Source organism: Paenibacillus sp. DMB20 (genome assembly GCF_000987955.1).
Taxonomy (GTDB): Bacteria; Bacillota; Bacilli; order Paenibacillales; family Paenibacillaceae; genus Paenibacillus_AQ.
In genome coordinates this window covers 173,015-288,357 of sequence record NZ_LAZU01000021.1, presented here as the reverse complement: position 1 = coordinate 288,357, position 115,343 = coordinate 173,015, and the positions used below count along the sequence as shown (strand labels likewise).

General features: G+C 52.5%; 88 protein-coding genes and 15 pseudogenes (2 of these 103 running past the window's edge). 23 read left to right on the top strand and 80 right to left on the bottom strand.

Annotated elements, in window-relative coordinates; all coding sequences use genetic code 11:
- On the top strand, positions 1–165 hold the 3' portion of the coding sequence (locus XI25_RS08610; RefSeq protein ID WP_046678200.1) for a hypothetical protein. Its footprint begins 24 nt before the window's first position; only the last 165 of its 189 coding nucleotides appear in the window; the start codon falls outside the window, past its left edge; the stop codon is at positions 163–165.
- A gap of 278 nt (positions 166–443) precedes the next feature.
- Here the strand turns inward: XI25_RS08610 and XI25_RS08605 are convergent, their stop codons facing one another.
- The 4 genes from XI25_RS08605 to XI25_RS08590 form a co-directional block, all read right to left on the bottom strand.
- Positions 444–1,493 carry a LacI family DNA-binding transcriptional regulator gene (locus XI25_RS08605; protein WP_046678199.1) on the bottom strand — a complete coding sequence of 350 codons (1,050 nt, stop codon included), beginning with the start codon at positions 1,491–1,493 and terminating at the stop codon, positions 444–446.
- A 230-nt stretch (positions 1,494–1,723) separates the two neighbouring features.
- Positions 1,724–2,356: a TVP38/TMEM64 family protein gene (locus tag XI25_RS08600; RefSeq protein WP_046678198.1), complete on the bottom strand. Its 633-nt coding sequence runs from the start codon at positions 2,354–2,356 to the stop codon at positions 1,724–1,726.
- Between the two features lie 228 nt (positions 2,357–2,584).
- Positions 2,585–3,436 carry a hypothetical protein gene (locus XI25_RS08595; RefSeq protein WP_235439793.1) on the bottom strand — a complete coding sequence of 284 codons (852 nt, stop codon included), beginning with the start codon at positions 3,434–3,436 and terminating at the stop codon, positions 2,585–2,587.
- Positions 3,437–3,696: 260 nt separating this feature from the next.
- Positions 3,697–7,392, bottom strand: coding sequence for a family 10 glycosylhydrolase (locus XI25_RS08590; protein ID WP_046678197.1), 3,696 nt, complete (start codon positions 7,390–7,392; stop codon positions 3,697–3,699).
- A gap of 420 nt (positions 7,393–7,812) precedes the next feature.
- On the opposite strand from XI25_RS08590, the pseudogene XI25_RS08585 reads away from it, so the two are divergent.
- Positions 7,813–8,366, top strand: a pseudogene (locus XI25_RS08585) (chromate transporter).
- A complete protein-coding gene (locus XI25_RS08580) occupies positions 8,363–8,905 on the top strand; it encodes a chromate transporter (RefSeq protein ID WP_046678196.1) in 543 nt (180 codons plus the stop codon). Before XI25_RS08585 ends, XI25_RS08580 begins: the two are co-directional and overlap by 4 nt.
- Positions 8,906–9,006: 101 nt before the next feature.
- Here XI25_RS08580 and XI25_RS31230 read toward each other — a convergent pair whose 3' ends face one another.
- The 20 genes and pseudogenes from XI25_RS31230 to XI25_RS08495 all read right to left on the bottom strand — a co-directional run bounded on the left by XI25_RS31230 (position 9,007) and on the right by XI25_RS08495 (position 31,163).
- Positions 9,007–9,897 carry an outer membrane protein assembly factor BamB family protein gene (locus XI25_RS31230; protein ID WP_052759527.1) on the bottom strand — a complete coding sequence of 297 codons (891 nt, stop codon included), beginning with the start codon at positions 9,895–9,897 and terminating at the stop codon, positions 9,007–9,009.
- Positions 9,825–10,766 carry a PQQ-binding-like beta-propeller repeat protein gene (locus XI25_RS31225; RefSeq protein ID WP_052759526.1) on the bottom strand — a complete coding sequence of 314 codons (942 nt, stop codon included), beginning with the start codon at positions 10,764–10,766 and terminating at the stop codon, positions 9,825–9,827. Before XI25_RS31225 ends, XI25_RS31230 begins: the two co-directional genes overlap by 73 nt.
- Positions 10,738–11,271, bottom strand: a complete 534-nt coding sequence (locus XI25_RS31220; RefSeq protein ID WP_152669099.1) for a hypothetical protein — start codon at positions 11,269–11,271, stop codon at positions 10,738–10,740. Before XI25_RS31220 ends, XI25_RS31225 begins: the two co-directional genes overlap by 29 nt.
- 316 nt (positions 11,272–11,587) lie before the next feature.
- The gene (locus tag XI25_RS08570; RefSeq protein WP_046678418.1) at positions 11,588–12,766 is read right to left on the bottom strand and encodes a sensor histidine kinase; all 1,179 of its coding nucleotides are present in this window, start codon (positions 12,764–12,766) and stop codon (positions 11,588–11,590) included.
- A gap of 63 nt (positions 12,767–12,829) precedes the next feature.
- The gene (locus XI25_RS08565; protein WP_046678195.1) at positions 12,830–13,522 is read right to left on the bottom strand and encodes a response regulator transcription factor; all 693 of its coding nucleotides are present in this window, start codon (positions 13,520–13,522) and stop codon (positions 12,830–12,832) included.
- Between the two features lie 292 nt (positions 13,523–13,814).
- Positions 13,815–15,293 carry a copper amine oxidase N-terminal domain-containing protein gene (locus tag XI25_RS08560; protein WP_235439765.1) on the bottom strand — a complete coding sequence of 493 codons (1,479 nt, stop codon included), beginning with the start codon at positions 15,291–15,293 and terminating at the stop codon, positions 13,815–13,817.
- The gene (locus tag XI25_RS34425) at positions 15,293–15,736 is read right to left on the bottom strand and encodes a hypothetical protein (RefSeq protein ID WP_235439764.1); all 444 of its coding nucleotides are present in this window, start codon (positions 15,734–15,736) and stop codon (positions 15,293–15,295) included. The genes XI25_RS08560 and XI25_RS34425 overlap by 1 nt, the downstream gene beginning before the upstream one ends.
- A 252-nt stretch (positions 15,737–15,988) precedes the next feature.
- Positions 15,989–16,477, bottom strand: a complete 489-nt coding sequence (locus tag XI25_RS08555) for a cation:proton antiporter regulatory subunit (RefSeq protein WP_046678194.1) — start codon at positions 16,475–16,477, stop codon at positions 15,989–15,991.
- A 275-nt stretch (positions 16,478–16,752) separates the two neighbouring features.
- Positions 16,753–18,029, bottom strand: a pseudogene (locus tag XI25_RS08550) (cation:proton antiporter).
- Positions 18,030–18,256: 227 nt separating this feature from the next.
- Positions 18,257–18,856: a response regulator transcription factor gene (locus tag XI25_RS08545; protein WP_046678193.1), complete on the bottom strand. Its 600-nt coding sequence runs from the start codon at positions 18,854–18,856 to the stop codon at positions 18,257–18,259.
- A complete protein-coding gene (locus XI25_RS08540) occupies positions 18,853–19,989 on the bottom strand; it encodes a sensor histidine kinase (RefSeq protein ID WP_046678192.1) in 1,137 nt (378 codons plus the stop codon). Before XI25_RS08540 ends, XI25_RS08545 begins: the two co-directional genes overlap by 4 nt.
- Positions 19,990–20,053: 64 nt before the next feature.
- The gene (locus XI25_RS08535; RefSeq protein WP_046678191.1) at positions 20,054–21,064 is read right to left on the bottom strand and encodes a fatty acid desaturase; all 1,011 of its coding nucleotides are present in this window, start codon (positions 21,062–21,064) and stop codon (positions 20,054–20,056) included.
- A gap of 353 nt (positions 21,065–21,417) precedes the next feature.
- Entirely contained in the window at positions 21,418–22,419 is a 1,002-nt protein-coding gene (locus XI25_RS08530; protein ID WP_046678417.1) for a Gfo/Idh/MocA family protein, read from the bottom strand.
- A gap of 49 nt (positions 22,420–22,468) precedes the next feature.
- Positions 22,469–22,924 carry an acyl-CoA thioesterase gene (locus XI25_RS08525; protein ID WP_046678190.1) on the bottom strand — a complete coding sequence of 152 codons (456 nt, stop codon included), beginning with the start codon at positions 22,922–22,924 and terminating at the stop codon, positions 22,469–22,471.
- 202 nt (positions 22,925–23,126) lie between these two features.
- Entirely contained in the window at positions 23,127–24,119 is a 993-nt protein-coding gene (locus XI25_RS08520; RefSeq protein ID WP_046678189.1) for an ABC transporter permease, read from the bottom strand.
- Positions 24,116–25,607: pseudogene (locus XI25_RS08515) on the bottom strand (sugar ABC transporter ATP-binding protein). The gene XI25_RS08520 and the pseudogene XI25_RS08515 overlap by 4 nt, the downstream one beginning before the upstream one ends.
- A gap of 246 nt (positions 25,608–25,853) precedes the next feature.
- A pseudogene (locus tag XI25_RS08510) lies at positions 25,854–26,977 on the bottom strand (sugar ABC transporter substrate-binding protein).
- A 195-nt stretch (positions 26,978–27,172) separates the two neighbouring features.
- The gene (locus XI25_RS08505) at positions 27,173–28,276 is read right to left on the bottom strand and encodes a hypothetical protein (RefSeq protein ID WP_046678188.1); all 1,104 of its coding nucleotides are present in this window, start codon (positions 28,274–28,276) and stop codon (positions 27,173–27,175) included.
- Between the two features lie 207 nt (positions 28,277–28,483).
- Positions 28,484–29,116, bottom strand: a complete 633-nt coding sequence (locus tag XI25_RS08500) for an SGNH/GDSL hydrolase family protein (protein WP_046678187.1) — start codon at positions 29,114–29,116, stop codon at positions 28,484–28,486.
- A 295-nt stretch (positions 29,117–29,411) separates the two neighbouring features.
- Positions 29,412–31,163 (bottom strand): ABC transporter ATP-binding protein, encoded by a 1,752-nt coding sequence (locus XI25_RS08495; protein ID WP_046678186.1) that lies wholly within the window; start codon positions 31,161–31,163, stop codon positions 29,412–29,414.
- A 132-nt stretch (positions 31,164–31,295) separates the two neighbouring features.
- Between XI25_RS08495 and XI25_RS08490 the strand changes: the two are divergent.
- The 4 genes and pseudogenes from XI25_RS08490 to XI25_RS08475 all read left to right on the top strand — a co-directional run bounded on the left by XI25_RS08490 (position 31,296) and on the right by XI25_RS08475 (position 36,843).
- Positions 31,296–32,739, top strand: a pseudogene (locus XI25_RS08490) (ABC transporter permease).
- Positions 32,740–32,793: 54 nt separating this feature from the next.
- Positions 32,794–34,302, top strand: coding sequence for an ABC transporter permease (locus XI25_RS08485; RefSeq protein ID WP_046678185.1), 1,509 nt, complete (start codon positions 32,794–32,796; stop codon positions 34,300–34,302).
- Between the two features lie 120 nt (positions 34,303–34,422).
- On the top strand, positions 34,423–36,186 hold the full coding sequence (locus XI25_RS08480) for an ABC transporter substrate-binding protein (protein WP_235439763.1): 1,764 nt from the start codon (positions 34,423–34,425) through the stop codon (positions 36,184–36,186).
- 162 nt (positions 36,187–36,348) lie between these two features.
- Entirely contained in the window at positions 36,349–36,843 is a 495-nt protein-coding gene (locus XI25_RS08475; RefSeq protein ID WP_235439762.1) for an NAD(P)H-binding protein, read from the top strand.
- 214 nt (positions 36,844–37,057) lie between these two features.
- On the opposite strand, the gene XI25_RS08470 is transcribed toward XI25_RS08475, so the two are convergent.
- From XI25_RS08470 to XI25_RS08450, 7 genes are all read right to left on the bottom strand, one after another.
- Positions 37,058–37,498: an OsmC family protein gene (locus XI25_RS08470; RefSeq protein WP_046678183.1), complete on the bottom strand. Its 441-nt coding sequence runs from the start codon at positions 37,496–37,498 to the stop codon at positions 37,058–37,060.
- 241 nt (positions 37,499–37,739) lie between these two features.
- Entirely contained in the window at positions 37,740–38,048 is a 309-nt protein-coding gene (locus XI25_RS34420; protein ID WP_235439761.1) for an amidohydrolase family protein, read from the bottom strand.
- Positions 38,027–38,236: a hypothetical protein gene (locus XI25_RS34415; protein ID WP_235439760.1), complete on the bottom strand. Its 210-nt coding sequence runs from the start codon at positions 38,234–38,236 to the stop codon at positions 38,027–38,029. The genes XI25_RS34420 and XI25_RS34415 overlap by 22 nt, the downstream gene beginning before the upstream one ends.
- Positions 38,236–38,904 carry an amidohydrolase family protein gene (locus tag XI25_RS34410; RefSeq protein ID WP_235439759.1) on the bottom strand — a complete coding sequence of 223 codons (669 nt, stop codon included), beginning with the start codon at positions 38,902–38,904 and terminating at the stop codon, positions 38,236–38,238. The genes XI25_RS34415 and XI25_RS34410 overlap by 1 nt, the downstream gene beginning before the upstream one ends.
- Entirely contained in the window at positions 38,897–39,676 is a 780-nt protein-coding gene (locus XI25_RS08460) for a glucosamine-6-phosphate deaminase (RefSeq protein ID WP_046678182.1), read from the bottom strand. The genes XI25_RS34410 and XI25_RS08460 overlap by 8 nt, the downstream gene beginning before the upstream one ends.
- Position 39,677: 1 nt before the next feature.
- On the bottom strand, positions 39,678–40,970 hold the full coding sequence (locus XI25_RS08455) for an AGE family epimerase/isomerase (RefSeq protein WP_046678181.1): 1,293 nt from the start codon (positions 40,968–40,970) through the stop codon (positions 39,678–39,680).
- Positions 40,971–41,011: 41 nt separating this feature from the next.
- Positions 41,012–42,535, bottom strand: coding sequence for a sodium:solute symporter family protein (locus XI25_RS08450; protein ID WP_235439758.1), 1,524 nt, complete (start codon positions 42,533–42,535; stop codon positions 41,012–41,014).
- A 417-nt stretch (positions 42,536–42,952) separates the two neighbouring features.
- Here XI25_RS08450 and XI25_RS35730 point away from each other — a divergent pair, with 417 nt between their 5' ends.
- Both XI25_RS35730 and XI25_RS35725 read left to right on the top strand, forming a co-directional pair.
- On the top strand, positions 42,953–43,609 hold the full coding sequence (locus XI25_RS35730; protein ID WP_052759524.1) for an ROK family transcriptional regulator: 657 nt from the start codon (positions 42,953–42,955) through the stop codon (positions 43,607–43,609).
- 44 nt (positions 43,610–43,653) lie between these two features.
- Complete coding sequence (locus XI25_RS35725) at positions 43,654–44,085, top strand: ROK family protein (protein WP_052759523.1); 432 nt, start codon at positions 43,654–43,656, stop codon at positions 44,083–44,085.
- A 110-nt stretch (positions 44,086–44,195) separates the two neighbouring features.
- Here XI25_RS35725 and XI25_RS34400 read toward each other — a convergent pair whose 3' ends face one another.
- Positions 44,196–44,354, bottom strand: a complete 159-nt coding sequence (locus XI25_RS34400; protein ID WP_235439757.1) for a hypothetical protein — start codon at positions 44,352–44,354, stop codon at positions 44,196–44,198.
- A 70-nt stretch (positions 44,355–44,424) separates the two neighbouring features.
- Entirely contained in the window at positions 44,425–45,120 is a 696-nt protein-coding gene (locus XI25_RS08440) for a hypothetical protein (RefSeq protein ID WP_235439756.1), read from the bottom strand.
- Positions 45,121–45,438: 318 nt separating this feature from the next.
- Here XI25_RS08440 and XI25_RS08435 point away from each other — a divergent pair, with 318 nt between their 5' ends.
- The gene (locus XI25_RS08435) at positions 45,439–45,768 is read left to right on the top strand and encodes an ArsR/SmtB family transcription factor (protein ID WP_046678180.1); all 330 of its coding nucleotides are present in this window, start codon (positions 45,439–45,441) and stop codon (positions 45,766–45,768) included.
- A gap of 349 nt (positions 45,769–46,117) precedes the next feature.
- Positions 46,118–47,899 (top strand): SulP family inorganic anion transporter, encoded by a 1,782-nt coding sequence (locus tag XI25_RS08430; protein ID WP_046678179.1) that lies wholly within the window; start codon positions 46,118–46,120, stop codon positions 47,897–47,899.
- Positions 47,900–48,084: 185 nt separating this feature from the next.
- Here XI25_RS08430 and XI25_RS36160 read toward each other — a convergent pair whose 3' ends face one another.
- Together XI25_RS36160 and XI25_RS36795 are read right to left on the bottom strand one after the other, a co-directional pair.
- Positions 48,085–48,177, bottom strand: coding sequence for a DinB family protein (locus XI25_RS36160; RefSeq protein WP_327204754.1), 93 nt, complete (start codon positions 48,175–48,177; stop codon positions 48,085–48,087).
- A 118-nt stretch (positions 48,178–48,295) separates the two neighbouring features.
- Positions 48,296–48,451 (bottom strand): annotated as a pseudogene (locus tag XI25_RS36795) (DinB family protein); the annotation flags it as partial.
- Between the two features lie 278 nt (positions 48,452–48,729).
- Here XI25_RS36795 and XI25_RS08420 point away from each other — a divergent pair.
- Positions 48,730–49,678, top strand: a pseudogene (locus XI25_RS08420) (helix-turn-helix transcriptional regulator).
- Positions 49,679–49,859: 181 nt separating this feature from the next.
- Here the strand turns inward: XI25_RS08420 and XI25_RS08415 are convergent.
- Positions 49,860–50,762 (bottom strand): putative RNA methyltransferase, encoded by a 903-nt coding sequence (locus XI25_RS08415; RefSeq protein ID WP_046678177.1) that lies wholly within the window; start codon positions 50,760–50,762, stop codon positions 49,860–49,862.
- A gap of 374 nt (positions 50,763–51,136) precedes the next feature.
- Here XI25_RS08415 and XI25_RS08410 point away from each other — a divergent pair, with 374 nt between their 5' ends.
- Both XI25_RS08410 and XI25_RS08405 read left to right on the top strand, forming a co-directional pair.
- Positions 51,137–52,189 carry an S-layer homology domain-containing protein gene (locus XI25_RS08410; protein WP_046678176.1) on the top strand — a complete coding sequence of 351 codons (1,053 nt, stop codon included), beginning with the start codon at positions 51,137–51,139 and terminating at the stop codon, positions 52,187–52,189.
- A 201-nt stretch (positions 52,190–52,390) separates the two neighbouring features.
- On the top strand, positions 52,391–53,554 hold the full coding sequence (locus XI25_RS08405; protein ID WP_046678175.1) for a winged helix DNA-binding domain-containing protein: 1,164 nt from the start codon (positions 52,391–52,393) through the stop codon (positions 53,552–53,554).
- Between the two features lie 10 nt (positions 53,555–53,564).
- Here XI25_RS08405 and XI25_RS08400 read toward each other — a convergent pair whose 3' ends face one another.
- The 11 genes and pseudogenes from XI25_RS08400 to XI25_RS08360 all read right to left on the bottom strand — a co-directional run bounded on the left by XI25_RS08400 (position 53,565) and on the right by XI25_RS08360 (position 67,500).
- Positions 53,565–54,482 carry an alpha/beta hydrolase gene (locus XI25_RS08400; protein ID WP_046678174.1) on the bottom strand — a complete coding sequence of 306 codons (918 nt, stop codon included), beginning with the start codon at positions 54,480–54,482 and terminating at the stop codon, positions 53,565–53,567.
- Between the two features lie 484 nt (positions 54,483–54,966).
- Positions 54,967–56,205 (bottom strand): MFS transporter, encoded by a 1,239-nt coding sequence (locus tag XI25_RS08395; protein WP_046678173.1) that lies wholly within the window; start codon positions 56,203–56,205, stop codon positions 54,967–54,969.
- A gap of 50 nt (positions 56,206–56,255) precedes the next feature.
- Positions 56,256–59,357: a glycoside hydrolase family 2 TIM barrel-domain containing protein gene (locus XI25_RS08390; protein WP_046678172.1), complete on the bottom strand. Its 3,102-nt coding sequence runs from the start codon at positions 59,355–59,357 to the stop codon at positions 56,256–56,258.
- Positions 59,358–59,390: 33 nt separating this feature from the next.
- Positions 59,391–60,203 carry a carbohydrate ABC transporter permease gene (locus tag XI25_RS08385; protein WP_046678171.1) on the bottom strand — a complete coding sequence of 271 codons (813 nt, stop codon included), beginning with the start codon at positions 60,201–60,203 and terminating at the stop codon, positions 59,391–59,393.
- Positions 60,200–61,206 (bottom strand): annotated as a pseudogene (locus XI25_RS08380) (carbohydrate ABC transporter permease). The gene XI25_RS08385 and the pseudogene XI25_RS08380 overlap by 4 nt, the downstream one beginning before the upstream one ends.
- 33 nt (positions 61,207–61,239) lie before the next feature.
- The gene (locus tag XI25_RS08375; protein WP_046678170.1) at positions 61,240–62,517 is read right to left on the bottom strand and encodes an ABC transporter substrate-binding protein; all 1,278 of its coding nucleotides are present in this window, start codon (positions 62,515–62,517) and stop codon (positions 61,240–61,242) included.
- 133 nt (positions 62,518–62,650) lie between these two features.
- Positions 62,651–63,688 carry a response regulator transcription factor gene (locus XI25_RS08370; RefSeq protein ID WP_235439754.1) on the bottom strand — a complete coding sequence of 346 codons (1,038 nt, stop codon included), beginning with the start codon at positions 63,686–63,688 and terminating at the stop codon, positions 62,651–62,653.
- Between the two features lie 131 nt (positions 63,689–63,819).
- Entirely contained in the window at positions 63,820–64,137 is a 318-nt protein-coding gene (locus tag XI25_RS34395; RefSeq protein ID WP_235439753.1) for a sensor histidine kinase, read from the bottom strand.
- A gap of 117 nt (positions 64,138–64,254) precedes the next feature.
- On the bottom strand, positions 64,255–64,407 hold the full coding sequence (locus tag XI25_RS34390) for a sensor histidine kinase (protein WP_235439752.1): 153 nt from the start codon (positions 64,405–64,407) through the stop codon (positions 64,255–64,257).
- A gap of 46 nt (positions 64,408–64,453) precedes the next feature.
- Complete coding sequence (locus XI25_RS34385) at positions 64,454–65,554, bottom strand: cache domain-containing sensor histidine kinase (protein ID WP_235439751.1); 1,101 nt, start codon at positions 65,552–65,554, stop codon at positions 64,454–64,456.
- Positions 65,555–65,751: 197 nt separating this feature from the next.
- Positions 65,752–67,500: an amylo-alpha-1,6-glucosidase gene (locus tag XI25_RS08360; RefSeq protein ID WP_046678169.1), complete on the bottom strand. Its 1,749-nt coding sequence runs from the start codon at positions 67,498–67,500 to the stop codon at positions 65,752–65,754.
- Positions 67,501–67,745: 245 nt separating this feature from the next.
- Between XI25_RS08360 and XI25_RS08355 the strand changes: the two genes are divergently transcribed.
- On the top strand, positions 67,746–68,372 hold the full coding sequence (locus XI25_RS08355) for a DUF3298 and DUF4163 domain-containing protein (protein WP_046678168.1): 627 nt from the start codon (positions 67,746–67,748) through the stop codon (positions 68,370–68,372).
- Positions 68,373–68,816: 444 nt separating this feature from the next.
- On the opposite strand, the gene htpG is transcribed toward XI25_RS08355, so the two are convergent.
- The 11 genes and pseudogenes from htpG to XI25_RS35720 all read right to left on the bottom strand — a co-directional run.
- Complete coding sequence (htpG, locus tag XI25_RS08350; protein ID WP_046678167.1) at positions 68,817–70,697, bottom strand: molecular chaperone HtpG; 1,881 nt, start codon at positions 70,695–70,697, stop codon at positions 68,817–68,819.
- Positions 70,698–71,182: 485 nt separating this feature from the next.
- Positions 71,183–72,142, bottom strand: coding sequence for an SDR family NAD(P)-dependent oxidoreductase (locus XI25_RS08345; RefSeq protein WP_046678166.1), 960 nt, complete (start codon positions 72,140–72,142; stop codon positions 71,183–71,185).
- A 61-nt stretch (positions 72,143–72,203) separates the two neighbouring features.
- The gene (locus XI25_RS08340) at positions 72,204–72,722 is read right to left on the bottom strand and encodes a TetR/AcrR family transcriptional regulator (RefSeq protein ID WP_046678165.1); all 519 of its coding nucleotides are present in this window, start codon (positions 72,720–72,722) and stop codon (positions 72,204–72,206) included.
- Between the two features lie 440 nt (positions 72,723–73,162).
- Positions 73,163–73,888, bottom strand: a complete 726-nt coding sequence (locus XI25_RS08335; protein WP_046678164.1) for a nucleoside phosphorylase — start codon at positions 73,886–73,888, stop codon at positions 73,163–73,165.
- 1 nt (position 73,889) lies between these two features.
- Positions 73,890–74,564, bottom strand: coding sequence for a sulfite oxidase-like oxidoreductase (locus XI25_RS08330; RefSeq protein ID WP_046678163.1), 675 nt, complete (start codon positions 74,562–74,564; stop codon positions 73,890–73,892).
- 95 nt (positions 74,565–74,659) lie between these two features.
- Positions 74,660–75,583 (bottom strand): ABC transporter permease, encoded by a 924-nt coding sequence (locus XI25_RS08325; RefSeq protein ID WP_046678162.1) that lies wholly within the window; start codon positions 75,581–75,583, stop codon positions 74,660–74,662.
- Positions 75,567–76,634 carry an ABC transporter permease gene (locus XI25_RS08320; RefSeq protein ID WP_046678161.1) on the bottom strand — a complete coding sequence of 356 codons (1,068 nt, stop codon included), beginning with the start codon at positions 76,632–76,634 and terminating at the stop codon, positions 75,567–75,569. The genes XI25_RS08325 and XI25_RS08320 overlap by 17 nt, the downstream gene beginning before the upstream one ends.
- On the bottom strand, positions 76,631–78,127 hold the full coding sequence (locus tag XI25_RS08315; protein ID WP_046678160.1) for an ABC transporter ATP-binding protein: 1,497 nt from the start codon (positions 78,125–78,127) through the stop codon (positions 76,631–76,633). Before XI25_RS08315 ends, XI25_RS08320 begins: the two co-directional genes overlap by 4 nt.
- Before the next feature lie 108 nt (positions 78,128–78,235).
- Positions 78,236–79,244: pseudogene (locus XI25_RS08310) on the bottom strand (BMP family protein).
- 355 nt (positions 79,245–79,599) lie between these two features.
- Positions 79,600–80,694: an MATE family efflux transporter gene (locus XI25_RS08305; protein WP_268794480.1), complete on the bottom strand. Its 1,095-nt coding sequence runs from the start codon at positions 80,692–80,694 to the stop codon at positions 79,600–79,602.
- Positions 80,695–80,771: 77 nt separating this feature from the next.
- A pseudogene (locus XI25_RS35720) lies at positions 80,772–80,843 on the bottom strand (hypothetical protein); the annotation flags it as partial.
- A 272-nt stretch (positions 80,844–81,115) separates the two neighbouring features.
- On the opposite strand from XI25_RS35720, the pseudogene XI25_RS08300 reads away from it, so the two are divergent.
- A pseudogene (locus tag XI25_RS08300) lies at positions 81,116–81,929 on the top strand (YheC/YheD family protein).
- A 74-nt stretch (positions 81,930–82,003) separates the two neighbouring features.
- On the opposite strand, the gene XI25_RS33675 reads toward XI25_RS08300, so the two are convergent.
- From XI25_RS33675 to XI25_RS08290, 4 genes are all read right to left on the bottom strand, one after another.
- Positions 82,004–83,023 carry a hypothetical protein gene (locus XI25_RS33675; protein ID WP_052759522.1) on the bottom strand — a complete coding sequence of 340 codons (1,020 nt, stop codon included), beginning with the start codon at positions 83,021–83,023 and terminating at the stop codon, positions 82,004–82,006.
- Positions 82,959–84,305 carry a hypothetical protein gene (locus XI25_RS33670; protein ID WP_200901402.1) on the bottom strand — a complete coding sequence of 449 codons (1,347 nt, stop codon included), beginning with the start codon at positions 84,303–84,305 and terminating at the stop codon, positions 82,959–82,961. Before XI25_RS33670 ends, XI25_RS33675 begins: the two co-directional genes overlap by 65 nt.
- Before the next feature lie 35 nt (positions 84,306–84,340).
- A complete protein-coding gene (locus XI25_RS32015; RefSeq protein ID WP_442950367.1) occupies positions 84,341–84,517 on the bottom strand; it encodes a twin-arginine translocase TatA/TatE family subunit in 177 nt (58 codons plus the stop codon).
- Between the two features lie 280 nt (positions 84,518–84,797).
- Entirely contained in the window at positions 84,798–86,183 is a 1,386-nt protein-coding gene (locus tag XI25_RS08290) for an extracellular solute-binding protein (RefSeq protein WP_046678159.1), read from the bottom strand.
- Positions 86,184–86,412: 229 nt separating this feature from the next.
- Here XI25_RS08290 and XI25_RS31195 point away from each other — a divergent pair, with 229 nt between their 5' ends.
- The gene (locus tag XI25_RS31195) at positions 86,413–86,973 is read left to right on the top strand and encodes a discoidin domain-containing protein (RefSeq protein WP_052759520.1); all 561 of its coding nucleotides are present in this window, start codon (positions 86,413–86,415) and stop codon (positions 86,971–86,973) included.
- Positions 86,966–89,035, top strand: a complete 2,070-nt coding sequence (locus XI25_RS31190; protein ID WP_152669096.1) for a DUF4855 domain-containing protein — start codon at positions 86,966–86,968, stop codon at positions 89,033–89,035. The genes XI25_RS31195 and XI25_RS31190 overlap by 8 nt, the downstream gene beginning before the upstream one ends.
- 102 nt (positions 89,036–89,137) lie before the next feature.
- On the opposite strand, the pseudogene XI25_RS08275 reads toward XI25_RS31190, so the two are convergent.
- The 4 genes and pseudogenes from XI25_RS08275 to XI25_RS08260 all read right to left on the bottom strand — a co-directional run bounded on the left by XI25_RS08275 (position 89,138) and on the right by XI25_RS08260 (position 91,421).
- Positions 89,138–90,078: pseudogene (locus XI25_RS08275) on the bottom strand (aldo/keto reductase family protein).
- 198 nt (positions 90,079–90,276) lie between these two features.
- The gene (locus tag XI25_RS08270) at positions 90,277–90,561 is read right to left on the bottom strand and encodes a hypothetical protein (RefSeq protein WP_046678158.1); all 285 of its coding nucleotides are present in this window, start codon (positions 90,559–90,561) and stop codon (positions 90,277–90,279) included.
- Positions 90,562–90,612: 51 nt separating this feature from the next.
- A complete protein-coding gene (locus tag XI25_RS08265) occupies positions 90,613–90,798 on the bottom strand; it encodes a DUF3934 family protein (protein ID WP_046678157.1) in 186 nt (61 codons plus the stop codon).
- 197 nt (positions 90,799–90,995) lie between these two features.
- Complete coding sequence (locus XI25_RS08260; RefSeq protein WP_046678414.1) at positions 90,996–91,421, bottom strand: HEAT repeat domain-containing protein; 426 nt, start codon at positions 91,419–91,421, stop codon at positions 90,996–90,998.
- A gap of 276 nt (positions 91,422–91,697) precedes the next feature.
- Between XI25_RS08260 and XI25_RS08255 the strand changes: the two genes are divergently transcribed.
- Positions 91,698–92,180, top strand: coding sequence for a MarR family transcriptional regulator (locus tag XI25_RS08255; RefSeq protein ID WP_046678156.1), 483 nt, complete (start codon positions 91,698–91,700; stop codon positions 92,178–92,180).
- A gap of 54 nt (positions 92,181–92,234) precedes the next feature.
- Positions 92,235–93,408 (top strand): annotated as a pseudogene (locus XI25_RS08250) (MFS transporter).
- A 289-nt stretch (positions 93,409–93,697) separates the two neighbouring features.
- On the opposite strand, the gene XI25_RS08245 reads toward XI25_RS08250, so the two are convergent.
- Positions 93,698–94,891 (bottom strand): serine hydrolase domain-containing protein, encoded by a 1,194-nt coding sequence (locus XI25_RS08245; protein WP_052759518.1) that lies wholly within the window; start codon positions 94,889–94,891, stop codon positions 93,698–93,700.
- A gap of 238 nt (positions 94,892–95,129) precedes the next feature.
- Here XI25_RS08245 and XI25_RS08240 point away from each other — a divergent pair, with 238 nt between their 5' ends.
- Entirely contained in the window at positions 95,130–96,968 is a 1,839-nt protein-coding gene (locus XI25_RS08240; protein ID WP_046678155.1) for a helix-turn-helix transcriptional regulator, read from the top strand.
- A gap of 567 nt (positions 96,969–97,535) precedes the next feature.
- Here the strand turns inward: XI25_RS08240 and XI25_RS08230 are convergent.
- The 11 genes and pseudogenes from XI25_RS08230 to XI25_RS08190 form a co-directional block, all read right to left on the bottom strand.
- Positions 97,536–97,865: a hypothetical protein gene (locus XI25_RS08230; RefSeq protein ID WP_046678153.1), complete on the bottom strand. Its 330-nt coding sequence runs from the start codon at positions 97,863–97,865 to the stop codon at positions 97,536–97,538.
- A 5-nt stretch (positions 97,866–97,870) separates the two neighbouring features.
- Positions 97,871–98,686, bottom strand: a complete 816-nt coding sequence (locus tag XI25_RS31185) for a hypothetical protein (RefSeq protein WP_052759517.1) — start codon at positions 98,684–98,686, stop codon at positions 97,871–97,873.
- 549 nt (positions 98,687–99,235) lie between these two features.
- Positions 99,236–99,796: a hypothetical protein gene (locus XI25_RS34375; RefSeq protein ID WP_235439749.1), complete on the bottom strand. Its 561-nt coding sequence runs from the start codon at positions 99,794–99,796 to the stop codon at positions 99,236–99,238.
- Positions 99,708–100,847 (bottom strand): hypothetical protein, encoded by a 1,140-nt coding sequence (locus tag XI25_RS34370; RefSeq protein WP_235439748.1) that lies wholly within the window; start codon positions 100,845–100,847, stop codon positions 99,708–99,710. Before XI25_RS34370 ends, XI25_RS34375 begins: the two co-directional genes overlap by 89 nt.
- Positions 100,783–102,279 (bottom strand): GAP1-N2 domain-containing protein, encoded by a 1,497-nt coding sequence (locus XI25_RS34365; protein ID WP_235439747.1) that lies wholly within the window; start codon positions 102,277–102,279, stop codon positions 100,783–100,785. Before XI25_RS34365 ends, XI25_RS34370 begins: the two co-directional genes overlap by 65 nt.
- On the bottom strand, positions 102,276–103,538 hold the full coding sequence (locus XI25_RS08215) for a TRAFAC clade GTPase domain-containing protein (protein ID WP_046678152.1): 1,263 nt from the start codon (positions 103,536–103,538) through the stop codon (positions 102,276–102,278). Before XI25_RS08215 ends, XI25_RS34365 begins: the two co-directional genes overlap by 4 nt.
- Positions 103,539–103,552: 14 nt before the next feature.
- A pseudogene (locus XI25_RS08210) lies at positions 103,553–104,186 on the bottom strand (beta-mannanase).
- A gap of 19 nt (positions 104,187–104,205) precedes the next feature.
- Positions 104,206–105,486 (bottom strand): vWA domain-containing protein, encoded by a 1,281-nt coding sequence (locus tag XI25_RS08205; protein WP_046678151.1) that lies wholly within the window; start codon positions 105,484–105,486, stop codon positions 104,206–104,208.
- Between the two features lie 230 nt (positions 105,487–105,716).
- On the bottom strand, positions 105,717–108,098 hold the full coding sequence (locus tag XI25_RS08200) for a tubulin-like doman-containing protein (RefSeq protein WP_046678150.1): 2,382 nt from the start codon (positions 108,096–108,098) through the stop codon (positions 105,717–105,719).
- Between the two features lies 1 nt (position 108,099).
- On the bottom strand, positions 108,100–111,489 hold the full coding sequence (locus XI25_RS08195) for a tubulin-like doman-containing protein (protein ID WP_046678149.1): 3,390 nt from the start codon (positions 111,487–111,489) through the stop codon (positions 108,100–108,102).
- A gap of 16 nt (positions 111,490–111,505) precedes the next feature.
- Positions 111,506–113,287 (bottom strand): vWA domain-containing protein, encoded by a 1,782-nt coding sequence (locus XI25_RS08190; protein WP_046678148.1) that lies wholly within the window; start codon positions 113,285–113,287, stop codon positions 111,506–111,508.
- Positions 113,288–113,756: 469 nt separating this feature from the next.
- On the opposite strand from XI25_RS08190, the gene XI25_RS08185 reads away from it, so the two are divergent.
- Positions 113,757–114,698, top strand: a complete 942-nt coding sequence (locus XI25_RS08185) for an FmdB family zinc ribbon protein (RefSeq protein WP_046678147.1) — start codon at positions 113,757–113,759, stop codon at positions 114,696–114,698.
- 39 nt (positions 114,699–114,737) lie between these two features.
- On the opposite strand, the gene XI25_RS34360 is transcribed toward XI25_RS08185, so the two are convergent.
- Both XI25_RS34360 and XI25_RS34355 read right to left on the bottom strand, forming a co-directional pair.
- Entirely contained in the window at positions 114,738–115,019 is a 282-nt protein-coding gene (locus XI25_RS34360) for a hypothetical protein (RefSeq protein WP_152669095.1), read from the bottom strand.
- On the bottom strand, positions 115,016–115,234 hold the full coding sequence (locus XI25_RS34355) for a GntR family transcriptional regulator (RefSeq protein ID WP_046678145.1): 219 nt from the start codon (positions 115,232–115,234) through the stop codon (positions 115,016–115,018). The genes XI25_RS34360 and XI25_RS34355 overlap by 4 nt, the downstream gene beginning before the upstream one ends.
- A 5-nt stretch (positions 115,235–115,239) precedes the next feature.
- Here XI25_RS34355 and XI25_RS36790 point away from each other — a divergent pair.
- A pseudogene (locus XI25_RS36790) lies at positions 115,240–115,343 on the top strand (IS3 family transposase); its annotated part runs 126 nt beyond the window's last position; the annotation flags it as partial.

The following is a 115,343-nucleotide window of genomic DNA, read 5'->3' as shown; positions in this document are numbered from 1 at the left end:
GTTGGAGGCGGGACGGGGGGATTGACGAACGGCGGTGGGTTCGGTGCTATGGTGGCAGGACGCGGGGGATTGGCGCACAGTGCGCTGGGTACGGAAGTCCGTGATCGGCAGGCAATAGGCGGCGGTGCTATGACGGCAGGACGCAGGGGGAATGATAGTGTGTGATTCGTAATTCGCGGGCGTAGAACAAACAACATTCTAAGCCGGGCAAGCCAATAGACTTACGGCCTATGAAGGAGTGCGTCACAGCTTTACAGTTCAAGAAGAAGCATGGCGCAGTTTAAGGCCGAGAAACCGGATGCGGTATCCCCCAAACCCGGGTTTTCAGCGCATCTCCCGTCAATTCCTCTCCGTTTTGTCTTTTCCCATCTGCTTGAAGGTCCGGATGCGTCGAACGAACACATACGCCCTGGTCCCAAAACAACAACAAAGGAGCGCCCTAATCAGGACGCTCCCTGCCCTCCCGTCGACTCCCGAACGACGAGTTCAAACGGCAGCAGCATGCGAAATGGAGTCGGATACGGATCGGTCAATCCGTCAAGCAATGCCTTGGCCGCGGCATATCCCATTTCGTATTTCGGGATGTGGATGGAAGATAACGGCGGTGAGCTGTACTTTGAAAATTCAATATTGTCGATGCCGACGAACGCCATTTGTTCAGGTACCGCGACTCCCTCTTCCGCAGCCGCGCGCATCGCGGCGATCGCCATCATATCGCTCGCGCAGAACATGGCCGTCGGGCAGTCTCCGCTGCCGATAAGCCGCTTCATCTCCGCATGACTGCGGTCTGCGTCCCATCCTGCGTCAATGGTCCAGGAAGGATTCCACTCCAGGCCCGATTCTTCCAGGGCAATCCGATAACCGCGGTATCTTTTCTCCCGCTCCAACTGCCCGAACAGTCCCGTACCGCCAATAAATCCGATCTTGCGGTGTCCCAGCTGAATGAGATGGCCGACCGCAACCTTTGCCGCATTCATTCGATCATAAGAAATGACCGGAATCGACGGATCTGCGACGTCTATCCCGACAATGTTCGGCACCCGTTCTTTCAGCCACTTGTACAGGGAGTGGTCCATCCCCTCCACGCAAATAATTCCGCTAAGGCGACGGGATTGAAGCAAGGATTCGAACAGCGTCTCGCTTTTCAGCTCGGCCTGCGTATGCAGGAAAGAAAGCGTAGCGCCCGCCTCCAGAAGCTTCGCTTCGATTCCCTGAATAATGGGCGAGAAATAAGGATGATTATACTTGTTGTCAGGAAGCGACAAAATACAGCCGACCGTATGAACGGGCAATGTCTTTGGAGAGTGCTTGGAACGACCACGCATCTTCGGTTTGGGCGTATGTACCGTAGGATAGTTTAGCGCTTTGGCAGCTTGCCATATCTTTCGTTTGGTCTCTTCACTGATGCGCCTGCTGTCATCCTGATTAATGACCCGCGATACGGTTGAAATTGAGACTCCGACTTTTTCTGCAATGTCTTTTAGTGTGGCCATGCTCTCCTCCCCCGGAAGTACGACATCCATTCATGTAAATAGGAAGCGAGTTCCTTTTTCGATTTTGACTGACGCGATAGTATGTGAAAATCAGCATACCACAGGGATCAACCTCTTGAAAGTGCAAGACCCATTTTTATGTCGGGGACAGGATCTCCTCGAAATGGAAAATTTCATGGATTAGTCGCTAGCTTCACCTGCACCCGATATTCTGAAATATCGATTCCGTCCTATGAGACCGCCTCGCGTACCGCCTTCTTCCGCTTCCATAGGCCGTAAATCAGAAACGTTACCGCCAAAAACAGGCCGTAAACGCCGATGGTAAAAAACAGATCACGCGGCTTGCCGGCCAGATGATCTCCAATCAAGGCGAACAGCAGCATCGCCGGTATTTTGCCCAGGGAAGAAGCCAGAACGTATACCGCAAAAGACACGCGGCTCAGCGCAGAGTACACGTTGATGGCTACAGACGGCACCAACGGAATAAGGCGGGCAAACAGAATCGTCAAAAAGGCATGCGCCTCAAACCATACGGTAGCCCGGGCCAAGCGTTTATAAGAATAGAGAAGCCGGGCTCCCCATTCGCGGTAGCCATATCGGACGAACAAAAACATCAATACGGATGCTGTCACCGAACCGATCCAGGTGAGGAGACCTCCGGCAATCGGACCGTATGCCGCTCCAATAACGCCGCCGACAACGGGATAGGGCAGGACCGGGAACAAGGCAAAACATGCAGCCAGGACCGTTACGAAAACAACCTGTTCGGATGACCGCATCCAGTTCAGGATGGGATCGCCATAACGGTATATAAGGTATGCCATGCCTGCGTACAGCAGCGCCAGGCCAAGCTTTTTGATCATGGGGGCTCCTTGGCGATTCACGAATTTTTTTTTGGAAATGACTTTCGATTATCATCTTACTATAAATTCTTCCCTATAGGGCGTTTTTTGCTTGTCATATCGCAGGATGGCTTTTTCACCAACCGAACGTTACAGGGCATACCGAGCCGCCACATTAACGAGAAAAAGACCGCCCCAATGAGGCGGTTATTTATTGCAACTATGGCGATGCAAAAACTTAAACCATATTCACACTTTTCTCAATATCATCCACCATTGTCTATCATACGATTCGACTTCAATCTCTTCTAAACCCAGATTCGCTTCGCTAATCCAACTTCTAGCCAGTTGTATATAGTCGCTGTGAAATTCGGAGGAATAACCCATTTCTTCATATCCTGCATATGTAATGTTATCAAATACCATGTAGCCTCCTGTTTTTAACAGCTTATGACTCATGTCAATGATTTTTATGAACTCATGATACGCTGCATCTTTTAAAATGCTTTTTCTGTGATAATCCATAACGGCTTGTAACATTTGAGGTTCTATTGTCCACCAATCATTACTTACTGTATCAATGCCCTCACGGTGGGCGATAATGGTCTGAATTATATCATTGATAGCGTGATGAAAAGCGACAACGTCAAAAGAAGACTCTTGATAATATAGACCAATATTAGCGGCGTCGTCCTCAACAACCTGTATGTTTATGTCCATTCCTTTCGTTTTCTCCTGAAAATTTTGTGCCAGTCCCCTGTTGAGATTGGCGGTCACGTATGCTCCCATTTTTTTGGAGTAAGCGTCTAAAGCCTTTGGAATGTAAATAACATCGCCTGCACCAACTTCAAAAAGACTTAAAGCACGGGGCATATCCAGTTCGATGAAGAGATTCTGCCAAGAAGCTGAATAATACAATTGAAGATATTCGAATACCCTCTGCTTTGATAAATTTATCGGTACTGCTAATATGTCTTTCAATTTGTTTTCCTTTTGGACTACATTCATCTGTTCTAATTCAGAAATCATTTCCTGCGAGAAGTCACGTTTTAGAAGATCGTAAAACACGCCGGCACTCATTTTCTCCGCTAGTGTCTGCATATTCAATAGAGTATCCCTCTCTTCGTATGGTTTCATAGTGTATATTCTGATACATGGCGTTATTATCCTCTTTATATTATTAAAAAGGAGAATTTTTTATGTTGCATGATTGCTGTCACTTCTGCCGGTGAATGCGTGATCTACTGCCAACTTCGGCAGAAAAAGTGTATTCCCTCTACACAAAAAACGCCTGCCGCAAGGGCAGGCGTCTTGCTTCATGATATAACCTTAATAATTCCTCGCCGTAAATGGCTTTCAAGTTACCCGGCATTCATTAAATTCCAGACGATGGCCGCAGCCTGTGCCCGGTTCGCGATTCCTTTCGGATCGAACAGTCCCTTGCCCGTCCCATTCAGAATCCCCTCTTGGACAAGCAGCGCAACGGAAGACTTGGCATAAGGAGCAATGCTTTTCTCGTCCTTGAACTCGGCCAGGGCATCGCTCGCATGATCCCCTGACGATTTCTTTACGAGCTTCAAAGCATTCGCTCCCATGACCGCCATTTCCTCCCGCGTAATCGGACGGTTCGGTTCGAATTTGCTGCTTCCGGTCCCTTGGGCCAGACCTGCATCGAGCGCAGCGGCAATGGATTCATAATACCAGTCGGTTGCTTTTACATCTTTGATGGATGCAGGCACGCTGCCTCCCGATAAATCGAAGGCTCTGACCAGCATCGTTAAGAATTCCGCCCGGGTTACCGGCTTCATCGGCTGGAAAATTCCGTTTCCCGTGCCCTTGACAACTCCCTTTGCCGTCAGCTGCTCAATGGCTTCCTTGGCCCAGGCCACGTTGGCAATATCCTTGAACACCGGCTTATCCGGCAGATGGATTGGCGGTACCGAAGGCGGTGTAACCGGCGGCTTCACTGCAGGCGGTGTCGTCACCGGAGGTTTGGTTGACGGCGGTGTGGTTGACGGCGGTGTCGTTGGCGACGTCACCGGTGGCTCCGGGTTCGAGTTGTTTCCCCCGCCGTTTTTAACATGAACCGTTGCCGGCCCGCTTGCCGCGCTCTCATTGTGGAGCCGGTCTACCGCAGTAACGACATACTTATACTTTTTGCCTTCCTCGGCGGTGCGGTCTACGAAGGATGGATTCGCTCCGTCCTGCTTGCGGACCTTCCCCAGCATGTAAGCTGGATTATGGATATCCGGAGCCGCATTTCCTTCTATACGATAAACCGCATAATACGTTTCGTCATCCTTGGACTTCCAGCTCAGCTTCACGCCGTCCAAACCGCTATGCCCGTTCAGCCCCACCGGAGCGGCCGGGGCCTTGCTGTCCAGCCAAGGCATCGTCGGTACCAGCGCAGGATAGCGGTACAAATCTTCCCGCAGGCGGTCCGTAAATCCAAGCGGGTTATCGGCAAACCATTTGGCGCTGAAATACATGCTTCCCGCTACCTCTTCGTAGTTCCGGTTGTACAAAATCTGGTTCGGCATTTCCTCCGGATTCAGCCAGCTGTCTACGGTACCGACCCGGTAAACGGCCTGGCCGCTGTACAGCTGAACATTTTTGCCCTTGATAACGCCGCTCCACCAATCGATCAGCTTGTCGTAAGCCGCAGGCGCATAACCTCGATACCAGTAGATTTGCGGAGTAATGTAATCGATCCACTCCTCCTCGATCCACTTTTTGGAGTCGGCGTAAATCGCCTCGTAACTGCTGAGTCCGTTCGTTTCCGAACCCTCCGGTACGCTCGCGCTCTTGTTTCTCCAGATGCCGAACGGGCTGATTCCGAATTTCACGTAGCTTTTTTCGGCCTTGATCGCTTCGCTTACAGCCTTCACGAACTGGTTTACGTTGTTTCTGCGCCAATCCGCTTTGCTCATGCCGTTTCCGTATTGGGCATACGTATCGGCATCCGGAAAATCGACGCCGGTGACAGGGTACGGATAGAAATAATCGTCAAAATGAACCGCATCGATATCATAATTTTTGACGACTTCCATAACGCCGTCCAGGATAAACTTCTGTGCCTCCGGCACGCCCGGATTAAAATACAGCTTGCCGCCGTAGGATTCCAGCCATTCCGGATGCTGTCTAGCTGGATGATCCGGCACGAGACGGTTGACGTCGTCCTTCATGGCCACGCGGTACGGATTGAACCAGGCATGGAATTCCATGTTCCGCTTATGCGTTTCCTCAATCAGGAATGCCAGCGGATTGTATCCCGGATTCTTGCCCTGTTCCCCCGTCAGCCACTCCGACCATGGACCGTACTCGGACGGGTAAAAAGCATCGGCAGTCGGTTTGATCTGCATGATCACCGCGTTCATCCCCGCGTCTTCCAATTGGTCAAGAAGCTTAATGTACTGCAACTTCTGGGCCTCCGGATCAGCCCCTTTTACCGGCCAATCGATGTTTTCCACCGTCGCGATCCATGCCGCTCTCATTTCCGCCTTTGGCATGCCGGACGGCTGATTCACGGTAATATACAGGGAGCTTGTCTTGCCTCCGTGCGAAGCCGTTATTCTCGTTCCTCCCGCCTTCAACCCCGTCACCTTCCCCGTTTTATCAACGGATGCGATTTCCGGTCGGCTGCTTGCGTAAACAACTCCTTCGTTCAGCTTTACCGGCTCGTCCATCCACGTGTAGGTAGCCATGACTACCGTCTCGAACGAATCCCCGACATTGACGGCGGTCAGCCCTTGCAGCTCAATGCTTTTCAGCACAGGTACCGGATCTATGACGGTTATCGTGTGTTCGGCCGTTACTCCCTTGTAGGTGACGGTTATTACGGCCGAGCCCTTGGCTACGGCGGTAAGCTGTCCATCGGCGCTGACGCTGACAATGTCAGGATGGTTGCTGGCATAACTTACTCCGTCGAACAGCGGAAGAGGCTGCTCATATCCTTCATACTCTGCATACGCTTTCATTTTTCCGGTCAATGACTTTTCCAATTGCAGAGGCCCGGACAGGGTCAGTGCCTGTGGCGTTACCTCTTCCCCCGTTACCTTCAAGTTAAAAGCGGCCGTCGGCGCATCTCCGAAATTGGCGATAATCGTAACCTCGCCGGGAGCGACGGCTTGCACGGTATCGTAGGTGACGCCGGTTACGGTCGCAATGTTCTCATTGCTGCTGGTCAAGGTCACGCCTTCTGTTATTAGCGCGGGCTCCGTCATGTCGGCATATGTTGCGTAAACCGCCGTGCGCTGCGATTCTCCCGCCTTCATCGGAGTCAAGCCGACGAGATCAAGCGCATAAGCCTTGGAGTTGCCGTACAAAGCGGTCAGCCGGTCAAAATAAACCGCGCCGCTGTTTTTATTCGTGTCCTTCAGCTCCGCGACATAAATTTGATGCAGCTTTATAGGGTGGTTCGGCGAGGCTGGCAGGTTGAACGCAACGTATTTCCAGCCATTCCAGCTGAGGCCCGCCGCGGTTGTCAGATCCACCGTCGTTTTGGCGCCGGCCGCCTCCACCTGGGCTCTAAGCCAGTGATTGCCGCCGTCTCCGTATACCCAGACGCCCATGCTTGCCGGCTTGCCCGGAATGCTCCTTCCGGCTGATCCGTCGGCATCCTTAAAATTGACATACGCCGCGGAAGTACCGATTTCGCTATTGCTAAAATCATAGGACAGCTTCACGGCATGGCGGCCGTAATGAATCGTTTCGGGACGGCTGACCAGTCCCAGCTCCGCCTTGCCTCTTACGGCTGAGACTGCGATGCCGTTCAGGTCTTCAAACTCCTCCACCACTTCCGAAGCCGAGGCCGTTAAAGGCGCTGCCGTTTCTTCTCCGGAATGATCCGGGGCCGAGGCGTTCTCCGGTTTGATTCCCTCGTAATTTCCAGCTTGTCCCTCTATCGTCATATCCCGCGAAAGTTCCGGCAGAGGCTCCGACGAATCCGCCGAGGCCAAGCCGCCCCAACCGGACAAGGTCGTACCCATAGTCATCAATAGCGCCATTGTCCAGGATAGGATCGCTTTGCCGCGCTTTGTTTTCCGTCTACTTGTCATTCACGAATTCACTCCCTACTCAAGTTATGGGTGCCGAATACTGCTGAACGAGCTGTCAGTCTGACAGAGATGCCGTTTTCACCCCCTAGCCCTTTGAAATGAATCTATGAAGTCAAAGCAAATTATGTATATCTCTATCATATTGAAATTTTATTTCATTTTTCAATAGTTTTTTAAAATTTTATTTTAACATGAGGCAAAGAACCTGATTTCCATGGCATTTTAGCCCGTCTGTATGAACCGGACGCCGAACCTCTGCGGATCCTTGACATTGAAAACATCACCTAACCTCTATATATTTAAAATACGGTTCGTTCGAAAATCCGGATATTTTGAACCGGTTCTAAACAGATCATGCTTTTAGAAAGGATCCTTGCTTTGAACATCAAAGGAAATGTGTATCTGCAGCTGGCCCTTTCCATGCTGCGCACAGGCATTCTTGGTTATGGGGGAGGACCTTCCGTCATCCCGCTCATCCGCCATGAAGCGGTCAACCGCTACAAGTGGCTGTCGAACGACGAATTCGGGGAAACCCTGGCTTTGGCCAATGCGCTGCCCGGTCCGATCGCCACCAAAATGGCGGCTTATTTAGGATACCGGCAAAAAAAAGACCCTCGGTGCGGTCGTCGCCGTTTTCGCCCATATCCTGCCTACTTCGATCGCCATGATTGCCCTGCTCTCGGTCGTTCAAATCCTAAGCAGCTCCAAAGTCATAGCCGGCATGATCGCCGGCGTCACTCCCGTCATTGCCGTTATGCTCGGCACCATGGCCTACGAATTCGGGGAGAAAGCCGTGAAAGGGCTAGGCATATATGCAGGCGTCGGCTTTTTTTATTTTGTCTTTTCTTCTGCTGGAGACTCTACATATTCATCCCGCGGTCGTCATCATTCTGTTCCTGATGTACGGGGCGGTTCATTTTAAGCTGGTCGGCAAAATGAAAAAAACGCGCAAATCCGGGGAGGGTGCTGAATGATGGAATGGATCCAGCTGTTCATCGGATTTTTCATCGCCAACATCCTCGGCTACGGCGGCGGCCCGGCCTCCATCCCGCTTATGTACGAGGAGGTCGTCACCCATCAGGGCTGGCTGACCGATCCCGAGTTTTCCAATATGCTCGCACTGGCCAATGCTCTTCCCGGACCGATCGCAACCAAAATCGCCGCCTTTGTCGGATACGGCGTTTCGGGCTGGGTCGGAATGACTTCCGCCTTATTGGCTACGATTGTCCCATCCGCGGCAGCACTCATTTTGCTCTTGAAGCTGCTGCAGAAATACCGCAGTTCCCCTGTTGTCAAAGGCATGACCCTGCTGGTGCAGCCGGTTATCGCCATCATGATGTTCACGCTCACCTGGCAAATGGGCAGAAGCTCCATCGTATCCATCGGGGCGCTGCAGGCGCTCGGCATCGCTGCCGTCGCATTCTGGGCCATGAATATCCGAAAGATCCACCCGGCTCTCGTCATTTTAGCCGCGTTTGCGTATGGCGGTCTGGTTCTGGCGCGTTTCATGTGACGGCTTTTCGCAAGCTTTCTAAAGATTAGAAAGGAGGGTGGCTCCAAAAGTCTTTGGACCTTTGGAGGCACCCTCCTGCCATCCTTCGATTAAAGGCTCCATCAATCAAGCCCGTCCAGCCGCTTTTCCAGCGCCTTCACATCGTAACGGATGAACGCGCCGTTAGCGGTACCCGCATACAATTCATCCGCTTCCGCATTCAGTGATCCATTCCTCGCATCAAGTTCGCGCAATTCCGCGCTGCCGGCGTAAACATCATGCAAACGCCCGAGAACCTTCCCGTCCTCCTTGCCGAGGACAAGCAGATCGTGACCATGAGCCAGCAGCAGGTAACGTTCCAGAACCGCGAAGCTGCTGGAAGCCAGATGGGAGAGATCCTCATTCGTTTTGGATGAGGTAGACATAACCCAACGCACTTTGCCCGTCATCGTATCGACGGCGGCCGGGATGCCGTTCAGCGCCATATAAATCGTGTCTCCATCCATGATCCCCTTGGTTCCGCGCCCCTTCAGGGTCCACGCTTTTCGCTGCTCCACTGCGTCATAAAGTACGGTTTCATAGGCCTTTGCCCCGTAATAGTCCTCTTCTTTTTCGCCAGTTCCGCGATGAACCAGAAGATAACGGTCATCCAAAACCTCAAAGCGTTCTCCCTTTGCCGCGGGATACACGGCTTTCGCCTTGCCGCTCTGTAAATCGACCAGCTTCCATTCCCTTCCCAGCAGCATCCACCTTGCCGACCCATCGGCCGGCGATAACGGCAGGCTCCGGTAACCGCCCGTATAGTACGGATCCCGTGCCGGGTCCTCCATCTGCGGCCCCTTCACTTTAAAGCTCCATGCCACTTTTCCGTTGGCCGGATCATATGCCTTTACCTCCCCGTTTTGCTGGATCAGCACGTACGGATCATCCGTTCCATGGTTCAGTATGCGGTAATCCCCGGGCAGCGCTTTTTTCCACCGTTCTTTTCCCGTTTCACTGTCCAGAACGGACAAAGCTCCCTTTCCCGATGCCGAATCCGGGATGTCGAAGAGAGAATGGAATGCCGGGCGGACGACATGGCGATGCCGTTATGTTTAGCAGGCTTCACTTCCCAGAGCAACTTTCCGTCGGAAAGCCGGATGTGGCGGACCCGGTCTTCATATTGCTTCTTATCGGGATTGTAACCTGAATAAACGGTGACGGCATTCCGGTCGCCATCCATTTTGGCTGTAAATCCGCCGAAACCCATATCCTGCTGCCACAGTTTCCTCCCGGTTGCCCGGTCGAGAGCGTAGATCGAGGAATTATGGTGCATGCCGCTGAATCCCCCGTCATCTCCCTTCAGGAGGAGCACATCCTCGTTAGCCCCGATCAAATACGTATAAGCGAGTTCCCCCTGATGTCTCCATACGGGTTCTTCCGCTATGGTTCGGGCCAAAGGGGTAGTGACGAAATCATAAGTGAACGAGTAATGATCGCCGCCGCTGCGGTCTGCCTGATAGCCATCGGCCGACGGCAGCACCCAGTGCGTGCGCTTCAGCTTCCCTGCAGCGGAAAAGGTAACGCTGAACTGGGCTCCAGGCCGCTCGTATCTCCACGTTTCCCCAAGCTGGAGCGGGCCATGATCTTTCATCTGTAAATTAGCCGATATTTCTTTATAATGAGGCTTGCCGAGCAGCTTCCGAATCGGGAGGGCGCTGTCGCCCTGCTTCAGCAAATAGGACGTCAACTCGCGCGCAACCTCTGTCGGCATGGAAGAATCCGCGTCCAGTATTCCGTCCGGAATCGGCTCTTTGGATTCAATATCCGCTTCTTTCACCCACATCATAGCCGGCACATAAATCATGTAATCCTTATGCCATTCCTTCGGACTCACCAGCACCCCGTACCAGTCCTTCCATTGTGCAACCGCGGTGAGCTCGGCCCCGGAACTTGTCCCGGGCCATTTCAGAAGACTTCCAGGCGTCAGGTGAATGTTTTTTTTTCGTCTTGAGCTTGATGAAAGAAGGAGCTATTTCCTTGACCGCGCTTGACTCTTTGGAAAGATACCAGGACGGCAGCCACATGATGCCGCGGTTCATCGTCTGCAGGGCGACCATTTCCCCGGCTGCAGCGTGAACCTTATGGGAATCTCCTTTCTTTCCGTAATATTGAACCTGCAGGGAACGCAGACCGTTCGCTGCCGTCAACGGTTCGGGATAAAGGGCCGCCGGGTAGCGTAAAACAACCTGGTCGCCGACTTTATATCTATAAGCCGAATCCTGTGCGGACGCTTTCGCAGCCGAAGCCGGAGCGATCGGGGCGACAGGACTGAACAGCAGGCCCAAACCAGCTGCCGTCATACAACCATACATGACCACTTTCGCGCAAGAAATTTTGGACTTCAATGGAACCATCCCTTTCTGATTAAGAACGCTTACAGAATAGACGCTTTTAAGGGTGCGATAGTTTCAGCAAACCCTGCAATAAGAAAAAACGTCTGTCGACGTATTTTCACAGAAGACAGACCGCATTTTGCGGAAGTTTTTCTTGCGATATAAGGATGGCAAACCTTTGAAGTTTATACTTTCTTATATCTTAAAAAATGAGGCCGTCTTCCTTGAAGAACGACCTCTTACAGCTTCTGATCCGCTATGTCCGTTATTCGGCTGAAGCTGCCGTTGACGGCACCGCCTGTTTCTTTGATTCCAGTCCACTGATCCGCTAACGTATGATGAAACGCGTCTCAAAGGTCGTTTTTTGACTACTGCTTTTCACGGCAATCTGTCCGCCCTGCACTTCAATGATGCTTTTCGTGATGGCTAGTCCCAGTCCGGTACCGCCCGTTTGTTTGGAACGAGAACTTTCAACTCTGTAGAACCGATCGAAAATAAAAGGCAGGTCTCTCTCCGGAATAGGCTCCCCGTAATTGGTGAAGCTGATCACGGCGTGATTTATCTCTCTGCGTACGGCAATATCGACGACTCCTCCTTTTTTTCCGTACCGGATGGCATTGGTCATCAGATTTTCGTATGCCCGAACCAGCCGGTCACCGTCCGCCATGATGGTAATCCGCTCTTCCGCTGCTTCCAACCGGCATTCCATGCCTTCCTTTTCAAAAGTAGGTACAAACTCTTCCATCAACTGACCGATAAAGCTGACCATATCCAACTCATTCATATTGAGCGGAAGCCCGTTGTTAATACGGGTGTATTCAAACAGATCGTCGATCAGTTTTTTCAAGCCCTTAGCTTTCTCATAAGCGATGTTCACGTAATATCTCAGTTCAACCTCATCCTGATAACGATCCTCTTCAATCACTTCCAGGAATCCTAAAATGGAGGTTAGCGGAGTTCTGAGATCATGCGATACCCCGGTTATCAGGTCATTTTTCGTTTTCTCCGCGTTCCGCTCCTCCTGTATGGACTGATTTAGCTGCCTGCTCATCTGGTTTATGCTGGATGCAACCTCCCCCAGCTGGCTGCCCGGACGGACCGGGATTTTGGCTTCGAAATTTCCTTGGGCAATTTCTCGGAGACCGTGAGTGATCTCTTTCAGGTAATCGTTCAGCTGCTCTGTCATCAAATTGATGCTTTTCGCTACTTGTCCAAGCTCATCGTTCGTATGGATCGGGATCTGATACTCAAACCGTCCGCTCGAAACTTCCTGCAGGCCGGAATCGATTTCCTGAAGGTCGCGTACAAAACGCTTGTTGACCATAAAATAGCTGACCAAAAAAATGAGGATGCCAAGCACGATCAGAACCGGCAAGGACCCGATATTGTTTATGACCAACCGGAATGGATAATTGATGACCGGAATCCTTACAAGGAGAGTGCTCAAGGCATAAATAGTAACAAGAGACAAGGCGGTAATCCCCAGGCTCGAGAAGAGCCCAAGCATCAGTTTCCAGCGGATGGTATGGAGCAAGTTTTTTTTTCATCCTGGTCACCTTCCGTTTCCGCTTTATTCGATTTTGTAGCCGATGCCCCATACCGTTTTTATGTATTCGGGCTGCTGCGGATTCTTTTCGATTTTTTCCCGCAGTTTGCGGATATGAACCATAACCGTGTTTTTCGACTCCATAAAAGGTTCATTCCACACTTCGACGTAAATTTTATCCATGCTGAGAACTAGGCCGCGATTGATGGCAAGCATGTGCAGCATGTCGAATTCCCGCGGGGTAAGCTTAACCTCCCTGCCCTCAACCGTTACCCGGTGCGACGCAACATTGATGACCAGATCTTTTATGACGATTTCATTCTCGTTCTGGACCGGATGGGTATTGAATTGGTTATAACGCCGGAGCTGGGATTTGATCCTGGCGATCAGCTCAAGAGGGCTGAATGGTTTGGTTACGTAATCGTCCGCCCCGATGCTGAGCCCGGCGATTTTGTCGATCTCCTGACTTTTGGCGGAAAGCATAATAATCGGGGTATTATTATCCTCACGGATTTTCATGCAGGCCTGAATCCCGTCCATCTCCGGCATCATGACATCCAGAATGATGAGATCGACCTTATGCTCCTTCAATATTCTCAGTGCTTCAAGCCCATTTGAGGCCTGGAGCAGGGTATACCCTTCGTTTTTAACATAAATGTCCATCAATTTAATGATTTCGGTTTCATCATCCACCATTAATATGTTTATTGCAGCCATGGCTCCTCCTCGTCCAAATCCAATATAATCTGCCGTTCAAAAAACCTCCGGCGTTCCATGAATAGGGAATAAACCGTTTTTCTATTAAAAACCGAAATTACGCTGAACGACCGACAACACCTAATTATAGCAAAAAAAGCCCTGACAAATCTGAAGCGAAGGAAAACTCTCACGCTTTTCCTCCCCAAGTTCTTATCATTCGCTTAAGTTTTCACCACCATGCTGCCCCGGACTTGATGTTGTTGGCCAACATGAAAGAGCATTCCGAAAGCGGAATGCTCTTTCTCCAACGCTATTCGTATTCAAACTCGGCATCCGGCGTTAACGTCACGGAGCCGTAGGTTTGCATACGGCCGGTCTTTTGCAGGTAATCCTCTACGATCCTATCGGCATTCACCGTGGAGGACAGCAGCCAATCCGCATACAAGTCTCCGAATTTTTTGTACAGCCATTCGGAAGTGTATTCGTTGGACAGCCCGAAGAGATAGTAAATTTCGCGGACGGTGTTCGTTCTTTTGTTTCCGTAATCATCAATCCAGGTGATCTTTTGGTTCAGGTTCACCTTGCGGATATCCTCCACTGTTACCGAGAGAATGCCGTTTTTATACTGATAATAAATGCGCAGCGATTTCTGATATTCGTGGCCTTTCAGGATTCTCCATCCCGCCATGTCGCCCGTAGCGGGAACATCATACATTTTTCCGGCACCGGAAGACGGCTTGGAGGTCTGGGGCTTGTTCTGGTCCGCTTTCACCGTCATTTGCGCAGCGCCCAGGGCCACGGTCATTTCCTGCTTGGAAGCGTTCCATTTCAGTTTGGCCCCCAAGGCGGACGATAAAAGGTCAGCGGACACGAGCGTTTCTCCCTTGTTCAGAATCGGCGCGCCTTTCATCGTGACGGCTTTGCCGTTAACCTCGGCTTTTTTGCTTCCCGTGGTGACCGCGATCTCGGTATCTCCGACCTTGATCGTAAAGGTTTTCGATGATGCCTGATAATCCACCGTTCCGCCCAATGCCTGGAATACCGGCTTGAGCGGCAGATAAGTAACGCCTTTTTCCTGCTTGCCTTTGCCGATCGGCTTGCCCAATCCGGAGACGATGCCCACCGTTTGTTTCAAGCCGCCGACCTCAACGCTCACATTGGCTTCACCGACGCCGAGGACCTTGATCTTGCCGCTGTCCAGCGGCTTTAACAGATAAGGTTTGTCGATGGAGATTTGAATCAGTCCGGGAGGGAGTTTCGCCTTTACACCGCTGCCGTATTGAATCTCTACCGTTGGCGTAATGGAATCCCCGACCTTGGGTTTGCTGTTCGATACCTTGAAGCTGATCCGGTCGATTCTCGGAATTTCAACTTTATAGAGCTGGCCGTTATCATATTCGATCCAGCTTCCGTCCTGCTGACGGGCAAAAAATTCCTTGGCGCCGCTAATCGCAACGACTTTTTCCGCGTTTTCGATTCCGCTCACGCGGACCGAGTCGAATTTTTGCGTAGACAGGTCCAGCCGCGCGCTCCAGGCAGTACCGTCTTTTTTCAAATAGAGCAGCTTGTCTTCTTTCCCTAAAGAAATATCGGCCCCGTCCGTAGCGATCGTTTGCGATACATAGGTCTTGCTGCCGTTGATGAGCAGCGTGCTGAACAGAACAAGACGCCCGTCGTTGTACAGAACGGCTGCAAGATCCGCGGAAACTTCCATCTTCACGACCGCTGGCGCATCGGGAATTTGCCCGAGAATAACCGGCGCGGCGTGAAATTTAGGGTTTTGGTACATTACGCTTCCCGAGGAAGCACTCCGCCGAGAATGCTTTGAAACTCATCAAAAACGGATATGCCCTTGAATCCGTCAACAGCTTGAGGCGTGGAATCCTTCATGCTCCAAACCGTTCCGTCCGCCGCAAGCCAGTACCCGTCGCCTACCTGCTTTGCGCTTCCAGTCCAAGTTACAGGCTGCAGACCGGAGCTGTTCCAGCGGACCAGCTTTCCGTCCTTCGTGATTCCATAACCGGAAAGCCCGCTGCCGGCAATCGAGGTCAGATTCCCGTTTACCGGTATCGATATCCGGTTAAGCGGTTGGGCGGAATAGGTCACCCACATCGAGCCGTCCTCAAGCAGAGGCGTTCCGTCGGGCAGCAGGGTGACAATTCCGGAGTTCCCCGCTTGCGATTGGCCATAGGCCGTTCCTGCAGTCGCTGGAATGATTAAACATACGGTCATGAGTAACGCTAACCATTTTTTCAACATTTGTCGGTCACGCTCATTTCTTTTTGTTATGTAGTAGTGATGAACCAGGAATATTATACCAACCCGCTTGGCGAAACTCTATCAAAATTTGTCGTATCTTTTAAGTATGACCGCCTCATGTTCATGATCCGAAGATACTTTTTCTTCTAAACGACAAAGCAAGCCCGTTCCCATTAAACGGGAAGGGCTTGCCTTATGCGCCGGGTGCGAAAACCCCTTATTTCGTCAACCGTTCATCAGCAGCTCTTTCAACTGTTTGATCTGTTTCCGCTCGCCTGCAAGAACCAGCGTCGAACCGGCAGCCAGCCGGTCATCCGGACCGGGGTTTATTTTTTGCTCGTTCTTTTTAATAATGGCCAAAATATTGACCCCGCTCCGCTGTCGTACCTGCAGTTCGGCAATGGTTTTATCCGCGGCTTTATAATGCGGCTCGACGCGGCACCATTCAATAATCAGATCCTCCAGGGACACTTCGATCGTTTCAAGCGCTTTCGGCTTGTAGGTCATGCCGCCGATAATGCCCGCGATTTGACGCGCTTCATCGTCATCCAAAGACACCATCGAAATGCTTTCGTCCGGATCATCATCCTCGAAGTGATAAAGCTCTCTGCGGCCGTCATCATGTATAACGATCACCAGCTTGTCTCCGGATCTCGTATCCACTTGAAATTTTTTACCGATCCCAGGCAGATCGGATTCTCTGATCAAACTCATTCTTTGAATCCTCCCTTTCATCACGGCGTACCATAAGAAAAACGTCTATCGTCGTATTTCACAGAAGACAGACCTTAGCGGTAGTTTTTCTTGCGAGATAAGGATGGTACACCTCTGATGTTTATACTTTTTTATCTCTTAACAAAAAACGTCTATCGCCGTACTTCATAGAAGACAGACCGCTTTTAGCTGTAGTTTTTCTTGCGATATAAGGAAGCCCCGTCTCCGAAGCTTATACTTTCTTATATCTTGAAGATAACACAAATCATTGTTTTTCAACACATTCCGTTTTTCTCTTTGATTTTTTTCTTCCGCTGTTTCTTCCGCTTTTGCTTCCGTTTTTTTCTTTCACGCTTTTTTGACGGCTCGCCCCATTTAAACATTTTGTTAAGCCCTTTGTAAATATGTTTCGACTCTTTTGTCAGTAGCGGTCCCAAGATGGCAAGAACAAGGACATACAGCGCAGAGAACGGCTTTAGGATCGGAGCCAAGCCCCCGGCCAGGCCGAGATTGGCCACGATGATCGTGAATTCCCCTCTCGCCATGACCGTTAACCCGATATTGGACGAGGATTTATGGGATAGGCCGGCATTACGGCCGGCCATCATCCCGGCAATATAGTTGCAGATGATCGTCAACAGGATCGCCCCGATGGCCATCCAGAAGGCATCGCCCAGCGTTTGCGGCTCAATGCTGAGACCGAAGCTGAAGAAGAAAATGGCACCGAAAAAATCGCGAAACGGCACGACAAGCTGCTCGATTCTTTTGCTGTGCTCCGTTTCGGATAAGGCCAGGCCGAACAGGAGAGCCCCGATGGCTTCCGCCACATGGAGCGTTTCGGAAAAGCCTGCGATGAAAAACAAAGATGAAAAGACAACGATAATAAAGATCTCGTTTGAGGTGATATTCAGTATTTTGTTTAGAATCGGCGTACCCTTCCTCGCGATAAAGAAAAACAACAGCATATACCTATGGAAATCCCTACGGATAGGAGCGTTGCCCCTACGGAAGTTGCTCCTCCAAGCAGCAGACCGGACATCACGGACAGAAAAACCGCGAGGAAAATGTCGTCAAACAAGATCATGCCCAGAATCAGCTCGGTCTCCGAGTTGCCCGTACGTCTTAAATCGACCAGTACCTTCGCCACAATGGCGCTGGAAGAGACGGAAAGCATGCCCGCGATAATCAATGTTTCATACAGAGGCATGCCGACGATGAATCCGTACGCCACCCCTGCGCCAAAGTTCAGCAGAACATAAACGCTTCCGCCAAACACGATGTTTCGTCCCGATTTGATAAGCTTTTGGACGGAAAACTCCAATCCAAGGTAAAATAAGAGAAACAATACCCCAATTCGTCCCAAAAACTCGATGGTTTCCTGGCTTTCAAGGAATTTCAAGTCGATGATGCCGATGGTTGGGGCGTGGGGCCCCACCAGCATTCCCAATACGATCAAAAAAGGTATGATCGAAAATTTAAGCTTGCCGGCAATTACGGATGCAAGGGCTACCAGCATAAGGGCCGTACCGACTTCAAAGATCATATGGTCCATACAATGTTCGTCCTCCTCCTTAACCATGATTTTCAGGCAATCATTCAATATTATACAGCAATTTTGCATGAAGTTACACAGCGAGCAAAATAAAACAAGTCATTTTAACGTCATTAAATTCAAAATTTTGAATAAAAATTCATTTTATTGACAAAAAAAGAGCCGTTTATCCGGCTCTTAAACATACGGTTCAGACAAAGCAAACTTTTTCGTGAACCGTCATGAAATTATTTAAACCAGCCCTTCTCCTTAAAACGGGTGATGGCTTCGATCCGGTTGCTGACCCCGAGTTTATCCAAAATCACGGAAATGTAATTGCGGACCGTGCCTGTCGTGATAAACAGCTCATTCGCAATTTCTTTGGTATTTTTGCCGTCGGCAATAAGCCCGAGGACTTCCTTTTCACGCTGGGTCAAGGGATTTTCTTCCCCGTAAGCCTCATCCACGAGCTCCGGCGCATAGATGCGGCGTCCGGCCATGATGGTGCGGATGGAGGTCGCCAGCTCTTCGCTCGGGCTGTCCTTCAGCAGGTAGCCGTGGGCTCCGGCCTTTAACGCCCGTTCGAAATATCCGGGGCGGGCAAAGGTTGTCAGAATCATGATTTTGCAGCCGGAGCCTTTAAGCTCCTCCGCCGCTTCCAGCCCGCTTTTGATCGGCATCTCGATGTCCATGATGCAGATGTCCGGTTTGTAAAGATGCACAAGCTTGACGGCATCCTCCCCGTTATTGGCCGTTCCAACCACCTGCATGTCATCTTCCAGATCCAGCAAGGACGCCAAGGCTCCAAGCAGCATCCGCTGATCCTCCGCTATGACGACCGAAATCATATCCCCGCCTCCTTTTCCGGCTGTTTGAGTACATTGGGAACCCTGATTACCAGGATGGTTCCCCCGTCCGATCGGATCTCCATGCTGCCGTTGACGAATTCGAGGCGTTCCCGCATGCCTCTCAGCCCGTTCCCCCGGCAGTAGGCCGTCTCGCTCTGAATGCCGATTCCGTTGTCTTTCACCGTTACCTTCAGGTCGGTTCTGCCCGGCTCGATATGAATCGAACAGGCGGTTGCGCTGCTGTGCTTGACAATATTGGTGACCGCTTCCTTCAGGCACATGCTCAGGACGTTCTCGTTCATAAGCGATATGTTGGCCGGTTTCGGTTCCCCGTCCAAGTTGAATTCGATTTGCGCCGCCTTCAGGATTTGGGAGATGCGGAATATTTCATCCTCCAGCCGGGTGCCGCGCATTTGGGTTACCAGCTCCCTCACTTCCTTGAGCGCGCTTCGGGCCGTCTGCCGGACATCCTGAATCTCGGCTTGGGCGCGCGCCGGATTTTTCGTAATCAGCTTGCCGGCGAGATCGCTCTTCAAACCGATGAGGGACAGCTTCTGTCCGAGCGTATCGTGCAGGTCCCTTGCAATCCGCTGCCGCTCCTCAAGCTTGACCAGTTCGGAAATCTTCTTGTTCGCGTCCTCGAGCTGCACCTGCAGCCTGTCGTTCCGGTTCCGGTTATACGTCGTAACCGGCAGGAGGATAACGGCCACGACGCTGACCAGGACGAACGGCAGCTGGGTGATAAACCATGGGAATTTGGATACGAAGCCGTAATTCACGGTCACGACGGTCGTCACCAGATGAATGGAATATAAGGTGATAAATCCGGCCTTGTTTTTGATGTTTCCTATGAAAAAAGCAAGGAACAGCGAGAAATACACATACCCGAACAGCAGGGTCATCGTGACCGAAATCAGAATCTGGACGCTTGTCCAAAAATAAACGAGCCAGCCCTTGGATATAAAGGAAAGCACATAACAGCCAAAAAAGACCAGAATCATAATGCTGCCGATAACGACCTGGTAGGTTGAGGTGGACCGGAATATGAAATAAAACGGGAGAATATAAAAGACGACCCATACATAAGGGCTGAGCCCCGTATTTCTGTGAAAGATCTGATACCATTTCTGCACCTTGGTGTCCACCTTTTTCACTTCTTTACCCGTATATTAACATAATCGGCCCGCTTCCCGGAGATTATTCTCCCTGAAGCTTCGGCGCCCGCCGCAGTTCGGATGCCGGATTTTCCATCTTCCGGGCCCCCGGCCGTCTCATTCGCTTCGCATCCTTAAAGCTGATGAACTCCTTGGCGGACTCATCCCACAGACGGAACCGCAATGCCTTCATGCTTGTGCGGATCGTGATGGTCGTCGCTTTTTGCAGCGGAGGCGTGGCATTGTGGGCCTTTTCCAGGTTATAGTTGGGCACCTTCGGACTCAGATGATGCACGTGATGGAACCCGATATTGCCCGTGATCCACTGTAGCGGTTTCGGCAGCTTGTAATAGGAACTTCCTTCGACCGCCGCGTTGATATATGTCCATTCCTCGTCATGCTCGTAATACGTGTCTTCGAATTGATGCTGGACATAAAACAGCCAGATTCCCATCATGCCGGAAAAAAAGAACACCGGCGCCTGTACCAGCACAAAGGCCTGCCATCCGATCAACCAGCAGAGCAGCGCATACAATGCGACGAGAGATACATTCGTGATGTAAGTGCTCAAACGTTCCTTGCGCTTGGCGCCTTTCCGGTTAAAGCGGTACGCAAACAAAAATATGAATATCGGACCCAAACCAAACATGACCATGGGATTCCGATAGATCCGGTAACGGATTTTCGTCCAAATAGAGGCTTCCTCATATTCTTCCACGGTAAGCACCCACATGTCCCCTGTTCCCCGTTTATCAAGGTTGCTGCTGGTCGCATGATGGATGGAGTGGCTTATTTTCCATTTCTGATAGGGACAGAGGGTAAGCACGCCGGTAATCGTGCCGAGAATTTCATTGGCGCGGCGGCTCTTGAAAAAGGATTGATGGCAGCAGTCGTGAAAAATAATGAACGTCCGGACGACAAACCCGGAAGCGATGATCGTAATGGGAAGGGTCAACCAATAGGAGACGGATAAACTTAAATAGGCGGCAATCCATAGCAGCACCAGAGGCACTAACGTGTTTAGGAGCTGACGGATGCTCGCCTTCGTTTCGATATGTTCATAAGGAGCTACGTTTTTTTTTCAAATTGGACAGCGAATTGGACTGGGCCATGGGTGTTTTCCTCCTCAATATGACACGCAAGGCATAGCTGCGGCATGCAGCACGCCCTGTTCTGTACATAAGTATAGAGGCACCTTGTCATAGGATGTAGTCATAAACGTCAAGTAGGGAGTATGACAAATGTCATATACCGACAAGCGCAAACGGCTCGTTCGTCCTTCACGAAGACGATAATCCGTCCGTAAGAAAGGATCATCTGTGCAAATGAAGTTTTATCCTTTCTTATAGCGCAAAAAACGCCATCGCCTGATAACAGGTGATGACGTTTTTCGTGAAAAATGTAAGGTTACGTCCGGTCCTTGGAATCCGCCGGGAACCGAAGCCCGATCTGGCGTCTGGATTCCTCTGCAATTTGTGCCGCTATAAGCGAGGTTTCGAGCGAATTGACCGCACTGTCGCGTTTGCCTGTTTCCAAAAGCTCGATAAATTCCTTGACCTCGTAATACATGGACTCATTCGATTGCGTCTGGGTGATGTCTTCAATCGTTCCGTCCCTGTAATGGATTTTCACGTCATACGGCTGGTTGATTTTATCGATGATCATCGTGCCGTTCTCGCCCTGAATCTCAGCCGGCAGATAAGAGTCGCTGATCTTGGAGTGCATGATGACGGCATCCATCTTCGGATAGCGGATCACCATGCTTCCTTCTCCGTCAACGCCGGACGACAGCAAGATGCCCTCCGCCTTGACCTCCTCCGGTTTGCCGAATAACGCCACCATCGGGTAAATGCAGTAAACGCCGAGATCCATCAGCGATCCGTTGGAAAAAGCGGGATTAAAGGCATTCAGCACCGTTCCCTGCTTGTAGGCATCATACCGGGATGAGTACTGGCAGTAGCCCGCAAAATAACGGCGGATCCGGCCCAGCTTGTACAGATTGTCCTTCACGGCCTTAAAGTTCGGCATCAGCGTAGACTTCAGGGCCTCCATCAAAAGAACATCGTTCTCGCGCGCGGCGTCGATCATTCTTTTCACTTCGGCCGTATTGGATGCGAGCGGCTTTTCGCACAGCACGTGCTTTCCGTGCTTCATGCACAGAATCGCCTGCTCGGCGTGGAAGGAGTTCGGACTTGCAATGTAAACCGCATCGATAACTTCGCTTGACGCCATCTCCGATAGGTCCGTAAATACGGCCGGGCGAGGATCGTACTTGGACGCAAATTCGGAGCCCTTCTCCTCTGTCCGGGAGTATACCGCCGCCAGCACGAACTGATCCGTCTCCATCGCCGCCTGAATAAAGCGTTCCGTAATCCAGTTGGTTCCGACAATGCCAAAGCGTACTTTCATCATTTCTTCGCCTTCTTTCCGCATATTATTCAGGCGCCTTCCGGCAGCCTTATTCCCATCCTTCAAAGGTGGAGATGATTTTCCGGGCCTCGTCCGGAATCGGGGTGCTTTTCCCCGTTGCCGTATCGATCAGCACGATCGTTCCGCGTCCGGCCGCCTTGAGCTGTCCGTTCACTACGATGGCGTATTGAACGTCCATGGAGGAACGGCCGATTTCCGCCACTTTGACATGCAGCATGAGCGGATCCTTTAAATACATCTGCGCCAGGAACTGGCATTCCAGATCGGCCACAACGGACACCGCCTTTTTGCTGAACAGCTCGTCCGTCAATCCGAGATTCTCGAAATACTCGATCCGTCCCTGCTCAAAATACATGAAATAGCTGACGTTATTTACATGTCCCAGCATGTCCGTCTCGCAATAGCGAATCTTGATCGGAAACGAGAAATGGAATGTGCTCAGCCAGCTCTGAGGATCCGGTTGAACAAAGCTTGTCTTTTTCATGGAAGTGAAGCAACCCCCTTTCACGGTCTATGTAATTCAAAAGCCACTCCTACAAGGATAATGAATAAAAGTTATGCCCGTCAACCGTTGAGCGGAAACGGCCTCGTCCGCCTTTCGAAAGACGGCATTTCCCAGGGAATTATCATGGACCGGGAAGGCAGAAAAAAGCAGGGTTCCATGACCCTGCCTCCCAATAGAATAATCAGTGCTTTTTCTTGTAATAGGTAACGGCCAGGGCCAGCGCGAGAACGGAACCCTTCACGATATCCATGGCATAATACGGGACCGACAGCATGATCAGCCCGTTCTGCAAAATACCGATGAGCACCGCGCCGACAAACGTACCTAGCGCGTTCGGCTTTCCCGCGCCGAAGACGGAATATCCGATAAAGGCCGCGGCCACCGCATCCATCAGGTACGGGCCGCCCGCGTTCACCTCCGCATTCATCACTCTGGCACCCAGGATAATGCCGCCAACGGCCGCAAACAAAGCGGAAATAAGATATGCCGCAAGGCGGTACCTGCCGACCGCAATGCCGGACAGCTCCGCCGCTTCCCGGTTGCCGCCGATCATGTACATGTAACGGCCGTGTTTGGTGTAAGTCAAAAACAGGTGGACGGCCGCGACGACCAAAAGCATGAAAACGATGATCCACGGAACCTGTCCGATTTTCTCGAAAGCGGCCGGAATTTTTCCTTCGGCGTATTCGCCGTTCGGCATAATCATGTTCTGCGATACCGTAGCGCCCCGGGTATAAGTTTGGGCCACGCCCTGGAATATGAACATCGTCGCGAGCGTCATCAGCATGTCCTGGATTTTAAAACGGATGACCAGGAAAGCATTGACCAGTCCAATCCCCAGACAGAGCGCAAGCGTCAAAAGAATGCCGAGCCCGAGATTCACGTTGTGCCAGACGAACAGGGAAATCACAAGCGCGTTGGCAAGCGAAGTCGTGGAGCCCACCGACAGGTCGAATCCCCCGACGGCCAGCGATACCGTAAGGCCGACCGCGATAATGGTCACGATGGAGATCGAACGCAATATGTTGACGACATTGCCAGCGCTCATAAAGTTATCGTTCAGCATGCCGAATGCCGCGATCAGCACCGCGACCGTAATCAGCGTGCCGTATTTATACAAAAAATCGAATGCGTTTGGCACGGGTTTTTCCTTTACTGCTGCCGGTGTAATCATGTCAATCCGCCTCCTGTGCTGTAAAGCAATAGTTCCTCTTCGTCCGTCGCGGCAGTAACCCGTTCCTTGATCACCCTGCCGTCGTACATGACATAAACCCGGTCCGTGATGCCCACGATTTCGGACAGTTCGCCGGAGGCGTAAAGAACGCATTTTCCCCGGTCCGCAAGCTCCGCGACCAGCTCGAAAATATCCCGTTTGGCTCCAACGTCAACCCCTTTGGTGGGCTCGTCGAAAATGTACACATCCGCGTCGACGAGCAGCCATTTGCCGATGGCGACCTTCTGCTGGTTCCCCCCCCGACAGGCTTCCGACCCTGGCATCCCCGTTCGGGGTTTTGATGCCCAGGCTGTCGATGATCATCCCGGCCGTGCTTCGCTCCTTGCGGGAGTTCAGCCAGGTTCCCCAGGTGCAGAACCGGGACAGCACGGCCAGCGTCAGGTTCGCGGTTACCGTTTCCTCAACGAACACGCCCTCGCGCCGCCGTTCCTCAGGAACGAGCGCGATCCCCTCCCGGACGGCATCATGCGGGGAAGAAATGCGCAGCTTCCGTCCGTTTAACAAGAGCTCGCCCGCGGTGGGGCGGGATGCCCCGAAAATCGCCCTGCAGAGCTCGGTTTTTCCGGCCCCTACAAGCCCCGCCACCCCGACAATCTCGCCCTGTCGCAAATAGAGACTGACATCGCGGATTTTATCTTGGTCGCCGATGCCTCGGGCTTCAAACGCTATAGGCCCAATCTTTGGTTTCCGGATCGGAAACTGCTGCTCCATTCGGGCGTCCAGCATAAATTCGATAACCTCAGCCTGCGACAGGTTTTGAATCGCATCGCCCGCAACCCGGATACCGTCTCTCAATACCGTAATTTCATCGCATATTTCGTAGAGCTCCGGAAGACGGTGCGAGATAAATATAACGCCGACCCCCTCGGCCTTCAGCTTCCGGACAAGGGCGAACAATTCCTCCGTTTCGCTCCGGCTCAGAGGCGCCGTCGGTTCGTCCAGTACGAGAATGCGGCACTGCCTCGTCACCGACCGGGCGATAAGCACCATCTGCTTTTCGGCCAGCGTCAGCTCCTGCACCAGCTTCCGGGTAGGAATGCGGATATGCATCCGTTCCAGTACCGCCTGCGCTTCCCGGTGCATCTGTTTCCAGCGGATCACATGCTTTCCGCTCAAGTCATGAGCCATTTGCTCCAGCATAATGTTTTCCGCCACCGTCAGATTTGGGATCAGCGCGGTATCGACCTCCTGGTAGACAACCTGTATTCCCAGATCCTTGGCCTCCTTCGGCGAGGAGATGGAGACCTTGCGGCCGTCGATAAACAGATCCCCCTCATAATGGCTGTAAGCTCCGGCAAGAATTTTCATCAGGGTCGATTTACCGGCTCCGTTCGCTCCGATCAGGGCATGGGCCGTTCCGGCTTTAAGCTCAAAATCCACGCCGGACAAAGCCCTCACTCCCGGAAAAGAGATCGATATATCTTTCATCCGCAGCAGTTGAGGCTTCTGCCCCGTCGGTGCGGCCGATAATTCCGCTGCGGCCGTTGCGGTTGGCGAAATGAACAAGCAGACCACCTTCTCCTCTCTCACAAGCAGAAACGACCCACGACCCTTGGCAAAGTCGACAGCGTTCCTGCGATAAATATAAGCCAGCGTAAAGAACAACTGATGCTTTCCTTCCATTTTGAAAAACCAGCGCCCTTATCCCGGAAGATAAGAGCGCCTGACGGAAAATTATTTGCCGTTTGCTTGTTTCAAGGCTTTCATCCAGTCTTCCTCGAAGTCGGTGCTGGTGCCCCAACCCGGAATCAGGTTGGAGAGGTTGGCCATGTTCACGGCTTCGCCCGATTTATCCAGGCTGGCCCTGTCGATCAGCGTTGCTCCCAGACTGTGGGTGGAAGGGGTCTTCTCGCCCGCTATTTTTTTTCGCAAGGAGGCGCACGTTCACCGCTCCGATGGTCTTCGGATCAACCGCTGCGGTAGCCACCCAAGGGCTGTCCGGCTTTTGCATGATTTCGAGATCCGAATTGGAGACGTCGATGCCGTAGATTTTGATCTCCGTCCGCCCGGCTTCGATCAGGGCTCTGGCCGCGCCGATCGCAAACGCATCCCAAGTGGCATAGATCGCATCGATTTCGCCCTTCGGATGTTTGGTCAGCATGGCGGCGACGGCATTTTGCGTATCTACCGAGGTATCGCTGCTGACCACGCCAAAACGCTCGACTTCCTTGATCCCGGGATTGTTCTTCAGCGTCTCCTGGTAGACTGCATTGCGGCGAACCATCGGCGGGAAGCCGTCAACCCACAGATAAACGATATTGGCATCCGGGCCCTGCTCTTCAACCAGCCTGTCCAGCGCCAGCTTGGCCAGCGTTTCGTCATCCTGCGAGGTTACCGTAACCCCTTCAACGTTGGCCAGCTCCGGTACCGAATCAAAGGCGACCACCGAAATTCCCTTGTCTTGGAGCTTCTTGACGTCCTCTACGGTTGCCGGGTCGTCCCCGTGCGACAAAACAACGCCGTCATAGCCATTGTCCATCGCTTGGGCGATGGCGTCATGGAATTTGGCCGTATCGTTATTGGCGGTAAAGGTATCGACCTTAAAACCCAAAGCCTCGCCTTCCTGCTTCGCTCCCGCCAAAAAATTGAGCCGTATGATCGTCTCCCCCGATTTTGCGGATGACCATCAGCTTGATTTCTTCCTTCTCCGCGATGCCTGCCGGCAGGTTCTCCACCTTAGGCACGGGCTTTGCCGCGTTTTTGCCTTCGGACCCGGCCCCTCCGCTGCAGCCGGTGGCCAAAATAACGGCCGACAACAGCAGGCCGGACAGCTTGTACCATGGATTGCTCCCCCTCATGTCTCTCTCCCCCTAAATATATGCGCTTCATTATTACAAGTAATCCTATCGGATTTAATTGGAAGAGTCAATACATTTTTAGGGCGAACTCAAAAGGGAAATGTCCCGGATACCAAAAACGGCTCCGTTCGCAGCCGAGCGCGGACGGAACCGTTTCAGGATAGCGACCGTCGTTCTTGGCCGAATTTCCCAAACTTAAATTTTATATAAGCTTACACAGCCGTAGTCGGTATAGACGGCCAAATAATCCTTCGTGAAAGCCATCGAACAGTTTTTTACCACATGCTCGACTTTGAACTCCAAAATGCACTCTTTCGCAAGCATATGATAGAGGCTGATCTTTCCGTAATTGAACACGGCCACGAGCCCTTTCCCGGCGTCGGCCGCGCAGCTTTTGACGCTGCCCGTGCTCCATTCGCCGCATGCCTCCATGGAGCCGAGATCGTAACGCTTTAACTCCCAGGTCCCGTACCGCTCCTGCGTAAACAAAAACCGATCGTCGGGCGAGAAAAACATGGACGCCGTCATCGCGTTCGAAGATTTGGCGATGATCGTCTCCCGTTTGGCCGGCAAATCCCAAATCGAAATTTCGCCGCCGTTGGCGCAAAAAGCCAGCATGTCCCCGCTATGCGAAAGGGCGGCGCAAAGCTGCGGGCTGTGGCCGCCATACAGCTCGCATTCCGCCTTGACCCGGTACAACTCTCGCTGATTCAGCAAATCATGGACGACGAGATTCGGCTCATCGTACCAGACGGCTCTGCTGCCGGATAAAGCCAATGTGCTGACGGGATGTCTCGCCCTGGAGCCATAGTCCCGCAGGGCTCCGTTATCAATCGACAATCCCCGGATTTGATGGCTGTCATTGATCAGCAGCTCTCCGGCTTCCGGGCAATACCGCATATCATAAATCAAGTGATTTCCTGCCAACTCGTAGGTATGACGTTTCACGCCATGCTCATCCATTAGATAAACCTGTTCTTTCTCAAAAGAGCCGACAACGTAGCCCAAATAAAACCGGTTCGTGCCCGGAATGGGCGCAATGGGCATAGAACCGGTATATCCGCTGCCGATATAAAGCTGCAGGACCGGTTCCCCCGGTTTTGCTTCCAGGTTGCTCAAAATAAAGCCTTTTTTCAGCCTGCTCCATACTTCCTTTTCGGCATGCTTGGCGGCTTGTTCCGGATTGTCGAACGATTTTTCCCTTTCCTTGCCGCCGTTGGCGGACGTGAGCACCTGATGGCCGATGCGTTTTAAACTCCACGTTTTGCCGCTGCCGCGATCCAGCAACATTCGCTCCATGGCTGTTTGTGCCCCCATTCTATGTTTATTTTCCGGTCAAAACGATCCTTCAACAAGGCAAACTGCTGAAAAGAGGCCGTTATTTTCCTTAACGAGGCAGACCGGGCGATCTTCTCCAAATTGCCGATATCGGGGCAGCCGCTCAGTTCCACAGACTGCAGATTCTCGAGTGGGGCAGTTCGCCATCGATGACTTTACTTGATCCCGTTATCCCTTTAACCCCATCGTTTCCATCCACGCCTTCGCGATGAGCGCATGGCCGGCCGGTGACGGATGCACGCCGTCCGGAGCCCAGTAGGCCGGTTCCCGGCGGGATGCCGCCGCGTTGAACAGGCCGTCCAGCGGAACGAGCAGCGCGCCGAATTCCGCCGCAAGCTCCCTGACCGCGTGAATCTTCGGATCCAGATCCTCGCGCCAGGCCTTGCGGTCTTCCGGAACGGGAAGAACGAACGGCTCCATAAGGATCAGCTTGGCATCAAGATGTTCCTTCGTCCGCTTCAGAAGTTCGCGGTACCCTGCCTTAAAATCCTCTACGCTTGTCGGGTCCTCAGAATCATAACGGCGCCAGCAATCGTTGATCCCGATATAAACGGATACCCAGGTCGGTTTCAGATCCAGGCAATCCTCCTGCCATCTTTTCCGCAAATCGACCACGCGGTTGCCGCTGATGCCACGGTTAAGAAATTTCACATCCAGTTCGGGATAAGCTTGACCGACAAGCCCGGCGGTCATCAGCGGATAGCCCTTGCCCAGATCGTTCGGATTGGCGCGGTCTCTGCCGGCATCCGTGATGCTGTCCCCCTGAAAAAGGACGATGTCATTGTTTTGCAAACGGTTCATGTCTTTACCTCCTCCATCCATTTCGGCACCTGCCGCCCTGTGTATGACCCATTAGTTAAAACCGGACGGGAAAAACGCCTATTATCCTTTATTGGCCATATTCATTCGTTCTCCTTCTTAACGACAGCTATTATTTTCCAAGCAAAAAACGACCGGGGCACGCCCGAAAAGCGAAGCATTTTTTCGAAGAAATAGCGGCAAGCAATACGGCGTTTTATACTTTCGCATGAAAAAAGGAGTTTTTCCTGCAGATGTCGAAAGCACCTGATAGAAAAACTCCTTTGACCACTTTATATTATGAAGCCGAGGAACCGGCCGGTACGGCGACCCAGTGCCCTTTGGACACCTCTACCAGCTCGGACTGCTCCAGGTTGTATTTATCCGCCCCGGTGCGTTCCTCCATAAGCACCCGCTTTTTCTTCGCTTCGATCTTTGGATCGGGGATCGGAATGGCCGACAGCAGGGATTTGGTATACTCATGCTGCGGGTTGGCGTAAAGCTCTTCGCTCTCCGCGAGCTCGACGATTTTACCCATATACATCACGGCTACCCGGTCGCTGATATGCTTGACCATCGAAAGATCGTGCGCAATGAACAGGTACGTGAGCCCAAGCTGCTGCTGCAGCTCTTCGAGCAGCTTCACGATCTGCGATTGGATGGACACGTCGAGCGCGGACAGCGGCTCGTCGCAGACGATAAACTTCGGCTCCACGGCAAGGGCGCGGGCAATGCCGATCCGCTGCCGCTGTCCGCCCGAGAACTCATGCGGGTACCTGTCGGCAAAAGCCGGGTTTAATCCGACCATGTCGAGCAGCTCCTCCACGCGCTTTCTGCGCTCCTGCTTGCTTCCGGACAATTTGTGGACGTCCAGCGCTTCGCCGATGATGTCCACGATTTTAAACCGGGGGTTCAAGGACGCATACGGATCCTGGAAGATCATCTGCATGTAACGCCGCATCGTTTTCATCTCGGAGGAGGACAGCCGGTTCACCGCCATGCCCTGGTACAACACGTCTCCGCCCGTCGGCTGATGCAGGCGCAGAATCGCCCGTCCGGTCGTCGATTTGCCGCTGCCCGATTCGCCGACAAGGCCAAGCGTTTCACCCGCGTTGATATGAAAGCTGATGTCGTTCACCGCCTTCAGGACGTTGCCTTTGCCCAGATCGAAATGCTGCTTGAGCGAGCGCACTTGAAGCAAAGGACGCTCGCGGTCCTTGTCCGTCAGAACGAGCGGCACCGGCTTCGGCTTTTTCTTCTCATGCAGCCGGGGAAGGGAATTCAACAGCTTGAGCGTATAGGGATGCCGGGGATTCTCGAAGATTTCCTCCGTGGTCCCGGTTTCCACGACAACCCCTTCCTTCATCACGGCAACGCGGTCACACATTCCGGCGACAACGCCCAGGTCGTGGGTGATCAGGATGATGGAGGTGCCGAAGCGCTCCTGCATATCCTTCATCAGGTTCAAAATTTGCGCCTGAATCGTAACGTCCAAAGCGGTTGTCGGCTCATCGGCAATGAGCAGCGCCGGACGGCAGGCCAGGGCGATGGCAATCATCACACGCTGGCGCATCCCGCCGGAAAATTCATGCGGATACTGGTTGTACCGGGTCTCGCTGTTCGGGATGCCAACCAGCTTCAGCATGTCCAGCGCCTGCTTTTTCGCTTCCTTCTGGGACAGCTTCTGGTGTTTGATCAAGCTTTCGGCGATCTGCTCGCCGATGCGGATCGTGGGATTCAGGGAGGTCATCGGGTCCTGAAAAATCATCCCCATGTCGCGTCCGCGAATGCTCTCCATTTCTTTTTCGCTCTTGCCCGCCAGATTCTCGCCCAAAAAAAGAATCTCGCCTTCCTTCATGAACGAAGGAGGGGAAGGAAGCAAACGCATGATCGATCGTGCCGTCACGCTCTTTCCGCTGCCGGACTCCCCGACGATGCCGAGTGTCTCCCCTTTATTCAATTCAAAACTGACACCGCGCACGGCATGAAATTCCGAATCGCGGGTTTGAAAGGATACGCTCAGATTTTTCACCTGTAATATCGGTTCCATAATAAGCTCGCCTGCCTTATTTTGTATATCATGTGGCAACTCTCTTAATCTATTGACTTTTAAAAACCGCTAAAATAAAATATACTATATCACTCGGAATAATGCAATTTCATTGAAGGAGGCACGACACCAATGGGTGTGAGTGAAGCCGCCGGCAGCCGCCGGCTTACCCGCAGCATCAGCACCACGTACCGCAAAATCCTTCTGAATCCTTCATATAAATACTTGTTTCTATTGTTAGGGGCACCGGTTCATCTGGTGGTCTTCCTTATTTATATGGTTCAGAGCAAGAGGGACGCATATTCTTCATTAAGGTCCAAGGTTCAGGACGAGCTCGTCTCCTCCGGTTACCGGGACAAGCTGAGGACGGAGCATTTGGAGCAGCTTCGGCGGAAGCATGAATTTTTCGGGCAAAAAACCAGCGAAGAAAAGCTGAACCGGGAGGCTGAAGCCTTGACGGAAGCCCACTTCCGGGAAACCGTGGACGACCGGACCCGCAGGCGGATGGAGCTGGACGGGCAGCAGCGCCTGACCTTTGCGGACACGTTTGAATCTCTTATAAGCCATCCGGTTTTCTTTGCGATTTCATGGATACCGGGCCTGTTGATGTACATACTTATTTTTTTTGTACGGCAGACCTTATCTGAAATTCATTTTCGAGAGACTGGTCATGAGCGTGTTTGTCATTTTCGGCGTGGCCGTCCTGGTCTTTACGATCCTTCACCTGTCCCCGTTTAACCCGGCTGCCAACATCCTGGGGGAAACGGCGACCAAGGAGCAAATCGCGGCGTTCAACCATATGCACGGGCTGGATCAGCCTTACTGGACTCAGCTGTGGAACAATATTAAAGGAATATTCACCTTTGATCTCGGCAAATCCTTCTCGGGCAGCGAGGAAATTACGAACAGCATCGCCAGAAAGTTCCCGGTGACGCTGACGCTGACCGTGATATCCCTGCTCTTGGCCATGGTCATTGCCATTCCGATCGGCATTGTCTCGGCAACGCGGAAAAATTCGTTTTTCGACTATACGTTCATGTTCATCGCGCTGCTGGGCCTGTCCATTCCGAACTTTTGGCAGGGGCTGATCTTCATCCTGAATTTTTCGATCAAGCTCCAGTGGCTCCCGGCAACCTACAGCCCGCAGAACTGGCTGTCGATGATTATGCCCGTCATCGTGCTGGGAACGGGATTGACCGCAGCGGTTGCAAGAATGACGCGCTCTTCCACGCTGGAGGTTATTAATGAAGATTATATTTTGACCGCCAGGGCCAAAGGCCTAGGCAAGCGCCAAGTGCTGCGCAAGCACGCCGTGCGCAATGCCCTTATCCCGATCATCACCGTCATCGGCCTTCAGTTCGGAGCCATGATCGGCGGATCGGCGGTAACGGAAAAAGTGTTTAACATCAGCGGTATCGGCAGCTATATCGTGGACAAGCAGTTCATTCCCGATATCCCGGCCATCATGGGCGGCGTCGTGTACACGGCCATCACCATCTCGCTGGTCAACGTCATGATCGATATTATGTATGCCTTCTTCGACCCGCGCATCCGTTCCAAAATGAAACAATACTAGCGCGGGCCCAAAAAGTCGGATTTTTGAACAACCTCTACTAAAGCAGGTGTACTCATGATTAAGAAGCTATTAAACCAACGCCAATCCCACTACCAGCTGAAGTCCTCTCCGGAGTACAGTCAGGCCGGGTTTACATGGGTCGTCTCTTTAACCATAACGCTTATCCTGCTTCTGAACAGCTATAGCTTCGGAAGCGGGCGCGTAAGACCGTATGTGCTTGCTGTCTTTGCCGCATATGCTTTATTTACCCTGATGCAGGTGGCCATCACGGCCCTGATTCGGAAGGATTTGCTTCAGGGCGGAGAGATCAAGAACTCAACCCGCGCCCTCGGCTATATTCAGCTGTTGAGCATATTTACGGGCAACGTGTTTGTCACGACTTTTGGTTTCAATCTCATTAAGAAACAGAAGAGCCCCGAATATTCCATTGCCGTTTATATGGTGCTCACGCAAATCTTTGTGATCGCCCTGTCGGCCTTGAATATCTTTAAGCCTTACGTGTCCGATACATTCCTGCCGGGAATGGCGGCGCTGCTGCTGGTAACGGTATTCCATCTGGCCGCCCTGCTCCTCGTTGCGAAATTCGTAAACGGCCACTATGCGCATCCGCGTCTGGCATGGCTGGCGTTTCCGCTTATTCTGACGGCGGTGACGGGCAATATTTTCGCACTGGTGCTCGGCTTTAACCTGCTGTCCAAAATCCGGAAAAACGATAATCCTGCGGTCACCCGCTGGTCGGACGTCTGGGTTCGGATTACGGGCAACACCACGGCCATGCTGGGATTGTTTTTCATCATCTTCCTGTTTACCGTATCCGTATGCAGCCTGTTCACCTTTGAATACAGCTTCGCGGTGGACAACAACTACTCCGCGATCCTGCAGCAGCCAAGCCTGGCCTATCCGCTGGGAACCGATGACTTCGGACGATGCCTGTATTCGCGGATCGTATTCGGCGCCCGCATCTCGCTGATCGTCGGGTTTATGTCAACCCTGATTCCGGTTGTGATCGGAGGCATTCTCGGGGCCATATCCGGATATTACGGACGCCATACCGACAATATCATCATGCGTTCGCTGGATATTTTGTACGCGATTCCCGGCATCCTGCTGGCTATTGCGATCATCGCCGCCTTTGGCGCCAACACCGTGAACCTGATCATCGCGCTGAGCGTCGGGGCCATTCCGACCTATGCGAGAACGATGAGGGCGAACGTGCTCCTGGTGTCCACTTTCGAATACGTGGATGCGGCAAGGGCCTTCGGCTCCAGCAATCTGTCGATTATTTTCAAGCATATCGTTCCGAACTCGCTTGCGCCGATGATCGTAAAGTCAACGCTGACCATCGGCAGCGCCGTTATCTCCACAAGCAGCTTAAGCTATCTGGGACTCGGGGTGGAGCCGCATATCCCGGAATGGGGAAATATTCTGAAGATCGGCAGCACGTATCTCGAAACCAATTCGTATCTGGCCATTTACCCGGGCCTTGCCATTATCGCGCTGGTGCTGTCCTTCAACTTCCTAGGCGACGGGTTGCGGGATGCACTGGATCCCAAGCTGGATTAACCTTTTGTTAGCTACAATTTTTTTTATATATATAACACACTCAGGAGGGAATCATCATGAAAAAAAAGAACGCTTTTACTGCTGCTGCTTACGCTTATACTCGTGGTCAGCGGCTGCAGCGTGAAAACGAAAGACGAAGCGGCGCCGACATCGCCCGAGCCGTCAGGCGAGAAAGCGGCAAATCCGTCGGCGGTTACCATCGAACTGCTCGGCATGAGCTCCAATGAATCCGACGTGAACATCATCCGTGACCAGCTTACCAAAAACGGCTTTAACGTAAAGCTGAACCTGCAGGCGGATTATGGCAGCTATAAAGCCCAGCAGGACGCCGGAAACTACGACGTTTCCCTCTCCAGCTGGACAACCGTAACCGGGAATCCCGACTATGCCGTTCGCTCCCTCTTCAAAACCGGCGGCGACTACAGCATCATGTCCGACGAAGAAGTCGACAAGCTGATCGACCAGGCCGCGACGCAGTCTCCCGAGGAAGCCGTAGAAACATACAAACAGCTGGAACAGCGCCTCGTGGCCGACAAGGCCTATATTGCGCCGCTGTACATTTCGCTGAAGAGCCAGGCGTTCAACAAGGACGTTCTCGACGAGAACTCCGTACGCCTGTCGAAATCCCGTTCCCTGCCTTGGGAAGCCGTTGATTTCAAAGACAAATCCAAACGCGACAAAGAACCTCTGGTTCTGGCCCAATCGATTTCCACGCTGACGTCCCTTGACCCGATCAAAGGCAACGACGGCTCCATCAACATTATCAACACCAACATGAACGTTCGCCTAATCAACTTGACCGATGACGACAAAATCACGTCCGAAGGCTCGCTGTCTTACAACAACGCGATTGCCGAAGGAAACGGCGAATACTATTTCATTTTGAGAGACGACATCAACTTTGCCAAAGTGGACAACAAGCTGGCCGTGGATTCCGGAGAACGCGTCGGTGCCGACGACGTGGTATTCTCCCTGAACCGCGCGAAGAATAAAGACTCCGTTCCGGATCACCGGACATACACGCTGCACGAGCATATCAAGGACGTTGAAGTCGTGAAAGACCTGAGCTCCCTGGACGCCGTTAAAGTGGCCGGTAGCGGCGAAACCGTAAGACAAGCCCTGGAAAAAGGCCTGGAGACGAAAATTTCTTCCCTCGTGACCGACAAGAATCAAGCCAGCACGAAGGACGGCAAATACCAGGTCATCAAATTGACGACGACCGAGCCTTTCCCGCAAGTGCTGAACTATCTAGCTCACCAATCGGCCGGCATCGTATCGAAAAAACAAGTCGAGAAAATCAACACCTATGACGTAGCCAAATTCGACGTGAACAAAGACATCCCTTACGGCGATCAAAACACGGTAACCGAGGGAGACAAGTACAACAATACGTTGTTCGCCAGCGGTCCATACATCCTGTCCTATAAAAACGACTATGAAGCCATCTTCTACAAAAACCCGGGTTACATGAAAGGCACCGAGCATGAGCCGAAAATCAACCAGGTAAAAGTCCGCTTCATCAAAGATGCCGACAGTACGTTGTCCGCCCTGCGCAGCAACGAGATTCATCTGTATTACGGCGTTCCGGAAACCAAGTATGATGTCGTTAAAGGCGACAGCAAGCTGAAGCTCCAAACGATTGAAAGCAATGCCGTTTCTTACCTGCTCTTCAACACCAAGAACCGCGATATTGCGAAGAGCGATGATTTGAGAAAAGCAGTTCTTTACTCCATTAACCAAGACGAAATCTTGTCGTACTACAAAAACAATAAAATCAAGGCGTACTCCACCCTCAGCCCGATGGTCAAAACCGGCAATGAGCTGAAAGCCGATCCGGCTAAAGTAAAAGAGTTCTTGGCAAGCTACCAAAGCAGCGCCAAGTAAGCAAAAAAGAAAGCAAGAAAGTAAGCAAGAAGGGCCTTCCGCCATGTCGCGGAGGGCCCTTTTCGCGTTATTGGAGAGTTCTGCAAGAGAATTTATAACGGTAATGAAACCCATTAAAGGAATGGTGCGTATACCTATTATTAAATTGAGTTGGAGGATATAATGGATAACTCTTATAAAATAGGTATCATTGGAGGAACAGGGAAAGTAGGACGTCATATTGCAACTCATGCAATACAAAAAGGATATCAAGTTCGCATGCTTGTTAGGAATCCGGAAAGGGTGTTGTGTAAAAACGATAAAATTGAAATAGTGAAAGGGCAAATACAAGATATTGATCATATTCAAGAACTGCTTAAAGATTGTAAAATTGTGATTAATACATTTGGCCAACCAACCAAAGAGGAACCTATGTACAGCAAAGTAACCAAAAACATTCTTGATGTGATGAAAGATTTAAACATTAGTCGTTATATAGGTGTTTCTGGTGGTTCTCTAACTATTAACGATGATAAAAAGAGTATCATAAATCGTTTTGGAGCAAAGATGTTTGAACTTTTTTTTTCCAAAAATGATGCAGGACAAAAAAATTGGAATGGGAAATTTTGTTCAACAATAAACATATCCAATGGACACTCATTAGATTGCCATTTGTAATAGATAGCTTAGAATCAAATGATATAAAGGAAAACCTCACTGATATGCCTGGCACAAAAATTACCAATCAAGATATAGCCTCCTTCATCATTGACCAAATAGATAACCCCAAGTACGTACACAAAGCACCTTTTATCTCGCATTAATACATAGCCTAAATTAAAAAGCTTCCGCGCCGGGAACCCCAAGGTTCGGCGGGGAAGCTTCATGATGTTTATTCCACGACGATTTTGTCCAAAACCAGGTTAACCGGGTTGTTGATGGTATCGCCTACCGGGCAGGTGCGCTCGATAAAGTCGACAAAGGCTTCCACCTTTTCTCTTGGCGCATCCGTTTTAATATGTATGTTGTATCTGACCTCCGAGTATCCCCGACGCACGTCGGATTTGTTCATGAATCCGTCGGTGTCCAGATCGCCTTCTACCTCCACCCAGAAATCCTCGAAAGTTATATCAAATTTGCGTGCATATACCCGGGCTACAATGGACTGGCAAGCGCCCAGCGCGCAGAGGACGAGCTCCACCGGATTCATCCCTTGGTCCGTACCTCCCAGGTTTTTCGGTTCATCGATCGTAATCTCAAAATTTCTCGATTTGGCTTTCACTACCATTCCCTGCTGCAAATGTGCGGTCGCTTTAAATGTCTCCAGCGGCATGTTGATCCCTCTCCTCTATCTTTTTTTAAGATTATAACACACTTAACAGATAAGAATAATAAAAATTAAAAATTAAGATATAAAGATTTACTTGAGTTATCGGTCAGCATGGCGCTTTTAACGGCACTCCTGCTACCTCAACTATAGTTCAGCAGATAGAATAATTATGTGAAAACAATCACAAATAAGTGCGCAAGAGGTCTTTCACCTCATGGGAAAAGGACCTCTTGCCTGTAACCTTTCAAACCGCATACACGGTCTTTCCATCTTTAACCGTCCTGAGGATGGATATATCCCTTCCGTGTATGTCAAACAGCACCAGATCCGCCGCAGCACCAGGCTTCAGCCCACCCGACCCGGAGGTGCCGATAAACCGGGCCGGACGTACGGAGGCCATATCCCAAGCCGTCCGGAGATCGGCAATCCCGCTGCCGACCAGCTTGCCTATGCCCCAGGGAAGCATTTGTGCCGAACCGGCCAACAGCTCCGGCCGTTCAGCGACACAGAGGCGGCCTTCCTCCGTCAACCTTACCCGCCCGCCGATATGCATATCGTAAATCCCCGGCGGCATGCGCTTAAAGATACCGCATCGCTTACGAGCATGGCTTTCTCGCCTTTCGCGCGAAGCGCCACTTTGAGAAACGCATCCGGCAAATGAAAGCCGTCGCCGATCAGGCATGCATGCAAGCGGTCCTCCGCCAGCTGCTCCCATAAATAATTCGGATGGCGGGGCAGCATCAGATGAGCCCCATTGCGAGATGGGTCGACAAGCTCGCTCCTGCCCTGACCGCTTCCCTGATCTGTTCCGGAGCCGCAGCCGTATGCCCTATGGAAACCGCCACGCCGCTATCCACGCAGCGTTCTATGAAGGAAGCCGCCGAATCCCATTCCGGGGAAAGGGTCACGATGGCGATGCGCCCGCCGGCCGCTTCCTGCCAGCGCTGAAACAGCTCCCAATCCGGCGGCTTGACGAATTTCCGGTCGTGTGCGCCCCGGGGACCGTCTTCCGGCGTGATAAACGGTCCCTCCAGGTGAATGCCCGCTATGCATGAGCCGATTTCTTTATTCTTTTCGCACGCCTCTGCGATCCTTCGCAGCGCTTCCCCGATCTCGCGGTCCCCGTTCGTGATTACCGTCGGGCAATACGAGGTTACCCCTTCCCTCCACAGCTTCGCGGTAACCTCCGGCACCAGATCGGCCGACAAGGGCAGCGAATTGAAGTCATGCCCGGCGTAACCGTTGATTTGAAGATCGACCAGCCCCGGTCCAATGTACCCGAGAGCGGAGCGGTCTTTAGGGTCGCAAGGACTTACGCTTAAAATGAAGCCTTCCCGAATGACAACCTCCACCGGCTCCCCCGTCGCATAATGAATGCCGCGGAGTGACCACGCTTGCGGACTACCCATTCGCATCTTCCCCATATGCCGACGTATCCGTATAAAGCGTACAGTCGGCATGCGTGCGGAGAATGGTGGAAGGACACGAGGTGGATATCTCGTCATGCAGCGTACGGCGGACGGCTGCCCTTTTGGTTGCGCCGGGAACCATGCAGAACAGCCTCCTGCCTGACATCAGCATCGGAATCGTCAGCGTCAGCGCATGGGTCGGCACGTCTCCGATCGATTCGAAGCAGCCATCGTTTACCTGCTGCCGGCGGCACACCTCATCCAGCTTCACCGGCTTCATCGGTGCCGGATCATGAAAGTCCGCAACCGGCGGATCGTTAAATGCGATATGGCCGTTCTCCCCGATTCCCATGCAGACGATATCGATCGGCTGCTTCGAGGCGAGCTCCCCGTACCTCCGGCATTCCTCTTCGGGAGACGCGCCGCCATCGATCAGATGAACCTCGCCGGGTCGCACAAGATCGAACAACCTCTCCTGCAAAAATTGGGCAAAGCGCTGTGGGGCTTGACGATCCAATCCGATATATTCATCCATATGAAATGCGATGACGCGCGACCAGTCGAGATCCGGCTCCGATGCCAGCGTCTCCAAAAATTCGTTTTGGGACGGGGCGGCGGCAAAAACCATTCGGATGCGCTCCTGCTTCCCGAGCAGTTCTCTCATATGAGCGGCGCACTCCAGCCCCGCAGCCCTCCCCAGCGACGCTCGGTCTTGATACACTTTGACATTCAACCTTTCAAATGTTAAATCCGCCACGGTTAACGTACTCATGTTACCGTACTCCTTTCGTTTCCAGTTTGATCTTGCAATCCCGCTCCGACAGCCGTTCTATGATCAGCAGCATGTTCCGCAAAACATGATACGGGTCCTTGACCGGCAGCGCGACGACCTTTTCCAGCGGGCGTCCCTGACGGTCGCGGATCTGAATCCATTCGCCCACCTTGGCATCCGGGTTCGGAAATACGCTGAAGGCATATTCGAACACACGCTCATACCAGTCCAGGATCCTATCATCCCCGCTAAAATCATAGGCCAGAACGGCAGAATATAAAGCCTCCGAATGAGGCCACCACAGCTTTGTATCCCAGGATCCGAGGATCAGATCCTCATTCCCGTCGCCGATCAGATCGCCTTCGGGCTCGCCTCCTCCGTAATCTACGAACCGCAGCAATCCGCCGTAGACGGGATCCCAGCCCAGCTCGAACGCACGTCTGACGACAGCGCAAGCTTGGTCCAGGGCATCCGCGCGCCCGTTAAATTCCGCCGTTTTCATGACGAACCACATGCATTCAATCGCATGGCCCGGATTGACGTAACGGCAAAGCAGCTTTTCCTTTCTTCCCCGGACTCCGTGTTCATCCACCATCTCCAGCAGCGTGCCGTCGGCCATGACAAACCGGTCCAAAATCTTGTCCATATACCCGACAGCCCGGCGCTCCACCTCTTCGGCCCGCCCGTGACGAAACGCCCTCAAAACCTCGGCAAGCTCTTGGGACACATTGAGCATGATCATGGAGTAGGCATGGAGGCAAAGCCCTTCCGGCGCCGGGTACGGCTCGCTGCGAACGTCCCCCCGATCCAGCCGGGACAGGATGGAATCATATACTGCCAGCGCCTGGCCAAGCATCTCCCTATCGCCGGCTGCACGCGCGTACTCCGTAAATCCAAGCACGACGAAACAATCCGCATAAAAGCTCGAATCATATCCGGCTCCCGGGAAACTCTCCTTGGGCTTTCCGTCTTCGGTGAGCAAAAAGGCCGCATGGCCGTTTTCCAGAAAAGCACGCTCCCTCAAAAAACGTGCCGTTTTTCCTGCCTGCGCAAGCAGCGGCTCCGCTTCCCCTTGCATTAAGCCATCCATGCGCAGCCGGGCAAGACGGGACCAGATCCAGACAAATCTTCCCTGGGACCAGGTATATTTATCCGTCGATATCCGCTCCGTTCCGGCGTTGTTAAAACAGGTGTATACTCCGCCATTCCGTTCATCCAGCGCCCGTTCCCAGAACGGGAGCAGCACTTGATTCACGTGATTGCGATAAAAATCCAGCGATGATTTTTTCATCATTTCACCCCTTTTTTGCCTACGGTTCCATATGCGCCATCCCGTCAGCCCGCATCCGTGACCGCTCCTTTTGGCGGCACCGGCGCGTAGTCGTCATCGTCATCCCGATTAAGCGCATCCAGCAGCTCATCGACCTCCGCCCTTACGACCTTGTTCGGGTTTAGCCATCCCATCCCCGCATATATAACGAGGGAGGTCAAGACCGGTGCGGCAACAACGGCAGCCGTACTCAGATCAGGGATGACGAACTTGACCAGAATGAAAGCGGCAATGCCTGCGCACCAGGAGGTTATCGCCGCCGCCGAGCCGCTCCGCCGGAACCATGGCAGCAGACCGAGCAGCATCGGGATGGAGATCGGACCGACCAGCCCTCCGAACCAGATGATCAAGAGATCCAGCACGCCGCCGAACGATTTGGCGTTCAGGGCGATCATGACGGTGACAAGGATAAAAATCAGCACCGTCAGGCGTACCGCGAACAGGGAGGTCCGGTTCTTTTGAAATTTTTTCGGGAACATGACCGGCAGAATATCACGCGTTACGACCGCCGTAATCGCGTTGGCGTCCGATGAGGTCATCGCCAGCGTCTGGGTGAACATCGCGATAAGGACAAGCCCGATCAAGCCGTGCGGGAGAAGCTCCGTCGCCATGATCGAATAGGATTTCGTCGGGTCCTCCAATCCCGGGAACAGAATCGGCGCCGCCCACATCGGGTAAAATATGAAAAGCGGCCATACCAAGTACAGGATGGACGATAAAACGGCGGCTTTTCGGGCGTCCTTCCCACGGGGAGAAGCGATAAAACGCTGTGCCAGGTTCCACGTCCCCCCGTTGTAGCTGAACGTATAAATCAGCAGATACGCCAGAACAAAGCCTAGGGTGTACGGCTCCCGCAGGGGCATGGAATGTTCGGCCGGCAGCCGGTCCCACATCGTCAGCAGCTCGCCGAACCCGCCGAGCCGGGAAGCAACGGCCACGATCATGGCCGCAGCGGCAAGCAGCTGCACGATAAATTGCCCGAAATCATTCAGCGCGTCAGCCCAAAGTCCTCCGATAGCGGTATAAAACAGTCCCACCGCCCCGGAAATGAAAATCCCCGTCATGATATCCAGCCCGGTAAACACGTTCAGGATCACGGCGATCGCCGCCCATTTGGCGCCGACGTCAAACACCTTGAGCAGCACTCCGCTCCAGGCCATCATCTGCTGGGTCGGCACATTGTAACGGATGGACAAGTATTCCATCGGCGACTCGATGTTCAGCCTCCGTCTCAGTCTTGCCCACCGCGGGGCAAACAGGAACGAACCCGCAAACACGCCGATCGCTATCGGCACCGCCCACCAGACGTACATCGTAAATCCATAGTTGTATGCCACCGCGGCATAAGCCACAAAGACCGCCGCGCTGTAGCCCGACATATGATGCGAAACCCCTGACAGCCACCAGGGCAGCTTTCCTCCGGCCGCAAAAAAGTCATTGCTGTTCTTCACCTGCTTCAGCGACCAGTAAGTCGCACCCATAACGAGTAAGATATAAAAGCCGATAACAATCAAATCTGCCCATTTCACGATAAACGAACCCCTTTCCATTTGGATACGGCCAAACCGCAATCAAGGTGTTCCAGCGAACATTCGAAGTATTGGAATCGTTTTCATTTTTGATGGGAAATCAGGTTAGTGAAAAGGTCCAGCTTGTGTTTGTCGTCCGGTAATTCTTTCCCCCTTTCCTTCGTAATTTCAAAACGCCAATCATTTAATCCTTAACTATGACTAATTATTTCCTATAAAGTACTATACTCGATTCCACCATGTCAATGCCGAATTTCAAGCTCCAAATCCGGAGCTTTTCTCTTTATCCAGTACCAGCCATAAGCAAAGCCTCCGTCTCGTTGCCGTTAACCGTCACATTTGTTCCGTTCCTCCGTCCTTGTTACAATGTCGTTAAAGAGCTTTTTTCCAATCCCTGCATATGAAGAGGTAATCGAGATGACGAAAGGCACGGCTGTCCTACGGCAGCAAAACGAAAAGCGGATTTTGGGGCTTCTCCGGAAGGAAGGAACCACCTCCCGGCTGGATATCTCCCGCAGACTGAATCTCAGCAAAAACACGGTATCCCTCATTGTAGACAAATACATTAAGCAGCAGATCATCCGGGAAACCGGCACCCATGAAGCCCCGTCCGCCGGACGTCCGAAAATCAATATCGAGATCATCCGGGAGTCTTTGAAATCCATTGGCGTCTATCTCCGTAATCAGGAAGCTTACATTGCGGTTACGGATTATTTCTTGACCACCATCGATGCCGAGCGGCTTCAGCTTGATACCTCCGATCCGGAAACTTGCCTGCAAAAAATCGGTTCCTGCGCGGCGGATTTGATCCGAAGGCACCCGGAAACGATCGGCGTCGGCGTCGGCCTCCCCGGCATCGTGGACCCCGAAAGAGGTTACGTGCATTATTCTTCCCACATGGGCTGGGAAGAGGTAGACGTAAAGGCGGCGCTTGCCCCTTATCTGTCCGTCCCGCTGCGGGTGATGAACAGCGTAAAGGCAAGCGCGCTTGCCGTCGTCGGGCAACTCGAAGGGGAACCTGCCGACTCGACCTTCTATGTCTGGATTGACGAAGGGGTTGGCGGAGCTTCCTGATCCGGGACAAGCTCCACGTCGGAGGCTCCTGGACCGCCGGCGAGGTGGGGCATCTCACCGTCGACCCGGATGGTCCAATCTGCCGGTGCGGACGAAAGGGCTGCCTTGAAGCCTTCATTCGATCCGAATCCGTGGGCCAGCGACTGGAGCAGCTTGATCTTGAAGCGGAGAACGTGAGCACGGCGGGGGACGCTCATCCGGGCGCCTCTCCCCGGGAGCGGCTTTATGCGGAAATCGGCCGGTACCTCAGTATGGCTCTGGCCCATATGATCCATCTATGCAACCCGAAGCTCATTGTCGTAGACAGTCCTTATTCGTGGAGCAAACCGTTCCGGGAATCGACCGTCGAGGAAACGCTCCGTAAAACGCTTCGATTTCCCGGCGATCATACCGAAATCCTCTTTGTAAGAAACGAGGAAAGTCCGGCTGCAGGCGCTGCGCTCGCCATCATACAGGACTATGAATACTGCGGCTAAAAAGGGGATGCAACCTTCATTTAAAAGCCGAAAAGCCTTGCAGGGGATGACCCCTCAAGGCTTTTCGTTATTCGCCCCGGATGACTGCGGGAGTTATTATTGTCTTTCAACTATGGCGTAACCAGCAGGGGCTTCCATTCCAGCCCTTCCCCCGTAATTTTCTTTCTCAGCTCGGAGACGGCCTGCAGCGAGTTTTCACGCTGGTCCTCAAGCCCCTTGATTGTGGCCAAATACAGCTCTTCAAGCTTTCTCTTCGTTCCGCTCTCCATTTCGGCAATGTACTTTTTCTGTTCCGCGTTAACCTTCGCCAGCGCGGCGGTATACTTTTTATAAAGCTGGTCATATTGTTTTTTTGGCCTGTGCTTTGCTTAACTTGCCCACACGGTATTTCCACATCGGACTGCTAAGATAAGAATCGCTCGAAGCGTTGCGAAGATTCCACATATTGCTGTTTAAATAGGTCGTGCTGACGTTTCTTTTCATCTCCCAGGCGGCGCTGTTCAAATACGTCGGGGAAATCGTTTTGCGGTATGTCCACATGAAACTGTTCAGAAAGGTATCGCTCAGCTCTTTGTTGTACTTCCACATCAGGCTGTTCATAAACGTACGGCTGGCGTCTTTTTTGTACTTCCACATCGGGCTGCTCATATTGGTGAGACTGATATCGCGCGAATATTCCCTAAGCTCGTCGGCCAGAGAACGGTCATTGCCGTAGCGCTGCTTCAGCTGCTCATAATCGGCCTGCAGCTTGGCATCCCACATTTTCAGGTCCTCAAGGACTATTTTCTCCAGCTCGTCGATTCTGGCCTGGCTGCTTTCATAATAACGATCGTAATTTTCTTCGATTTGTTTTTGATAAGCCTCATAAGCTTTTACCGTCTTCGCGTTAAAGGTTTCATAGGCCTTCCAAATTTGATTCATCCACTTCCGGTCTGCCGCATCTGCCGGGGACGTTGGCAGCACCGCTGCCGAAATCAACAAGAACGCGCAGGCAGCAAGCAAAAACTTATATACAAATCCCATTCCCTTTTTCATCCAATCAAGCCGCCTTTCTTTTTTTTTGTCTAGATTAAACCAAGGGATATTTTACCTGACCAATGTCATCCTTCCAAGTAGCGGTCAACTGATTTCATACTTTGGCACTAGCAAAATCGCCCATTAGCCTTTCCCCTGTCATTTCCTGGGGAATAATCACGAATCGGCCGGCGGAAGGCTTTATGTCTTTTTACATATCCAAAGGACCCGGTTCATTTTGAATGGACAAGAATATGGCCTGATCATTCGTCCGCCTTATCGAACTGTGTTACACTATCTCTATGGATTTAAAAGACTGAATATTTAGGAGCGAGCGTGATGTTTCAGGAAATACAGCAGTTTAAAGCCGACTTCTTCAAAGCATTGGCACACCCGCTGCGGATTCGGATCTTGGAGGTGCTGTGCGAAGGCGATAAGACCGTCAATGAGATTCAGTCCCTTTTGGGGAGCGAAGGGTCTGCCGTATCCCAGCAATTGGCCGTGCTGCGCAATAAGAATGTGGTCATCGGACGAAAGGACGGCACTTCCGTCATCTACTCCTTGACGGACCCGCTGATCCGGGACCTGCTGGCCGTCGCCAAGCAGATTTTCGATAATCACCTTGTTAATGCGATCAGCATGCTGGAGAACATAAAAAAAAACGTCTAACGACGTACTTCCTTAGAAGACAGACCGCATTTAGCGGAAGTTTTTTCTTGCGAGATAAGGATGGCAAACCTCTGTGGTTTATTCTTTCTTATCTCTTAAAAAAAAACGTCTAACGACGATCCATCAATCAAAACAAACCACGTATAGAGGTTGTTTTTTTTGGCGATTACATTTTTAATCCGAAAAAATCAATAAAGCTGCAAGAAATGAAGCAATGCGGGGCCCTGCGCTCCCCTTGCTTCTTTTTTGCGTATTTCAAGAGTTATCGTCAAATTGACTTTCATGCAGCACGCCTTTAATATTCTATATATTCAAATAATCAAATATTTAGAATATAGGTGGTTATTCAATGAAGGCCTCTATGAACGGCAGATTTCAGAATTATGGTTTACAAGCATTTCAGAAGGACCTCATGTCCGGATTAATCGTCGGTATCGTCGCCATTCCGCTCGGAATGGCGTTTGCTATTGCCTCGGGGGTCAAGCCGGAATACGGCTTGTACACCACCATCGTGGCAGGCATCCTGATTTCCTTGTTCGGAGGATCCAAATTTCAAATCGGCGGTCCGACGGGCGCTTTTATCCCGATTCTTTTTGCGATTGTGATGCAATACGGCTACGAGAATCTGCTCATCGCAGGTTTTATGGCAGGCATCATGCTCCTGCTCATGGGACTATTCAAGCTGGGTGGGGTCATCAAATTCATTCCGCGACCGGTCACGATCGGCTTTACGACAGGCATTGCCGTTACGATTTTCTGCGGGCAAATCGCGAATTTCCTGGGCCTTACGGGCCTCGCTAAGCAGGAAAGCTTTCTGTCGAGCATGAAAGAGATCGGATTGCATCTCTCGACGGTAAATATTTACAGCGTACTTACAGCCCTCATCTGTCTCGCGATCATGATTATGGTTCCAAAATGGTTTCCCAAGCTCCCGGCTTCCCTGCTGGGGCTGCTCGCTTCAACCCTTGCGGCCTCCCTCTTCTATCCGGGCCAGGTTGAGACGATCGGTTCCACCTATGGGGCGATTTCGAGCAGCCTTCCGGCTTTTCACGTTCCGGATCTAACGATGGAGCATTTCCAAACGCTGCTCAAGCCCGCCTTCGCCATAGCCATGCTCGGAGGAATCGAGTCCCTGCTGTCGGCCGTTGTGGCCGACGGCATGACGGGGACCCGGCATAACAGCAACCGGGAGCTGATCGGTCAGGGCATAGCCAATATCGTTACTCCGCTGTTCGGGGGCATCCCGGCTACGGGCGCGATCGCCAGAACGGCCACCAATATTAAAAGCGGTGCCGTATCTCCTGTTTCCGGCGTAGTCCACGGCGTCGTCGTCCTGCTCGTGCTGCTGCTGTTCGCCCCCTATGCCTCGATGATCCCGCTCGCCAGCATGGCGCCGGTCCTGATGATCGTGGCCTGGAACATGAGCGAAAGAAAGGCCTTTGCCCATGTGCTGAAGACCCGGACTGCGGATTCACTCGTACTGGTCATTACTTTTGTGCTCACGGTGTTTGCCGACCTCACTATCGCCGTGCAAATCGGCCTGCTGCTGTCGGCCGTCTTGTTCGTGAAGCATATGAGCAGCCTCCTTGTTACCAAAAAAGTGCTGCCGGACCCCTCCGACAAGAACGCCAGAGTGTCTGCCGATATGGTAAACAAACATCGGAACTGTCCTCAGATCAGCATCTATACGGTCGATGGCGCCCTGTTTTTCGGGGTGGCCCGCATGTTTGAACAGGCGATTATGGAAGAGATCCATTACAAACCCAAGGTGCTCATTATTAAAATGGACAGCGTGCTCTATATGGACACGACCGGAGAGTCCAACTTTGCGAGCCTCGTACAACATTTTCAGAAAAGCGGCGGTACGGTCATCATCTCGGAAATCCAGGACCAGCCGCGGCAGGTGCTGCATAAAACGGGATTGGATGAAATCATCGGACCCGAGCGGTTCCTGGACAGCACCGGCGAAGCCATTCAATATGCGCTGACGAAGTTGAATGCCGCCCAATGCGCCGGCTGCAAGCAATTCGCCTTCCGTGAATGCCATGAACTGTCGGGGCACGCCGGGGCCGAGGTTCAACGAGAACATATTCCGGCCAGAAAACGCAACCTCCCTGGCGTGAACGGATAAAGAACATTCGTTCAAGGGAACGGGTTTCGCCGGGTTCGCCTTGGGCCGATGTTCTTAAAAATATCAGCGACAGCGAGCGTCTCCCAACCGCAAACAGGGGTGTCCATTGGCTCATGGCCTTAAAGGACACCCCTTGTTTTAATGGATCGATTTGATAACGCCGTAACGGCCGAATTTAAGCGGGCTTAACCATACAAATCGAACATGTTCACTTCATACCCCAGCGTCTTCATATAATTGAACGTTTGCGCCCGGTGATGCTGGGCGTGGGTTACGATCTCGATCAGCCACTTGGCCTGAACCGTGCCGTGCTCGAGGTAAAACGGTTTGGTTTTTTTTGTGCAGAAAATCCTCGTCCGAGAGCTGATCCATATACCGTTTTACGTCATCCGTGCCGGAAGTCATCCAGCCGATCAACTTATCCTTGTCCAGCTCCGCGTTAATCTTCTCCTCCAACTCCCGGATCACGGGCTGGGTGTGCTCCTGCAAAATCAACAAATCCACGGCAGGCACGGACACGAGATGTTGAACGAGCTCCTTCAAGGATCTCATGTTGCCTGCGGGCCGGTGATCCCAATGATCCGGCTTGATTTTGGCGATCAGGTTGGAGGAGGTTTTCACGATAAGCTCCAGCTCTTCAAACAATAAGTGTTTCATTTCATATACCGCGTTCATGTTCTTTCACTCCGTTTCCAATATTTACTTGCCCCATCCGCCGTTTAAGTTGTGGGCTTGGTTCCCATTGTAGATTATAATAGTGACAACTCTTGTCATCATTACGAAAATAATTTCAGACGGACCAAAATCATTCAATAAACGGGGAACTTGTTATGTCAAAATCCAAACGGCTCATGGAGCTGATGATGACCGTCAACCGGATGCGGAAATTTACCGTTAAAGAACTGGCAAACCAGTTCGGGGTATCTCCGCGCACCATCTTAAGAGACCTACAAGAGTTAAGCGAACTGGGCGTCCCCTTATATTCGGAGGTAGGGCCTCATGGGGGGTACCAGGTTCTGAACGAACGGATTCTTCCTCCCATCGCGTTCAGCGAGGAAGAGGCGGTCGCGATGTTTTTTGCCAGCCACGCCCTGCGCCATTACCTGTTTATGCCCTTTGAGGCCGAGTCTTCGTCCGCACTGAATAAATTTTACTTCTACATGCCCGGCGATGTGCGGGACCGGATCGATCAAATGAAAAACCGCGTCGATATTTTTACGCCGACACGGCAGCAGAAAGCCCTCTATTTGTCCATCCTGCTGGACGCAGCCGTGGAACAAAAGGTCGTTTCGATTCAGTATGAATCCAAGGGCGGCTTCTCGCAGCGGAAGATCCAGCCGGTCGGCATCTATGCGAGCAACGGATTCTGGTACTGTCCGGCCTACTGCTTCCTGCGCGAGGATTTCCGTTTGTTCCGATGCGACCGCATCCATTCGGCGGAGTACGACTCTTCCGGTTTGAAGGCCAGGGATCACCGCCATATTCACCTGGGCAATTGGGAGTCTTTGACGAGTAAGAAGCAGGTTTACGTTCCAATCGTGGTTGAGCTGAGCCGGGAAGGCGTTCAGCGGTGCGAGGCGGAACTGCGTCCGGCGCCCCGGATTCGCCTCGGCGAGGATGGCACCGGGCGGATCGACCAGCGTATCCCGGAGAGCGAGATTTTGTTTTTTGCGAAATATTTCATCGGACTCGGCTATGAGGCCACCGTTTTAGAGCCTCCGGAGCTTATCGACTGCATGAAAAAAAATACTGGCCGGCATTATGGCCAAGTATAAATGAAGCTGCGATCGGAGCCGGCCCCCCTGCCGACAGCCGTGTTTCCAATATGCAGCCCAGAACAAAAAATAGAGGCTGCTCCAAATCTGAACGGCCCCCCAATGGTTTAGGCACGACTATCCATTGGGGGCTGTTCAATTCTCGCCATTTGGAAAAAGCCTCATTCTTTTGAACACCGCTATGTTCAGTTTCCTTTTTTACGTCCGGTCAGAATGGAAAATTCGCAGGTCATTTCGGTTATCGGATGATCATTTAACATCTGAAGGATCTGTTCTTCCTCCGCCCCCCAGGATAACGGCGTCATGTAGACCAGGTGTGCCAGCTGTTCCGGCGACAAGCCGACCGTATAGGCGATCGTCTCCTGGGCCTCCAGCTCGAAATGGCGTTCAAACAGCTCCACCGTCTGCTCGTTGGAATACGCTCGCCGGTCATCCCGGTCATACAGCTTCGCCCGGAGCTCCTTCAAGTAGCCGCTGCCCGGAATAACTTTCAGGAGCACTCCGTCGTCAGTAAGCAGTCTCCCGAATTCCGCATAATTCGACGGGGACAATATATTGAGTATAAAGTGGAACGATTTGTCCGAAAATGGAGGTTTGGCAAGATCCGCCACATACCACAGGTTCGAGCGGTCGTCTCTTGCCGCCATTTGGACCCCCTCTTTGGAGATGTCAATGCCGACCCCCAGCACGTCCTCCGCTCCGAAGCGGCTTACCTTCCGGCGCAGATCGGTTAAATGCGATCCCTCCCCGCAGCCCGCGTCGAGCATGTACACTCTTTCGGCCATGACGTCCGTTTTCAGCCGCCGTGCGATGATTTCGCTTAAGCGGACCAGCAGCGGCTCAAAGAACGCCGCCTCGTTCATCATTCTCCTTGCATCAAACATCCTGCGGTCGTATTTGGTTTTGGAGGGATGCGTCAGCATATTCGCATAACCCTGCTTGGCCAAATCAAATCGGTGTCCTGCGTCGCAGAGAAGGCTTTTTCCTTCTTCCACTTTCATGGCGCCATGGCATATCGGGCATCTAAAAAGCCGTTCGTTCTGCTCCATCAGCCTGGCGCTCGCCGTCAATTTTCCGCCTCCGGTCATATCTTAAACACCTCATTTATTCTACTAATACTAACGATTCAACTGAAGATTCCCCGCTCCGTTATCATAACACAATGCTACCTCCGTTTAAGCACGCTTCAATAACCCGTTTTTTGAAGTTCCTTTTTATTTTTGGGAACCGCGGCTTTCGTGAAGTAGACCTTTGTGCTCCCGCCGCCCCTCATCCGAATTAGTTCTTTCATGCCGGACCTTCAGCAGTGCCATTAGTCCTTAAGTATGTGGCCGAACCCTCGGATTAGTTAGAAATAACCATCTTTTGCCACGGGTGACTTGATTCGCTTGACCGCCCGAAATAGCGACTTATACAATGTATTTTGTAGTAATTTAGCATATTTTAGATGGGGGATTGCTAGATGTTGAAGTTTAGGTCATTGTGTGCGTCCATTCTCCTGACCGCATTGATGCTGGTAGGAGCCGGGAACGCATTCGCTGGCATTACCTTCCGCGATACCGACACCCACTGGGCAAAAGCGACCATAGAATGGGGAGTCGAAAAAGGGATCGTGAACGGCTATGCAAATGGCACATTTATGCCCAACCAGAATGTAACTGAAGCGGAATTTATCCGCATGCTTGTCGTGGGAATCGGCGGCAAGGATTTGGAGGAGACCTATTTAACGGAGTATTGGTCGGATAAATATTACAACTTCCTTCATTTTAAAAATTACCCGGTCCGCGGGTTTTCGGACAAAAAGATACGCAACGCCTTTATTACGCGCACCCAGGTCGCGGAACTCGTGTCCAGTGCCGATGGAGTCAACTATTCCGGAGATGAGGCCATTCAGTATGTGCTCGGCAAAAAATATGCGCACGGGCGCATTCAAGGCGAGAACACGATCCGGGGATATATGGGGCATGCAACCATCACCCGGGCCGAAGTGCTTCAGCTGATTAAAAATTTGACGAACCACGGCATGCATATCCTGTACGACAGACCAGTGGAAAGCAGCCCGACCGCAAGCCTTCCCAAACTCCCGACGCCATGGGACCTGTACCGGGACGACATGCATATGGTGATCCGCCAGAAGGTTTTTCCCAAATATACCGGATACCGCATTTATGACGACGGCGACAGCCGCGTGATCATGACCCGGACCAAGCAGGAGGGAGACATCGACAACGCGGTTAGCGTACAGTTCGAGCCGCAAATCCTGTCGTTCAGCAGCATATCCCTGTCCGACAGCAGCGACAAAACCCAGCGCAGCATGCTGGCCGATGTATTGGATCTGTACGGCTTCAAGATCGATAAAAGCTATCTCCTCGCGAAGATTGACTCCGCCGTGAAGAACAAAAAAGAAATTCAACTGAAGATCAGCGGCAAAACGCTGGTTATCGAGCCCCGTATTTCAAACCCTGCAGGACAAGTCAAGGTTTACTACAAATGGTGGGACGTCGCCCGCTCGTAGCCTTCTTATCAGCAGAATCATACATATATCCATCGGAAGCTCCCTCGTTTCTTTTTAACGCCGCGAGCTTCATCGACGAAAAAAAGATGACCGTCCGTAAAAGCGGTCATCTTTTTTTTTGAACCTTGACATAATGCTGTCAGGATTTGCGGTTTAAAATGGGAAATATAGAACAATAACAGCGTTGAGGAGGAAGCCGCAATGAAGACAGCGAAAAAGACCCCACCGGATAACGAAGATAACGGACGGAAAAAGGCCAACACGGAGAACGTCCTGGGACGACGCGAGTTGAACCGGGCATTGCTGGCAAGACAGATGCTGCTCAGCCGCATGTCCCTTCCCGCCCTCGATGCCATCGAGCATTTGGCCGGGCTGCAGGCCCAATCCCCGAATGCTCCATACTTTGCCCTGTGGACGAGGCTGAACGGATTTGCCCAAGACGAATTATCTCGGCTAATCCGAAGCAAAAAGGCCGTACGCATCGCATTGATGCGTTCGACCCTTCATCTGGTATCCGCTGCGGATTGCCTAACCATGAGGCCATGGGTACAATCCGTTCTTGAGCGAAGCCTGAACGGCGCATTCGGCAAAAAACTTGAGGGCCTGGATCCTCTGCAGCTTGCTTCCGCCGGCCGGACATGCCTTGGAACCGAGCCCCTTGCGCTTCATGAAATCGGCAAACGGCTGAACGTTGCGTGGCCGGCACACGAGCCCGCAGCCCTGGCCGCGGCGGTTCGCTCCTTGGTGCCTCTCGTTCAGGTTCCCCCCCGGGGTCTCTGGGGAGAGAGCGGCCAAGCGGTCCATGCTTCCGCGGAAGCCTGGCTGGGCCGGTCCCTCTCGGCTGAACCCGATGAGACAGGGTTCATTAAACGTTACTTGACTGCATATGGTCCCGCCACGATCAAAGACATGCAGGCATGGTCGGGTCTGCCCCGGCTCCGGGAGACGTTCGGGAAGCTGCGTCCGCAACTCGCGATATTCCATGACGAACAAGGAAACGAGTTATTCGATCTGCCCGGGGCTCCGAGGCCGGATGCGGATACCCCCTCGCCGCCCCGATTTCTAGGAGAATTTGACAACGTGTTATTATCCCACGCCGATCGCAGCCGTATTTTGGATGATAAGTATCGCAAACGGGTCATCACAAAGAACGGAATCGTCAGGTCAACGTTTCTCATAGACGGCTTTGTTTCAGGCACTTGGAAGATCGTCCGGGAACGCAAGAAAGCGGTATTATGTTTGGAAACATTCAAACGGTTGACCCCGCGGGAGCTCAACGACCTGACGGCAGAAGGCCTTCAACTGCTCCATTTTGCCGCCGGCGATGAGGATGACAAGGATATTGCCTTTACTCTGGCGGAATAGTCCTCTCCGCCTAACTTCTCATCATAGCGGCCACGTCACCGATGGCCTTGCGTCCGGCCGGACTGATCCTGCCAAGCTGGAAAAAACCGTGATTCACCCCGAGGTATCTCTGGCATTGGGCGCTTACCCCCGCTTGCAAAAGTCGGCGGTACAGTTCTTCGCCTTCGTCCACCAGCGGATCGAACTCAGCCGTTAAGATGAACGTATCCGGCAGACCGGCCAAATCGTCCCGATGCAAGGGGCTCGCTTCCGGATGCCCGGGAGGCATGCTGCCGAAGTATGCCTCATATCCGCTGAGCAGCATATCCCGCGTGACGATATAATCGTCGCCGTATTTTTCGTAACTTTCGCTCGCGCCCCTCGCGTCCAGCATCGGATATATCAGGATCAGGCGCCGAATCCAAGACAATCCTTCGGATTTTAGGCGCAAGGATGCCACAAGAGCGATATGCCCGCCGGCGCTGTCTCCGGCCAGGGTAAGATCCTCGGCGCTTCCGCCCCATTCCGGCGCATGCTCCTTGACGATCCGGATCGCCTTCACCGCGTCGTCATGAGCGGCCGGGTAAGGATGCTCCGGCGCGAGCCGGTAATGAACGGCAACCACCACGCAGCGGCCCCTGTTGGCAAGCTGCCGAAGCTGGCGGTCATGCGTCTCCAGATCGCCGCTCACAAAGCATCCTCCGTGGAAGTAAATCATCACGGGAAGCCCGCTTTCGTCCAGCGGCCTGTAGATCCGCAGCCGCATCTCTTCAAAGGTTAAATCTTCGATCTTCCAGACGGGCTCCGCCTCCCCGGCCAGCTCAATCGTCGCCAAATATCCTTTGCGCCGTTCCTCAAAGGTTTGCAGCCGGGCCGACGGACGGCCGTCCCGAATGAATTGTTCCACGGCTTCCCGGATGCCGGGCTCTAAACGGTCGAATTGGGTCATCTATGCAGGTTTCCTCTCTTATCAATAAATTTTCTATGCACAACTCCATGATCATGCGAACTCACGTTTCCATTATATCGGATGATGGCCGAAAATGAAATGATCTGAAACAGAAACGACGCCATCGTCCGTTGGGAAGAACAATGACGTCTTACGCGAAAATTTGTTAAGAAAAACGTCATCGACGTACTTCACAGAAGACAGACCGCATTTAGCGGAAGTTTTTCTTGCGATATCAGGATGGTTCATGCTTCGATGTTTATACTTTCTGATATCTTAAGAAAAACGTCATCGACGTACTTCACAGAAGACAGACCGCATTTAGCGGAAGTTTTTCTTGCGATATCAGGATGGTTCATGCTTCGATGTTTATACTTTCTGATATCTTCAAAAAAGAGCAGCCTCGAACTGCAAAAGGGCTGCTCTTTAATCTTTAATCTTTAATCTTTGGTATTTAAAGTTGATGTGTTTTAATCTTCTACTTTCAAGCTCCGATGCTGCCGTTCAACCTCTTGGACAATACCGGACGAATCCACCACATGTAATATAAACCGCATGCCAGCAGGGTTCCTGCCGTCGCCAGAAACGGAAGCCGATAGTCTTGCACGGATAAAATCAAACCCGAGGCGAAAGTGGCCGCGGAAGATCCCAAACTTCGAAAAACCGATCTCATCCCCGCGTACAAATTTCGTTCCTTTTCATTGAACGCCGACATCAGGAGACTGTCCAGCAGATTGGACAGCATGGTCGCGCCTCCGCCCCGCAGCAGGAACAAAATCACGAACAGCCATACGGGCATCACCAAAGACAAGGCGGCGAACAGCAATATATTTACCGTAAAAACGGAAATAATCGCGGTGTTGTAGCCGAAGCGTTCCATGACGTAAGGCGTCATCAAGGAACAGATGAATAAAACGATGCCGCCGATGGCCAAAAGCAGGGATACCTGATTATCCATCCAGTCCAGCCGGAACTTGACGATTACGTTAAGAAACGAGCCCGTCATGGCGATGGAACCTCCCAGCAGGGCCATAAACACGGCAAACACCCATAAGGTACCGGAGAATATCCTTGCCGTTGCCCCGGATAATCTGCCGGAATCCGCAGCGGCGGAAGGCTCATCCGGTATCTTGCTTTCAGGGGGCAGCCAAAGCGCCCGGATCATTCCATGCAGGACAAGAATCAAACCGGTCAGCAGCAAGGTAATCTCGTAGCCCCTGCCCCCTTCAAAACCGTCCGCGATATAACCGGCCGCAAGCGTGCCCAAGCCCGTAAAAGCCGTAAAGACGGCAAACATGAGCGAAAACGAACGCGCTTCCTCCTTGCGTGACTTGCAATAATGGAAGAGCAGTTGGATCTCCGTCGTCTCGACAAGCGTAAGGCCGGCCGACAGCAGAATCTGGGCGGCATAAAACCAGATCAATTCCCCGCTGACCGCAAACAGAACGTTTCCCGCCGCGATAAAGAAGATTCCAATGACAAGCAGCTTCTTTCTTCCCGTCCGGTTGGCCAGCAGCGAAACCGGGATGGCCAGAATGCCCATGATCAAAATCCCCATGGACACCAGCGCGCCGATTTCGTCTTCCTTCAGACCTCTGTAGAGCAGGTGCAGATTCAGAACGAGTGTATATAGACCGATGCTCACCCCGTATAAAGCTTCGCTGACGAGAAAGCGGCGCACGCCCGTGGACAGCTGAAGCAGGTCTTTGATGTATAAGGACATGTCATTCCCCTTTTCCTTGAATCCGGACCAAACTTGCGAAAGCGGCGACTCTACTCATAAGCTGCCGCTTCCGAGCGCATCTGCCGGCTAAGCGCCCCCGGATCGGTATCTTCCGCGCCATAGGCCCGGAGCAGGATACGGAACCGGAACGGCTCAGGCTTGACCGTAAACTCGGGAGACTGGCCGGGGCCGCAGCTGTTGCTGCCGAGTCCGTTCTGCCGGTAATCCAGATTTAGCGTAATAAAATCGCGGGGAACGAGATCGCTTAAATGCCGTGCCGCTTCCACGTCGTTATCGGCATACCGGCTCGCGCTAAAATCCAAAACGGGCACGCCCGCGGCAAGAAGGCCCATGCCGGCCCCATCGGCGACGGAGATCCAACGGACGTCGGTCCGGTTCCCGTTCTCCTGCGGATAAATGTACGGCGTGAACAACCCGTCCACGGTGTTCCGGTACTCGCCGAAATGTCCCGCTTCCTTGCTGTCCGGGTAGCTTTCTCCCGGCCCCCGGCCATACCACCGGACATGTTTCATATCTCCCGCGACCTTCATTTGAAGCCCGATTTTCGGGAGCATGGCGGGCGGCGTTCCCTCCGGGTCCCCCTTCACATCCATGATGATCAATCCGCTGGATGTAATCGTATAAACCGTTTCGCAGCGGAAGCCCCAATCATATACCGGCGGAGCCATACGGGTTTTCCAGCGGACCTGAACCGCTCCTTTATCCAGCCGCTTCCACTCGAAAGAGTCCGTCCGCTCCGTTAGCCGATCCAGGTGCGCTTTGCGCCAATCCGGCAGGACATACATGTCGTTATCGATCGGCGGACGCCAAAAATTCAGCCGCGGCCCGCCAAGCGCCATGTTTTTGCCGCCAATTGTCAAGGATTCGAAACCGGGACGAAGGACATCCAAGGCAAGCCGGAAGCGGTCACTTTCTACCGTAAGTTTGCGCTTCTCTTCGCATACCCTGAGATCTTCTTGCCATATTGGCCGAGTGAGCCGGAATTCCGGCACAGACGAGGCCCGCAGCAAAAATTGTGCCCAGGCTACCTCATGTCCCCGCGGGGCCCAGCGGCAATCCGCAGCCGTCGCAAAGGAAAGTTCAAGCCAAATTTCCGCATAAGGATCGGTTCCAGCCGATAACTCATCCGTATTCACCGGAATCGTAATCTCTGCGCTGCCGCCGGGTTCAATGCACGGAAGCGGAAGCTGCCCGCTGTGCAGAAGCCGGCCTTCGGCCGAAATTCGATAATGGGCCTGAAGATGGCCGAGCGTGATGAAGTCGTACCGGTTCATGACGAGAAGCCGTCCGTTTTCAAGCCTTTCGACGCGGACCGGTTCGATGATCTTTTTATACTCGATCAATCCGGGGGAAGGCGTCCGGTCGGGGCGAACCAAGCCGTCGATCACGAAGTTGCCGTTGTTCGGCACATCGCCGTAATCGCCGCCATAAGCGTAGTCCTCCCTGCCGTCTTCCGTCTTTCTGCTCAATCCGTGGTCGATCCACTCCCATACGAAGCCTCCCTGCAAACGCCGGTGCGCCTCGAAGGTGTCGAAATAAGGGCGCAATCCCCCGGGTCCGTTGCCCATGGCATGGGCAAACTCGCACAGGATATGCGGTTTGGGGTGATCCACCATTTTTCCGAAAGCTTCCATCTTCTCGACGGAAGAGTACATGGTGCTTACCACGTCGCATACTTCGGCCTCGCGGTCTTCCTCGTAATGGATCAGCCTCGTCGGATCGTTCTCCCTGCACCACTCCGCCATCGCCCGGAAATTGCACCCGAATCCGGACTCGTTGCCGAGCGACCAGAAAAGGACCGATGGGTGGTTCTTATCCCGCTCCACCATCCGGCGAATCCGGTCCACATAGGCCTCCTTCCAGTCGGGATCGTCGCTTAGGCGCGAAATATTGCCGAGCAGCTCAAACCCGTGCGTTTCAAGATCCGTTTCCTCCATAACATACAAGCCGTATATATCACACAGATCATAGAACCGGGGGTCGTTCGGATAATGGGCCGTCCGCACGGCGTTAATGTTATGCCGCTTCATCATTTCGATGTCATCCCGCATCGTGGACAAAGTGACGGTCCTTCCCGTATCCGGATGGTGGTCGTGCCGGTTTACTCCCTTAAGCATAATCGCTTTGCCGTTCACCAGAAACTGTCCGTCCTTAACTTCGATCCGGCGGAAACCGACGCGCTGGGCAACGATTTCCAAAGACTGGCCTTGCGAATCCGTCAACGTGATAACCAGGTGATACAAGACCGGGGATTCGGCGCTCCACAAGGCGGGCTTCTCCACTGCCAATGCGAACTCCTCCACCGAGCCGTGAACAACGCCTTTATCCGCTGCCGCAATCTGCGTTCCGTTAGGAGCGAGCAACTCCAGCTTGACCGCCCCGGACGATTCCGTTCCCTCCAGGTGGACGCGGACGTTCAGCGCGGCGTTTTCGTACCGGTCGTCCAGCTCGGTGACGATGCGGTAGTCGGCAATGCGGAGAGAAAGCGGTTCGGCGATCAGGTAAACGTCCCGGAAAATCCCGCTTAACCACCACATATCCTGGTCCTCCAGGTAACTTCCGTCCGACCATTGGTAAACCCGGACCGCCATCTTGTTAACGCCTGGTTTGACATACGACGTCAGATCGAATTCCGAGGTCAGCCGGCTCCCTTGGCTGTAGCCGATCCATGAACCGTTCAGCCATACATGAAACGCACTGTCCACCCCGTCGAATTTAACGCCGATCTTTTTCCCGTTCCAATTCCCCGGCAGCTCGAATTCGCGCACGTAACAACCGGTCGGATTCTCATCCGGCACGCGGGGAGGATCCACCGGGAACGGATAATAAAGGTCCGTATAATGCGGGCTCCCGTACCCGTGCAGCTGCCAGTGTCCCGGAACGGGAATTTCGTCCCAGCCGGACGCGTCGAATGCCTCCGCAAAAAAGTTCTCCGGAGCCGCCTCGGGCTGCAGGGCATAATGGAATTTCCATATCCCGTTCAGCGATTTGTACCAGTCCGAGCGGCCTCTGTCATAGCTTAAAGCGCCATCCGCGTCCGCGTAAGGGATAAAATAAGCGCGGCTCTTGGCCCGATTCCTCTCCAGAACGCCAAGCGATTCCCAATCCCGTCCAAATCCCTTGTTATCCATATGTCTCTCCATCCTTTCAAAACAAGCAATTCTCTAGCCTTTGATTCCTGTCGTTGCGATCCCGCCGACGATGTAGCGCTGGGCAAAGAAAAATACGGCAAGCGGCGGAATGGAAATCAGGCACGTGATGGCCATAATCGACTGCATGTCGACGCCGTGCATTCCCTTGAACTGGGACAAGCCGAGCGTCAGCGTGTACATGGCCTGATCGTTCAGGAAGATCAGCGGACCCAGGTAGTCGTTCCAGCAGCTCATCATCTGGAACACGGCCACCAGAATGAGGGAAGGACCCATCAGCGGCACGATGATCCGCATCAGAACCATCATTTTTCCGGCGCCGTCAATCGTTGCTGCTTCATCAAGCTCCCGGGGCAGGGTCATGATAAACTGGCGCAGCAGGAAAATGAAATAAGCGGAGCCGAACCAGGACGGAACGATCAGCGGCTTCAAGGTATTGATCCAGCCCAGGTAGTTGAACTCCATGTACTGCGGAATCATGGTCACTTCCCATGGAATCATCATCGTCGCCAGGACGATGAGAAACAGGAAATCCCGCCCCTTAAACTGGAATCTGGCAAAACCGTAAGCGACCAGCGTGCAGGAGATCAACTGACCCAGCGTCGAGAGCAGCGTTACGATCAGGGTATTCTTCAAAAACAGGTTGAAGGGCTGGATGTTCCAGGCCTCCGCGAAATTCTCGAACCGCCACACGGACGGAAGCCATTTCGGCGGAAACAGATAGAGCTCCTGCGGCGTTTTCAGGGCCGTAGTTACCGCCCAAAACAAGGGGGCAATGAACAACAGCGAGCAAAAAATGAGCATCGCATACGTGATCGCCTTTTTCATATGGACGGCTCCTCTCTGCGCGCGGCAGCCCCTCTTTTCGCTTCCTTCCGGGGCTTGCTCTTCTTCATCTCGCCTTCATAGAACACCCACGCCTCGGACGATTTGAATACGAGGAACGTCAGGGTCAGGACGATTAGGAACATGAACCAGGCGTTCGCCGCGGAGTAACCCATTTTGAAATATTTAAAGGCATTTTCGTACATGTACATCGCATAAAAAAAACGTGGATTTGAGCGGTCCTCCGCCCGTCAGCAGGAGAGCTAGCGTCAACTGCTGGAAAGCGGCGATAATGGAGGTGATCAAGTTAAACAGCAGGGTCGGCGTGATCATCGGGATCGTCACGCTGAAAAATTGCCGGATCTTCCCCGCCCCGTCTATGGATGCCGATTCATACAAATCCTTCGGGATGCCTTTCAGCCCCGCCAAAAAAATAAGCATCATGGCGCCCTGCCCCCAAAGGCTTGCAATGACCATCGCCACCAGGGACCATTTCGTATCATTCAGCCAATCCGGGCCTTCGACGCCGAAAATCGACAGAAAGAAATTCAGTATTCCGTAATCCCCGCTGTATACCCAGGACCAGATCATGGCCAGGGCTACGCCGGAGATGACCGACGGAAGGTAGAACGCCGTACGGAAGAACGCGCTCCCCCTCACCTTTTGGTTCAGCAGCATGGCCAGTCCCAGAGCCACAATGATATTCAGCGGAACGAACAAAGCCGCGAACTTCAGGGTGACCCCGAGCGACTTCCAGAACAGCGGGTCGTTGGAGAACATCTCGACATAGTTATCGATGCCGATAAAGGTGACTTGGCCGACGATCGGCCAATCAAAAAAACGAAATCACAAGGGAAAATAACAGGGGGCCTAGCGTGAAAACGACAAATCCGAATATCCATGGAAAAATGAAGAGGTAGGGCGCTGCCCCACCCCATCTTCGTTTTCCCAATCGTTTCGGGGCGGCTGTCTGTTCTTGTGAGTGGGACACAAAGATCTGGGCCATCTCCGAACCTTCTTTCTCTAATGTTATTTCTTATTATTTCAAGTAACGTTCGCTGTCCTTAACCGCCTGGTCCAGCACTTCCTGGGCGCTGCTTCCGAACATGACGGATTCCACCGCGGCCGACAGCTGCCGGTTCACTTCGTTCCATTTCGGATTCAGCAGGAAAGCCGGCGTATTGTCCGCGCGCTCCAGCATCGTGTAATACGGTTTGTACAGCGGGTCCTGATCCTTCTTCATCTCGTCGACCACGCTTGCCCGGACCGGGAGATCGGCCACCCGCATTTTGATCGCTTCATCGGACACGTAGAATTTCACGAATTCCCAAGCCAGGTCCTTATTCTTCGAATCCTTCGCGATCGACAGCGCCGATTCCGCGAGAATTCCTTTGACGGGCTTGCCTGCAAAGGCCGGCATCTCCACGGTTCCTACGTCGATTCCGGCTTCCCTGAACGATTCCAGCGGCCAGATTCCGCTTTCCCACATCGCGATTTTTCCGGCTTTGAAAATATCCTCGCCGCTTTGCTGCCCTTTGCCGCCGGTAAGCACGGCCGATCCGTTCTTGACCATGTCTCCCAGCATTTGAATCGCTTCCGCCGTTTCTTTGCTGTTCATAAACCCTTCAATGGTTTTGCCGTCCTCGGAGATAAAGGAGCCTCCGTTGCTCCATACCAGACCTTGCAGGTCATACGTATCGTTTTCGGCCCGTACGCCGAAGCCGTACTGCTTTTTGGACTTATCCGTCAGTTTTTGGGCGATTTCCTGAAAATCATTCCATGTCCATCCGTCTTTCGGATAAGCGATGCCCGCTTCGTCGAACATTTTCTTGTTATAATAAACCACCCGGGTCGTGAAGCCGGCCGGAATGCCGTACAGCGTGCCGTCGATCTTTCCGTAGTTGAAAAGCCCTTGATAAAAATCATCGATATTGAGGTCCTTGTCCTTGGACGCGTAACTGTCCAGCGGCTCCAGCGATTGGTGGTACGTAGGGAAGTCCCACATATACATCACGTCAGGGGGGTTGGCCGCGCCGAAACCGGCGGCGAGCTTCTGATCGAAACCGTCCGCGTAGGCTTCAACCTGCACTTTGGTACCCGGATGCTTTTCTTCGAATTTTTTGGCGATTTCCTGCTCGATTTTGAGCGTATCGCCCGTATCCCAGGTCGCAAACCGCAGCGTGGTTGTTTGGGCTGCCGAATCTCCTCCCTGTTCCTTCGCCGAGTCGGAACCGCCGCTGCCGCCGCATGCGGCCAGCATCGTCCCCATGAGCGCCGCAATGGATACCAAAGACAACCAGGACATTCTTTTTTTCATATTGTCAGCTCCCCTTCATGTATTGAGGCCTAATCATTGAACCGCTTTCATCATAACTCGAATGAAAGCGGTTCAAAACGTGCGGCGATTCGCAAACTGCCGTTATTTTGTTCGAATTTGAAGGACCGGGTGTTCATTTGTTCAACATGACTCCTTTTTTTTGTTCGAAACGGTACTGGCTCGGCGTCTGGCCGGTGCAGCGCTTAAACCATTTGCTGAAATATTTGCTGTTTCCCAGGCCCGTGCGCTCCGCGATTTCCTGCATCGTCAGCGTCGTTTCGCGCAGCAAAGCGTAGGCAAGCCGGAGCTTTCGCTTATATTGAAAGGCGATGAAGCTGTCCCCTACCGTTTTTTTGAAAAGGATGGAAAAATGGCTGCGGCTCAAACCCACCTTCTGTGCCAGCTCTCCGGCCGACCAGTCGGCCTCGGGGAACTCATGCAGCAAATGAACGGCTTTCCAGATCGGGGCGGGCCAGTCTTCTCCCTTCAATCCGTAAATCCGCTCCAGCTCGGCATCCTTATGCAGCGCTAAAAAGGCGTTCCTTACGTCTTCCTCATCCCGCAGAGCTCCACGCATGCACCATGCCAGCTTTCCGTTCCTGCTCTTGATCTCAACCAGCACGCCGTCCGCTTCCGCCTTCAACGTTTCCGGAACGGCCCAGTAGCAGCTGTCCGCTCCATAGGATATCAGCCTGCCCTCGTATATGCTCCGGTCCGTTATGCCCTGTTTTCGGAGCAGGGCTTCCCAATTCCCGTCGCACCCTGCCGTTTTGACCAGATAAAGATAGAGAGCCTGGCCGTCAAACCTCCAGCTGCCTTGGCGAAGCTTCCGGATTTCTTCCACGAACCTGTCGTTGTGGCCGTTAAGCCATGCAAAAAGATGCGTCGCCAGCCGCTCCTCTTCCTCAGGCCCCGCAGCCGGGACGGCTGACAGCTCTCTCCGGAATTTATCCAGCATCCCCTCCAGCTCTTCGTCCTCGAAAGCCGTTTTCAGCAAGTAGCCCGAAGCTCCAAGGCGTATCCCTTCCTGGGCATATTCAAAATCCCGATGGCAGCTGAGCAAAATGATTTTGGTTTCTTCCGCCATCGCTTTCACTTTGCGGGACAGTTCGATTCCGTCCATTTCGGGCATGACGATATCCGTGATGACAACCTGGGGCCGGTGCTCCAAAAAAAGCCTCCCAGGCGGACAAGCCGTTAGGGCTGTCGGCCACGACCTCCATCCCGAACCGGTCCCAGGGTACCGTCGTGCGAAGTCCCTTGCGCACAATGCTCTCATCGTCCGCGATCAGCACCTTGATTTTATTTGCAGTCATCGGCAGATTCCTCCCTTTTAGGCCATCTGATGGCGATGGTCGTCCCTTCGCCCTTCACCGAACGTACGGTCAGCCCGTACAGCGGTCCGAAGTGCAGCTTGAACTTCTGGTCGGCGTTCCGCAGCCCGAGCCCGCCGCGTCCGCTCCGTCTTTCGCCGGAACGGAATAACCTTTCCAGCTTATCCTCCGGAATTCCCGCCCCGTCATCGCGGAGCGTAAGCAGCAGATCGCCTTGATCCTCGGCAATCTTCATGACGATGTTTCCTTGACCGTCCGTAAAGGCATGAAAAAAAAATGTTTTCAAATAGCGGCTGCAGCGTCATGCGCGGAATCAGATACCGGCGCAGCGATTCTTCGCAGTCCAGTTCATACCGGAAAACTTCCCCATACCTGATTTCCTGGATTTTCAGGAAATGCCCGATCATTCGCAGCTCCCTGCCAAGGTAACCAGCTCCTGCGAAATGTCCAGATTTCCCTCCAGCACCATGGTTAGATGATACAGCATCTGCCGTATATCCTCGGCTCCTTGAAGCCGGGCCTTCCATTGAATGGAGTTCAGCGTATTGAACAGCAAATGCGGATTGATCTGATAATGAAACGCCCGCAGTTCCGCCTCTTTTTTAAAGCCGTTCGCTTCTCTCCACTTCGCCGATCAGCGTCTGGACTCCCGTCACCATCCGGTTAAAACTGATATCCAGGCTTCCCAGCTCGTCCCTGCCCTCGATCGGCGTCCGGGTGTCCAGCTTGCCGAAACTCACCCTTTGCATGGAATCCTTCAGCCTTCGGATCCTGGCAGTAAACCGGGAGGAAAACAAATAGGCTACGCCGAAAGCGAGCAAACAGGAAACGATGGCCACCGCCATCGTATTCCCCCGGATGATCCCGGACGATTGGTAGAACGCCTTGGCGGGAATTCTCGCTTCCATGGTCCAATGATTGACGCCGAGGGTCCGGGACCAGACAATATCGCTGTCTTTCGGGCTAAACTCCGCATCGGTTTCATATATCACATGTCCTTCCGGCGATTTTATGAGCAGATGGGCATGCGTATCCGTTTCGAATTTTCGGAACATGTGCAGCAGCTCCGCGGCATGCTCCTCTATAAGAATGATACTGCCGTTCTGAGCCTTGTTCGAAAGATGGATCGGAACGGCCAAGCCGATAACGGGCTGACCGCCGGCATCATCGCTCTTGATGAAATGATCCTGGTTATAGAATCCGAGCCAATAGGTCCCGGAATACGTCTCCGGCCTGTTTTTCCATAACGGAATATGATCTAGCTTGGCAACATCCAGGTTGTTCTCCCCGTAATAATAGCCCGACGTCGTAATAATGTAGATGCCGGCGGTCAATGGATTCCGAAGGGATTTCAAGAGGGATTCAAAATCGTTCTTCTCTATGATTTCCCCGTAGGTGGAAGGCGTTCTTCCGATCCCCGTATGAGTCGGATCCAGCAAATAGGAATAAATCGTTTCCGCCGTCTGCTTCATCCGGTTTAACGTGGAACTCGTCTGCTGCTCCAGCTGCGCCACGGCATTATCGCCGTATTTCCCGAACTGGGAATTGATGATCTTGGCGGATTGATAATATGAGAGCCCGCCAAGCGAGAACAGCGGTATGAGGGTCACGATTAAAAAACAGGACAGCAGCTTGGCCCTGATGCTGCGATAACTGCCGGAGAGAATCCGGCCGAAAAGCCTTTTTGTCCGCTGAAGTTTCATGGTCCTCTCCTTCGCCATCCAATCATATTCAGGCCGCGGCACGGGACCCGAAGGAGGCCGTTGCCGCGATAAGATTGATACCGCTTTCATTATAAACTGAACAAATGCGTCCTGTAATTAGGCGCCAACTGGAAACGGGAAAAGCACCTCCCCCAAAGACGTTATTTCGCCTCGGAAGAAGTGCAATCATCACAGGGTTAACCGGCATACTCATGGCCCAGGATCAGAAACACGCTGGAGGTCCAGGTGAAAGCCCTGTCCCGCAGCCCGGCACCGGTTAACGCATCAAAATTTTCGGCCATGCCGCTGAGATTTAGCATGCGGCAGAAGCGGCGGGAGACTTCCCTTGCCAGCTCCGGATCGCCGGCCGCGGCCACGCCTTCGACAAGCAGCATCGTGGACGGCGCCCAGATCGGCCCCCGCCAATAGCCGTCGGGTTTGTAATATCGGCTGTTTACGTTTTCGGTGGCCCAGCCGTTGTCCGTGAGAAAGCGGGTTTCGTCCCTGAGTCCTTCTAGAAGGGCGATGCGTATATGCTCCGGCAATCGCCGGCCCAGCAGAATGGGAACAAACAGCAGCAGACTGTCTCCTTCCGACACCTCGTGGGTCCCCGAACGGCAGGCCGTAAATCTTCCGTCCTTCCAAAAATGCCGAATCATGCGGTCAAGCGTATCGTCCGCTTTCCGCCTCCAGGCCGCCGACTCTTCCGCAAGGCCCAGCAATCCGGCAATCTCGGCCAAAATTTCCATCTGGATAATGAGAAAGGCCGACAGGTCGGGGCTCTCGACGGGAATGCCGTTATTAAAGGCGGTGCTGTTATCCCACCCCGAGTCGTTGCCGTGGTTGTACTGGGGAATCCCGTCACCGTCGTGATCACGGTAGGTGAACCACCAGCGCGTCCATTTGGATAAGGGACCGTAAACCTCGCGCAGTTGGGCTTCCTTGATAAAATCGGTCCGCCTCATCATCCAGGACAGCGTCCAGCCGTGGATCGGCGGCTTGTTGCAGTTCCACAGCTCGTATTTATCGTTCACGAAATCCGGAATCAGGCCGCTCTCATCCTGCCGGTCAAAAAAGACCATGAATTGGTCCCAGGCCAGCTTCGGGTTATGCCGAACGAGCGCCATCGCATTAAAACAGTTGTCCCAGCTCCAGATGTTCGTCATCCAGTTCTTGGACATGTACATGGCGGGCCGGGTCAAGCAGCCTTCGGCCGGAACCACGCAGGACCAGGTGATATAGGCTGCAAGCTCCCTCGCTGCCTGCAAGGGCTTGGGCACGGTAAGCGTGTTCCGGAGCCAGTGCGCAAAATCCTGCCGGACCTCGTCCACGGCGTCGTCAAAGTTTTCCCATCCGACGCGGTGCTCTTTAACCGTCAGAAATTCCTCCACGGCAAATTCGGCCGTATCCGCTCCGGCGTCGACGGTGAAATCCGCGACGACCCGGGAACTCTTGATCTCGTTCCATTCGACTTCCATATTCATCTGACCCGTAAGCCGGGTCAGCATAAAGCGGCAGCCGTGCGTAAAACTGTTGACCTCCCAGCTGTCTTGCGCCGCCTCATAAGCATAGTCATAAGCTGCAGGCGTAAAGGTCATCCGGATCCCGCAGCCATGGGAGCGGAACCTTACGGTCCGGGAATCGGATATGCAAATTTCCGCGGAAGCGCCGGAGTCCGGGGACGACAGTCCTACCGTTTCAGGCGAACCTTCCGGGGACGCGGGCATCAGTCGAATCATTTCCGGCGAAGCCTGCGCCTCGAACGGAACCGGCTCATTCCGGCGGTTCAGCAGTTCAATCCGGAAAGCCTCGCCGAACTTGTCGTCCCCGCCGCGGACGGTACGCAGATAAAGCCCCTTTATCCGGTCCTCCCCTTCAGGCAGAAGCGATATGGCCAGAAAGGATTCTCTTCGGCTAAAAGGCACGATATTCAGATCGAAATTCATAAGAAGTCTCCTTCCAGAGAAATGCATTCGCTTTCATTGTAGGCTTCTCTTGTAGGAAGAGGAACAGCAGGATGTTTTGACGAAGAGGGAAAATTGTTGGCAGCAGCCATGCGGTAAGAAAGAGGGTGTCATTTTGTTAGACCGTTGGGGGGAGGATTGTTGGATGCATCTGCGCTATTTATCGTCACCCCGCGTTTCATGCAGGAATAGGCTAATGTATCCCTTGTGAAACGGAGCGAAGAAGCATGTCCCATTATGAACCGCCGGTCGATGTCCGGACGTTGACCTACACGGCTCCCGGCACCGTCATTCAATATCCCCAGGTAACCGGACTTGCCAGCCGCCAAGCCGAGGAAAAAATCAACCGGGCCATCATCCTGCAGATTCAGGAAATGCAGCGGATTCAGCAGGGCGTGCAGACCGGGACCCATCCGGAGACGACCGGACATTTCGAGATCAAAACGAACGAACGCGGCATTCTCAGCCTTCTGCTGAGCAATTATACGTACTCCATCCCGATGGCCCATGGTTATACCGTAGCGAAAGCGTTAACCTTCTCTATCCGCACAGGCCAATCTTACGCGCTGTCCGACCTGTTCCGGCCGGGTTCCGGGTACGAGTCCGTACTGACGGCCGAGATTAACCGGCAGATCAAAGAACGGAGCATCCCCGTACTTGAAGGAAGCCCGGTAACCGTACAGCCCAATCAGGACTTCTACCTGGCCGACAAATCGCTGGTAATCTTTTATCCGCTGTACGCTATCACCCCGTATTACGTCGGCTTCCCGATGTTCCCGATTTCGGTATACACGCTGCAAGGAATGGCCGCCGAAACCGGTCCGCTCATGATTCTTGCCGCGGATGTGGTGTGAAACCGGTGACCTGACACGGGCTTTGATTCTAACGGACATGGAGTCCGTTATTCGTCGATTTCCACCCTTTTTGCAGGCTAACGGACAAGGAATCCGTTACTCGTCCAAATGGGCTTGCATTTGTTTGAAAATGACCGGCTAACGGATCTGTTGTCCGTTAAAACATCGAATGCCTGCTTAACGTCACTCTAACGGATCTCAGGTCCGTTAGAGCACCTCAGAGCATTCATTGTTCTGTCCAATTGGACCGAACACCGCTCCAATTTTAATCCAAGCGAAAAACGCTATCGCCCATAAGAAGGACGATAGCGTTTTTCGCGAGAAACATAAGCCAAGGATATATGCTTTCTTATATTTTAATAGCAAAACCGGGCTCTTTGCCAGAGACCCGGTTTCTTGTTGTTGGATATAGCCTTTGATGCCCCTTAACCGTAAACCGTTGCTTTATACCATCATTTTGCAGATGTCGTTCGTGAACTCCACCGGGTCGGACACCGGCAGGCCCTCGATCAACAGCGCTTGATTGTACAGCAGGTTGGTGTACAGCGAAAGCTTCTCTTGATCGTTTTTCTGAGCGTTTTTCAGCGACTGGAACACGTCATGGTTAATGTTGATTTCCAGCACTTTGTCGGCCTGGATACCTTGGTTGTTCGGCATTTGATTCAGGATTTTTTCCATTTCGATCGACAGGTCGCCCTCCGCGGATAAGCAGACCGGATGGGATTTCAGGCGTTTGGAGGCTTTGACGCTTTTCACCTTGCCTTCCAGTATTTTGCCCATCGCTTCAAACAGCTCTTTGTTGCCGCTGTCTTCCGTATCCGCCGCTTTGTCCTCCCCTTCGGACTCGATGCCAAGGTCGCCGCTCGATACGGACTTGAATTCTTTTTCCTTATATTTCATGAGCATCTTGATCGCGAACTCGTCCACGTCGTCCGTGAAGTACAGGATTTCGTAGCCCTTGTCGGCCACAAGCTCCGTCTGCGGAAGCTTCTCGATGCGGTCGATCGATTCACCCGAAGCATAATAGATATACTTCTGGTCCTCAGGCATTCTTGACACGTATTCATCCAGGGTGACCAGCTTTTTCTCCTTGGAGGAATGGAATAGCAGGAGGTCCTGAAGTACGTCCTTATTCTGTCCGAAGTCGTTGTAAACGCCGAATTTCAGCTGTCGGCCAAAGGCTTGATAGAATTTCTCGTAATTCTCCCGTTCTTCTTTCAGCAGGCTTTGCAGCGCGCTCTTGATCTTGCTCTTGATGTTCTTCGCGATCATCGTCAGCTGACGGTCATGCTGCAGCATCTCCCGGGAAATATTCAGCGACAGGTCCTCGGAATCCACCATCCCTTTGACGAAGCTGAAATAGTCCGGCAGCAGATCGCCGCATTTGTCCATGATCAGGACGCCGTTGGAGTAGAGCTCCAGCCCTTTTTCGTATTCCTTCGTGTAGTAGTCGAAAGGCGTGTTTTCCGGAATGAACAATATCGCGTTGTATACCACCGCGCCGTCCGCCTTGACGTGGATATGCTTCAGCGGTTTATCAAAGCCGTAGCGTTTCTCGTGATAAAAGTTTTCGTAGTCCTCGTCCTTCAGCTCGTCCTTGTTCTTGCGCCAGATCGGAACCATGCTGTTGACGACCTGCTCCTCGCGGTATTCCTCAAACTCGTTCTCGGCGCCTTCCTTCGGCCGCTGTCCGGAAACGTCCATCTTGATCGGATAACGGATGAAGTCGGAATACTTTTTAATGACGGCTCTCAGCCGGTATTCCTCCAAAAATTCATCGTAGCTGTCTTCCTCGGTGTTTTCCTTGATCTTGAGCACGATTTCGGTTCCCACCGTGTCCTTCTCCGCCGGTTCAATCGTATAGCCGTCGGCTCCGCCGGACTCCCAGCGGAAAGCCTCATCGCTGCCCAAAGCCCGGCTTGTCACCGTCACATGGTCCGCAACCATGAAGGCGGAATAAAAGCCCACCCCGAACTGGCCGATGATGTTGTGGCCGTCTTTCGCCTCATTCTCATTCTTGAAGGCAAGGGATCCGCTCTTGGCGATAACGCCCAGGTTGTTCTCCAGCTCCTCCTGGGTCATTCCGATCCCGGTATCCGTAATGGTCAGCATGCGGTTCGCCTTATCCGCGGCTACCTTGATGTAATAGTCTTCTTTGTTGAATACCAGATTATCGTCGGTAAGCGCTTTGTAGTAGATTTTGTCGATGGCGTCGCTTGCGTTCGAAACCAGTTCTCTGAGAAAAATTTCGCGCTGCGTGTAGATGGAGTTGATCATCATTTCCAGCAAACGTTTGGATTCCGCTTTGAATTCTTTCTTGGCCATGGATGAATCTCCCTTCAAACCGTAATTGTTCTTTTTAGCACTCACCCACAGAGAGTGCCAACACCTCTTTTATTAAACACGTTCTTATTTTTAATGTCAATATGATTCGGGCCGTTCATTGGACTTAAATCGAGCGGTTGTTGGGGGCCTGCTTTAAAAAAGCGGCTTTATGGCTGCTGCCTATGAAGGCGCCAGTATTGCCGCTTTCCTTCATCACGAATCATCCCCCCACCTTGGACAGCTCATTCCGTAAATCTGCGGCATCTTTTTTCGTCCTTTGCAATTGCCTTTTCCCGCGCCAAAAATGGCAACCCCCCTGCCCCTTGAACCAAGGCAAAGCCAGCTGATTGCTGTCCAGAAATGCGGCAACGCACGCCAAGCCATTTCATGGTTAGCGTGCGTTGAAAAATGATGATGTCGAAGACATTTTTGCTTATTGATTGATCAATCGCAAAATTTTTAAAAAAACCCCTTCTTTTATAAGCTTACATCCCCTTTCCGTTCATCAGTTCCCGGATGGTTTCCGTTATGGCTTGCTCGTGAGGCGTCCACGAGATCGGCCCGATCAACCGCTCATACTTTTCGCCGCTAAGCACAAATGGCTCCTCTGTCAGATACAGCATTTCAACGACTTCCTTCATGACCGGATTAAATAACCCGAGAAGCGACAGTCCCAAACGTCCGAGCGGAATAACGCTCTTGCTTTTCCCGCTGGCTTGTTGCGCAATCCTTACCAATTCGCGGCCCGATATGACCCCCGAACCGGGAATATGCCAATTCTGCCCGTACGATTCATCCCGCTCCGCAATCTCTACGATCATGCGGGCTGCGTCAGGGAGATAGACATATTCTCGCGGAATCTTCATGTTCCCGATAAAAGCGGTTGGTTTGCCTGCCGCGATCGCCTCCATCGTGAGAGATAGATATGACGCCTGTGCAGAAGGTCCGTAATAATCCGGAAGACGAACGATAAGCGGCTTGGCCCGATCCCAGCGTGAACTGAAGATTAGCTCTTCATAGGCCAGCCTTATTTTTCCTTTCCGGGTATGCGGACGTTTCGGATGATCCTCCGTGGCAAATTCAACCGTCCGTCTCCCATATGGATAGATCCCATCGACGACAACGACCTTTGCTCCCAAGTGATCAACGGCTTGCATGACAGATTCGCCAAGCGGCAATAGCCTCGACTCCATCTCATGGTAAGGAATATTGGCGCTGTGGAAAATGACGTCCGCTCCGGCTGCCGCGCTTGCAATGTCCTGCGGATGAAAAGCATCTCCCGTTTCAAGCCGAAGCAACGATGGAGCGTTCAATTCTTCCGCAAGCTGCTCAAGTTTTTGCATGGACCTGCCAAACGCCACCGTCTCTATGCCTCTCTTAACCAATTCAGCCGTCAGCGGTTTGCCCACCCCGCCTGTTGCACCTAATACTATCGCCTTTTTCATACGAATCATCTCCTGACCTTATTGTTATTGATTGACCAATCACTAATTATTAAAAAAATTTTTATTTTTTTGGCATCAAGTTCGGCATATCCATGGCCATAGCGACATTGCACAGCATGCCCCTTGCCAGAAACGCGGATGTTCTTTCCTCTGCATTTTTAATCCCGGCATTCCGAAAAGCATTTTCCACCTGTTCCTTCACTTGGTTCATTCCCTGCTGCATTGCGGCACGGATCGGCGTTTCCTGAATCGTCTGGGCCTGCATTTGAAGCAGAATCTCGCTGCGGTGCGAATGCATAATACCCTCGTATGCACGGATCAGCCCCGTCTCCAATTCTTCCGGTGCCGCAGATTCGATGACCTGTTGGAAAGCTTGCAGGATACGCTGCCAAGATACGTTCAGGGATTCCACCAGCAGCGATTCTTTGGTAAAGAAACGGTACACGTAAGGCTGCGATATGGATGCACGCTCCGCAACTTGCGCCGTAGTGGCCCGATAATAGCCGATTTCCGCAAACACTTCGATGGCTGCCGATACGATTTCAACGCGGCGATTAACCGATGATGGCCCTCTTGCCATAATCGACGCTCACTCCTTCCTTCAAACATTATTATTGATTGACCAATCACTAATTAAATCCAGTGTATGCCAACTGCAATCAATTTGCAAGCAGAAAATAAGAAAAAACGTCTATCGACGTACTTCCAGAAGACAGACCGCGTTTAGAAGAAGTTTTTCTTGCGAGATAGGGATGGCAACCCTCTGAAGTTTATACTTTCTTATCTCTTAACAAAAAACGTCTATCGACGCACTTCACAGAAGACAGACCGCTTATAGCGGAAGTTTTTCTTGCGATATCAGGATAGTCCATGCTTCGAAGTTTATTCTTTCTGATATCTTAAAAAAAGGCGGTCCTTGATCGGTATACACCTTAGGGATCGCCTTTTTCATGGTCTGGCTACCCGCCGTGCAGCCAACGCGCCGGGAGAGGCGCGCATTGGGAAAACGTTTCTTCTACTCTATTTCGCCAGCTTTGCTACCGCCTCGAGAGCAGCGTTGATTTCCCGATCCACGGCACGGGCAACGGTATCCGTATTCGGATCGTACTCCGCGGCCAGGTCCGCGTCGGCGAAACCGTCCATGGCCACGATGGCCCCGGCACGGGCGCCGCGAATCGCGGCCACGACGTACAAGGCGGAAATTTCCATTTCCACGCCCAAAGCGCCGGCCGCTTTATATTTGTGATGCGGGACTTCTTCCACCCCGTTGAAAAAAACATCCAGCGTCACGGTAATCCCTTTGCGCACGACGCCTTCGCCCGCTGCACGCGCGGATTCGTACAGCGCTTCGGCCACCGCGCTGTCGGCTACCGCCGGAAAACCATCCGGCACCATCTGTCGGGTAAGCCCGTCCGTTCGGATGGCAGCCGTGCTGACCACGAGGCTCCCGGCAGGCGTATCCGCGCGGTAAGAGCCGGCGGTGCCGACCCGTATCAGCGTTTTTGCGCCCGCACGGATCAGCTCCTCGAAGCAGACGGCCGCTCCCGGCGAACCCACCCCATGGCTCGTCACCGCAAGCTCCACGCCTTCATACGTACCGACAAAAGTACGGTATTCACGGCTAAATGCCAGCTCGCGGACATTCTCCAGCTTTTTCGAAATGGTCTCCGCGCGTTTCGGATCGCCGCAGACGATTGCATATTCCGGTATATCTTCACTATTCACTTGCAGGATAGGCATCAACATATCAATCATACTCCTTCCGCGTCCATTCGTCTTCGGGTATGGGCAGCGCTTCTCCGCTGAACCGTTCTTCCTTGAACGGGTCCGCTTCATTGTGGAAGCCGTTCCGCTCCCAGAAGCCCGGCCGGTCTTCCTTCATAAATTCGATCTTCCGCAGCCACTTGGCGCTCTTCCAGAAATAACGGTGCGGCACGACCGTCCGCAGCGGCCATCCGTGCTTCTCCGTCAATGGCTCGCCGTTAAACCGGTAAGCCAGCAGCACGTCATCCCTGAGCAGATCCCCGATCGGCACATTCGTCTCGTAATCCGGGTCGGCATGGAACATCACGTATTTCGCTTCCGGCTTCACCTGCAGCAGCTTGAGAAAATCGCTGAACAAAATTCCCTCCCATACGGTATCAAACTTCGACCAGCGGGTGACGCAGTGAATGTCGCAGCCCACCGCTGCGGTCGGGAGCGCCATCAACTCGCCGTAGGTAAACTTCCGCTCTTCCTCGACTTCCCCGAACACTTCCAGCGTCCATGCCTCCAGGTCATAACGGGGAACCTCCCCCTCATGAAGGATCGGGAACTTATCGGTCAGCGCTTGGCCCGGAGGCAGCTTTGCGCGCTGCTCGTCCGTCAAATTCCCCACGGGCACCGGCTTCATTTTCTTAAGCCGTTCCGCTTTCAGGTGCATGCTGATCAACTCCTTTCGGTTATGTCGGTCCATGCGTCACGTTTTGTGCTTCTTGTTCGGTTCGGCAAAACTCGCCTTGTATATCCATCCGTACCTTATCTGGAACTTGAGCTTTGCTTTTGCGCGTCCTTCAGGAAGCTCTTGTCTTTGAAGAAAAACATCGCGGCAATCGTAACGATATACGGCAGCATTTGCGTGAAATGCGTCGGCAGCGCCAAGCCCTGAACGCGAATGCTTACCGCCTCCATAAAGCCGAACAGCAGGCTGGACGCCGTTACGCCAAGAGGGCCGGATTGTCCGAGCATCGTTGCCACGAGTGCGATAAAGCCGCGGCCCTCCGTCATGCCTTCCGTGAACATGGTCAGCTGGCCCAAAGATAGCTGAGCCCCTGCCAGCGCGCACAAAACGCCGCTCGCGAGCACCGCCCCGTATTGATAGCGCGGCACCCGGATTCCGATGCTGGCGGCCGCCAGCGGATTTTCTCCGGAAGCGAGAAAACGAAAGCCGTTCTTGGTCCGGTAGAAGTAGTACCACATCAGCCCCGCAATGACAAACGCCAGATATACAAGCGGCGTGTGGCCGGATATAACGGGACCGACGACGGGGATATCTTCAATGACCGGAATGTTCCACTTTGGAAGACCGACCATCTCTTTGTCGTAAAAAGCGCCTTTCACATCAAAGATCGCCCGCAGGCTGAACGTGGTTAAGCCTGCCGCTAATGCGTTCATCGCGATCCCGACCACGATAACATTCGCTTTCAGATGAATGGCCAAATAAGCAAAGACAAAGGAAAAGAACATCACGACGATAATCGCGAACAGAATCGCCAAGACAACGTTCCCGAAAAAATAATTGCCTGCAACGGCGGCGAAAGCCCCCAGCAGCATAAAGCCTTCCAAGCCGACATTAAACAACCCGACGCGGGCGCACAGCGCTCCGCCAAGCGCTGCGAGCAAAATCGGAGTAAGAACACGGAGAGCCGTATTCAGCAAAGCAAGATCAAACAGCTGTTCCATGCGTCTTATCCCCCTTCTTTCGCTTCAGGAAGCCGTAAGTGAACCTCGCGGAAATAAACAGGATCAGCACGGCCTGGATGATAGCCCCTACTTCCAGGGGAACCTCCGTATTCCGCTCCACGCCCATCCCGCCGGTCTGCAAGGCGGCCAGGAATATGGCGGCGATCATCGTTCCGATTGGATGCGATCCGGCAAGCAGGGCCGCCATGATGCCGGTCCAGGCGAAGTCGGCCGTCGTCAGCGCGCCGTCGATGTACCGGTACTGCGAGCCCAGAATCTCAACCGCTCCCCCCAACCCGGCAAGACCGCCGCTTACGAACATCGCGCCGAGCATTACCGATCCGCGCTTGATGCCGCCATATAAGGCGAACAGCGGGTTGCCGCCGAGCATCCGGATTTCGTAGCCCGTTACGGAGCGCTTAAGCAGCACGTAAATCACAATGGCAAGGATTACCGCAAAAATAAATCCGATATGCAGCGGCATGCCCGGGAACAGCTTCGGCAGCCATACCCCGTTGTCCAGCATGGCCGATTGCGCCATGGCGGCAGAGCCTGATTCATCCTTTAGCGGATAAGCCACAAGATAGCCGGCAAACAGGTCGGCCACATAATTGAGCAGCAGCGTCGATATCAACAGGCTCACCGCAAACCTCGCGTCAAAATAACCGGCCATCACCGACCACAAGCCGCCGGCCGCAATCCCCGCAAGCAGGGCCGCCGCGCAGACCAGCCAGCCCGGCCCCGGCATATACAGACCGACCAGCGCGGCCGCAAGCGCGCCGAATATCATCTGCCCCGGCGGACCGAGGTTGAAAAATCCCGCGCGGAACGCAAACGCCGCGCCCAAACCGGCCAGAATAATGGGGGTTGCTCTTGCCAGCGTATTCGTGAAGAAATAGAATCCGCCGAAGGCGCCTTTCCACATTTCCGCGTACGTTTCCAAGATGTCCCCGCCCGCGATGACGATGGCAACCGCGCCGGCGAGAAGTCCGACGATGACGGCTGCCAGCGACTGAAGCAGCGGAGAGGCATAATTCATTAGTTTGTTCATTGGATCGTTCCTCCTGCCATCAACAGCCCCAGCTTCTCCTCCGTCGCTTCACGCGCCGTCAATTCCCCGGCAATCCTTCCTTCGTACATGACCAGAATCCGGTCCGAAAGCTTCAGGATTTCCGTTAGTTCGGACGACACCAGGAGTATGCCCGTTCCCTGGTCCCGTCTTTTCAGCAGCTCGACATGGATCGTCTCCATTGCGCCGATATCGACGCCGCGCGTAGGCTCGGCCGCGATCAAAAACGGCGTCCCCTGCTCGAGCTCCCTTGCGACAATGAGCTTCTGCAGGTTTCCGCCGGATAAATGCTGGGTGCTTGTCTCCAGCGAACCCGTCTTGATCGAGAATTTATGGACCCATCCGGACACAAGCGCGCGAATGTCGTTCAGCTTCAGAAAACCTCCCCGCTGCATTCGGCGGTGATGTCCCATCATGCCGGTATCGAGAACGGTAGCTTCCCGGCTCGCTCCCCACACGTACCGGTCCTCCGGAATGTGGGCAAGGCCGCGTTCGCGTATTTGCCGCGTCGGCATTCCCGTGACATCGGTTCCGGCCAGCGCGATCTTGCCTTGATCCGGCTGCATAAGGCCTGATACCACCTGCAACAGCTCCGATTGGCCGTTGCCGGATATGCCGGCGATGCCGACGACCTCGCCCGCCTGAACCGCTAGGCTAATGCCGTCCAGCACCGGTTTCCCCTTGGTTCCGCGAATCGTTACGTCCGATACCTCAAGCACTGGTTCACCGGGAACCGCCGGTTTCTTCTCCAGCTCCGCAAGCTCTCGTCCGACCATCAGCCGGGACAGCTCATTGGCATCCGTGCCGCCCTTATCGACGGTGCCGGTGACGGTCCCATCGCGAAGCACCGTAATTCGATCCGCCACGTCAAGCACCTCGTTCAGCTTGTGGCTGATGAGGATAAAGCTTTTGCCCTGCTTCGCCAGCAGCTTGATGGCCTGCAGCAGCTCCTGGACTTCCAGCGGCGTCAGAACGCCTGTCGGTTCGTCCAAAATAATGATTTCGGCGCCCTGGTACAGCACCTTTAGTATTTCGACCCGCTGCTGGACACCCGGAGCGCTGCTCCCCGCAACGGCTCTCGGGTCCACCTTCATTCCGTATTGATCGCAGAGTCCTTCCACGATTTTGACGGCCTGCTTCCGGTCGAACCTGGCAGAAGCCCCCGGCTCCTTGCCGATAACGATATTCTCGGCGATCGTAAAGGAAGGAAAGAGCATAAAGTGCTGGTGTACCATTCCGATGCCGTGACGAATGGCGTCTAAAGGACTGGAAAAGGTGACTTCCCTGCCGTTCAGCCGGATCGTGCCGGACGTCGGCTGCTCCATACCGTACAATATCCGCATAAGCGTCGTTTTGCCTGCACCGTTCTCTCCGACGATGGCATGCACTTCGCCCGCGCGAAGCGAAAAATCAATGCCGCGGTTTGCGCTGAACTCCCCATACTTCTTCGTAATATTGTCCATTTGGAGTAGCATTAAAGATCTGCCTTCCTTTCAGCCAAAGTATAGAGAAACCTTATTTACCCCTTCGCTGTTAACAAAAGACCGACTGCCTTGGACAGCCGGTCGGGGGAATAAACTCGATTATTGCTCCAGAGCGTTCGTAACTTTGATTTTGCCCGCGATAATGTCGTCGGCAATCGCTTTAACCTTGTCCACGGTCTCTTGTCCGATGAAATCGTTAAGCGGCGTCTTGCTCTCGTGAGTAACGTAGGTCAGGCCTACGCCGCCTTCCTTCAAGCCATAGTCGCGGACATCGAAGGAATACTTGCCTTCCGAAAAATCTTTTACGGTTTCATATACGACGGTGTCCGTGCTCTTCAATTGAGCGAGGACTACGTGCTCCGGATCCACGCCGGTGTTGTCGGTGTCCTGGCCCGAAGTGTAGAAGCCTTTTTCCTTGGCGGCCTCAAACACCCCAAGGTCGCCGACGGCGGACAGTCCCGCAACGAAATCCGCGCCTTTCGAGTTTTGCAGAAGGGCGAATTCTTTGGCTTTTGCCGGATCCGTGAAGCTTCCGACATAGTTCACGAAGATTTCGACGTCCGGACGGACCGATTTCGCGCCTTCCTCAAAGCCGGTAATGTATTTGTGCATGATCGGAATGTCATTGGCGACCACATTGCCGAGCTTGCCGGTTTTCGTAGCCAATCCGGCCGCCGCTCCCAGCAGGTAAGCCGCTTCGTGCTCTCGGAAAACGACGCTGCGGACGTTAGGCAGGTCAACCACGGTATCGATAATGGCAAACGGCACGTCCGGATTTTCCGGCGCAACCTTCTTCAACGCATCCTCCATCTGGAAGGTTGAGGTAATAATGAGATCATATTTCTCGGCAACGGCTGTACGAAGGTTCTGCTCTATCGAAGCCGGGTCCGTCGATTCGATCGTCTTGACCTCCACGCTGAAATCCGCCGCAGCTTTCTTCAAACCTTCATCCATTAACGAGAAGAACGGATTGACGCCGATTTTCTCGGGAAGAACGAGCGCGATGCGTTTTTTTATCTTTGGAATCGCCCTTGCTGCCGGTGGACTCGCCGCCTTCGGCCTTGTCTTTGCTTCCGCAGCCTGCGAGCAACCCGACGACCAGAACCATTGCTAATAGAATTGACCAAGTCTTTTTTCATTTTCTCCCCTTATCCTCCTCAGTGTGCTTATCCGGTATAGCTATATCCTAGGGGATAGAAGAGCATATGTCAAAAGAATTTTAGCGAATTGCGCAGTTTATTGTAATAAAATGTAATTTAAATATGTATTTTGGTCTTTTTTAAGTATATTTATATTGATTAAATGAGTTAATGTTCGGAATTTACGAAATTTAACATCTGTAATTCCCCCGAACGTTTTTTTGTTTCTCGGATTTGGACAATCGCTTGAACCCGAAAAAAGGCCATCGCGTGGCGTGCGTCATGCACACCCTACGATGACCGGGAGATTGAGGGATTTGATAATCAGGAGTCGAAAACACGGATCCACTTATACCGGTTAACCTTTACGACAGCCACAAAACATTTCAAAATCTGGTCCGATTTCAGGCAGATGAACGTCACCAGCGGCGACAGGTCAAACACGAATGCGCACAGGAACGAGGAAGGCAGCACGACCAGCCACATGAAAATAAAGTCATTGTACAGCACGAACCTCGTGTCTCCTCCGCTTCGGACGATGCCGGTGAGGGCAGGCATTTGATAGGCGGTTCCGACGACCGTGATCGACAGCACCGTCATGAACTGCAGCGCCAGCGACTTGGCTTCGCCGGATACGCTGTAGAAGCCAAGCACAGCGTCCTTCAGAATAAACAGCACCGCGCCCGCGCATAGGCCGAGGATGAGGTATAGCACCTGCAGCGTTTTGGCGTACGGTTTTATTTTGTCCGTAAAGCCTTCGCCGATCGTTTTGCCGATCAGTACCGCCGTTGCGCTCGCCGACGCGTAGATCACGACCGTCACCAGCTGAAAAATGGTGGTTGCGATGCTGTTGGCCGCGATTGCCGCCTCCCCCATATGCCCAAGGATCGCGGTTTGCGCTCCCATGGCAAGTCCCCAGATCGTATTCGACAGGAGAATCGGCGATCCGACGGCGATATACTGCTTAAACAGACCCATGTCGATCCGGAAGAAATCCTTCAGCTTGAGCAGAATTTTCCGGTCGTATTTTTTGATGTACACGCAGACGATCACGGTTTCGATCACCCGGGCGATCAGCGTGGCTATGGCCGAGCCTGTCACCCCCAACTCGGGAAAGCCCAAATGGCCGTAAATCAGCACGTAGTTCAGGCTCACATTAATGATTAACGTGGATAGAGAGACGATAAAGCCGATTTTGACCGTTTCCACGCTGCGCAGGGAAGCGAGCAGTATATTCGTTACCGCAAAAAAGACGTAGGAAAAGCATATGACCTTCAAATATTCGACGCCTTCCGAAATGACGCTCTCTTCGCCGGTAAACAGCGACAGCGTGCCATGCGGGAAGAAATAAACCACCGCCCATAATAAAAAACGCCAACCCGACGGCCATCCGCATCCCGATGCTGGCCATCTTCGCAATGGCCCCCATGTCCTTCGCCCCCCCAGAAACGGGACGACATGATGACCACCCCCTCGGCCGCGCCCAATACGAGCATATGCAGCAAAAATTGCACCTGATTCCCCAAGGCCACGCCGGAAAGCGCCGATTCGCTGTAACCGCCGAGCATGAGATTATCCGATAAATTCACCCCGAGGGAAATGGTGTTTTGCAGGCCGATCACCAGGGTAAGCCAAAAAAAAGCTCTTATAAAACGGTTTCTCTCGCACCATGAGACTCATAAAAAAATACCTTCTTTAGTATTGTTGGTTTAGGATACCTTACCAATATATACTAACTCCTTAAAATAATCAGTACTCTTTCAGTTGCAGTGTCGATTTTGATAGAATGATTTCGTTTTCCGTTTTTCAGCTTCGGGACATCCTGCCATAGGCAAATGCGGTGACAAGCTCTCGCAATCTTTCATATGCTGGCAAAAAGCGAGGTGAACTCTTGGCCGTGGCCTATAAAAGCAGTACTGTCAAAAGCAAATGGACAAAAACATTATGGCTTCTGGGGGATCCCAATTTAAAGGCATACGTTCCAGCGACCCAGCCCTTCAGCAAAAGCAATCTGAAATCCATGCTCTCCTCCTATTCCACGGTATATTTCAAGCCGACCAACGGATCTGGAGGACATAACATCATCCGGATCAAAAAAAAAGAAAAGCGGGTATCAGACTCAGCTGAATACGGTAAAGAAAACCCACAAGACCCAGGATAAGCTATACGATGAGCTGAGACGTTTTGCGGGCACGAAAGCCTTTTTGCTGCAAAAAGGCATCCGGTTAGCCAGAACCGGCGGGAGACCGTTTGATATTCGTGTCATGGTGCAGAAGACCAATAAGGGCAACTGGGTCAGCACCGGATTGTTTACGAAGGTCGGACGGCCGAATAAAGTCGCTACGAATTATAATCAGGGCGGATCCGTCGGATATTTTCACAAGACCATGGCCGGTGCCGGATACGACCATCATTCCATCCGGAGCAAGGAAACGAAGCTGAAGCAGCTCGGTGTATGGGCAGGCTATAATTTCGACAGGCATTCCAAAGGGTTTAAGGAATTGGGACTTGACGTTGCGTTGGATTTCAAGGGCAAGCCTTGGATTCTGGAAGTAAACACGCGGCCCCAGTTTTATCCTCTCAAGGGTTTAAAGGACAAAAGCCTGTACAACCGCATCCTCTCATACAGCAGACAGTACGGAAGAACCAAATAAAATTTACGCAAAAAGAGATGACCCTGATAAGTTTTGCGGTCATCTCTTTTGTATGGAGTGTGTTTTTGGATGTATTACCCGATGATTAGGTTCCCATTGGTATGCTGTACCGAGGTTCCTTCTGCAGGAAGCGAGGAACGATTGACCTGCTCTTCAACGCAAGCCGTTATTAAGAAGTAGGCTCCGCCGGCGACGCTTCCCTCCGCTGCGTCATACCGTCCTCCCTTGAAGCGAGAGCCGACGGCCTTTAAATGAAGCTTGCCGTCCGTGATCCGGAAATGCGCGGTAGCCTGATCCGCCGCAAGGCTTTGACAGCTGCCGTAATGAAGAGTGAAGACACCGCCTTCGGATTTTTTGACGATAAAGGCTTTCTCGCCGTTCGTCCCGTGGAACACGGCTCCGCCGTCAACCGTCAGGCTTTGGTCCGCGGTACCCGTCTTAGCATAATCCCAGGCGCCGGTAAATACCAGGCTGCAGTTCTCCAGCCCCCCGCCGCTGACCAAAACCTCCTTGCTTCCGACTCGCAGAATCCCCGTTGCCTCGGATAATCCCCTAAACCAAGTGTCCCGGAGGGTAAGCCGGTTGATGCTGCCGATATTCACGTCCTCCACCTTCGTAAACTGGCAGTTCGCGATCAGCAGATCGTTCGCCACCGGCGTTACGCCGACGGCCTCACTCCGGATCGGTCTTGCGATTTCATAGCCCTTCAACATGCCGAAGGACGAACTTTCGATGCTGTTCGGGCGTTTGGAACGCGCCGAGCTTTGGGACAGCGTGATCATGTTTTCGGCGATGCAGCCCCTGATTTGAAGACCGTCGACGTTCGCCCAGATGGAGCCGGAATTGCCGAGGCCCGGCTTGTTGATCGCATAGCAATCCTCCAGGGTGAGGTCCGTCAGCTTTTTATGGGCGACAATCCGGGTGGCGATATGCTTTTTGACGGTGATCCTTTTCGCGCTGTCGCCCCAGTGGGTGCCGCTGTTCGCAAAAGACAGCAGCCCGGAATTGCCGATATACGTCAGGTCGTGCTCAAACTGGCCGTGGGTGACGAACGGACCGTAATCGTCCCCGTCCCCGTGGCAGTTCTCCACCATGCAATAAGCCGCGCAGGTAAAATCGTTCAAATGGCGCGCGTTGCTGGTGTTGCAGTTCCGCACGTTTCCGTACAGGACGTTCAGCTGTTGGGTCAGGTAACCGGTACCGCCCCAATCCCGTTCCTCCGGGTTGATCAGCTCGCAACTTTCCGTAATATAGTGAGAGCAGTAACGGCGCTGAACGACAGGCCAGAACACTTTGGTCGCCCGGATGCCGGACACGTCGCATTCCACCGCAAATTCGTAGGCGACGGGGTTTGAACCGATCTGATCCCACGTTTCGAACGGTCTCTGACTCGTCGACTGCGTCGGAGGAACCGGAACGCCCGCGAACTTCATGTTCCGGACGATGGAGCGGAAGACCGGATTCATTTTTTTTGTATGTAATCGTGCGCCCTGCTTCCAGCGCCCAGCCGAGCTTATAGTTCACCCGGATATGGGAGCCGTCGATAATTTCCGTCACTTTAACCATATAATCCAGTTCCCGCTGCGCTTTGCCGCCTTTCTGCGGAGACACCTGCGCGATCCACCAGTCGTCCACCGCAAAACCGGAAGAGCCCTGCACTTCCAGCACATCGCTTCCTTCGGGAAGTTCCGCGCTTAGCGTAACCTGGCCGGCCTCACCAGCTTCCTCTCCCTGAAAAAACAAGACGGCCCCGAACGGATTATCCCGGGTATTCAGCTCGATGCCTTCCGTCGTCACCATATGGCCTCCGAAATCCAGTTCGATTCCGCTCCGATGGAAGACATGCCGTTTGACAAAGTTTAAATCCGTATGCGCTTCGATCCGGTGGATGGAAAGATCGTTTACCATGGCATCCAGCGCTTCGTCCGCGTTGGTCTTCTCGTCAAAAATGCCGAACCAGCGGAAGTCGGCTACCCCCTGATGAACCGTTTCCCAACGGCCCGTCCCGCCTGACGGAGCATGAACCGTACCTCCGTTATCGTCCTTCCGGCCGTCAGGCACCCAGCGGACCCATTTGCCTCCGCCGTCGCCGGCCTCATGATAGCCGGCCACATACACCAGCGCGTCAGCCTTGAAACTCCTGGGATTCAGCCTAAGCAAAGCGTTGACGTTAGGCACGACCTCAACTTTGGTGTGAGCTCCCCCCATAGCGGCCGCGTTCTCCTGCGGTGCCGGGACCTCCTCGGCAAAAGCCAGCTTGGAGGTAAGGACGCTCCCTACCACAACCGCTCCGGCCGCTCCCAGCACCTGCAGCGCTTTTCGCCGGCTTACGGTCGGATTACCTTGTAATCTGCTGTTTTCCTCGTAAGTCATCATGGATCCTCCTTTAGTCGTTCATATCTGCCTGGCGCTTACTCTTTGTTCCGCGTTTCATCAGGTTCCGTCATCATTTTGGATGCTCCGGCTTTCAGTTCCCGGATGGTCGTGCCTACGGCGCGTCCCAGCTCCGGAAGCTTTTTAGGCCCAAACAGCAATAACCCAAGCACAACCAAAAGGATGGCCCCCGTTACTCCGATCGTTGGCATCATCAATTCCTCCTTTACCCGTCCAGTGATATGGATTCCATGCAAAAACGCCCTGTATCCGCCCTATCGGCATCTTATGGATACGCTTACAAAAACTTGTCAAACCCTCCTTTAATTGATTATTAATTCATGAATCAGCGATAAATAATAACTCAATCATTCCATTCGCCGTCCTGATGTACGCTGATGTATGTAAATTATAAAAACATCCTTATTTTTTTGTCAATGAGAAAAAAAACGTCCGTAAACCTGCCCGTTGGCTCCAAGGAAAAAGCCATCTGCCTTACGGCAAATGGCATCTGTATGATTCCGGCGGCTGCAGCTTTTCAAGATGATCGTTCAGAATGTGCTCGTCAATGATTCCCGACCAGTATTCCTTAAGACTCCGGCTAAACCGCTTCAAGGATTCCACCGGTATCCCCAGCTCTTTGTGCGCCTTGAACGTCGGGAACAGCTCCCGGTACATCGCATAGCGGGAAGGACGGTTCAGATGATCGCCGACCGGCGTCTCGGCGGCTTCTTTTCGGGATGGAATGCTCAGCCTTTGTTCCCGGATGAGCCGCTGGGCTTCCGGGGAAGCGAGAAACTCGGCGAACGTGCGGGCAGCCTCCTTCTCCTTCGAGCTGCGGTTCACCGCCGCCCCGATCGATAACAGCAGCGTCCGCTGTTCTCCTCCGCGATTCATCAGCGGTACCGGAGAAATGTCATATGAAAGCGGCAGATCCCTGAACGCATTCAGGCTGAAGTACGTGGTAAGAATCATGGAGACCCGCTCCTGTTTGAACAAAGAGATGGAGTCGTCCTCACTCGTGCCGGAAAAATATTTCGGAAAAATCGCATGGTCGTTCACGACGTCGCTGAATTTCCGCAGGCTGGCCGCGGCCTTCGGATGAGGCCCCGGTCCCCATCCGCTTTGCAGCAGGAACAACGGGTAGCGGTTCAGGGAAGTCGGCACGAAATAAATCGAATGCCTGCCGCTGAAGGCGGTCAGGTTGCGGGAAGTTTCGAGCAGGTCGTCCCATGTCCAGGAGCTGTCCGGCTCCTGGAGTCCAGCCTCCCGAAAATGCGTTTTGTTATAGCAGAGGACGACCGGAGAGAACGAAACGGCCCGGGCATAGAGCCGGCCTCCATGCTGGAACGGCTCCTCCGCCGCGGGATATAGCCCGTTGTCCGGCTCCAAAGGCTCGAGCAGGGACAAGACATCCCCGGTCTCCGTCAGTTCCTGGAACTGCGAGCTGTTGAAGGACACCACGTCAAGCAGTCCGCCCGCAAGCATCTCCCGGGCCGACGTAACATGCCCGAAGAAATCAAGCGGAATGGCCCGTACCTGAATGAACGGGTATCTGGCGTGAAATTCATCCAGCAGCACAGACAGCGCGATGTCTTCGAACAACGTCGGATTGCATCCGAAATGGAGATAGGTCCTCTTCCGCTGCTCCGTCACCAAACTTCCGACCCGGTCTATTTTTACGATCAGCCCTTCGGCTACCAATACATCCAGCCCTTTGCGGACCGTCTTGTTGCTTATATGAAACTGCTTGGCCAGCGCGCTTTCCGAAGGGAGAAACGAGCCGGGGCTCCGGGCCCCATTCAGAATCTCCATGCGGAGCGTCCGGATCATGCGGTCCAATTTTTGCTGAAAGGACAGCTTTACTGATTCCTCATTCATGTACAATGCTCCCGATCATTGGATAAAGTTTACATCACGTATTATATTGTGGGGTATGGCCCCCGGATTGTCAAACATTACGATTGGGAACAGCAATCCATTTATCGTGACTTTCTAATGGGTCCATTAGCCGATGCACAAAACCCGTCCATATGGCAGAATTCATCTAATGCAATATTTTGCAAACGCATACAAATCTGCGATTTCATCCAAAACGGGAGGGAAATGAATGAAGCGAATCTGGGGCCAAGCGGTTGTCACAGCGATTTTACTCTTTACGATGTTGATTGCGTTAACAACAGGCGCGGCAGCCGAGCCATCGGCCGAGTTGCGCAATCTCGCAGCAGGAGTCGGCTATACCTGGTCAGAGCAGCCGGAGCCCGGCTATGGTGATGACGGAAAGGAATTGACGGACGGAAAATTCGGTTCAACCGTTTTTTCCGATGCCGCTTGGGTTGGTCACTTGCGTAAAACGACGCGTGCCGTCGTGTTTGATCTGGGAGAGAAGAAATCGATCGCGAAAATCCGGGCCCATTTTCTTCAGGATTCCTCCGTTGGGATCGCCTATCCGAATACGGTGTCCATGTACGTGTCCGACGATCATTCACAATGGGGAACGCTTGCCCATCTCCCGAGCAAGACCCCAAGATGGGAGCCGGTTTCGGCTAACACTCAGGATTTCGCCTGGGATGGCAGCAAGGACGGAATCGGTCCGCACAAGGAGGCACTAGCCTATGCCCGTTATGTCAAAGTAACGTTCACCACCGACGTGTTTGTTTTTTTTGGATGAGATTGAAATATGGGGCATGGACGGCAAAATGAACAAAGCCAGACCGGTGCAGCCGGATCGTCCCGCTTATCAGGAACCGGGCAAGGCAACGGGAGGAATCCGCAATCTCGTTTTGCTGAATAATGGGTACGCCAAGGACGATTCAGGGATTTGGACGAAGAAGGAGTTAACCCCATATATCAGTTATGTGAATGAACGGGAAGAACCGGAGGATTGGTTATTCGACGGAATTTTGTATCACGGGCTGCGTTCACCGGAGGGGCGTGATTTCACAACGGGAACAGCCAACCTTGACGATTGGAGGTGGTATCTGGACAAGACATTTGCGGAGCAAGGTGATTTACAGCAGCTGAACGAAGCCGTTGCGGAAGCCGGGAGACGCTTGGGCGATCCTGGACACAAAGTGAAAGTCGTGCTTATGATTCCGAATCCCGGGGATTCGGCGGGGGATTTTGGCGATGTGGACGGCGATGGCATTCCCGAAAGCTTTAACACAGCCGGGATTGGCACGGAAGCGGCTTATGCCAATAAATTAAAGGCCGTCACATGGTGGATCACGCAGGTCAAAGAAAGATGGAAAGAGGAAAAGTACCCGAATTTGAAACTAAACGGCATGTACTGGAGCAGCAAAGGAATCAGCTTAACCGATCCGTCGGAACCAAATTTGATCCAAGCGACGGGCAGCCTGATGCACAGGAATCATTTGAACTATTTTTGGATCCCCCATTTTCAAGGCAACCGGAACTTCGACTGGATGGACCTGGGCTTCGACGCCGCGCTGCTGGAGCCGAACCATTACGGTTCGCCCGCACAGATTCCCCAGCGCTTGGGAGATGCCGCTGAATTAGCGAGGCAATATCATATGGGAGTCGAGCTTGAGTGGGATGAACGGATCAATAAAGATAACGAGAAGAGGCAGCAGTATATCGATGATCTGAACGGAGGCGCGGATTATGGATACATGTATGATGCTTTTAAAACGTATGATCAGGGAGAAAGCAAGGCCTTGCTTGACAGTGCCCGAAGTACGGATCCGGTTTCACGACAAAACTATGACTTCCTGTACCAATTCGTGATGGGTACCTACGAAAAACCAGAGCCGTGCGCCAAAAAACCAGATGGTCCCATTGAACGAACTGCTCGGCAATATGTCGTGAAGTGCGGAAGCGAGATAACGATCGCCCACAAATACAATGATTTCGTTGACCTGTGGTTCGTATTCGATCGGTTTGGAGCCAACAAGCTGGTCAGTTTTAAGGAATGGCGGCTGGCGGAGAATACCGGAACGGATGCCAATCCTGACATGGAACGACCGTACACCCTTTTGCAAGGCGATGTATCCGACTGGATCGGTCCTTATATCGTAAGGGCGAATGCGGACGGCAACGGTCATCCTCCGAGTTTTACGGGAGGAAACCACGCTTATGATGGAGGAAATACCGGATCTGCTACGGCAGTCACCGAATCTGTGCAGGTATGGGCTGATGGCGTGGAGTTGGAAGAAGGCAAGGTCGTTTCAAGCGATGAGGTCAAAATTCGCGTGGTTAACTTGGTTCAAGGATATAACACCAAGCTGCAGGACGGCACCGGAAGAGCCGTTTTGAAAGAAACGGTGACGTATGAAATTTCGGGCGGCCGTGTTCGCGTGCATAATGATATCGAAGCGCTGGAGGATATCATCTTTGAAACCTATTACGGTCTGCAAACGGTGAACGGCGCATGGAACCATACCGTGCGATATTACGCCGGCGATCGGGAAGCAGCCTCAAGTCCGGCCAATGTATACAGCGATTCCGGAACCAAAACCTTAAATCCGGACATTGACAGCTTCTTGCTCAGTTCCGATGATCAAGGCGGATTCCGGCATATGCTGCGAGTACAGCTCGACCGGCAATACGGTCTTGGAACATTGCAGCACCTTGCCGAGGATATGCCCGTCGTTTTCACGCAAAACTACGGGAAGACCTACTTCCTTCAGATCAAAGGAACGGCACCGGAACTGAAAAAGGGTGAGCGGTTCTCTTGGCAAGGCAGCTATGACTTTTACTCTCAAAATCAATGAAACGAAAAGGATTGCAGCAAAAAGCCTCCGTCCTGTCGGACGAGGCTTTTTGGCCATTGCTCCTTTTACGGTTCAAAAGGTTTAGGATTATGCCGTAATATCTTACTTCAGGATTTCCTCGATGCGGTTAAGGATATCCTCGCTCAGCTCCACGCCGGACGCTTTCGCATTTTCCGTCACCTGCTCCGGACGGCTGGCGCCGACGAGCGCGCTGGCCACATTGCCGTTGCGCAAAATCCAGGCAAGGGCCAGATTGCCGACGGACAAATCCAGATCGGCGGCGATGTTTTCGAGCTCCCGTACCTTGGCGATTTTTTCTTCCGTGATGCCTTTGCGCACCCAATCCACCTTGGCTGCGCGGCTGTCCTCCGGAATGTCGGAAGCGGAGGTGTACTTGCCTGTCAGCAGGCCCTGCGCCAGCGGCGAGAACACGACCTGTCCGACCCCGATGTGTTCGCTGAGCGGCATCACTTCTTTTTCGATGTAGCGGTCAAACATATTGTAGACCGGCTGGTTCACTACAATGCGGTCCAACAGATAACGGTCGGCCACGGTCATCGCTTCGGCGATTTGGGAAGCCTGCCATTCGCTGACGCCCACATACAGCACCTTGCCTTGCCGGACGAGATCATCCAGCGCGCGCAGCGTCTCGTCCAGCGGCGTCTCCGGATCGTGGCGGTGGCAGTAGAAAATATCCACATAGTCATGGCCCAGGCGCTTCAAGCTGGCATGGGCTTGCTCCATAATGTGCTTGCGCGACAGCCCCCGGTCGTTCGGACCGTCTCCCATCGGCCAGAACGCTTTGGTAGCCAGTACGTACGATTCGCGCGGATACGCTTTCAACGTTTCCCCGACCAGCACCTCGGCAGCCCCTTTTTTCATACACATTGGCGGTGTCAAAAAAAATTGATGCCCAGATCATAAGCCGTTTTAATGGCATTCACCGCATTTTCGCGCTCCACGTAACCGCCGTAGGTAAGCCAACTGCCCAAGCTGATCTCGCTGACCTTCAGCCCGCTGCGTCCGAGTCTTCTATACTTCACGTCGCATTCCTCCTAAAATGATGGTCTTTGTTCCTCTATCTGTAATTCTAAAATAATCCCTATTTCTTTAAAAGAAGTGAAATGTTGTTCACTTATACAAAAAAGCTGCCTTACACTATATGTAAAAGGCAGCTTTTTCATGTTCTTCGCCAGATCGGCAAACCCGGCTTCCGTTTAATATGACTGTATCTTCATGATTTACTTGCCGTATGCCTTGTTAGCGGCATCCAGCATCGCTTTCCAATCGGAAAAATCCGTTTCCCGCGCAACATGACGATCAAACAGCTCATCCGGAATGTTTTCGATATCCTCGTGCGTTTGAATCTGGAAGTTGCCCTTATGGGCAAACTCGCCGAAACTTGCAAACCCGGAATGCTTACGCATAAACGATTCATTAAACAATTGGTCCAAAGAGATATGGTCCGGATCTTCCTGAACCGTTCTCTGTCCTTGCAAGTCCTTCAGCAGATCGTCAAATGACATGGGTTGATGTTTTCTCAATTTACCACTCCTAATCGGGTTTCTTTGGCAACGTTACATCTTATTAAGCCTATCGTCTATCGGATTACCGGAAGATGTTTCGCCATCCTGCCTTTTCGTGCCTTTGCTTTTGTACGGCTTTGGAGCGTTTTGGGCCCGTTTTGCAGCGGCCTGCCAGCGGTTCCAGCCCTTTTTGCCGGTTCCTCTGCCGGTTCCGCCTTTGCCTTTGGCTTTGCTCAATGGATCACCCCATTACGGTCTTCGTTTCCTCCTGCTTCAGGTGACAGGATGGGGATGCACGAAAAAAACAAATTCATTCTCCCCAGTATACCAGCTAAATTAAAGCTTGTCCTTGGAATTCATGCGGTTTATAACTGCTCTCTCAAAAAAGGCGGATCCCTGCTTTGGAACCTTTGCCGATTATTCGGACATATGGACTATGTACGCAAAGCGGCCCATTTCTCTTCAAGCCACGAATCGAAATCCTCGCCCATGTGGCCTTCGTAAATGTCGTATACATCGATTCTCATCTTCTTCAGCTTCTCTTTGAATTCTTCAAAGGTGTGGCCGGCCGGCAGGCTTTTCTTGATTCGGACCAGCATTTTGGTGAGTCCTTTCACCGGCTCTTCTTGTCGTCTAGGGGGCATTTCAACCTCTTCGCCGAGCTGTTTGAGCTGGCGGTAAGCCGCCTCCTGAACCTTATAGACCGGGTCGCTTACCATCCGATGATTCAGCACATCCAATGCCTGCGGGTTATCCAGCTTGCCCAACTCTTCAACCGCCCTCAACCGCTCCCTCCAGTTCGACATCCGGTTGGCCGCCGCCTTCAGCTCCTTGTAGCTGTTTTCATTTTTTTTCGCCATGTACTTGTTGTTCCATATCCAAAACGCTTCATTCCCTTCGTAAATAGCCCTGCGAAATGTCTGAAATGACCCGGGTTTCCGGTTCGATCCTTTACCGATCATTATGAATACAAGCATGATGAAATATACAACATTACCGGGGAGAAGTACAGGATATTATATACTTTTAGCCTCATTGACAATCGATAGGAGTAACATATAAAATCAAAATTGTTTACTGGTAAACAATATTTCGGATAGTCAACACAAATACGTTTAAAGGAAGGCGCTGTCGTTATGGACCATAACAATCTTACGAAACACGAAATATATCTAAATTATCTGCATTTTTTGCACCTTAACGAACAGAAAGCGGATCGCGATATGCAGATGTTCCATGAACAGGCCGCGCAAGAAGAACTGCCGTATCTGCCTACAAATATGACAAGTCTGCATGTGATTGCGTGTATCGGCGAACATCAACCCATCAATAATATTGCCATTGCCAAGAAAATGAATCTATCGAAAGCGAATATTACGAAAATCAGCACGAAGCTGATCAAGGAAGGTCTTATTACCCGCTTCCAATCCCCTGATAACAAAAAAGAGATCTATTTTGAGTTAACGCCTCAAGGGCATTCCCTATTCGAATTGCATGAAAAAATTCATGAGCAAAAAGAAAAAGAATTCTATGCGTTTATCGATACGTTTTCGCAATCGGAACAAAAAGCGATTCTGAAATTTTTGCAGGCTATGACCCATCGGATAACGGAGAATTGAATCTCTTGTTATGGATCTGCATTTAATTTTTGAAAACGGGATGGGATGGTTATGATGAATCGCTTGAAATTAAATTCTAATTTTATCCTATATTTGGTGTGTATCAGCGCTTTTTTCGCTTCTTTAAATCAAAATATTTATTCTCCGATCATTCCTTTGATTCGGGATTCTTTCCATGTTTCCGTAACCATGGTGAACCTGTCGGTCTCCATTTTCATCTTTCTTACGGCCATGATGCAGATTGTCTTTGGATCGCTCCTTGATTTTAAAGGAGCCCGATCCGTTCTTATTCCCAGCATCCTGCTAACGGTGGCGGCCAGCATAACTTGCGCCCTTACCAGGAATTTCTCCGTATTTTTTTATTTCGAGGATTTTGCAGGCGATTGGGACGGCGGCGATCCCGCTTATTGCGGCTACGACCATCGGGCGGCTATTCCAAGGAAATGAGCGGGGAAGCGCAATGGGAACCTACCAGATGTTGTTATCCGTCGCTCCGGCAGCCGCACCCGTGCTGGGCGGCTTCATCGGCGAGCGGCATGGTTACCCTGGCGTGTTCTGGTTTCTTGTTGGCGTATCCGTCCTATTGCTGCTTATCAATTGGTTGTTCTTCCCTGGGGACGATATTGATCGCAATAAGGCTGTAAGCCTGAAAACGCTAGCCCTTCACTACACCTCCATATTTAAAAATAAAGTCGGAAGTTCCGTTCTGCTCTTAAGTTTTTGCATATTCTTTCTCTATTTTTCGATCATGGTGTATTTGCCGGTTTTGTTGGCGGATCACTATCGTTTGAGTATAAAAATCATAGGACTTCTTTATTTGCCCATGGCTTTAAGCTTAATCTTCGGAAGTTTGGCCTATAAATCCCTCCAAGCTAAAGTTTCGTTTGGAAAATTGTTGGCATTCGGAAATATATTGGCGTCTTCCAGCCTCCTTTTATTTGCCGTGGCTCACTTGCATACTTTAGCGGGCACGTCTGTCATTTTGGCCCTGCATGGGATAGCCGTAGGCATGCTGACCCCTCTGTTTGCCACCAGGATAACGGATGAATTCGAGTTGAACCGCGGAAGCGCCATAGGGATGTTTAACTTCATCAGATATATGGGAATGGCTGCGGGGCCCGTAATTTCCGGGCTGTTATTAAACGTTGCTCCCTCTGCGCTTGTATTCGGAGCGTTCGGCATATTGTTTGCTCTAATAAGCTATATCATGTTCATTAGGATTCGATGACCGAGGGTGCGCACTATTGAAATAAAATGTAACGGAGAAAAATCGGGGACTGCCCTACGAATAGCACAAAAAAGGAGCAGTCATCCGACCGCCCCCATCGTAACCTTTCTTCATTCGTCAAAATATAAGTCCAGCCTATCCACGGCTCCCTAAGGCCCTGCCTATCCTCGTCACAAAAATGCACAAGCGTTCGATGTCGCACCGGATGCAAACAAGGCCGACTGTCAGAGACAGCCAGCCTTGTTTCAAATCTTTGTCTGTTTTCCTGCTGAAACGTTTCAGGAGATACCTATTTCTTGCTCATTCCCAGGCCAGCCATGTATACCCCATTAAAATACTCTTCGCCGCCGGTGGAATCCGTATATACATTCATGTTAGCCACCACGACGCGCTTTCCGTCACTGGATGCCCTGACGCCGTTGACCGATCCGAAAATGCCGCCGCTATGCCCCCACACCAGTTTACCATTTGGCAATTTGATCTGATAAATGCCAAGACCAAAATAAGGCGCTTCGTCATATCCGGACTTTACTCCCTTGAACATCTCCTTCGTTATCTCCGGCTTGAACAATTTTCCGCCGAGCAAAGCAGAGAAGAACGTGCTTAAATCCCTTCCCGTCGAGATCATCTCCCCGGAAGCTCCCGCAATGGAAGGGTTCAAATCCGTAACGTCAAATCTTTCATTATTATGATAAAAGTATGCCCGGGAATGATTCGCTCCCGGAACCACCAGATTGGTACCCGGACAGAACGTGTTATTCAGCTTCAGCGGCTCGATAATTCGCTTTTCAATCTGCTGAGCGTAGGTGCTTCCCGTGACTTTCTCGATAATGATGCCGAGCAGAACATAATTGGTATTGGTATACATCAGCCCTTTGCCCGGCGCAAACAACGGCTTCTGCTTCAGCCCTTTCTTGACAAGCTGCTCCGGCGGATACGTCACCTGAATGCGCTTCATGATATCCGCACCCGTACCGTCGAACAGGTCCATGGAATAATCGGCCAATCCGCTCGTATGGTTCAGCAGCTGCCGAATCGTTATCTTTTTCCCGTCGTACCCGTTGCCCTTGACCAAGCCGGGAACCCATTTCTCGACAGGATCGTCCAGCCCCAGCTTGTTTTCGCCAGCCAGCTGCAGCACAACCGCCGCGATGAATGTCTTGGTCAAACTTCCGATCCGATAGCGATAATCGGCCTGCATCTTGCGGCCGGTCGCAAGATCGGCAACGCCCGACGCATAACCCTGATATTTGCCATGGTCATATACATAAGCGATCGCCCCCGGCACATCCGGTCTGAGCAGTTTGTCCAATTCCTTCTGGACCTTGAGGTTTTTTTGCTCCTTCTGTTTCGAATTCGCGGCAGGCGATTGCCCCCCTCCCGCTTTGTTTGAGCTTGCGCTCACGCTATCGGCCGTCTGCATCGCCATGGCTCCTGCCAACAAAGCAACACAGCTTATCAAGCCTATTTTTTTCACATACATAGTTTCCCACTCCTTCAAATAAGTATGGCAGCGCATGCAGGCCAAATTTGAACCGTTCAGCCTCCGGCATGCGCATCCAGCCATAACGATAATGGAAGAAGGTCTCATGTGAGCAGTGACAAGATGTCACGAAATCATTTTTCCGATGTCATATGACAAATGCTCACTGGTCAAAATGACATTTTCCTCCTACACTAATGGGGTATGATTTTTCACGGCAGTAGGAAGGGGTTCCGTAATGCACCTAACAAGACATTGGCAGTGGTATCATTGGATTTTATTTCTTCTCCGCGTGTTATGGTTGACTCATTTGGTTATCGTCGTTTGGCGTCAACCGGAACTGTTTACGTCACCGGTCGGCTTGATTCTGGCATTATCCGCTCCGGTGTTTGTCATCCCTTTCTTGCTGCAGCCGTTGAATCCTGCATGGTATCTGCTGGCAGAGATCGTACTTGCAGGTTCGTTCAGCATTTTTTTATCCGGGCAAACGGCCGAGCTCTCCTGGCAATTCATCATATTTGCTTGCATGATCGGTTTCTTTAGCCATAGCCGTACTTATCTTTGGTTCGCCCTCTCAAGCGTCCTGGTCATTTCCGTCGCGATCGGCTGGGCAGCTAACGAACCCCGATATGATATATGGATCACCTACACGCTGAATCATGGGATAGCCTTTGCGCTGGGATATGGATGGCAGCTATTCGTGCATAATCAGCGGCAGAACGAAATTATCCGGGAACAGAGTCGCGTGCTGGAGCAGCATATAACAAAGGTTGAACAACTCACGCTTATGGAGGAACGCAATCGACTGTCCCATGAACTGCATGACACGATAGGACATACGCTTACCTCGATGATCGTCGGCATCGAGTCGATGCGTCCATCATGTCCCGAAGCTCTGGATGCACGCCTGGAGACCATCGTGAATCTGGCACGTCATGGGTTGGAGGATATCCGCAAACATTTGCATCATCTTTCGCAGCCTCAATCCGCCCTCGTATTGACGGAATCGCTGCAGCAGCTTGTTGAGGAGTTTACCCAATCAACCGGCGTATCCGTACATTTCCGCATATTCGGCCATCAGGTAAAGGTCGGCAAGCGGTTCAGCTTTTGTCTGCAGCGCTGCCTTCAAGAAGCCCTGACCAATGCGGTACGTCACGGTAAAGCAGACCTGATTCAAATTCATCTGTTCTTTGATGATCATGAGCTTCGCTTGCAGATCGAGGATAACGGAGTCGGCATGGAACAGGTCAACTTCGGATTCGGGCTGTCCGGCATGAGGGAGCGGCTGACGGAGCTGTCAGGACAATTGTCTGTCCATTCCACTCCGGAATCGGGCACTTTAATCGTATGTTCGCTCCCGCTTGCAAGAGAAGCGTCCAATAAAGAAATCACCGTCCTGCTTGTTGACGACCAGCCTATCATTACCGAAAGCCTGCAGCGTATTCTCGAACAGCAGCAAGGCTTTAAGATCGTCGGTACGGCTGCCCAAGGACATGACGCGCTTGAACAATGCGAGGCGTTTCGTCCTGATATCGTGCTAATGGATATACAGATGCCGGGCATGAACGGGATCGAAGCTCTGCGTCAGATCAAGCAAAAATGGCCGGATATCCGGGTCGCCATGCTAACGACCTTCGAAGATATGGAACAGGCGGCCCTCTCGCTCCAGCTGGGTGCGGAAGGATATTTGCTGAAATCGATCCGTCCGCGGGAATTAGCCGAAGCCATCAAAGCCATCATCCATGGAGGGACATGGATAGATCAAGACATTGCCGCTCAAGTGTTCAAAAAGATAAGGCAACCGCGCAAGCTGCCGGATAGCAAGCCGGTCGGCAAGGAGCAGGAGCATCCGTACGGATTAACCAAACGTGAGCTCGATATCCTTCTTCACTTGGCAAACGGACTGCGCTACAAGTCCATCGCGAGCCAGATGTTTCTATCCGAGGGCACCATCCGCAACTATTGCTCCAGCCTTTACTCGAAGCTTGGCGTCAGCAATCGCGAGGACGCCATCACCAAAGCAAGGGAAGAGGGATGGTGCGAAGCCGGCGAGTCGTCCAATCTTGCGTTGAAGTAGAAAGCTTGGGCCGGGACCGTTCCACGCTGTGGGACGGTCTCTGGCAGTTCGGCCTTATAGCCGGGGAGAAGGCGATCCAAAGCTCGGGTGGTTGTGGTGGGACTAAAGTCATTGAAAAGCTCTCCTGATTCAAAGGCCATTTTATAAAGTCTGGCCAGTTTCGGCTCATTCATGAAAGTTGTCTTTATTTGTTTTGAACAAAAAGAAACCACATGGAGTTGTATACTCGCATGTGGAAGTAGTTCAATTCGATTTAAATGGTTTATTTGCTTGGTTGGATCATAGGTTTATTCGGCACTCGATAGCCCTTACCAAAGAAAAATACGGTTGCATGTGCTTTTTGATTACGAAGGCTCTATATGGGTAAATTTAGGTACTTTTTTTTTTGTATTCTTCCACCGCATCAAATGGAAGCATGCTTACTTGTTCCGGTACGAGTCGAACGGTTTGAAGCTTGAATTCTTTGTCGTACTTTTCGTCAAGTCAGACACCTCGATTATGAATGCTTTTATTTTCGCACTCTCCGTTCTCCGTGTCTAATATTGAGTCTAGCACCCAACCTTTTGCCTAGAGTTGAGAATACAATTCTGAATACGTTTGGTACCAGTCAGGGCGTTGTGCTTTAATTAAAGATAGCGCTTCGGTCAATGTAATTCCTTTTAAGCGTGATAATCTTTCGTAATCAATTCGTTGATTAGTCAGCCATATGTGTGCTATAGACTCACCACAACTTGCGGCAATCATTTCATCACAGTTACTGTCATTTGATACTTTGATTAGAATATCAACCGTTTCGTCGTCCTGAAAGTTGCTTCCCAATTCAATAACTGCATCATCTTTTTCTGCATCACTTGTTGCTGGATCTAACAATATTTCCAATAAACTTTTTTTATCCATCCATATCACTTCCCTAGTGGTATATGTGTCCCTACACTTCGCCCACCCGTTTCACCAGTAAAAGGATTGATATACATTCCTTTATCATCTAGTCTAGCGTCAAAACGGGGTTGATTGCTTCCTGTTCCCAAACCTTCTCTCATACTTGCTTCAGGTTTTAGTTTTAATCTCCAACTAAACGTTCCATCGGCGTTCCTGACTCCCCATTGCTCAACTCCACCAGCAGAATATTGTTGTTCCCATCCATTATCATTTGCCCAAGCTCTCAAGTTTTCAGTGTTCTGGGCAATGCTACCAGCATCTTCAACTAGAGCAGCATTTCCCGTCCCCTGATCTTTCCTAGACGGCCCACCTCCATCACCACCTGAATCAGGCTTCAACGCATGTCTGTTCTTGACCCCAACCCTGCCAAGTACGACACTCCCTGCTAACAAGGCTCCCTGTTGACCTAAATAGTTTGCCACGCCGCCTGTTTCACTGATTTTTTCATCATACTCTTCTCGGGTGTCGCCGACATCGAAAAGCATTTTCCCTCCCCAAACGGCCGTGTCGACGACTTCCTCAACGGTTCCAATCGTGGCATTGTAAAGCATCTGTCCACTGGTCCCTAAGGGGTCTTCTATTAGCGATTCTACTGTATCGGTAACTGAATCGGCCAAGATTTTTCCGCCAGATTTCACACCTTCCCAAAGCTCTTCCGCATGGTCCTGCCATGTTTTGGGCTCATCTTCCCTATCGCCAAGAAGTACAGGAAATAACTCTTCGTCTAGAAGTTTAAATTTAATAGCAATCCCCTTTAATTCCCGACTAATCACCTGCATGTGTTCAACTGTGAAGGTCAGCTCGCCGCGTGCTCTCTGGAAATCTTCAAAAAAAACGCTGACGCGTTGTTCCCTCCCAAACCAACAACGTATTCATTTGCCGGTCCAGTAGGTTCAGGGTCCATTCCAATTGTATTGACGCTGTATGGAACTCATTCGCCACTTGGAGCAGTCGCTCCGGTGGAACAAGAATCTTGGACATAAAATAACCTCTCCGTTATTTGCTATCCTGATTTTATAGGTTTACAAATAACTGGAAAAGGTTCCAGGGTCCTTCATTTGTGAATTCGGTTCATCATTGCTATGGGCTGTTTGGTTAAAAGTTACTATTTCTAAGGGAAAACAATGTGGATTTATGTACAATGGTTCATAAAAGCAGTGTGTGAGCATTTAGACAACGGTTCGTTCTCAACATGTGGTGCAAATGCAAATGAACTTGATCCATGTCTTAACTAACCCTCCAAGGAAGGCCATCGGTTCAAACCGGAAGGATCGCTATTTTTGCTCATTCAGAACTAATATAAAAAAATAGAGGCTCGACATCGGCCTCTATTTTTTTATATATTTAAATTTTTTTCCATTCACAAAAATCTCGCTAATATGATCAATATCTAAATTTTCAGCTAAGGAGACTACCGCCTGATAAGTCTGCTGTTTAACGGGCTGAACCGTATCCGTTGCGCCATCGGCCGCACTTCCGTCTGTTGAAGCCGCTTTTTCCGGATTGTCGTCCGGCGCTGCGTCATCTGTCGCTGCCTTGTCCGGGTTCTGTCCTGCACTATCCCCAGAGGAGCTTGCCGAAGGATTATCCGCCGGTTCCTGGCCATCGTTCCCGTCAAGCTGATCTCCATGCTCCGCCTCTGCGGGCTGTCCCGTCACCGATGCAGGCACCGCCGCTCCCGGGTCCGCATCAGCCTTCGTATCAGCCTTATTAGCAGTTTCGACCTGCGTGACCTCCTCCCCGGCGCCTTCCGCACCGCTTCCCGCAGCACAGAGATGATTTACTTCAAATTCCGAATAACTATGGTCCGTGCCGCTTGCCAGCTTTACCGTAATCGTGTCCGCCTTGAAGGCGGCGCACTCCTCCCCCCGTTCCGAATTCGAATACAAGCTCCGTCTGCGCTTTCGATCCGCCATCATCGTCGGTTAACCGCGCGTAAACCTGCGGCTCTGCCGTTTGCTGCGGCGGTACCGGCTTGGCGGCAGGCTTTCCTGTCCCGGCCTGCTCACCCCGATCAAAGACGCCAAACGCAGCCAATCCTCCGGCAATGGCGCCGCCAACCAGAATTAAAGCCAAGAACCATACCAGCGGTTTCCGGTTGCGCTGCAGCCATCTCACTAGCGGCGGCGACAGCTCGCGGCGCGCCTTGTCATAGACGGACTGCAGCGGTTCGCCCACCTTTTCGAAATAACGTTTCCTGTTTGCCCGATCCTTGAATGCGTCGCTGTCGTATTTCTTGAAATAGGCCACCAATGCCGATGCATATCCCGGCTCGAGCTTCTTTCCTCTCAAAAAGAAAGGCTTGTTCTTCGACCAGTTCATAAACTTGTAGACCGTCTCTTTGTCGGGGGCATGCTGCTGGAAGTAATAAAGCAGCGCTCCGTACTCGATCATGCCGCTGTCGGCACCGCGATAGAAGGCAAACACCAGACGGCCGAAGTTGGCCGGTCTCAGATCGTCCTGCAACCAGCGGCGGCCGAGCTTCTGCAGCCGGTCCATCTCCGCCGGCGACAATCCGTCGAATATCGATTCATCCGGCTCTTCGTCGTGGAACCAGCGGTATGCAGACAGCATAACCGCTGCGTTCGACTCTACATGCGACGGATAGCGGGCCGCCCACTGCCTGACTTCATCCGGGTATGCCAGAAAACCGATCTGCAGGAACGCATCCTTGCGTACCTGCTCCAGCTCGAGCTCTGTCAGCAAAAACACGTTCGCTGTGTATGACAGCAGCTCCATAAACGGTAACATCCCTTTGCTGGCCTGATGGCTCTTCTCCGCAAGCAAGCGGTCGATCATGTCCAGCAATGCATTCACGGCCGACACCGGCTCCACTTCGTGCCGGAGCTTCTCCGCCAGCGTTCCGGTGGCCAGATCAATGAATTCCTTCGTCTCCAACAGCACCGGATACCGGCCGGACCAATGATGCGCCAGCGTCACAATCTCCCCCGGCCCGGGTCGCTTTTTGGAACTTGGACTGCATATACGGGAAGAAAAGCGTAATGGTCTTCCCGCCCCGCAGCAGCGCGGCAAAAAAGGCCTGGCTGACCCTGTCGCTGCCCTCAATAAGAGCGTAGTAAGCTTCCATCCGCTCACGGTTCTTCTCCTTGCTTGCCTCGTACAAGCTTCGGATTAAAAATCCGAGCAGATCGCTTCCCCATCCCGCTGTCTCTCCGACTATCGATTCATATTCGATAAAGCACTTCACGATATCCGGATCAGGTGCTTGTCCCTGCTGCACCCGCTCATATTCGCCGTCGAAACAGTCGCGGAACAGCTTCAGCAGCCGCGGCTTCGCCTTGGCGGCTCCGGCGGGCTCCAAATAGCCGAGCATGGAACGCAGTACGATGTTTCGATTCTGAATATATAAGGAGGCGTCGCCTCTTTCGATCTGGTACAAGACGGCAAGCTCATGGCTGCTGACCAGCGCCGTATGCCGCTGCGAGTCCATGTCCTGCAGAAGTTCTTCCGCAAAGCCATAGAACGCTTCCGCCCGCTCCGGCAACGAGAGATTGCTCCAGGCAAAGTGAAGGTAGGGCTGCTTCGACAGATCGATATCGACATTCGTGACCCGCCCGGAAGCCAGATCGAACGCATAATCCTTGTCGATTTGGCGATCATTGGGCCGCAAGCTTCCACGCTCAACGAAGGTGAGATGAACGCCCTTCCGGCTCTGCGGTTCCTTCGAATATGTAAGCAAGCCCAGCGCGCGGCGGTACGCGTAAGGAAGGCTGTCGTACAACACGCTGGCAAGCTGTATAGCGCACTCCGTCAATGCCTCCACTTCAACATCGAGCGCCACGAACACTTTGCGCCGTGTAACGATGGACGACATGACGGCGAACAGCAGCTGCTTGAACATCTTCTCGTCGATCCCTAGACTAGCGAGCAGATCCGTCGGCGAGGCCGGAGGGTGGACTTCAGCTGCGGCAGGCAATTGTTCCAGCTCGGGCAGTTCCATGCCTAGCTCGATATCATGGCTGCTGGCGAAGGGGGTTCTGAGCAAGCGGCCATAGTCTTTCACCGCCGCGGCCCTGTCGGCAGGAATTACGTAGTTATGCGTGAAGAAAGCGCTGCGCAAGCCGGTGAAATCCGCCGCCTGATAGATGCTGCGGCCGAGAACGAGCTGTCCCGTTTCAGCGTGGAACAGGTGCAGCGCTTGCGGGTAGCGGGTTTCATCCTTCTCGCCTTGTGATACCAATTCCGTCGGCGCATCGTAAACACAGAACGGATGCAGCACTTTTTTGATGAACCCGGTATCGAGACCGGTTGATTTCGCAATCGTGTCAAACCCTTCGTTCGGACGGAAAATCCCGCTCCGCTCCCGTGTGTATATTTGCTGCTGGATGCGAGAGGATCTGTTAGCTGTCACTGCTGCTCTCTCCCCTCGATATAATTCAATTGATACAGCAGCCAGATGAACGGCTCATCGACGCGAATCGGACTGACAACACCTTGCAGCTTCTGATTGACCGGGTTGCTGCCCAATGCGGACACGGCAAAGTAAGACGTATTGGAGAAATAGACATCCATCGTGCCTTTGAATGGACGATCCACCTTCTCGATAAAACGCCGCACCTCGCCATCGATATTGTTGGATTCGGTCAGATCAAGATACTTGCGATGCGTCATATTATGAAAAATATTGCTGTTTTCCTTTATATAATCGCCGTCCTCATCTTTCAGCGCATGCAGCATATCGCTCTTTGTCAGAACGACCGCCGTCGGGATGTCAGTCTTGTTCTTCTCTTGATAGGCGATGAAATCGCCAAAAAGCGTCAGCACGACATCACGCGGTTCATCGTACTGCGGTATCCACTCGCCGGATACGCCGCCGTATTGCATGCGTATTTTTTCACGAATGGAACGAATTTGCAGCGGATCGATCATGAACAGGATGCCGGCTGAATTTTTGATATGCTGCCCGTGCAGCCCCAGATAATCCTGATCGACCATTCCTTCTCCCGCGACATCAAAAAACACCAGCGTCAGCGGGGGCTTCGACTCATCCTTGAAGACGAACTGGAAAATGAACGGCTCCTGCATCTTCTCCTTCTGCGTCGAAGCGAGCAGATCACCGCGTTCAAACAGCGGCTCCTCGTACATCTGGCGAAATTTGCGGCTTATTTCCGCATTGAGCGGCATGCAGGCGGCATCGAAATGATCCGCCGTGCTATGCTGGAGCGTATGAATAAGCGAAGTCATGTAAACCGACTTGCCGACCTGGGAGGCCCCGATAATGGATATGATATTGCTGGGCACCTTCCCGGCCGTCACCGGAAGCTCGTTATGGCAGTGCGGGCACAGCCTTCTGCGCGTAACGACCCCATACCGGTCATTCAATCCGATGAGCACGTGATCGGAATAAAGGCGATGCTCCTCCGGAATATCATTTGGATCGATGACCGCCTCCATATCATAGACGGTATCAAGACCGAAGCGGTCCCGGTATTTATTCAGCTTCTCATCCTCCTGCATCGCATAATCCTCATCATCCTCACGATGGTGCGCCGCACGGAACACGACCTCTTTCGGCGAGAACTTGCTAAAGCAGTACGGGCACACGATATCATAAAACAGCGGTTGCGGCTTCAGCTGCGGTTTGCGTTTCAGGAAATCAAAAATCCCCAAGTGTCTTCCCCTCCTTATTCCGGTATCAGCTCGTAAATTTTTCCGTATTGGCGGCGGTCCGTAAAGAAGAGCCGGATATAGTCGTCCTTGCCGATCTCTATCTCCGGCAGCACGTTACGGCCCGGGGCAAACGGCTCGACGAAAGGGTAGACCGTCCCGTCGTCCTGGCTGACGGGATAGCCTCCCTGTTTCTTCACATAGCAAAGCACATCGGCAGGGAGCGGCACCTCTGCCGTCACCTGGATTTGCGCGGCTTTGAATTTTTTTGAACCAGCCCCCCTTATAGCGGATCGAATAACGAATTCTCGCCCGGCCCGTACTGAGTGTGATCCGGTTTTCGCCATTCGGCTGGATAATGAGCGTTTGACCGTCTTCTTGGAGCAGACATGCGTATACCGTATAAACGAGCCGCCCGAAATCTTCAATCCGGTCGCGATACCCGTTATTCGCTTTGTATTCGTCTCTCGTATACAGCTTTAGCTCCGCGACTGACGGACGGTCCGCTGACGAGCCTTCCGCCGCCTTGTGAACATAAACGGCTTGAATGCCGGCGGGCCATAGCCAGCGCAAGGTGCATTGCCCTTCGTCCATATGATGTGTCAGTTCGCGGATGATCGGCGTGTCCGATCCCGCTTCCATATAATGCATCTGTCATGGCCTCCCCACATTAGAATCCGCGGCTGCTTCGATCAGGCTGCCGCCCGGACAGGCTGCTGACTTCGCTATCGGACGCTCCTCTGCGCCGCCTTCCTTCCCGCTGCCGCTGGTTCTCCCGTACGGGCACGACGAAGGAGAACAGCGTAATGACACCCGCCAGCACCAGATCGGCACTCAAGCGAACGAATCCGTCCGTCAATGGATGTCCAGACAAGCCCGCCTCCAGCAGGAAGCCGGCCAACAGACCCGCTGCCGCGCCGCCGATCCCGAAGCTCTTGGCAAGGTAACGGTTATCGAATACGAGTCCGAGCGCCAGGCCAAGCGCCGTCCCGATAAGCGTCAAGGCAACGATATGGAGAACCGTATAATAGGCGCTGTCCCGCAGCGGGCCGGATCGCTCCGTAATCAGCGTCCGGTCACCGATACTGCTGTATATCTGTTCAAAAACGAACGACAGTTCGTTGGCTTCAGAAACATCGTAATATTGGCCTCCAGTCTCCTCGGCAATCAAACGCAGCAAACCCGCCCCTTGAGCATCGACCTGGCTGAGGCCGATCGTATGAACGCCAACATGCTGCGCCTTATAATCGGCGAGCACGGCGCTCGTGTCCACTTCGCTGAATCCGTCCGACAAAAGCACGAGCATCGTGCCGCGCGCCGTATCTTGTTGATCCTTAATATGTTTCATTGCTTCGGACAGCGCGAGGCCGATATCCGTACCGCCCTGCGTTGGCTGGATCGTATCGATCTTGGAGAACAGCTCCTCTTTGACATGCTGATCCTTCAACTGCACAAAAGGCTGAAGCAGGTCAACGCTGTCGCTAAATACAAGCACAGCTGCCTGCTTGTCCCGATCCATCTCTTCGATCATGCGCTTGGCTGCTTTATACCGATCCTGATTCGGATCGTTCTGCTCCATACTGCCCGAGTTATCGATAGCAAGCACGATATTGTTCACGGTTTTTACACTGCCCGGCTCGAACTGATATGCCGTTTCCAGCGCCAAGCCCGCGATGAACATCATCACAAGCGTCGCCGGAACAAGCACCAGCCATGAGGTTCCCGCATATCGCTGGCGCCATGACGGGCCATTCAACCGAGGCGAGATCATCTCGGCGACCAGACAGGCCAGTCCGACGCAGAGGGACATCACGCCGAAGTATAGTCCGCTTACTGCAATATCCGGCCACTCGCCGCGCAGGCCGTGCAGCAGCCATTCTCCGATTCCCCAGCCGATGGCGCCCCCGATCAAACTGAACAGCACCATGAGCCAATTTACTTTTCGCTGCATAGATATAGCATCCTCTCGCATATAATGTGCATCCTCCCGGATGCAGGCTTCGCCATGTCATCGTTTTTATCGGTCACACGTCCGGACGAGCCGTAGAGCGGCGCTGACGCCGCTGTCCGTCTTCGGCTCAAACAGCCTTTTCGCTTGTCCGAAATCGAAAAGCCTGATCGGGAATATCCAGCGATTCGCTCCGTTACGAGAACAGAGGGGCCTGATTTGATCGAACTTGCTTACCGGATTGGCGGAAGCACCTCGGAACGGATGCCGTGGAATTGATATCCGTTCTGTTCATAGCTCTCGTAGTACATTTTTCCATTCCGGTAATACAACAAGTCCTCGATCTGGAAACCGCCCATAATGTTCAGCTTCTCTACGCCGCTGCTGCGCTGCTCATGCACACAGCCGAGTTTGTAGATACGGGACGTCTCCTCTTCGCCCAAGGCATAACGCATGAACTCGCTCATTGCATCGCCGAAAAAATACTTCTCCTCGTAACGGTGCTCATGCGTATAATCAAGCAGCCGCACATGAATGCCCGCATGCTCCTCCAGCATACGGTACAGCTTCTTGAACAGCTCGTCCTTCGACAGCACCTCTTGATTGCTGTATTCAATCATCACATTCGCCCGCTGCAGCAGTTCTTCCTCAAACGTCTGCCTGAACGGCGCTGCCGTCAAAATATGCGTTCTGCACACTTCACACAGCCGCGCAGCCAAGGCATCGGTCCCCTGCTCAAGCAATCGGGCCAAACTTCCCATGTACCGTTCTTCGCCAAAGGTTCCCGGTCCCCGCTTCGCTTCAATCTCCTGCATAATGTCCGCCGTTACCCGTTCGTAGTACTCCATAATATTTTGGCCGATATAGTCATCGGCTCGGCGGATGCTCATGAGCGCTGCATCCCGGAGCGTCTCCTCCAGCGACTCCATCTGCTGCACATGCTTAGCATGGATTTCGTGCAGCCTTTCCAGCTCCGCTTCATATTTCCGGTACAGCCGCAGCTCCGTCTCCAGCCGAAGCACCTCGCGCTTCCGGCGGTAGACGGTGTTAAAAAAACAGCGGATAAAATTGCGCACATTATGCTTATCCAGCAGCGGCACCCGTTGGAAGGATTGCTCCTCCACCGTCTCGGCATACTTCTGCTCCAGTTCGGCCCGCGCCGTCTCCAGCGCCCGGCCTGCATCGCGAATGCGGCTGTGCAGCAGCGGCCAAACGGAGTCTCCTTCATCCGCCTCATTCGTCCAGGCATACACTTGATAGAAGCTCGTATCCGCCGGCATGGCCAACCGTTCCCGGACCATATGCAGAAGCTCGCCGTCCGGCAGATCCCGGAACGCTTTATCGGCAACCTGTTCATAATTGTCACGAAAATATGCATTGCAGCCGCTGCCGAACAAGGCCTGCTCGGCTTCGCGCAGCGTCATGCGTTTCAATTGGCTGAAGCTGATGTTATGGGTCATGATGCCATTCATATCGCTGAGACGTTCCTCATCCGGTACGACCCGCTCAACCCGTGCAGCGATTGCCTGCGGATCAAGCCCGAACCAGGACAGCTTCTCCGCTGGCGTACGCTCCGGAGCGGCCTTCATTCGATCTATCAGCCCGCGGTAGAAATGGTACAGTACAGCGAGCGCAATCGAATGGTTCGGGCGCGCCACCTTGGACAAGCCGGCGGAAACGTACCCCAAACGTCCGGATTCGGTCATGACGTTGTTGCGCAAGGACGTATTGTTATAGTTGTCCATTTCATGCAAGCGGCCCGAACTGCTCTGCTTCCGGTTTTTCAACAGATTCATATGGCATATGATCTCGTAATTGTCTTCTTCGGCGAAGGTCGACATTCCGCGCTCATTTTTGTCCGTCAGCACATAAACGAGATCGAAGAGCGGCGAGGCGGGATGCGTCACCTCGATCGATATCCCGTCTTCCGTCACGTGCAAAGGTGCGGAGAAGGCATAGTCCGGACTCTGCATGTAATCAACCTCGCGCAGGAAAGCAACCCCCGCCGAGCTGGCATAGCCGAACGTTTCCGCCTGCTCCCGTTCGTTGATGAGCACATACAGGTCCATCTGCACCGACTTGAACGATTGCCGGAAAATTGCATCCGCGAGAAGTGTTATTTCCGGCACCAGCACATTGAGCGGGTCGTCGACCATCGTAATAATCGCCAGATGAATCCGATCAAAGGAAGCGTAGAGCCGGCCGTACTCGGCGATATCGCCGCTCACCTGCCGCAAAACGCGATTAAGCTCGAACCGTTCGTGATTGTGCTCATGGAACTGCCGGTGTACATCGCGGCGCAGCGTCTTGCTCTTGTCCGGGGCATGGCCGGCGTCAACCGGCAGCACGAGCCGGACAATTCTGCTGCCGGAAGCCGTAGCGGACGCAACCGCGTTACGAGACAGCGCGTGGATATACATGACGCCGGCGCTGTTGTCCCACTTCCGCTCATTGACCCGGATCATCGGCTCGATGGCATCCCCCGCCTTGTCGCCAATGAAGAGAAACACCGTCGGATAATGAATGCTGCTCTGGCTGTCGTCCTTTCCGCTGAGTCTCCCCTCGTCGCGTGAATATGCTGCTGCGTATTTTTCCACTATCGTGTATGTGTTCATCCTATTTCAACTTTCTCCGAATCGCATTCAGCTTGGTTGTCAATTGCTTGTAGAACTGGTAGGTGTCTTCGCCGTTCGCCAGCTCGATCTTCTCATACTCCAGACGTTCGCGGGCTTCCAGGAACATTGCGTATAATTCATCCAGCTTCGCCAGCAACGGAGCAACATCCTCCGTTGCCGTCATCTCGGCCGCACGGCGGGCCGACTTGCGCAGCAGTGTTCCGCGGAGCTTTTCATCCAAGCTGCGGAAATGCTCGTACACCTCAAATTCCACGTAGTCCCGGCTCTTCATCAAATTGGCGAACGGTTCCCACGCTTCTTCTTCCTCATCTCGGTCATAGACATAGAGTGCGCCTTTCTTGCAGATCGTGCCTGTGTACAGCGCTTCGATGAAATGATCCTGCCACTTCTCTTCGTCCTGATGCTGGCTCAGCAGCTGTTCGAATTGTTCAGCCTGGGCGCGGATTGCCTCATATTTGGCCAGTTCCTCGCGCAAGTGCGCAATCAGTTCCGGTGATCGGATCAGATTCTCCCTCGCCAGATTCTCATTGATGCTGCCGAAAATATCCTTCGTTCCTACCTGCTCCAGCCCTTCCTCCAACAGCCGCTTCAGTTCCAAATAAGCGCGCTTTACTTCTCCGAGGTTCGGCTTCGCCGCCTGCAGCTGCAGATCGTAATCCTTGAGCATATCCTGCAGCCGGAACGGTTTCGTGAAGACAACCGAATAACGATTGCTTGTGTTGTCATCCATGCTTTTCGCCACAACGGCGTTATGCTTCAGGCCAAGATCAAATTCGGCTCTGACGCGAGCATTGTATTGCTCCACCCGCTCGTTGCGGTACGTGTCACCCCATGATTGTTCCGGAATCGGGGAAGGGAGATAAGTCCAGTTCGCTTTGTCCGTCTGCACAAGATGACGGCCGATCCCTTCCTTGTCCAGAATAGTCCGCTCGTAGCTTTCTTCGTATACCTTGAGCGGCGTATAGACGAAGAGCGGCACCCCGTTATGCGTGTTCAGCCAGAAGATGCGGTTCTTCACTTCGCTCTCCTTGACGGTGAAGTTCGACTTGCCGACCGCATTGTTCTGATAATTGCGAATTCCCTTCAAAATGCTTGGCGCCTTCACGGGCACGGATACGAATCCCCATTTCGGAAAATGCAAGTTGCCCGAGCTGTTGCTCAGGTGAAAAACCGGAACGGCCTCGTCATCCAGCTTGCTTGCGATCTGGCGCTCGACGAATTTGTCAATCGACTCGTCGTTGCCAAACTTCATGATCAGAAACTCCTCCATCGATTGCGTAATCAAGTCGCCGAACTTGTCCGACAGGAAATCCGAAATCGAGCTGACGATATCGAGTTCCTGCTCTTTGATCCATTGGTTCGAGTGATCCAGCAACTCCAGCGAGAAGTCCCGGATCAGGTCATCGACTTCCTTCTGATCCATGATGTTGCTGATTACTTTCGAAATGTCCGGCACGCTGACGATATTCCAGTAATAGGTCCGATTCCCTTTATGATCGGCCTGCTCTTCACCGTTAATCAGAATGTCGCCGTTCTTCTCGAAGATCGAATTGAGGGCGTTCAATATTTCGGTAAAAACGCCATAAATCCGATTGTTTTCCTGATTAAGCAACTGGTACAGATCCTCGTAGAACTCGATCATCTGCTCGGTGCGCTCTACATCCGCATGCAGCCAATATTCCTGGATTTTGGCTTCAATGTACATGTTTTTCTTTTTATCCTTGGAAATAAAGGCGCTCTTCGCATCGCCAAGACGATCATTCGCCTGCTCTTGCGCGGCTTCGATGTCACGCGGGAGGCGGTGCAGATTTTCACGCAGCGTCTCGATGTAAGAAAGCAGCATTTTCAACAGACAGAAGCCCTTCTCGGTATAAATGAGGCGCGATACGTAAAACGGCCCTTGCTCCGGATGTAGGAACATTCTGCGGATTTGATCAGTGAAACTGCCTGCAATCTCGCCTGGAAGCTGCTTCTTTGCCTTAATGTATTCTTCCCGCGCCCGCGCAAGGAACGTTTGCTCCAGTTCGGTATCCATATTAACAACCTGCAGCTTCACTACGTTGTTATAGCTCAGCCGCTCGCTGTTCTCATAACCCGGCAGCGGCTCCGGCACGCGCGACTCGAACGTCTTCACGAGCGTATCGAGATCAACCCCCAGCTTGCGGGCGAACTTTTCGACCTCCTCCTGGGTCGGCGCCTTATGAAACATCTTCTCCATTTTCTGAAACAAGCGGTACCCGAGATAGGTCGTCATCTCTTCGATAGGGAGGACGGCGGATGAGGCGCCAATGATGTTGTATTCATAATTGGCCGGATACATCCGGTTCATCTGCGCAATATTGGTGCGAATGTTGCTGATGTAATCATGGATCGCGAATTCCTCGCCGGACTGTTTCTCCTCGCTTGCCATGAAATTCGTTATATTCTCTGCCGTGACGTTCATGCAGTAGTCATAAGCGCTCTCCAACAGCTTCCCTTCCGTGTTCGTCGCGGAGATGAGATGGCACAGGTTGAACGGCGGCAGCGGGGAATTGACCGTAAGGATGTTCCCGTACTTCTGCCGGAAACGCTCGCCGCGGCTGTCGACGTTCATCCAGTAGTCCAGCTCTTTAAGTGCGGCGTATCCGTTCTTCTTGATATATTCGCGCGTATGCTCGCTCAAACTTTTATTCGCCAGATTCACGTCCGGAGTAAACAAATAGCCGAGCGTATTGACGCGGTCAATGCCGGCAGAACCGTAATCCCGTTCGATAATGCCGCGCACGATGTAGGAGATGTCGAGAAAGCAGCCGCTGCCGGTTCCCCCGGACAAGCCGGACAACAGAAATACCATCAACTTCTTGTTCGTTCCGACCGACAGCGTCTTGATCTTCTTGTCAATGGCCTGGACAACCTGGTTGATTTTGGTGAACAGCAGCAGCCGTCCGGCCTGGCGAACCCCAGCGGCGCCGTTCATCCCGTCGGTAATGCTCAGCTCCGGGGACAGCCATTCGGTAATATAAGGCTCCAAAATGCTGCGGTTCTGCAGCAGTCCGCCGATCTCGGCATTCGACAGCAGCACGAATTCATTAAGCGGATCGAGGCCAATGCCGCGATATTTCTTGTTGCGGTCCTGCTCGTTGGTCTCCAGCGCCAGGAACTCCACATTATCCGGCTTCTCGCGTTTCTTTTTCGAGATCGGATCTTCAGGCAACTTGAATCTGCGGTTAATCTGATATTTCAATCGCAGCAGCGCATCGATCCCGGTTCCTCCCAAGCCGATAATGAGGATCGGATTATCGATCGTATCGACGCGTATCTTATCGCTGACGATCCCTCCGCCCAGCGATACGTCCAATTGCTGAATATGTTCTCTGACGATTGGTTTCATAAATGGATGTTCCTCCCTATACGATATATTCGATCCAGATCGTTTTATCTGCCTGAGTTAACGGAACGGTAATCCGATCGCCGCTCTTCAGTTCCAAACCTCTGCTCGCGTCGACGGCTCGACCTGATTTCTCGATGGTACCGCTTGAGCCGTTCTTGAGCAGAATGCGGTCGTTCCTGTCCGGAATGAACACCATCTTCTCGGTCTCCTTGAACTCGGGAGCCAGTTGCAGCAGTTGGTGGAGCGTACACTTGCCTTTGAAGGCGTTCAACTTCTTATATTGAGGATGGCTCTTCTCGCCCGTGTTCTCATCCCGCACTTCAATCACCAACTGGCCTACGAAGCCGCGGTTCGCCTTCTTCCATGCTGCTAACAGGAAGGCGGCTGCCAGACCGAGCACAGCCGCGCCGGCGGCTGAATAGATAATCCACATCGGGAACGGCTTTTCCTCTTCCCCGCCAGCCCCTGGCTGGGCAGAGGCCCCTGCGCCTGCCCCCGTCTTCGCGCTGACCTTAACCGGTACCGTCTCCCGGTAAAAGCTTTTCTCCTCAGCCCTTACTTTTAGCTCATAATCATGCTTGTCCTTCACCTCGAACTCACCCGTGAAGCGATCTCCCGCGTTAACGAGCGAAAGGTTGGCGATTTTCCCCGTATCAAGATCCTTAACATGAAGCACGGCTTTCATATTGCGATAGAGCGCATCATTTTGCAGCTTCTGGCCATTGCTGGTCAAATAAGCGTTGATTTGGATCTTGTCGCCCGGTTTGTGGATTTTGGACGGAATCGGGTCCAGCGCCAGCTTCAAATCATAGTTAAAGACGAGATTAATATCGATTTTGTCTTTCTCCGCCCCTTTTACCTGCAGCTTCCAATCGCCCTGAGCCGGCTCAAGCAGCTTCAGCAGGGAATAACTCTTCGAGCGGGACAGCCGTACATCATCCCCGGGGATGGCTGCCGCCTTGCCGGACGGATCGTAAAGCCTCAGATCGACCGGCTTTGAGGACATGATGGAAATATTGGCCTCCATCACGTTCGCGTTTGGCACATTCACTGTCACGTCCTGATAGCTTCCGCTCCCCGTCATCGACTGAATCGGAACGATTTTCAGTTTCTGATGACTGGCGAAAATCTCGCTCAATATTTGCGGCAGATCGTCCGCGGAAGACGTGACAAATGATTTGCCGTTCGTCTGCTTGGACAAGTCCGCCAGCGCGTCCTGATTCAACTGCCCGTCGGCGTTAAGCCCGATCGTGTAGATCGGGATGCCCTTCTGCTTCGCGTCGGCTACCGCAGCGCTCAGCTCTTGGTCCGACTCCGCCTGCGTACGGGAACCGTTCTTATTCAGGTAATTGTTGCCGTCCGCAAGCAGAACGATCATCGGCTCATGATCAGGCTCGGCTCCCTGCTCAAGCACCTTGACCGCTTCTTTCACCCCGACGGCGATGTCCGTATAGGCTCCGCGGTTCAGTTCGTCGATGAATTGCTTGAGATCCCCCTTGTCGGTCTCGGACCGCATCTCGAGCAGCGCCTTCTCGCGTTCGATTTTGTCGGTGTAGGCAACGATGCCCACCTTGTCTCCGGTAGTAGACAACATATCAATGAACATCTTCATCGCTTCGTTTCCGATTTTATCCGTATCACTCGTATCCATCGAGTTGCTCACGTCGATAACGAGCATCGCATCGATTTTAGACGCCGTCCGGGTAGAAGAAGCAGCGGCTTCCCCCCCGATCCACGGCATGAAGCTGAATACCAGAGTGAACAACATCATATAAGCGATCACTTTTCTCTGAAGCATAGTTGTACTCCTTTATCATAAAATGATAGGTTAATGGCAGGCACACGCAAGCGCGCTGAAACGGCACTCATTGTTATACCCAATCGTTCTTGCTATTGTTAAAACGAGATAAACATCTTCTTGGTTCGCTATTTTTCTTCTTTAATTTACTGTTTGCGACATTATATTTACTAAATCTACCACCGACTGTCATTATGATATAATCAGGGATTGTAAAGTTCAACCATAATACCATTACAATATAGGAACAAAGCTATATAGCAATGTCATTTCCAGCAATAACTTGACCAAAGATATTGTATAAAAGGATGGGACTCACTATGTTTGCATACGGATGTATCGCGATTTTGTTTCTTTTTATTGTCATTCAAGCCGTCACCTACTGGATTCGACATAAAAAGTCACCCGCACCGAAAGATATTGACAGCCGGCTTCTCTCTCTATTGAACGACAGGAGCAGAAAGACGCCATGAAAAAAATACCAGTCCATTTCAGACCTTACCACAAGCCAAGGCAACTCTATGATTTAATCAGCAGATGCAAATCATGCGGCTCCTTCTCTGTGTTGGAAGACGAAGTCTGTCCTTCCTGCGGCAAAACCGCTCTGCGCCCGATCGAGCGTCAGTCGGCCGTCAATGTAAAACGGTCAATGCTAACGAAACGTCTCTTTGCGGCGTTCATGGGACTGGTCGGCGTCCTCCTGAGCGAAACGTTCGCCCAGAGAATGCTCTGCCTTGCCGCAGCCCTGCTGCTTATAGGCATTCTTTGGTACATCCAGCGAAAGTCGTTCTCTTCCGAATGCAGCCGGGAGCTGGATCGGCTGCTGCAGCAGGAACAGGTGCAATTGATCCGGGACATGTACCGTGACTGGGAGACAGCCTTCTCACACTGGGATGAGGACAAGCAGCTCACATACGAACTGCTGCGCCAGCTGCGCCCCCTGATTCACAACGATACGATTCGGCTGCAGCAGCTTGGGCTTCTCCATCACTTTGCACTGCGCAAAGATATGGAACTGGAGCTGGAACCGCTTCTGCTGGAGCAATATGACCCGCTGCTGGTCGATTATATCGGCGAGATTGCCAAAATCAAGCGGGAACTGATCAAAGACCGGACGTTCCGATACGTCATCCATTACGAGCCGGAAATCCTCGGTCTTAAAAACGGTCAGGACATCCTGGCCGGCGTGGCCGGAGCAGCCGCAAGAATGAAACGGTATGTGCTCGCGTATCCCGGATTAATTCGCCGGTATGCCTACCGGCTGCCGAAGGACCGCCTGCTGCGCTTGCACAGAATGATTCAGCAGTACCCCAATGAGCCTTGGGGTCGGGTACCCGAAGAGGTCGACAGAATCGTGCGCGACCAATATCAATGGGATCCTGATTTCCAGGACTCTGCCGGGAGAGGCTGATAATATATGACGATACGAGAAGCTCCAAACCCTCGGAAATTAATGATTTTTTATGTTTTGCCATTGTGGAAATGATTGGAATTCCGCAATACCTTCTTCTATTGGCAATCGAAAGAGTTGGCGGGGCGTCAGGATTAAACGCTGCGTCTTTCGAAGCTTACACCTTCTTATATCTTCAAAAAAGAGATGACTGCCCATCAGATAGGCAGCCATCTCTTTTTTTTCCTTGGCGGATCGTCTTGTTGCTTCAACGCCGATTAGCCTGGAGATACAAGAAGGAATAAACGCCGAACGAACCTCCGAGGACTCATGCTTCTTCACCAAATTGCCCACGCGCGGTATTTTTTCGATAATTCCCTCTTCACCAGCTTGTCCAGAACAAGCCGGACGGAGTTTTTGCTGAGCATGAATACTTTTGCCAAGTCCGTTTCGGAAGGAAGATACTCTCCCGGTTTGTACACTCCGCGTACAATTTGCCCCGCAGGGCGGTCAACATCTCGCTGGATCTGATAGGTGGATTGGGCCACCTTGTTCATTGCCACAAGGCATCCTACATCATCCTGACCGCGGCAGCCAGTATGCCTCCCATGACTACAAAGCCCGGCTAAAGGAGTACAACATGAAGGGCAGCGTGAGCCGAAAAGG

Excerpts from the sequence above, each read along its gene's own strand:
- XI25_RS08500 (WP_046678187.1), bottom strand. The coding sequence starts at position 29,116 with ATGAACCGTTTGCAAAACAATGACATCGTCCTTTTTCAGGGGGACAGC.
- XI25_RS08415 (WP_046678177.1), bottom strand. The coding sequence starts at position 50,762 with ATGACCGGAGGCGGAAAATTGACGGCGAGCGCCAGGCTGATGGAGCAG.
- XI25_RS08360 (WP_046678169.1), bottom strand. The coding sequence starts at position 67,500 with ATGAATTTCGATCTGAATATCGTGCCTTTTAGCCGAAGAGAATCCTTT.
- XI25_RS33675 (WP_052759522.1), bottom strand. The coding sequence starts at position 83,023 with ATGGTGGAGAACTGCCACGGGGACGGGGACGATTACGGTCCGTTCGTC.
- XI25_RS32015 (WP_442950367.1), bottom strand. The coding sequence starts at position 84,517 with ATGATGCCAACGATCGGAGTAACGGGGGCCATCCTTTTGGTTGTGCTT.
- XI25_RS08600 (WP_046678198.1), bottom strand. The coding sequence starts at position 2,356 with ATGATCAAAAAGCTTGGCCTGGCGCTGCTGTACGCAGGCATGGCATAC.
- XI25_RS08190 (WP_046678148.1), bottom strand. The coding sequence starts at position 113,287 with ATGCTTCAGAGAAAAGTGATCGCTTATATGATGTTGTTCACTCTGGTA.
- XI25_RS08495 (WP_046678186.1), bottom strand. The coding sequence starts at position 31,163 with ATGGAACCGATATTACAGGTGAAAAATCTGAGCGTATCCTTTCAAACC.
- XI25_RS34410 (WP_235439759.1), bottom strand. The coding sequence starts at position 38,904 with ATGGGTAGTCCGCAAGCGTGGTCACTCCGCGGCATTCATTATGCGACG.
- XI25_RS08520 (WP_046678189.1), bottom strand. The coding sequence starts at position 24,119 with ATGATTACACCGGCAGCAGTAAAGGAAAAACCCGTGCCAAACGCATTC.
- XI25_RS31185 (WP_052759517.1), bottom strand. The coding sequence starts at position 98,686 with ATGCAGGTGATTAGTCGGGAATTAAAGGGGATTGCTATTAAATTTAAA.
- XI25_RS08205 (WP_046678151.1), bottom strand. The coding sequence starts at position 105,486 with ATGCAGCGAAAAGTAAATTGGCTCATGGTGCTGTTCAGTTTGATCGGG.
- XI25_RS08200 (WP_046678150.1), bottom strand. The coding sequence starts at position 108,098 with ATGAACACATACACGATAGTGGAAAAATACGCAGCAGCATATTCACGC.
- XI25_RS08230 (WP_046678153.1), bottom strand. The coding sequence starts at position 97,865 with ATGGATAAAAAAAGTTTATTGGAAATATTGTTAGATCCAGCAACAAGT.
- XI25_RS08595 (WP_235439793.1), bottom strand. The coding sequence starts at position 3,436 with ATGCAGACACTAGCGGAGAAAATGAGTGCCGGCGTGTTTTACGATCTT.
- XI25_RS34425 (WP_235439764.1), bottom strand. The coding sequence starts at position 15,736 with ATGACCGTATGTTTAATCATTCCAGCGACTGCAGGAACGGCCTATGGC.
- XI25_RS35730 (WP_052759524.1), top strand. The coding sequence starts at position 42,953 with ATGACGAAAGGCACGGCTGTCCTACGGCAGCAAAACGAAAAGCGGATT.
- XI25_RS08525 (WP_046678190.1), bottom strand. The coding sequence starts at position 22,924 with ATGAAAAAGACAAGCTTTGTTCAACCGGATCCTCAGAGCTGGCTGAGC.
- XI25_RS08455 (WP_046678181.1), bottom strand. The coding sequence starts at position 40,970 with ATGATGAAAAAATCATCGCTGGATTTTTATCGCAATCACGTGAATCAA.
- XI25_RS31195 (WP_052759520.1), top strand. The coding sequence starts at position 86,413 with ATGAAGCGAATCTGGGGCCAAGCGGTTGTCACAGCGATTTTACTCTTT.
- XI25_RS08385 (WP_046678171.1), bottom strand. The coding sequence starts at position 60,203 with ATGAAAAAGGCGATCACGTATGCGATGCTCATTTTTTGCTCGCTGTTG.
- XI25_RS34400 (WP_235439757.1), bottom strand. The coding sequence starts at position 44,354 with ATGGAGAGCGGAACGAAGAGAAAGCTTGAAGAGCTGTATTTGGCCACA.
- XI25_RS08375 (WP_046678170.1), bottom strand. The coding sequence starts at position 62,517 with ATGAAAAAAAGAATGTCCTGGTTGTCTTTGGTATCCATTGCGGCGCTC.
- XI25_RS08590 (WP_046678197.1), bottom strand. The coding sequence starts at position 7,392 with ATGACAAGTAGACGGAAAACAAAGCGCGGCAAAGCGATCCTATCCTGG.
- XI25_RS08400 (WP_046678174.1), bottom strand. The coding sequence starts at position 54,482 with ATGACCCAATTCGACCGTTTAGAGCCCGGCATCCGGGAAGCCGTGGAA.
- XI25_RS08430 (WP_046678179.1), top strand. The coding sequence starts at position 46,118 with ATGAAGGCCTCTATGAACGGCAGATTTCAGAATTATGGTTTACAAGCA.
- XI25_RS08290 (WP_046678159.1), bottom strand. The coding sequence starts at position 86,183 with ATGAATGAGGAATCAGTAAAGCTGTCCTTTCAGCAAAAATTGGACCGC.
- XI25_RS08355 (WP_046678168.1), top strand. The coding sequence starts at position 67,746 with ATGTCCCATTATGAACCGCCGGTCGATGTCCGGACGTTGACCTACACG.
- XI25_RS33670 (WP_200901402.1), bottom strand. The coding sequence starts at position 84,305 with ATGATGACTTACGAGGAAAACAGCAGATTACAAGGTAATCCGACCGTA.
- XI25_RS08570 (WP_046678418.1), bottom strand. The coding sequence starts at position 12,766 with ATGCTTGGGCTCTTCTCGAGCCTGGGGATTACCGCCTTGTCTCTTGTT.
- XI25_RS08245 (WP_052759518.1), bottom strand. The coding sequence starts at position 94,891 with ATGTATGTGAAAAAAATAGGCTTGATAAGCTGTGTTGCTTTGTTGGCA.
- XI25_RS08405 (WP_046678175.1), top strand. The coding sequence starts at position 52,391 with ATGAAGACAGCGAAAAAGACCCCACCGGATAACGAAGATAACGGACGG.
- XI25_RS08565 (WP_046678195.1), bottom strand. The coding sequence starts at position 13,522 with ATGGCTGCAATAAACATATTAATGGTGGATGATGAAACCGAAATCATT.
- XI25_RS08560 (WP_235439765.1), bottom strand. The coding sequence starts at position 15,293 with ATGTACCAAAACCCTAAATTTCACGCCGCGCCGGTTATTCTCGGGCAA.
- XI25_RS08340 (WP_046678165.1), bottom strand. The coding sequence starts at position 72,722 with ATGGCAAGAGGGCCATCATCGGTTAATCGCCGCGTTGAAATCGTATCG.
- XI25_RS08530 (WP_046678417.1), bottom strand. The coding sequence starts at position 22,419 with ATGAAAGTACGCTTTGGCATTGTCGGAACCAACTGGATTACGGAACGC.
- XI25_RS08580 (WP_046678196.1), top strand. The coding sequence starts at position 8,363 with ATGATGGAATGGATCCAGCTGTTCATCGGATTTTTCATCGCCAACATC.
- XI25_RS08470 (WP_046678183.1), bottom strand. The coding sequence starts at position 37,498 with ATGCCGCTGGAGACATTTAAAGCGACCGCACATTTGCAGCAGGGAATG.
- XI25_RS34415 (WP_235439760.1), bottom strand. The coding sequence starts at position 38,236 with ATGCTGCCCCGCCATCCGAATTATTTATGGGAGCAGCTGGCGGAGGAC.
- XI25_RS08270 (WP_046678158.1), bottom strand. The coding sequence starts at position 90,561 with ATGTCATTTGACGATCTGCTGAAGGACTTGCAAGGACAGAGAACGGTT.
- XI25_RS08330 (WP_046678163.1), bottom strand. The coding sequence starts at position 74,564 with ATGCACCTGAAAGCGGAACGGCTTAAGAAAATGAAGCCGGTGCCCGTG.
- XI25_RS08440 (WP_235439756.1), bottom strand. The coding sequence starts at position 45,120 with ATGAAAAAGGGAATGGGATTTGTATATAAGTTTTTGCTTGCTGCCTGC.
- XI25_RS08555 (WP_046678194.1), bottom strand. The coding sequence starts at position 16,477 with ATGAGTTTGATCAGAGAATCCGATCTGCCTGGGATCGGTAAAAAATTT.
- XI25_RS08260 (WP_046678414.1), bottom strand. The coding sequence starts at position 91,421 with ATGGCGAAAAAAAATGAAAACAGCTACAAGGAGCTGAAGGCGGCGGCC.
- XI25_RS08240 (WP_046678155.1), top strand. The coding sequence starts at position 95,130 with ATGCACCTAACAAGACATTGGCAGTGGTATCATTGGATTTTATTTCTT.
- XI25_RS08325 (WP_046678162.1), bottom strand. The coding sequence starts at position 75,583 with ATGGAACAGCTGTTTGATCTTGCTTTGCTGAATACGGCTCTCCGTGTT.
- XI25_RS08505 (WP_046678188.1), bottom strand. The coding sequence starts at position 28,276 with ATGGAGCGAATGTTGCTGGATCGCGGCAGCGGCAAAACGTGGAGTTTA.
- htpG (WP_046678167.1), bottom strand. The coding sequence starts at position 70,697 with ATGGCCAAGAAAGAATTCAAAGCGGAATCCAAACGTTTGCTGGAAATG.
- XI25_RS08255 (WP_046678156.1), top strand. The coding sequence starts at position 91,698 with ATGGACCATAACAATCTTACGAAACACGAAATATATCTAAATTATCTG.
- XI25_RS08335 (WP_046678164.1), bottom strand. The coding sequence starts at position 73,888 with ATGTTGATGCCTATCCTGCAAGTGAATAGTGAAGATATACCGGAATAT.
- XI25_RS08395 (WP_046678173.1), bottom strand. The coding sequence starts at position 56,205 with ATGTCCTTATACATCAAAGACCTGCTTCAGCTGTCCACGGGCGTGCGC.
- XI25_RS08545 (WP_046678193.1), bottom strand. The coding sequence starts at position 18,856 with ATGATTTCGGTCGTCATAGCGGAGGATCAGCGGATGCTGCTTGGAGCC.
- XI25_RS08390 (WP_046678172.1), bottom strand. The coding sequence starts at position 59,357 with ATGGATAACAAGGGATTTGGACGGGATTGGGAATCGCTTGGCGTTCTG.
- XI25_RS08605 (WP_046678199.1), bottom strand. The coding sequence starts at position 1,493 with ATGGCCACACTAAAAGACATTGCAGAAAAAGTCGGAGTCTCAATTTCA.
- XI25_RS08195 (WP_046678149.1), bottom strand. The coding sequence starts at position 111,489 with ATGAAACCAATCGTCAGAGAACATATTCAGCAATTGGACGTATCGCTG.
- XI25_RS08320 (WP_046678161.1), bottom strand. The coding sequence starts at position 76,634 with ATGAACAAACTAATGAATTATGCCTCTCCGCTGCTTCAGTCGCTGGCA.
- XI25_RS08475 (WP_235439762.1), top strand. The coding sequence starts at position 36,349 with ATGGATAACTCTTATAAAATAGGTATCATTGGAGGAACAGGGAAAGTA.
- XI25_RS08435 (WP_046678180.1), top strand. The coding sequence starts at position 45,439 with ATGTTTCAGGAAATACAGCAGTTTAAAGCCGACTTCTTCAAAGCATTG.
- XI25_RS34355 (WP_046678145.1), bottom strand. The coding sequence starts at position 115,234 with ATGAACAAGGTGGCCCAATCCACCTATCAGATCCAGCGAGATGTTGAC.
- XI25_RS08345 (WP_046678166.1), bottom strand. The coding sequence starts at position 72,142 with ATGAAAAAGGCGATAGTATTAGGTGCAACAGGCGGGGTGGGCAAACCG.
- XI25_RS08410 (WP_046678176.1), top strand. The coding sequence starts at position 51,137 with ATGTTGAAGTTTAGGTCATTGTGTGCGTCCATTCTCCTGACCGCATTG.
- XI25_RS08315 (WP_046678160.1), bottom strand. The coding sequence starts at position 78,127 with ATGCTACTCCAAATGGACAATATTACGAAGAAGTATGGGGAGTTCAGC.
- XI25_RS08485 (WP_046678185.1), top strand. The coding sequence starts at position 32,794 with ATGATTAAGAAGCTATTAAACCAACGCCAATCCCACTACCAGCTGAAG.
- XI25_RS08460 (WP_046678182.1), bottom strand. The coding sequence starts at position 39,676 with ATGAGTACGTTAACCGTGGCGGATTTAACATTTGAAAGGTTGAATGTC.
- XI25_RS34385 (WP_235439751.1), bottom strand. The coding sequence starts at position 65,554 with ATGAAACTTCAGCGGACAAAAAGGCTTTTCGGCCGGATTCTCTCCGGC.
- XI25_RS34420 (WP_235439761.1), bottom strand. The coding sequence starts at position 38,048 with ATGCATATCGGCGGGCGGGTAAGGTTGACGGAGGAAGGCCGCCTCTGT.
- XI25_RS08185 (WP_046678147.1), top strand. The coding sequence starts at position 113,757 with ATGAAAAAAATACCAGTCCATTTCAGACCTTACCACAAGCCAAGGCAA.